At 39.3% G+C, this 115,343-nt stretch carries 92 protein-coding genes, 2 tRNA genes and 1 pseudogene (2 of these 95 cut by a window edge); 41 read left to right on the forward strand and 54 right to left on the reverse strand.

The window, feature by feature from the left end; all coding sequences use genetic code 11:
• Positions 1–618: the 5' portion of an acyl-CoA reductase gene (locus tag B3139_RS15635; RefSeq protein WP_293884520.1), read on the reverse strand. Its footprint begins 396 nt before the window's first position; 618 of the gene's 1,014 nt are visible here — the first part of the coding sequence; its start codon is at positions 616–618; the stop codon falls past the left edge of the window.
• Positions 619–774: 156 nt separating this feature from the next.
• Between B3139_RS15635 and B3139_RS15640 the strand changes: the two genes are divergently transcribed.
• Complete coding sequence (locus B3139_RS15640) at positions 775–1,125, forward strand: 4Fe-4S dicluster domain-containing protein (protein WP_209580961.1); 351 nt, start codon at positions 775–777, stop codon at positions 1,123–1,125.
• Between the two features lie 176 nt (positions 1,126–1,301).
• Entirely contained in the window at positions 1,302–2,738 is a 1,437-nt protein-coding gene (locus B3139_RS15645; RefSeq protein ID WP_209580958.1) for a dicarboxylate/amino acid:cation symporter, read from the forward strand.
• A 51-nt stretch (positions 2,739–2,789) separates the two neighbouring features.
• Here the strand turns inward: B3139_RS15645 and B3139_RS15650 are convergent, their stop codons facing one another.
• The 8 genes from B3139_RS15650 to B3139_RS15685 all read right to left on the reverse strand — a co-directional run bounded on the left by B3139_RS15650 (position 2,790) and on the right by B3139_RS15685 (position 9,522).
• A complete protein-coding gene (locus B3139_RS15650) occupies positions 2,790–3,176 on the reverse strand; it encodes a YchJ family protein (protein ID WP_293884521.1) in 387 nt (128 codons plus the stop codon).
• Between the two features lie 11 nt (positions 3,177–3,187).
• Positions 3,188–4,000: a methionine ABC transporter substrate-binding lipoprotein MetQ gene (metQ, locus tag B3139_RS15655; protein WP_209580954.1), complete on the reverse strand. Its 813-nt coding sequence runs from the start codon at positions 3,998–4,000 to the stop codon at positions 3,188–3,190.
• 15 nt (positions 4,001–4,015) lie between these two features.
• Positions 4,016–4,669, reverse strand: coding sequence for a methionine ABC transporter permease MetI (metI, locus tag B3139_RS15660; protein ID WP_209580951.1), 654 nt, complete (start codon positions 4,667–4,669; stop codon positions 4,016–4,018).
• Positions 4,662–5,681: a methionine ABC transporter ATP-binding protein gene (locus B3139_RS15665; RefSeq protein WP_293884522.1), complete on the reverse strand. Its 1,020-nt coding sequence runs from the start codon at positions 5,679–5,681 to the stop codon at positions 4,662–4,664. The genes metI and B3139_RS15665 overlap by 8 nt, the downstream gene beginning before the upstream one ends.
• A gap of 102 nt (positions 5,682–5,783) precedes the next feature.
• Positions 5,784–6,644, reverse strand: a complete 861-nt coding sequence (locus tag B3139_RS15670) for a fumarylacetoacetate hydrolase family protein (protein ID WP_293884523.1) — start codon at positions 6,642–6,644, stop codon at positions 5,784–5,786.
• A gap of 58 nt (positions 6,645–6,702) precedes the next feature.
• Positions 6,703–7,635 carry a TIGR01777 family oxidoreductase gene (locus tag B3139_RS15675; RefSeq protein ID WP_293884524.1) on the reverse strand — a complete coding sequence of 311 codons (933 nt, stop codon included), beginning with the start codon at positions 7,633–7,635 and terminating at the stop codon, positions 6,703–6,705.
• Between the two features lie 221 nt (positions 7,636–7,856).
• Positions 7,857–8,723, reverse strand: coding sequence for a hypothetical protein (locus tag B3139_RS15680; RefSeq protein WP_293884525.1), 867 nt, complete (start codon positions 8,721–8,723; stop codon positions 7,857–7,859).
• 139 nt (positions 8,724–8,862) lie between these two features.
• Entirely contained in the window at positions 8,863–9,522 is a 660-nt protein-coding gene (locus B3139_RS15685; protein ID WP_293884526.1) for a DUF6266 family protein, read from the reverse strand.
• 660 nt (positions 9,523–10,182) lie between these two features.
• Between B3139_RS15685 and B3139_RS15690 the strand changes: the two genes are divergently transcribed.
• The 4 genes from B3139_RS15690 to B3139_RS15705 all read left to right on the forward strand — a co-directional run bounded on the left by B3139_RS15690 (position 10,183) and on the right by B3139_RS15705 (position 18,025).
• Positions 10,183–13,236 (forward strand): SusC/RagA family TonB-linked outer membrane protein, encoded by a 3,054-nt coding sequence (locus B3139_RS15690; RefSeq protein WP_293884527.1) that lies wholly within the window; start codon positions 10,183–10,185, stop codon positions 13,234–13,236.
• A 69-nt stretch (positions 13,237–13,305) separates the two neighbouring features.
• Positions 13,306–14,775 carry a RagB/SusD family nutrient uptake outer membrane protein gene (locus tag B3139_RS15695; RefSeq protein WP_293884528.1) on the forward strand — a complete coding sequence of 490 codons (1,470 nt, stop codon included), beginning with the start codon at positions 13,306–13,308 and terminating at the stop codon, positions 14,773–14,775.
• Between the two features lie 23 nt (positions 14,776–14,798).
• The gene (locus tag B3139_RS15700) at positions 14,799–16,391 is read left to right on the forward strand and encodes an arylsulfatase (protein ID WP_293884529.1); all 1,593 of its coding nucleotides are present in this window, start codon (positions 14,799–14,801) and stop codon (positions 16,389–16,391) included.
• A gap of 17 nt (positions 16,392–16,408) precedes the next feature.
• A complete protein-coding gene (locus tag B3139_RS15705) occupies positions 16,409–18,025 on the forward strand; it encodes an arylsulfatase (RefSeq protein ID WP_293884530.1) in 1,617 nt (538 codons plus the stop codon).
• A 55-nt stretch (positions 18,026–18,080) separates the two neighbouring features.
• Here B3139_RS15705 and B3139_RS15710 read toward each other — a convergent pair.
• A tRNA-Ser gene (locus tag B3139_RS15710) sits at positions 18,081–18,167 on the reverse strand.
• Positions 18,168–18,294: 127 nt separating this feature from the next.
• Entirely contained in the window at positions 18,295–20,412 is a 2,118-nt protein-coding gene (locus tag B3139_RS15715; RefSeq protein ID WP_293884531.1) for an HD family phosphohydrolase, read from the reverse strand.
• A gap of 150 nt (positions 20,413–20,562) precedes the next feature.
• Here B3139_RS15715 and rpe point away from each other — a divergent pair, with 150 nt between their 5' ends.
• The 4 genes from rpe (at position 20,563) to B3139_RS15735 (ending at position 27,717) form a co-directional block, all read left to right on the forward strand.
• Positions 20,563–21,243 carry a ribulose-phosphate 3-epimerase gene (gene rpe, locus B3139_RS15720; protein WP_209579149.1) on the forward strand — a complete coding sequence of 227 codons (681 nt, stop codon included), beginning with the start codon at positions 20,563–20,565 and terminating at the stop codon, positions 21,241–21,243.
• A 357-nt stretch (positions 21,244–21,600) separates the two neighbouring features.
• Entirely contained in the window at positions 21,601–24,363 is a 2,763-nt protein-coding gene (locus B3139_RS15725; RefSeq protein ID WP_209579150.1) for a bifunctional aconitate hydratase 2/2-methylisocitrate dehydratase, read from the forward strand.
• A gap of 48 nt (positions 24,364–24,411) precedes the next feature.
• Positions 24,412–26,679: an aconitate hydratase gene (locus B3139_RS15730; protein WP_209579151.1), complete on the forward strand. Its 2,268-nt coding sequence runs from the start codon at positions 24,412–24,414 to the stop codon at positions 26,677–26,679.
• Between the two features lie 165 nt (positions 26,680–26,844).
• Complete coding sequence (locus tag B3139_RS15735) at positions 26,845–27,717, forward strand: hypothetical protein (protein WP_293884532.1); 873 nt, start codon at positions 26,845–26,847, stop codon at positions 27,715–27,717.
• A 75-nt stretch (positions 27,718–27,792) separates the two neighbouring features.
• Here B3139_RS15735 and B3139_RS15740 read toward each other — a convergent pair whose 3' ends face one another.
• Positions 27,793–28,629, reverse strand: coding sequence for an MBL fold metallo-hydrolase (locus B3139_RS15740; protein WP_293884533.1), 837 nt, complete (start codon positions 28,627–28,629; stop codon positions 27,793–27,795).
• Between the two features lie 337 nt (positions 28,630–28,966).
• On the opposite strand from B3139_RS15740, the gene pckA reads away from it, so the two are divergent.
• A complete protein-coding gene (pckA, locus tag B3139_RS15745) occupies positions 28,967–30,583 on the forward strand; it encodes a phosphoenolpyruvate carboxykinase (ATP) (protein ID WP_293884534.1) in 1,617 nt (538 codons plus the stop codon).
• Positions 30,584–30,668: 85 nt separating this feature from the next.
• Here pckA and ppk2 read toward each other — a convergent pair whose 3' ends face one another.
• The 3 genes from ppk2 to B3139_RS15760 all read right to left on the reverse strand — a co-directional run bounded on the left by ppk2 (position 30,669) and on the right by B3139_RS15760 (position 36,381).
• Positions 30,669–31,478, reverse strand: a complete 810-nt coding sequence (ppk2, locus tag B3139_RS15750) for a polyphosphate kinase 2 (RefSeq protein ID WP_293884535.1) — start codon at positions 31,476–31,478, stop codon at positions 30,669–30,671.
• 586 nt (positions 31,479–32,064) lie between these two features.
• A complete protein-coding gene (smc, locus tag B3139_RS15755) occupies positions 32,065–35,607 on the reverse strand; it encodes a chromosome segregation protein SMC (RefSeq protein ID WP_293884536.1) in 3,543 nt (1,180 codons plus the stop codon).
• A 69-nt stretch (positions 35,608–35,676) separates the two neighbouring features.
• Positions 35,677–36,381: a DsbA family oxidoreductase gene (locus B3139_RS15760; RefSeq protein ID WP_293884537.1), complete on the reverse strand. Its 705-nt coding sequence runs from the start codon at positions 36,379–36,381 to the stop codon at positions 35,677–35,679.
• Positions 36,382–36,489: 108 nt separating this feature from the next.
• Here B3139_RS15760 and B3139_RS15765 point away from each other — a divergent pair, with 108 nt between their 5' ends.
• Complete coding sequence (locus B3139_RS15765) at positions 36,490–37,302, forward strand: patatin-like phospholipase family protein (protein WP_209579158.1); 813 nt, start codon at positions 36,490–36,492, stop codon at positions 37,300–37,302.
• 94 nt (positions 37,303–37,396) lie between these two features.
• On the opposite strand, the gene B3139_RS15770 is transcribed toward B3139_RS15765, so the two are convergent.
• Positions 37,397–38,311 carry a glycerophosphodiester phosphodiesterase family protein gene (locus B3139_RS15770; RefSeq protein ID WP_293884538.1) on the reverse strand — a complete coding sequence of 305 codons (915 nt, stop codon included), beginning with the start codon at positions 38,309–38,311 and terminating at the stop codon, positions 37,397–37,399.
• Between the two features lie 376 nt (positions 38,312–38,687).
• On the opposite strand from B3139_RS15770, the gene topA reads away from it, so the two are divergent.
• From topA to cmk, 3 genes are read left to right on the forward strand one after another with little or no spacing between them, the layout of a single operon-like run.
• Complete coding sequence (gene topA, locus B3139_RS15775; RefSeq protein ID WP_293884539.1) at positions 38,688–41,087, forward strand: type I DNA topoisomerase; 2,400 nt, start codon at positions 38,688–38,690, stop codon at positions 41,085–41,087.
• Between the two features lie 2 nt (positions 41,088–41,089).
• Entirely contained in the window at positions 41,090–41,503 is a 414-nt protein-coding gene (locus tag B3139_RS15780; RefSeq protein ID WP_293884540.1) for a hypothetical protein, read from the forward strand.
• Positions 41,503–42,198, forward strand: a complete 696-nt coding sequence (gene cmk, locus B3139_RS15785) for a (d)CMP kinase (protein WP_209579162.1) — start codon at positions 41,503–41,505, stop codon at positions 42,196–42,198. The genes B3139_RS15780 and cmk overlap by 1 nt, the downstream gene beginning before the upstream one ends.
• A gap of 65 nt (positions 42,199–42,263) precedes the next feature.
• On the opposite strand, the gene B3139_RS15790 is transcribed toward cmk, so the two are convergent.
• The 4 genes from B3139_RS15790 to B3139_RS15805 form a co-directional block, all read right to left on the reverse strand.
• Entirely contained in the window at positions 42,264–42,557 is a 294-nt protein-coding gene (locus B3139_RS15790) for a hypothetical protein (protein ID WP_293884541.1), read from the reverse strand.
• A 165-nt stretch (positions 42,558–42,722) separates the two neighbouring features.
• Positions 42,723–43,922 carry a pyridoxal phosphate-dependent aminotransferase gene (locus B3139_RS15795; protein WP_293884542.1) on the reverse strand — a complete coding sequence of 400 codons (1,200 nt, stop codon included), beginning with the start codon at positions 43,920–43,922 and terminating at the stop codon, positions 42,723–42,725.
• A gap of 98 nt (positions 43,923–44,020) precedes the next feature.
• Positions 44,021–44,395 carry a DUF1573 domain-containing protein gene (locus tag B3139_RS15800; RefSeq protein WP_293884543.1) on the reverse strand — a complete coding sequence of 125 codons (375 nt, stop codon included), beginning with the start codon at positions 44,393–44,395 and terminating at the stop codon, positions 44,021–44,023.
• 98 nt (positions 44,396–44,493) lie between these two features.
• Positions 44,494–45,459 carry a KpsF/GutQ family sugar-phosphate isomerase gene (locus B3139_RS15805; protein WP_293884544.1) on the reverse strand — a complete coding sequence of 322 codons (966 nt, stop codon included), beginning with the start codon at positions 45,457–45,459 and terminating at the stop codon, positions 44,494–44,496.
• A 101-nt stretch (positions 45,460–45,560) separates the two neighbouring features.
• On the opposite strand from B3139_RS15805, the gene recQ reads away from it, so the two are divergent.
• The 3 genes from recQ to B3139_RS15820 all read left to right on the forward strand — a co-directional run bounded on the left by recQ (position 45,561) and on the right by B3139_RS15820 (position 49,765).
• Positions 45,561–47,750, forward strand: a complete 2,190-nt coding sequence (gene recQ, locus B3139_RS15810) for a DNA helicase RecQ (protein ID WP_293884545.1) — start codon at positions 45,561–45,563, stop codon at positions 47,748–47,750.
• A gap of 14 nt (positions 47,751–47,764) precedes the next feature.
• On the forward strand, positions 47,765–48,580 hold the full coding sequence (kdsA, locus tag B3139_RS15815; RefSeq protein ID WP_209579168.1) for a 3-deoxy-8-phosphooctulonate synthase: 816 nt from the start codon (positions 47,765–47,767) through the stop codon (positions 48,578–48,580).
• 84 nt (positions 48,581–48,664) lie between these two features.
• Positions 48,665–49,765, forward strand: coding sequence for an SGNH/GDSL hydrolase family protein (locus B3139_RS15820; RefSeq protein WP_293884546.1), 1,101 nt, complete (start codon positions 48,665–48,667; stop codon positions 49,763–49,765).
• Positions 49,766–49,809: 44 nt separating this feature from the next.
• On the opposite strand, the gene B3139_RS15825 is transcribed toward B3139_RS15820, so the two are convergent.
• Both B3139_RS15825 and B3139_RS15830 read right to left on the reverse strand, forming a co-directional pair.
• Positions 49,810–51,108 (reverse strand): DEAD/DEAH box helicase, encoded by a 1,299-nt coding sequence (locus B3139_RS15825; protein ID WP_293884547.1) that lies wholly within the window; start codon positions 51,106–51,108, stop codon positions 49,810–49,812.
• A gap of 53 nt (positions 51,109–51,161) precedes the next feature.
• Positions 51,162–51,494: a DMT family transporter gene (locus B3139_RS15830; protein ID WP_409530115.1), complete on the reverse strand. Its 333-nt coding sequence runs from the start codon at positions 51,492–51,494 to the stop codon at positions 51,162–51,164.
• Positions 51,495–51,645: 151 nt separating this feature from the next.
• On the opposite strand from B3139_RS15830, the gene B3139_RS15835 reads away from it, so the two are divergent.
• The 4 genes from B3139_RS15835 (at position 51,646) to B3139_RS15850 (ending at position 57,212) form a co-directional block, all read left to right on the forward strand.
• On the forward strand, positions 51,646–53,892 hold the full coding sequence (locus tag B3139_RS15835; protein ID WP_293884549.1) for a sensor histidine kinase: 2,247 nt from the start codon (positions 51,646–51,648) through the stop codon (positions 53,890–53,892).
• 11 nt (positions 53,893–53,903) lie between these two features.
• Positions 53,904–54,536, forward strand: a complete 633-nt coding sequence (locus tag B3139_RS15840) for a response regulator (RefSeq protein WP_293884550.1) — start codon at positions 53,904–53,906, stop codon at positions 54,534–54,536.
• A gap of 326 nt (positions 54,537–54,862) precedes the next feature.
• Entirely contained in the window at positions 54,863–56,143 is a 1,281-nt protein-coding gene (locus B3139_RS15845; RefSeq protein WP_293884551.1) for a hypothetical protein, read from the forward strand.
• 64 nt (positions 56,144–56,207) lie between these two features.
• Positions 56,208–57,212, forward strand: coding sequence for a YihY/virulence factor BrkB family protein (locus tag B3139_RS15850; RefSeq protein WP_293884552.1), 1,005 nt, complete (start codon positions 56,208–56,210; stop codon positions 57,210–57,212).
• A 185-nt stretch (positions 57,213–57,397) separates the two neighbouring features.
• On the opposite strand, the gene B3139_RS15855 is transcribed toward B3139_RS15850, so the two are convergent.
• Together B3139_RS15855 and B3139_RS15860 are read right to left on the reverse strand one after the other, a co-directional pair.
• The gene (locus B3139_RS15855; RefSeq protein ID WP_293884553.1) at positions 57,398–58,558 is read right to left on the reverse strand and encodes a Gfo/Idh/MocA family protein; all 1,161 of its coding nucleotides are present in this window, start codon (positions 58,556–58,558) and stop codon (positions 57,398–57,400) included.
• A gap of 33 nt (positions 58,559–58,591) precedes the next feature.
• Positions 58,592–59,644, reverse strand: coding sequence for a sugar phosphate isomerase/epimerase family protein (locus tag B3139_RS15860; RefSeq protein ID WP_293884554.1), 1,053 nt, complete (start codon positions 59,642–59,644; stop codon positions 58,592–58,594).
• Between the two features lie 345 nt (positions 59,645–59,989).
• Between B3139_RS15860 and B3139_RS15865 the strand changes: the two genes are divergently transcribed.
• The gene (locus B3139_RS15865; protein ID WP_293884555.1) at positions 59,990–61,678 is read left to right on the forward strand and encodes a GMC oxidoreductase; all 1,689 of its coding nucleotides are present in this window, start codon (positions 59,990–59,992) and stop codon (positions 61,676–61,678) included.
• A gap of 29 nt (positions 61,679–61,707) precedes the next feature.
• Here the strand turns inward: B3139_RS15865 and B3139_RS15870 are convergent, their stop codons facing one another.
• From B3139_RS15870 to B3139_RS15885, 4 genes are all read right to left on the reverse strand, one after another.
• On the reverse strand, positions 61,708–62,250 hold the full coding sequence (locus tag B3139_RS15870) for a hypothetical protein (protein ID WP_293884556.1): 543 nt from the start codon (positions 62,248–62,250) through the stop codon (positions 61,708–61,710).
• A gap of 150 nt (positions 62,251–62,400) precedes the next feature.
• Positions 62,401–63,111, reverse strand: coding sequence for a LytR/AlgR family response regulator transcription factor (locus tag B3139_RS15875; RefSeq protein ID WP_293884557.1), 711 nt, complete (start codon positions 63,109–63,111; stop codon positions 62,401–62,403).
• Positions 63,104–64,279 (reverse strand): sensor histidine kinase, encoded by a 1,176-nt coding sequence (locus B3139_RS15880; protein WP_293884558.1) that lies wholly within the window; start codon positions 64,277–64,279, stop codon positions 63,104–63,106. Before B3139_RS15880 ends, B3139_RS15875 begins: the two co-directional genes overlap by 8 nt.
• A gap of 61 nt (positions 64,280–64,340) precedes the next feature.
• Complete coding sequence (locus tag B3139_RS15885; RefSeq protein ID WP_293884559.1) at positions 64,341–66,743, reverse strand: outer membrane beta-barrel family protein; 2,403 nt, start codon at positions 66,741–66,743, stop codon at positions 64,341–64,343.
• Positions 66,744–66,992: 249 nt separating this feature from the next.
• Here B3139_RS15885 and B3139_RS15890 point away from each other — a divergent pair, with 249 nt between their 5' ends.
• Positions 66,993–68,015, forward strand: a complete 1,023-nt coding sequence (locus B3139_RS15890; protein ID WP_209579183.1) for a bestrophin family protein — start codon at positions 66,993–66,995, stop codon at positions 68,013–68,015.
• Positions 68,016–68,019: 4 nt separating this feature from the next.
• Here the strand turns inward: B3139_RS15890 and B3139_RS15895 are convergent, their stop codons facing one another.
• The gene (locus B3139_RS15895) at positions 68,020–68,478 is read right to left on the reverse strand and encodes an Lrp/AsnC family transcriptional regulator (protein ID WP_293884560.1); all 459 of its coding nucleotides are present in this window, start codon (positions 68,476–68,478) and stop codon (positions 68,020–68,022) included.
• A gap of 144 nt (positions 68,479–68,622) precedes the next feature.
• Between B3139_RS15895 and B3139_RS15900 the strand changes: the two genes are divergently transcribed.
• Together B3139_RS15900 and B3139_RS15905 are read left to right on the forward strand one after the other, a co-directional pair.
• Positions 68,623–69,825 carry an aminotransferase class I/II-fold pyridoxal phosphate-dependent enzyme gene (locus B3139_RS15900; RefSeq protein WP_293884561.1) on the forward strand — a complete coding sequence of 401 codons (1,203 nt, stop codon included), beginning with the start codon at positions 68,623–68,625 and terminating at the stop codon, positions 69,823–69,825.
• Positions 69,826–70,019: 194 nt separating this feature from the next.
• A complete protein-coding gene (locus tag B3139_RS15905; RefSeq protein ID WP_293884562.1) occupies positions 70,020–71,201 on the forward strand; it encodes a metallophosphoesterase in 1,182 nt (393 codons plus the stop codon).
• A gap of 50 nt (positions 71,202–71,251) precedes the next feature.
• Here the strand turns inward: B3139_RS15905 and B3139_RS15910 are convergent, their stop codons facing one another.
• Both B3139_RS15910 and B3139_RS15915 read right to left on the reverse strand, forming a co-directional pair.
• Positions 71,252–71,836, reverse strand: coding sequence for a hypothetical protein (locus B3139_RS15910; RefSeq protein WP_209579187.1), 585 nt, complete (start codon positions 71,834–71,836; stop codon positions 71,252–71,254).
• A 219-nt stretch (positions 71,837–72,055) separates the two neighbouring features.
• Positions 72,056–72,622: a YceI family protein gene (locus B3139_RS15915; RefSeq protein ID WP_293884563.1), complete on the reverse strand. Its 567-nt coding sequence runs from the start codon at positions 72,620–72,622 to the stop codon at positions 72,056–72,058.
• Positions 72,623–72,818: 196 nt separating this feature from the next.
• Here B3139_RS15915 and B3139_RS15920 point away from each other — a divergent pair, with 196 nt between their 5' ends.
• The 3 genes from B3139_RS15920 to B3139_RS15930 all read left to right on the forward strand — a co-directional run bounded on the left by B3139_RS15920 (position 72,819) and on the right by B3139_RS15930 (position 76,132).
• Positions 72,819–73,874, forward strand: coding sequence for an NAD(P)-dependent alcohol dehydrogenase (locus tag B3139_RS15920; RefSeq protein WP_293884564.1), 1,056 nt, complete (start codon positions 72,819–72,821; stop codon positions 73,872–73,874).
• Between the two features lie 356 nt (positions 73,875–74,230).
• A complete protein-coding gene (locus tag B3139_RS15925; RefSeq protein ID WP_293884565.1) occupies positions 74,231–75,175 on the forward strand; it encodes an aldo/keto reductase in 945 nt (314 codons plus the stop codon).
• A gap of 201 nt (positions 75,176–75,376) precedes the next feature.
• The gene (locus tag B3139_RS15930; protein WP_293884566.1) at positions 75,377–76,132 is read left to right on the forward strand and encodes a response regulator transcription factor; all 756 of its coding nucleotides are present in this window, start codon (positions 75,377–75,379) and stop codon (positions 76,130–76,132) included.
• Positions 76,133–76,195: 63 nt separating this feature from the next.
• Here B3139_RS15930 and msrB read toward each other — a convergent pair whose 3' ends face one another.
• The 7 genes and pseudogenes from msrB to B3139_RS15960 all read right to left on the reverse strand — a co-directional run bounded on the left by msrB (position 76,196) and on the right by B3139_RS15960 (position 83,421).
• On the reverse strand, positions 76,196–76,660 hold the full coding sequence (msrB, locus tag B3139_RS21470) for a peptide-methionine (R)-S-oxide reductase MsrB (protein ID WP_349676355.1): 465 nt from the start codon (positions 76,658–76,660) through the stop codon (positions 76,196–76,198).
• A 63-nt stretch (positions 76,661–76,723) separates the two neighbouring features.
• Positions 76,724–77,299, reverse strand: a pseudogene (gene msrA, locus B3139_RS21475) (peptide-methionine (S)-S-oxide reductase MsrA); the annotation flags it as partial.
• 292 nt (positions 77,300–77,591) lie between these two features.
• Entirely contained in the window at positions 77,592–78,905 is a 1,314-nt protein-coding gene (locus B3139_RS15940) for a sensor histidine kinase (protein ID WP_293884568.1), read from the reverse strand.
• 188 nt (positions 78,906–79,093) lie between these two features.
• Positions 79,094–80,674, reverse strand: a complete 1,581-nt coding sequence (locus tag B3139_RS15945) for a discoidin domain-containing protein (RefSeq protein WP_293884569.1) — start codon at positions 80,672–80,674, stop codon at positions 79,094–79,096.
• A gap of 227 nt (positions 80,675–80,901) precedes the next feature.
• Entirely contained in the window at positions 80,902–81,201 is a 300-nt protein-coding gene (locus B3139_RS15950) for a hypothetical protein (protein ID WP_293884570.1), read from the reverse strand.
• A 96-nt stretch (positions 81,202–81,297) separates the two neighbouring features.
• Positions 81,298–81,370, reverse strand: a tRNA-Lys gene (locus B3139_RS15955).
• 131 nt (positions 81,371–81,501) lie between these two features.
• Positions 81,502–83,421: an ABC-F family ATP-binding cassette domain-containing protein gene (locus tag B3139_RS15960; protein ID WP_293884571.1), complete on the reverse strand. Its 1,920-nt coding sequence runs from the start codon at positions 83,419–83,421 to the stop codon at positions 81,502–81,504.
• A gap of 60 nt (positions 83,422–83,481) precedes the next feature.
• Here B3139_RS15960 and B3139_RS15965 point away from each other — a divergent pair, with 60 nt between their 5' ends.
• Both B3139_RS15965 and B3139_RS15970 read left to right on the forward strand, forming a co-directional pair.
• A complete protein-coding gene (locus B3139_RS15965; RefSeq protein WP_293884572.1) occupies positions 83,482–84,516 on the forward strand; it encodes a quinone-dependent dihydroorotate dehydrogenase in 1,035 nt (344 codons plus the stop codon).
• Between the two features lie 2 nt (positions 84,517–84,518).
• The gene (locus B3139_RS15970; RefSeq protein WP_293884573.1) at positions 84,519–85,304 is read left to right on the forward strand and encodes a TIGR02757 family protein; all 786 of its coding nucleotides are present in this window, start codon (positions 84,519–84,521) and stop codon (positions 85,302–85,304) included.
• A 102-nt stretch (positions 85,305–85,406) separates the two neighbouring features.
• Here the strand turns inward: B3139_RS15970 and gap are convergent, their stop codons facing one another.
• The 5 genes from gap to B3139_RS15995 all read right to left on the reverse strand — a co-directional run bounded on the left by gap (position 85,407) and on the right by B3139_RS15995 (position 92,990).
• Complete coding sequence (gap, locus tag B3139_RS15975; protein WP_293884574.1) at positions 85,407–86,429, reverse strand: type I glyceraldehyde-3-phosphate dehydrogenase; 1,023 nt, start codon at positions 86,427–86,429, stop codon at positions 85,407–85,409.
• 6 nt (positions 86,430–86,435) lie between these two features.
• On the reverse strand, positions 86,436–87,041 hold the full coding sequence (locus tag B3139_RS15980; RefSeq protein ID WP_293884575.1) for a TlpA family protein disulfide reductase: 606 nt from the start codon (positions 87,039–87,041) through the stop codon (positions 86,436–86,438).
• Between the two features lie 229 nt (positions 87,042–87,270).
• On the reverse strand, positions 87,271–88,365 hold the full coding sequence (locus tag B3139_RS15985) for an AI-2E family transporter (RefSeq protein ID WP_293884576.1): 1,095 nt from the start codon (positions 88,363–88,365) through the stop codon (positions 87,271–87,273).
• Between the two features lie 376 nt (positions 88,366–88,741).
• Positions 88,742–91,780 (reverse strand): AAA family ATPase, encoded by a 3,039-nt coding sequence (locus tag B3139_RS15990; RefSeq protein WP_293884577.1) that lies wholly within the window; start codon positions 91,778–91,780, stop codon positions 88,742–88,744.
• A gap of 4 nt (positions 91,781–91,784) precedes the next feature.
• Entirely contained in the window at positions 91,785–92,990 is a 1,206-nt protein-coding gene (locus B3139_RS15995; RefSeq protein ID WP_293884578.1) for a metallophosphoesterase family protein, read from the reverse strand.
• Between the two features lie 242 nt (positions 92,991–93,232).
• On the opposite strand from B3139_RS15995, the gene B3139_RS16000 reads away from it, so the two are divergent.
• Positions 93,233–93,931 carry a prolyl oligopeptidase family serine peptidase gene (locus B3139_RS16000; RefSeq protein ID WP_293884579.1) on the forward strand — a complete coding sequence of 233 codons (699 nt, stop codon included), beginning with the start codon at positions 93,233–93,235 and terminating at the stop codon, positions 93,929–93,931.
• A 69-nt stretch (positions 93,932–94,000) separates the two neighbouring features.
• Here the strand turns inward: B3139_RS16000 and B3139_RS16005 are convergent, their stop codons facing one another.
• The gene (locus tag B3139_RS16005; RefSeq protein WP_293884580.1) at positions 94,001–94,759 is read right to left on the reverse strand and encodes a murein L,D-transpeptidase catalytic domain family protein; all 759 of its coding nucleotides are present in this window, start codon (positions 94,757–94,759) and stop codon (positions 94,001–94,003) included.
• Positions 94,760–94,840: 81 nt separating this feature from the next.
• The gene (locus B3139_RS16010) at positions 94,841–95,860 is read right to left on the reverse strand and encodes a L,D-transpeptidase (protein ID WP_293884581.1); all 1,020 of its coding nucleotides are present in this window, start codon (positions 95,858–95,860) and stop codon (positions 94,841–94,843) included.
• 270 nt (positions 95,861–96,130) lie between these two features.
• Here B3139_RS16010 and B3139_RS16015 point away from each other — a divergent pair, with 270 nt between their 5' ends.
• Positions 96,131–96,538: an NUDIX hydrolase gene (locus tag B3139_RS16015; RefSeq protein ID WP_293884582.1), complete on the forward strand. Its 408-nt coding sequence runs from the start codon at positions 96,131–96,133 to the stop codon at positions 96,536–96,538.
• 117 nt (positions 96,539–96,655) lie between these two features.
• On the opposite strand, the gene B3139_RS16020 is transcribed toward B3139_RS16015, so the two are convergent.
• Positions 96,656–97,708, reverse strand: coding sequence for a porin (locus B3139_RS16020; RefSeq protein WP_209579207.1), 1,053 nt, complete (start codon positions 97,706–97,708; stop codon positions 96,656–96,658).
• A 289-nt stretch (positions 97,709–97,997) separates the two neighbouring features.
• Between B3139_RS16020 and B3139_RS16025 the strand changes: the two genes are divergently transcribed.
• Together B3139_RS16025 and B3139_RS16030 are read left to right on the forward strand one after the other, a co-directional pair.
• On the forward strand, positions 97,998–99,302 hold the full coding sequence (locus B3139_RS16025; RefSeq protein WP_209579208.1) for an ammonium transporter: 1,305 nt from the start codon (positions 97,998–98,000) through the stop codon (positions 99,300–99,302).
• A 147-nt stretch (positions 99,303–99,449) separates the two neighbouring features.
• On the forward strand, positions 99,450–99,752 hold the full coding sequence (locus B3139_RS16030) for a hypothetical protein (RefSeq protein WP_293884583.1): 303 nt from the start codon (positions 99,450–99,452) through the stop codon (positions 99,750–99,752).
• On the opposite strand, the gene B3139_RS16035 is transcribed toward B3139_RS16030, so the two are convergent.
• On the reverse strand, positions 99,753–100,283 hold the full coding sequence (locus tag B3139_RS16035; protein WP_293884584.1) for a lipocalin family protein: 531 nt from the start codon (positions 100,281–100,283) through the stop codon (positions 99,753–99,755).
• A gap of 108 nt (positions 100,284–100,391) precedes the next feature.
• On the opposite strand from B3139_RS16035, the gene B3139_RS16040 reads away from it, so the two are divergent.
• From B3139_RS16040 to B3139_RS16050, 3 genes are all read left to right on the forward strand, one after another.
• Positions 100,392–100,853, forward strand: a complete 462-nt coding sequence (locus B3139_RS16040; RefSeq protein WP_293884585.1) for a DUF4268 domain-containing protein — start codon at positions 100,392–100,394, stop codon at positions 100,851–100,853.
• A gap of 122 nt (positions 100,854–100,975) precedes the next feature.
• Complete coding sequence (locus B3139_RS16045) at positions 100,976–101,770, forward strand: S1/P1 nuclease (RefSeq protein WP_293884586.1); 795 nt, start codon at positions 100,976–100,978, stop codon at positions 101,768–101,770.
• A gap of 321 nt (positions 101,771–102,091) precedes the next feature.
• Complete coding sequence (locus B3139_RS16050) at positions 102,092–103,882, forward strand: ABC transporter ATP-binding protein (RefSeq protein WP_293884587.1); 1,791 nt, start codon at positions 102,092–102,094, stop codon at positions 103,880–103,882.
• Between the two features lie 9 nt (positions 103,883–103,891).
• Here B3139_RS16050 and B3139_RS16055 read toward each other — a convergent pair whose 3' ends face one another.
• A complete protein-coding gene (locus B3139_RS16055) occupies positions 103,892–104,830 on the reverse strand; it encodes a multidrug resistance efflux transporter family protein (RefSeq protein WP_293884588.1) in 939 nt (312 codons plus the stop codon).
• 161 nt (positions 104,831–104,991) lie between these two features.
• On the opposite strand from B3139_RS16055, the gene fabV reads away from it, so the two are divergent.
• On the forward strand, positions 104,992–106,194 hold the full coding sequence (gene fabV / locus B3139_RS16060) for an enoyl-ACP reductase FabV (protein ID WP_293884589.1): 1,203 nt from the start codon (positions 104,992–104,994) through the stop codon (positions 106,192–106,194).
• A gap of 105 nt (positions 106,195–106,299) precedes the next feature.
• On the opposite strand, the gene B3139_RS16065 is transcribed toward fabV, so the two are convergent.
• Positions 106,300–107,484 carry an MFS transporter gene (locus B3139_RS16065; RefSeq protein ID WP_293884590.1) on the reverse strand — a complete coding sequence of 395 codons (1,185 nt, stop codon included), beginning with the start codon at positions 107,482–107,484 and terminating at the stop codon, positions 106,300–106,302.
• Between the two features lie 52 nt (positions 107,485–107,536).
• The gene (locus B3139_RS16070; RefSeq protein ID WP_209579217.1) at positions 107,537–107,788 is read right to left on the reverse strand and encodes a hypothetical protein; all 252 of its coding nucleotides are present in this window, start codon (positions 107,786–107,788) and stop codon (positions 107,537–107,539) included.
• A 178-nt stretch (positions 107,789–107,966) separates the two neighbouring features.
• Between B3139_RS16070 and B3139_RS16075 the strand changes: the two genes are divergently transcribed.
• Positions 107,967–108,377, forward strand: a complete 411-nt coding sequence (locus B3139_RS16075; RefSeq protein ID WP_209579218.1) for an OsmC family protein — start codon at positions 107,967–107,969, stop codon at positions 108,375–108,377.
• Positions 108,378–108,490: 113 nt separating this feature from the next.
• The gene (locus B3139_RS16080; protein ID WP_293884591.1) at positions 108,491–108,928 is read left to right on the forward strand and encodes an FKBP-type peptidyl-prolyl cis-trans isomerase; all 438 of its coding nucleotides are present in this window, start codon (positions 108,491–108,493) and stop codon (positions 108,926–108,928) included.
• A gap of 47 nt (positions 108,929–108,975) precedes the next feature.
• On the opposite strand, the gene B3139_RS16085 is transcribed toward B3139_RS16080, so the two are convergent.
• From B3139_RS16085 to B3139_RS16100, 4 genes are all read right to left on the reverse strand, one after another.
• The gene (locus B3139_RS16085) at positions 108,976–110,148 is read right to left on the reverse strand and encodes a tetratricopeptide repeat protein (protein ID WP_293884592.1); all 1,173 of its coding nucleotides are present in this window, start codon (positions 110,146–110,148) and stop codon (positions 108,976–108,978) included.
• Positions 110,149–110,150: 2 nt separating this feature from the next.
• Positions 110,151–111,251 carry a tetratricopeptide repeat protein gene (locus tag B3139_RS16090; RefSeq protein WP_293884593.1) on the reverse strand — a complete coding sequence of 367 codons (1,101 nt, stop codon included), beginning with the start codon at positions 111,249–111,251 and terminating at the stop codon, positions 110,151–110,153.
• A 7-nt stretch (positions 111,252–111,258) separates the two neighbouring features.
• Positions 111,259–113,844: a DNA gyrase subunit A gene (gene gyrA / locus B3139_RS16095; RefSeq protein ID WP_209579221.1), complete on the reverse strand. Its 2,586-nt coding sequence runs from the start codon at positions 113,842–113,844 to the stop codon at positions 111,259–111,261.
• A gap of 163 nt (positions 113,845–114,007) precedes the next feature.
• A protein-coding gene (locus tag B3139_RS16100; protein WP_293884594.1) for a heavy metal translocating P-type ATPase crosses the window boundary here: on the reverse strand, positions 114,008–115,343 show its 3' portion. 764 nt of this gene lie beyond the right edge of the window; only the last 1,336 of its 2,100 coding nucleotides appear in the window; the start codon falls outside the window, past its right edge — the gene reads right to left on this strand; it ends in the stop codon at positions 114,008–114,010.

The raw sequence follows: 115,343 nt of genomic DNA on the forward strand, positions 1-115,343 counted from the left end.
TATTTTGGATATAGAGCGGCAACCCAGTCCAAAGTAATCGAAAATATCATGCCCAAGAGCTTCCAGCTGGCTAGGAGATTCCGCGCCCCCCAGTACAGCAACGCTATTTCGATTGCGGCGGATGATATGCGGCTTGGTACCAAAGTAGTAATCGAAATAGCGGGCACTATTGTTAGATCCCGTTGCGATGACCAGGTCGAAATCTTTTAATCTGTCAACAATTTCAAAAGCATCGCCAAAATACGGGTCAATTTTATCCAGCAGACCCAGTACATAGGCCGTCAGTCCCGCGTCGTCAGAGGATACTTTTATCTTGGCTTTAAAGCCACTGATCAGAACAGCGAGGATATCATGGAATCCGACTAAAGGTATATTGCCAGCAAGAATTAATCCTACAGTTTTTGTCGAATGCGTATCTGGGTATGGCGCCAACCAATGCGTAAGTTTCTCTATGGTAAGATTTTCTGCAATTGCCTGTAGCGCGCGTTCAACATTTTGTGGAGTATACCAGGGGTTTTTATGTTGGGCAGATTGGATGATCTGACTGGATTCTTCAGATGGCAGTTGAAGCTGTTCGCCTAATTTTACAAATGCATTTATTCGTTGTTCCTTTGTCAAAATATTAAAATTTTAAAAGATGAATACACAAATTTGTGTTATATTTGTGCTGTTAACATTAATCAACGTGAATCAACTAGCCTTATTGTACAATTCGACTTTGTTTCATATTGATAATGCAAAAATAGTTTATTTATCATAATTGTGAGGTTATAAATGGCGATTAAAATTACAGACGAATGCATTAACTGTGGTGCTTGCGAACCGGAATGCCCAAATAATGCAATATACGATGCTGGTGTAACTTGGAAATTCTCAGATGGGACGGCTTTGGACGGGATTATTGATTTTGGCGACGGCGTTACACTCGATGCCAATGAGTCTCAGGAAGCAATCTCAAATGAAGTCTATTATATTGTTTCGGATAAATGTACAGAATGTGTAGGTTTCCATGATGAGCCTCAATGTGCAGCGGTTTGCCCTGTAGATTGTTGTGTGGACGACGAAGATGTGCGTGAGTCTAACGACGAGCTTTTAGCGAAAAAATCTTGGTTACACGCGGAATAAGTTTATTGCTCCGTAAAAAATATTGGGCAGGAGAAGAAATTTTCCTGCCTTTTTTTGTGGCCTCGAATTTAGAGAAATCGATATTTTGTTGCGAAACATGGCTATTTGGAATAATAATATTTGCAAAAGCATAGTATTTTTTTATTTTTGTTCTTTTGACCATTAAAATCTTTTAAATGTTAAAAACCAAAATAGGGTTGATGACCCTAATCACAGTTACATTAGCTTGTATCATTGCTGTATTATACGAATTTGATGTTGTAGGCTTTTCGCATGAATTTCTAATGGCTGTCCGTTGGATAGTTGCTACCGTTCTGGTTGTCAATGCGCTTTTTAAGAAAAATTTGACCACCTGGATTTTGACCTGTATGATTATCGGGATCTTCGTTGGGTTGGATTTTCCAAATCTGGCAATTTCCCTGCAACCTTTAAGTAAAGGATTTATCAAATTGGTCAAGACAATTGTTGGACCGATTCTCTTTGCTACCCTTGTTTATGGAATTGCAGGACATTCCGATTTAAAGCAAGTGGGACGTATGGCATGGAAATCTATGTTGTATTTCTTCTGTGCTACAACATGCGCTATTTTTATCGGTTTAGGCGCTATTAATCTGACTCGGGCAGGCGTGGGGGTTGATGTTGCCCATATGCCGCATGAAGAACTTCCTGCTCCCAAAGAAAGCATGGATGAGCATATCCTTAAAACACTTCCTGACCATGTGCATCCCGTTTATAAATTTACTTCTTTTATACGTGACCTATTTCCGGAAAACATTGTAAAATCTGTTGCTGATAATCAGGTTTTGCAGATTGTAGTCTTTTCGGTTTTATTCGGTATCGGATTGGCGATGGTGGATGAAAAGAAGCGTAAACCTTTGGTAGATTTTACCGAGAGCATGTCTGAAGCGATGTTTAAATTTACAAACATCATTATGTATTTTGCCCCAATAGGGGTTGGTGCAGCTATGGCTTATACCGTAGGGCATCTTGGTGTCGACATCTTGAAGAATCTCTTCATGTTATTGGCTACGCTGTATTTCGCTTTGCTCTGCTTTTTATGTCTTGTACTTCTCCCTGTCGCACTTTACCTGAAAATCCCTGTCAAAAGGTTTATCAATGCAATTAAGGAACCTGTTTCGATTGCATTTGCGACAACGAGTTCAGATGCAGCGTTACCGAAAGCAATGAGTGCGATGGAAAAATTTGGTGTCCCACGTAAAATTGTGTCATTTGTCATTCCTACTGGATATAGCTTTAATCTGGATGGTACATCTCTTTACCTCTCATTAGCAGCAATTTTTGTGGCCCAGGCTGCAGGTATACATTTGTCATTTGGCCATCAACTGATGATTGCCTTTACATTGATGATCACATCAAAAGGCGTTGCCGCTGTTCCAAGAGCTTCATTAATTATTTTGATTGCTACAGCTGATCAGTTTGGATTGCCTACATTTGTTATAGCTGCAATTTTGGGTATTGATGAATTGATGGACATGGCCCGCACATCGGTAAATGTTGTGGGAAACTGTCTTGCAACGGTTGTTGTCGCTAAATGGGAAGGAGAGTTTGATGAAGAAGCTCCTTATCGTGAAGATACAGAAGAACTGGTCTAGAAAAGTATAGGGACTGGTAAAATAATAAAAAAGGCAGNNCTGCCTTTTTTATTATTTTACTGTTCCCTCTACATAGTACCAGAGGTCACCTTGTTTTTTGAAGGTAGACTTTTCATGGTGAATCTGCACGTGCATCTGTGCATCCAGATAATGCGCTTCGAACTCAACGGTATGGAGCGTAGATTTAAGAATATTAAGCTGCATCCATTTGTTCTCCATTGCCCATTGTCCGATGGCCTGTTTATTTTGAAACCTCCTTGTCGAGGGATGAAATGTATGGTATAAAAAATCGATTTCCTTTTTTACAAAGGCACTATAACGTGCGCGCATTAACGCCTCTGCTGTACTGGCTTTGGCATGGAAACGATGTACTTGTCGGCAGCATTCACCATAGGTAATACCCGTGCCACAGGGGCATAAATCGGCTGATTCTATCACTTTTCTAAATTTTACCAGCCTTTAATCGCACCATTTTTGAAGACTTTTTTAGCAGTTGCTTCTACTTCCGGCGATTGATACGCCTGAATAAACTGTTGCACCTTCTCATCGTTTTTATTGTCTGCGCGGGCAACAATCAGATTCACATAAGGAGATTCTTTGTCTTCTGTAAACAAACCTTGTTTTTCTGGATCCAGTCCAGCTTGAGCGGCAAAACTATTGTTGATGATGGCAATGGTCACTTGCGGATCATCAAGAACGCGAGGCAGCTGCGGAGCTTCCATTTCGATGATTTTAATCTGTTTGGGGTTGCTCACGATATCGGTTACTTTAGGCTGTATACCTACATTTTCTTTTAGACCGATAATGCCTTCTCGTTGGAGAAGCAACAGTGAGCGTCCGCCATTGGTAGGATCATTAGGGATAGCTATAACGGCACCAGGCTGTAAAGCAGTGATCGTTTTTATTTTGTTTGAATAGGCAACAATGGGAAATACAAAGGTGTTTCCAACGATGGTTAATTTAGTGAAACCGCGTTGTTTCGATTGCTCCTGTAAGTAGGGCTGATGCTGGAATACGTTCACATCGATATCGCCCTGATTTAATGCCTCATTCGGTACCACATAGTCATTGAAAGCCACCAACTCAACATCCAGATTGAACTTTTCTTTCGCAACCTTCTTAGCCGTTTCTGCAAGCTCCTTTTCTGGTCCTGACACTACACCTACTTTAAGGATATTCTCTTTCTTTTCTTTGTTATTGCATGCCACAACCGTTAGGAGACTGAGGGCTAAGATTACAAATGCATAGTTCAATTTTTTCATATCATCCAATTTATGTTATCGATGGTTTACTTTTTTTGAGATGTAATCTCCTGTGTATTGCAACAGGAATACGATTAAAATTAATAAAATTAAAACAGAATTCATGATAAAAGTATCGTATCCGACATAACCATACTGATAACCAATCTGTCCCAGTCCACCAGCACCCACGGCGCCACCCATTGCGGAGTAGCCAACAAGTGTGATTAGCGTTATTGTTGCATTGTTTACCAGCGAGGGGAGAGCCTCAGGAAGCAAAACTTTAAAAATTACCTGTTTTGCGTTTGCGCCCATTGCTCTTGCGGCCTCAATCAGGCCGTTGGGAATTTCAAGTAGGCTATTTTCCACAAGTCGTGCAATAAAAGGCGCTGCGCCTATACTCAATGGAACCAATGCTGCGGACATCCCGATTGATGTTCCTACGATATGACGTGTAAACGGAATCATCCATACAATGAGTATGATAAATGGGATAGACCTAAAAATATTCACGAACAAGGATACAAGCTGGTGCATACCTTTGTTTTCGAGCAACTGATGTTTTCGGGTTAAGAAAAGATATATTCCAAGGGGTAGCCCTAGCAAAAAACCAAAGAAGCCCGACAGAAAAGTCATGGCTAAGGTCTCTAAAGTACCTGATAACAGCAGTGTAAATACCTGATCAGACATAGCCTAAGATTTTTGTTTGTGCATGTTTTTCTTTTAAGAAAGATAGACTGTTTGTTATATTTTCTTGTTCTCCGGATAGTTCAGCCAATATAACCCCGAATTTCAGTTCACCAATATAGTCGATTTGTGCCGAAATAATATTTGTTTTGACGTCAAATTTTTGTTCCAAGTATGCTATAAAAGAGATGGACTCTTCATTTGAAGTGAGGTAGATTTCTACCAGTGGATTCCCCGTAGTTTTCAATCGTTCCTGGAAACTCAGCGGAATTTCAACTTCAAGTGAAGATTGAATAAAATTCTTAGTGGTTATTTCTTTTGGATTGGCAAATACTGCCTCTACCGGGCCCGTTTCGATCAGTCTTCCCTGGTCTAATACTGCAACCTGATCACAGACACTTTTTATAACATCCATTTCGTGTGTGATCAGCAATATTGTCAGGTCAAGTTGCTTATTGATTTTTTTTAGCAGCTTGAGGATGGATTTTGTTGTCGCTGGATCTAGCGCACTTGTGGCTTCGTCGCAAAGAAGGATATAAGGGTCGTTGGCTAAAGCTCTTGCTATGGCAACGCGCTGCTTTTGACCGCCTGAAAGATTTGCAGGATAGCCTTCGGCCTTGTCTTCCAATCCTACCAAGCGCAATAGTTCCAGCACTTTTTGACGGATAAATTCTTTTGATTTTCCCTCCAGTTCAAGTGGAAAAGATATGTTTTCGTATACCGTTCTTGAGGATAAGAGATTGAAATGCTGAAAAATCATTCCAATTTTTCTCCTTTTCAGCATAAGACTACTGGCCGACAGCGACATCAAGTCTTCGTTTTCTATCATTACTTGACCACAATCTGGTCTTTCCAGCAGGTTGACGCAGCGGATTAATGTACTTTTTCCTGCCCCAGAGGCACCTATAACGCCGAAAATTTCCCCTTTGCCAATAGACAGGGAGACATCTTTTAAGGCATCAATACGCGCGGCTTTTACTTCAAAAGATTTGGATATGTTGTTTAGTTGAATCATTGACTCTGTCAGGAGTTAAATGTTTTATTTGGACAAATGTATGATGATGCCATAAATGTACACAAATGCCACGGATAAAAAAGAACTCATTACATCCTTTTCTTATGCCGTTTTGTAGGCCGAAATCACCTGCTTTGCCGAGCCGAGTCCATCAATGCCGTATTCGATAATATCACCATCTTGAAGGAATCTTTGCGGCGATTTTCCCATTCCAGATCCTGCAGGCGATCCCGTAGAAATAATATCACCTGGAAGTAAGCTCATAAATTGACTTAAATAGGAAATCAACTTGGGAATGCGATAGATAAAATCGCTTGTATTGCCATCTTGCATAAGCTCACCATTGAGCTTAAGCCATATTCTTAAATGATCAACATCTTTTATTTCGTCTTTGGTCGCTATAAACGGACCAATAGGTGCGAAGGTGTCACATCCTTTACCTTTATCCCAGGTTCCGCCGCGTTCGATTTGAAACTCACGCTCTGTAACATCGTTGTGCAGCACGTAGCCAAATACATGATCCAGTGCCTCTTCTTCCGTCACATAGGAAGCCTTTTTTCCTATAACAATGGCAAGTTCAGTTTCCCAATCTGATTTCACAGAGGACTTCGGAAGGGTAATTCCATCAAAAGGTCCGTTGAAAGCAGATACGGATTTCATAAAGACAATAGGTTCTGAAGCTTGCTCCAATTTCGTTTCTTTCACGTGATCATCAAAATTAAGTCCCACGCACAGAATTTTGGAAGGGGCTTCTAATGGTGTTCCGATACGCTCGTCATCAGCTATCTCCTTAAGCTTGTCGCTATTCTCAATGACATAGGTTTGTAGTCTTTCCAAATTCGAGACATCCGCAAAGAAATCGCGGTTATATTGGAAATTTCCTACTGAAACATCATATCTCTTTTCGTTTAAAATGACTCCCGCCTTTTCGGAGCCCTTTGCGCCATATCTAAAAATCTTCATAAGCCGAAAATATACGGATTTTGTCCCAAAAAGGGCGGAAAGTAACAGCAATTAACCATTAATCGATATGTAAATTGTCTATACAATTATTATCCAAAAGCGGATATTTAAACGGAAATTTCTCCTGAACAATCTTTTTGTTACTTACCCATGTGCCATCGAGTACCATTTCCTGTCCTTTTTTTCCCAGCATCCACCTGATCAAAAATGACGGTGTAGGAAGCTTTAGGTACAAAGGGCCATAAGTACGCCGGGCGATTCTTTTGGTAAATTCGGCAAGGGGAAGCGGTTCAGATGAGCAGGCATTGTAAATGCCTGCGAGGTTATTATTTTGTATGCCAAATAACAACATACGACAGAGATCATCCATATGGATCCAACTGAGCATCTGCTTGCCCGAACCCAATATTGGAATTGAACGAAAGGGTAGGAAGCGGCCGATCTCCTTTAACAATCCCTGGTCCTTGCTGATCACAACTCCAAAGCGGAATACAACAAGCCTTTTTCCCAACGTTTCAATAGGCTTAACACTGCCTTCCCAAAGGTTGCAAACCCAGGATAGAAAATTGCCCCCTTGGGGGTCTCCTTCTATAAAAGGCCTTTTCTGGTAAGGGTCGTCCGTTCCATACCAACCAATAGCGGAAGCTGATAGGACAGCTTTAACACGATTTGGTAGCTTTTTTAAACTTTGGTAAAGCAACTGCCCACTTTCTACACGGCTGGCAATAATTTCTTGCTGATACGCTTTTGTCCAGCGCTTGGCGTTAAGGTTTGCGCCTGCCAGATTGATGATATAGTCAGCTTCTTGAATTGATTTGACATCTACCTCCTGTTTTTTGGGATCCCAATGTACATACTTAACCTTGGCTTGCGCAGGATACGACTTGGGATTTCTGGTAAAAATAATCACATCATAGTGATTGGCAACCAATAGCTTTGTCAAATGGAGACCAATAGCTCCAGTACCACCCGTAATAACCACTTTCTCCATGAATCGAACGTTGATTTTAATAAATTAATTTGATCATTTCACTCCTCCCTTTACTACTGATACTAAATATACTGTTTTGGTTTATAAAAATCATGAATTGACGTGTAATCATCAAAAAAAGGTTTATTTCTTTACGAGATAAACCTTTATAAAACAGTTGTAAGTGTTACTAAAACGATGCAATATGTTAAAGAGTCTGAATCGTGCTGCCGCATAAAATACTAGTTGGATGTCGGAACCTTTTGAAAACTTGTACCACCCCATTGGAACTCTTCCTGCTTTTTTGTGATTTTAAAATTTGCATTTTCTGCATGATCGTCCAAAGCTTCCCCTTCTTCGATGTATTTATAAATAATCTGATTGTTTTTGCCATGTTCGGAAGGAAATAGCATCTTTTCATCGTAATAATAAATACCCGCATCAGCGACCGAATACCGACTTGGCAGATCGATAAGCTGCTTTCCTGTCCAGGCCATATAGTAATATTCCGATGGTATGCCGCAGGCTTCACCCAAGAACTCCATACGCAAAATCTGCTTGACGTTTTGCAGACCCATTGCCGGAAGCAATTTACTTTGAGCGAAGGTTTGCCCAGAGTAAGTGAAAGGATAGGTATGTTCTGCTAGAAAGTCTCCATTTGCATCGAGAATTTTGACACCTGTTGAGAAATGATTCTGTTCGTCGCTAATTTCGGTTAAACGTTCAAAACCGTATATGTATTGCGAGCCATCTGAAGCACTTAGTTTTCCTAGCGCTAAGAGCCCCAGCCAAATAAAGCCGATTTTTTTGATGCCGTTTTCAGCATAGGTTATTTCATGCCAAGGGGCATAAAAATTTTTTATGGTATTTCCTTTAAATGGTGGGCTAGTGATTGTAACAATATTTCCTATCGATAGGGAATCGACGATGGCAGCCTTCAGATTAGGCTGCTCGCGCACGTAAGCTTTTGCCGCAAAGACGGTGGCCTGCTGACCGCACCGAACATTCCATAAGTTGAAGCTATCATCGAATTTTAAATTTTCCTGCGCTTTTGTGTATAGTGGCCCTACTCCTAAGGTAACTAAACAATACCCAATTAATTTTCTCATTATTCACCGTTCTTTGTTGCAAAAATAGACCAATTGGTCTATAAACATGATCACTGGTTTCAGGTATTTTTTATCAGTCGTAGGGCCAATTTTCATCTATTCACCAACTTCAACTAGACTATAGTTCAATTAACTCCTCTCAAACTTTTATGCTACCCAAGTGCAGGCTATCTGTATTACCTTCACCATAGCTTTCTACAAAAAAGATAAACACTTCGTAGGTAACTTCCTTTTTATGTTCTCGGATCTTAATGTTCTGTTTTCCAGATGATAACTTGCTTTTTGAGTCATTGGTCAAAATTGGATATTCAACTCTGTCATCTGTTGCACTATATAAAACTAAGAAGGAATTGTAGTTCTGGATTTTATTTTTATTCTCCAAATAGGTATCATATTCCCAAGTAACTTCAAGCACCTGACTTTCCTGATCAAAATCCATGCTGTAGGAATTGATGGGATTTGGACTTCCTTTCGCGATCATAAACTTTTGCCAGTCAATCGCAAAGCCATCATCTTGGCGAATAACGGCTTCTTTCAAATTATACGACATCGCGGCGTCGTATGGCCTTTTAGGAGCGCTATATGTCTTATACCCCAATTTGATGATCGGATTGAGCATAATGATATGTGATCTCACCATTTTGAAACGTGTTCTATAAAGCAACTGACCAGCACTGGGCTTTCGCTTTTTTACGCGAGGAAGAGAGCGTACATAATTTCCTGCTTTAGTCAAAACAAATACAACAGAACCTGCCTTTCCGGAGACCGTTCCATTAACGCCATTTTTAATGATTGCCATAATTGCTTATAAGGTTATAAACATTTAAGATAAGCATTAAAGCTGGAATAACCTAATCCCAATCTATCCCAATAGACAATATTAATTCATTTTTTAGCCAATGATCAGTCACTACTTAGTCACTGCTGGCTGAATAATGACTGAGTAATCACTGGACGAGCACTGAACAAGCACTGTCTAAACGGCAAATTTGGCTACAAGTTGATGATGTTTTGCTGGCGTTAGATATTAACGGATTAAAAGTTCGGATGAACTATATCTTTGTAACAAAAATCTTGTCAAATCATAGCTGATAGTTGTGTAGCTGCTTTGTTGATAAAAATGAATTCACTTTTTTATAAATAAACTACTAAGTATATAGATATTATTGTAAATAGTTTTATATTTGGGTAGTCGTTAACGATTGGCGTTGGCAACGATTACAAAATTATCTCATTAAATATTTTACAAGTATGAAAAACGACTACTTTTTCTATCGAGAGAGCAACCAAAAATGCTTCATTGCATCTAATTTTTATCTATTTATTTGTCGAATGCGCATGTGCTGAAAAGCACGACCTTCCTGCTGCTTATTGTCCAATAAGCATTCCATCTTATTTATAACAAGAGTACCAATGGCGTTGGCACTTGTTTGCATTTTCACATTAAATAGAATTTACGATGAAAAAACACAGAGTACTTTGGTATTCTCTTTTAGTTGTGCTTTTTCTGTACGCATTTGGAAGTGTACAGGCACAAGAACCCAAACCAATTATTAATGCATCGTTAATCGGTAAAGTTATCGATGCGAAAACCCATGAACCTCTTACGGGCGTTACGGTACAATTGGAAGCTGTAACACATCGTGTACAAACGGATAACCGAGGTAATTTCCAGTTTGTGACAGGACAGAAGCTCCCTTTTACGTTAATAGTCAGTTTTGTCGGCTATGAGAAAAAACAGGTAGTTGTCAATTCTTCACCGACTGTAATAGCGCTATCGCCCGTCTCAACAGACTTAGGTGAGGTTGTGGTTGTAGGGTACGGAACCCAGAAACGTCGTGATCTCACCGGGGCTGTGGCGACCTTGCCTGAGAAGCTTCTCAGACAGCCCGTATCCTCGCTTGATCAGGCATTGAAGGGAGGAATTTCGGGCGTTCAGGTTACACAAACTTCGGGACAACCCGGCGGGGGTGTGAGTGTTCGCATTCGTGGCGGAGCATCCATCCAGGGGGGAAATGAACCCCTCTATGTGATTGACGGATTTCCAATATACAATCAAACAGAAAGTACAGGAATAGGGAGCGGCACACCAGTAAACCCATTAGCAAGCCTCAGCCCAACAGATATTGAAAGTATTGAAGTGTTAAAAGATGCTGCTGCAACTGCAATCTATGGATCCAGAGGTGCCAATGGGGTGATTTTGGTAACAACAAAAAAAGGTAGAGCAGGACAGGTACAATTAAACTATGAGGGGAGTTTTGGAGCACAAAACGTATTAAAACAAATCGAGGTACTGAATGCTCACGATTTTGCAATCTTAAGAAATGAGGCCTTGTACGATGCAAATCCCAACCTCGGAGCTTTTCAATACCGCAGTCAAACTGAAATCGATCAGCTAGGTGCTGGTACAAATTGGCAAAAAGAGGCTTTTCAAACTGGAAAGATTTATAATCAGCAGTTTTCTTTATTGGGTGGAGCTGAAAAGGTGAAATACTATTTAGGCGCAAATTATTTTGATCAGCAGGGTGTCATTGTCAACACGAATTTCAAGCGTGTAGGATTTAGATCAAATATCGACGCAAATCCTTTCGACCGGTTACAGGTTGGTGCAAATTTATCCATCAACAAAACTTATGCGCAAATAGCGCCGACAGGAATTGTCAATGCTTTGCTTATGATGCCTTCGACGGCAACTGTGTATGATGCCAACGGTGCCTATACATTACGAAATCCTTTTGAAAACATCTTTGCCAACCCAATAGCTACCTTGAAAGAAACGACAAATTCATCCAATGGACTACGGATACTGGGAACTTCTTTTGGACAATATCGTATTTTAAATGGTCTACAAGCGAAGGTATTGGTTGGCGTTGACCTAAATGGCCGAAATGATAAGTTTTATTTGCCATCCTATATCTATGAGGGGGCAGGTTCAAAGGGGAAAGCAAGCTTAGGGAATTGGGATGGAACCTCATGGCTGAATGAAAACACATTAAACTATTCGGCGAACACAGGAAAACATACGTTCAATGCTTTACTTGGATTTACTCAGCAAGAATCCAAAAATGCGATCTTCAACGCTGGAGCGGAAAATTTTGTGACCGACGACTTACTGTTCAATAACCTGCAGAGTGGATCCACCATTGTACGTCCTTCTTCTGACAACTACGCATGGGTATTGCACTCTTATCTTGCCAGGGTAAATTACAATTACGCAAATAAATATTATGTTTCGGCAAGTCTCCGTCGTGATGGTAGTTCCCGCTTTGGGGCAGACAACAAATGGGGAAATTTTCCGTCGATAGCACTTTCTTGGCGCGCTGGCAATGAGTCTTTTTTTAAGGAAGCATTTCCTGGAGTAGATGATTTTAAGATTCGTACGAGTTTTGGAACCACGGGTAATCAGGAAATCGGGCAATATCAATCATTATCTACCTTATATAGCCTAAATTATCTGTTTGGAAACAACGTGGTCACTGGTTTTGCCCCGCAACGTATTCCCAACAAAAACCTCGGTTGGGAAAGCACTGTACAATATGATGGCGGGTTTGATATCAGTTTACTTAACAACCGTCTTCAATTTACAGTTGATTATTATTATAAAAAGACAAAGGATCTCCTGCTTAATGTGGAAATACCTTGGACCTCCGGTTATGCCTCTTCCCTTCAGAATTTTGGGTCTGTATCAAATAAAGGATTTGAATTGGGGTTGAAATCGAGGAACATCGAGGGATTGTTCAGCTGGAGCACAGATGTAAACTTTTCCCTAAATCGCAACACCGTACTGAAGATTGGTGACGGCGCCAGTTCTTATATTTCTGGAAATTATAGCATTAAAGCTGGAGAGCCTTTAGGCACCTTCTATGGCAATGTTACCGATGGTATTCTGCAGTCGGGAGAGGAGGGTACTAAAGGTAAGTTTACAGGGAATGCGAGTCCTAAAGCGGGTGACCGTCTTTACAAAGATATCGATGGTGACGGACAATTTACGACTGCAAATGATAGAACGATTCTAGGTAATGCACAGCCGGATTTTATTTTCGGATTGACCAATAGTATGTCCTATAAGGGTTTTGATCTTTCGTTTCTCATCCAAGGCACTGTCGGGAATGATCTTCTGAATATTAATAGGCAGAATTTGGAGATGTTTACCGGTCAACAGAATGCATCAATTGATGCATTGGAGCGCTGGACTCCCTCAAACCCGAGTCATTCTTATCCCCGGGCGAAGTTGGATCCAGCTCCTGTATTTTCGGACCAGTTTGTAGAAAGCGGCTCTTTTGTTCGGCTAAAATCATTGCATTTTGGGTACAGTTTTCCTAAAGAGTGGCTTCAGGACGCTAAAATAAAGGGACTCAATCTCTATCTAACAGCTCAAAATCTTTTAACCTGGACCAAATATAAAGGTTTTGATCCGGAGGTTACCTCAGGGAGCAATGTACAGATAGGTACCGATCTGGGCATTTACCCTGCATCTAGGTCTTTTTCTGCTGGAGTTTCATTGACCTTTTAATAGATCTCTAAATAGAAATAGTGAGAAGTCCTGAGTTTAGCTCATTATCAATAAAAAGCAATTTATCAAATGAAAAAAATACATGTTTTACCCACTGTCATTCTGATTCTTCTAACGGCAATTTCCTGCTCGAAATTGGAGGAGGATCCCGCAAGTGCTTTGGTTTCGGAGCAATATTATCTTAATCAGGATCAAGCCATAGCTGCAGTGACAGGAACTTACAGAAAGTTATATGAAACTGGACAGTCTTTGTACAACAGCTTGCTCCAGATTGGTGTTGAAATGGCCACAGATGATTATGAAGCAGGGCCGAGGGCTAGAAATGCACATGTTAGAGCGCTGAGCAATCTAACCCATGATGCATCCAATGACCGTATGGAACAGCTCTGGAAGCAGAGTTACGATGCGATCAATGCTTCAAATGTCAATATTGCTAAAATAAGTGTGCTGTCTGCAAGTCAGATCGATCCAACTCTCCAACAGCGTGTGATCAACGAAGCGAAATTTTTGAGGGCACTCCACTACTTTAATTTAGTGCGTTGGTTTGGACCAGTTCCACTGGTAACGAGCCCAGTAGAGTCTTTATCTCCTCAAGAACTCTATGTGGCCAAAGCGACAGAGGATGCGGTGTATGGATTGATAATAGCAGATTTAAAATCTGCTTCGGCGCTGCCTAACTATAAGTCTTATTCGGAATCAGATAAAGGACGCGCCACTGCTGGAGCAGCCAAAAGTCTTTTGGCTAAAGTCTATCTGACGCGAGGGGATTGGGCCAATGCAAAATTATTAGCGAAGGAAGTTATCGATAAAGAAGGTTATGCGCTTTTCCAAGATTTTGCCGATGTCTTTAATACTGGGGAGAAAAATGGCATTGAACATATATTTTCAGCTCAATTTAAAGGCAATAGTGGCTATCAGGGGAATTCATTGGCCAGTAGATCTGCGCCAGCCGATATTCCTGGCATAAATGGGGATTATGCAGATGCGCTTCATAGCGAAGGAGGATTATATAAAAGCTTTGCAACACATGACAAACGTCTTTCTGTGACCTTTACAACGGGAATGGTGTCCCCAATAGATGGTAAATACTATGCCTTAAACAAACCGCAATTTAGTAAATATTATGATGAAACGGTTGTAGGAAATCAGGGGCAGTCTTCCAAAAATACGCCGATCATCCGTTATGCGGAGGTATTGCTAATTTTTGCAGAGGCCGAAAATGAGTTGAACGGGCCGACTTTAGAAGCGCGTAATGCGATTAATGCGGTACGTCGTCGTGCAGGAATAGACGAAGTATCCGTTACGGAAACGAAGGATGCTTTTAGAGAATTGGTTTTTGAGGAGCGCAGAAAGGAGCTTGTTTACGAATATCAACGGTGGTTTGATTTGGTTCGCAGGGGAGCTACCTATTATGTTGCTAAGCTGAAAGCTGCCGGCAAGACGAATGCATCGGCTCGCCATATTCATTTTCCGACGCCACAACGGGAACTGAATCTCAATCCTAATCTCTCGCAGCACCCCGATTGGATCAATCGATAAGGTATTAATCAAATTTTAAGTAGATGAAAACGACATATTTATTAGTTGCACTTTGCCTAACCATCTTACCAAGGATAAGCTGGGGACAGGACAATCGACCGAATATTGTATTGATTTTGGTAGATGATCTGGGTTTTTCGGATATAGAGCCCTATGGAGGAACGGACCTGCAGACCCCCAATTTGACTGCCTTGGCTAAAGAAGGAACGATATTTCAGGAATTTTATAACAATTCCATTTGTGCCCCTACGCGTGCTTCTTTATTGACGGGACAGTATGCGCATCGCGCAGGTGTAGGTTATTTTAATGTGAATCTTGGGCTGCCTGCCTATCAGGGTTTTTTAAATCGGGAGTCACGGACGCTGGCTGAGGTTTTGAAACAGGCCGGCTACTCCACTATTATATCGGAAAAATGGCATGTGGGTGATGATTACGATCAGTGGCCGGCACAGCGCGGGTTTGAGCGGTCTTTCAATTTTGTTGGCGGGGCGTCCAATTTTTATGAAGTAAATGGACCGGAGCAGGCAACAGTACCGCTCATCCGGAATAATAAACCCTTTTATTTGCCAAAGGGACGTTATTTGACAGATGAGATCACGGATCAAGCCATTGGTTTTCTGAAAGAACAGCAGAAAGATAAAAAACCATTTTTCCTGTATTTGGCATTCAATGCCCCACATTGGCCCCTGCAGGCACCAGAAGAAGAAACTCAAAAGTATAAAGGAGTCTATCGTGGGGGATGGGATAGCCTGCGTACGCAACGTTATGAAAATGCGCAGCAAAAAGGTGTGTTCCCGCTAGGGCAGGGCATTGCAAAAAAGGACTCGACCGTACAAAACTGGGATAAATTGACCTATGATGAGCAGCAGTATTGGCAACGTCGGCAACAGGTCTTTGCCGGCATGATTGATCGCATGGATCAGAGTATCGGCCGCATAAGAAAAACGTTAAAAGAGCTAAAAAAAGATAAGAATACACTAATCATTTTTTTGTCGGATAACGGTGCCCAGGGCGGGGATCGTACACGCGTGTATACGGCAAGGAATACAGAGACTGTCGGATTACCAGGTTCCTATGATGTGCAAAACAGCAATTGGTCCCAAACCGGAAACTCACCTTTGAGAAGTTACAAAGATAATCCGTATGAAGGTGGCATTGGTGCCCCCTTCATTGTGTGGTACCCAAAAGAGGTGCGGAAAAACGTGATTAAGAAGGGTGGAGGCCATCTTATTGATATCGCTCCCACCTTGTATGACTTTGCAGGTGCGACCTATCCCGAACATGTCGGCGACACGGCGATAAATACACTTCCGGGGTTGAGTTTGAGACCGCTATTGCGTTCAGATAGCAATCAGGTCGATCGGCATGTTCCGCTATTTTGGGAACGTGCAGGCAATCGTGCCGTGCGATATGGTAAATGGAAATTAGTTTCTTTATTTAAGGATGGTAACAAACCCGAATTATACAATATCGATGAAGACCGAAGCGAAAACAACAATCTTGCTAGCCGTTATCCAGCTATCGTGAAAGATCTCGAAGCAAGGTATAAAGCCTGGGCTGAAGAGAATTCCGTTGTGGATTACAAGCGTTTAAAAACAAACAATCAATTTCGATAGGACTATAAATGAAGAACATGAAAAAGATAATTTTGACATTATACCTTGTGGTTGCTACACTGTTAGGTTATGCACAACAAAGAAAGCCAAATATCATTTTGATTTTGGCCGATGATTTAGGCTATTCCGATATTGGAGCATACGGTTCGGAAATTTCTACACCCAATTTGGATCGTTTAGCCAATGAAGGGCTAAAGCTGACGCAATTTTATAACAATTCGATATGTGCGCCGACAAGGGCCTCCCTAATCACAGGGCAATATCAACACAAAGCTGGCGTTGGGTATTTTTCCAACGATCTCGGACTGCCTGCCTATCAGGGTTATATTAATTCGGAATCACTGACCATTGCCGAAGTCCTCCGGTTGAATGGTTATATCACGGCAACCTCGGGTAAATGGCACGTGTCTGGAAAAGGGAAAAGTTTGCCCTGGGAGCGCGGTTTTGATTTGGTATTTCCAAGAGTGGAAAAAAATGCAGATTCAGGCGCGCCGACTTTTCATGAACAAACCGATTCTGAAGGCTATCCCTTGGAAGGTTCATTTTCGACAGAGGTAATCAATCGTCAAGCTGAGGCGTTTTTGGATCAAATCAAAACGCAGGATAAACCTTTTTTTCTCTATTTGGCACATACAGCCCCACATTGGCCATTAGTAGCGTTGCCGCAAGATATCGCCAAATATAAAGGCCGGTATGACAGTGGGTGGGAGGTGATACGTCAAGAGCGCTTTGAACGCCAGAAACAATTAGGACTGGTATCCCAAGCGACCCAACCATCGCTTGTTGATGCGGATATTTACGATTGGTCACGATTATCATTTGATCAAAAAAAGCTGTGGGCAAAAAAAATGGAAGTGTTTGCGGCTATGGTCGACAGATTGGATCAGACTATAGGAAAATTGTTAGATAAGCTAAAAGACAACGGACAATTGGACAATACACTGATTGTTTTCTTGTCAGACAACGGTGCGCCGGCCGAAGATCTTGTTCGCTGGTATCATGGCGCCCGGATAAATAAAGGACCGGTTGGGACACTGGGTTCTTATGAATCGCAGAGTAAAAATTGGTCATATGCCTCCAATACACCTTTTAAAGCATTTAAAGATTATACCTATGAAGGTGGGATTAATACCCCATTTATAGCTTGGTTTCCTGGTAAAATCGCGAAAGGCGTCAAGCAGGGCACTGGTCACGTCATTGATCTGGCACCAACTTTTTACGATTTGGTTGGTGCGGTATATCCAAAAGAATACGAGGGGCATAAGGCGAATGCTTTACCAGGAAAGAGTTTGCTTCAGGTTTTGTTCCAAAATCAAGATACCGTTCGGCGACAAGAAGGTTTATTTTGGGAGCGCGCTGGTAATCGAGCTGCACGTATTGGAAAATGGAAACTTGTATCGAGCTGGCCGTCCTATAAATGGGAACTTTATGATCTTGCGCAGGATCCTACTGAACGGAACGATGTTGCCGGACAGCATCACGACGTCGTGTCTCATTTGTCTACTGCTTATTTCCAGTGGGCGAAAGAAAACGGTGTTGTGGATTTTGCAGAATTGGAAGCTAAGGAACCCAAAAGTATGAAGGATTTTAGGGAAAGTAAAGTGCAGGAAATCCCGGTGCCGCGCAATTTCTAACTGCTTAAATGTAAAAAAGCTTTCTGATTTATCAGAAAGCTTTTTTTGTCTTTTGCGGAGAGGGCGGGATTCGAACCCGCGGTACCGTTTCCAGTACGACAGTTTAGCAAACTGTTCCTTTCGGCCACTCAGGCACCTCTCCTCGTTTTGACATTGCAAACATAAAGCAATTATTTGATTCTGCAAAGTCTAAATAATAAAAAAAATGCAAAAAAAATGTAACGTTGCAATAAGCGTTTGACAGTCAATTTGTTGTTTGGCAATTAAAATTATATTGTTTTTTTGCTTAAATCGTAATCCACCCGAACATGATAGATACTTTTGAGCATCGCCTTAAAAATAACCGCAGATTCGGTGATATCTTTTAAGGTAATGTTACTATTGTTGAACTGTCCACGCATCAATTTGTGTTCAATAATCTTATCCACAAGATTATTGATGGACTCTTCGGATGGCTCTTTTAATGCGCGGGACGCAGCTTCAACGGAGTCTGCCATCATGAGCACTGCTGTTTCCTTTGAAAAAGGAATGGGGCCTGGATAGGTAAATAACGACTCGTCCACCAATTTATCCGGATTGTTCTTCACGAAAAGGTTATAGAAATAATCTACACGGGTAGTGCCATGGTGCGTGCGGATAAAATCAAGGATAACGTCTGGCAATTGATGTTTTTTAGCAATATCGACACCCTTTATGACGTGCGAAATAATAATCTGTGCGCTTTGTTCAGGGGATAGCTCGTCGTGAGGATTCTTTTCTGTCTTTTGATTCTCGATGAAAAATTGAGGGTTAGTCAATTTGCCGATATCATGATAGAGTGCTCCGGCACGTACCAGTAGTGGATTTCCACCAATTTTATAAATTGCCGCTTCCGCAAGATTAGCTACCTGTAAGGAATGCTGAAAGGTCCCCGGGGCTTTGAAAGAAAGTTCTCTTAGCAATTTGGAATTACTGTTAGTAAGCTCCATGAGGGTAAGGTCAGACACGATACCAAACAATTTTTCAAAGGCATAAATCATGGGGTAGGCAAGGAGCGTAATCAATACGCTGACGAAGAATGGAAGGAGGTCGGACCAATAGATCGTGTCAATGGAACCATTTCTGGTCACCACCAATCCAATATAGGCAATCCAGTAGGTTCCCAGAATGATTGCCGATGAAATAAACAATTGCTCTCTTTTAACCAATGTTTTGATACTGTAGATCGCAACTATACCCGCCATAAATTGTAGAAAAACAAATTCAAAGCTATTTGGGACGAATAATCCTGCTAATAGCACCATCAATAGATGGATATTGAGCGCCACACGTGTGTCAAATAAAATACGAATGATAATGGGGACCGCACAAAACGGTATATAGTAAAGGTTGGGTATTTTGATTTTAATGGCCCAGGATAAAACGGCAAGCATACCGATGATGACGATCATGATAATGACGAGCAATCTGTTGTTAAAATAGATGTCTTTTCGAAACAGAAAAAGGAACACCATCAAAATAGAAAGCGCCAGTGAAATGATCAAAAATTGACCTAAAGTCACATAATTTTGGTTGCCACTGATCTTGCCTTCGTCTTCGTATACCTTACGTAACGATTCAAGCTTTTGGTAGGTTTCATTGGAAATTATTTTATCTTTTTCGGCTATCAGTTCCCCTTTTTGGACAACGCCACGCGTAGCTGAAATGTTGGCAATCGCGTTTTGTTCCAAGGCCTCTGTCTGCTGATCATTATAAATGTAGTTAATGGTAATATAGTTTTTTAGTGTCTCCACCAGCCAGCTCTTTTGTTTTATTTTGGTCAGTTTGGGCATAATGTCGTCCATATAACTGTAGGAGCTCTCGATCGTATAGCAGTCGGCCGTATTTTTTTGGCTGGCGACTTTGTCTTGAATGAGCGTAAAATTATAATGCTTAGAGGCTGGGGATTTGTCGTTACTACGGTTTTGAAATCTATTGTTCAACGATAGGATACCTTTGCTATAGAGATGATTGAGGATGGCGTTTCCGGCATTTCTATAATCCGCTATATTTTCATGTGTCGTATCTAATTTGCTGCTCTGCCACTTTTCGGCCAGATCGGTGTTGAATTGATCAATTTGCTCTTTGCTGGTGGTTGTATTGGCATTGTAGATAGGCTGAATGGTATTTAAGATACTTTTCTTGTCCGCATTCAATTCTTCTTGCGTTTTTAATATGGCAAAATTGTAGGGCGATATTAGATTTTCGTGATTCCATACTTTACCTTTTTGAAATTCATAGCGGAAACGGGGTTGTTTGGGAAGAAATATACAGATCAAAAAGATGGTAATAAGTATTAATCCAATTTTGCGGACAAGGTTTTCCGTTGTATTTAATTCTCTTCTATATTTTATTTTTAGTCTTCCCACTGCGAGCTTTATTTTTATATGCTGTAAATATACAAATGTAGTTATAATTTATTTTCTGCAGCTTCTGCCAATTTTCGTTTATGGGCATTAAATAGTGTAAAGGCTGTGATGAACAAAAAATACTTGTTATCTTTGCAGAAAAAATACAACATGTCAACAAAATCACATCTCATTGCACCATCCGTTCTTGCTGCAGACTTTGCAAAATTATACGATGATATTATCATGGTAAACAACAGCGACGCAGATTGGTTTCATATTGATATTATGGACGGCGTTTTCGTTCCTAATATCTCTTTTGGATTTCCAGTTATGCAGGCTATTGCAAAACATGCAACTAAACCGTTGGATGTACATTTGATGATTGTTGATCCAGACCGTTATTTGCAAGTATGTAAAGATTCAGGCGCAGCAATTATTACTGTGCATTACGAGGCCTGTACACATTTGCATCGTACACTGGCTGCTATTAAAGAGTTGGGGTGTAAAGCTGGGGTTGCATTGAATCCACACACTCCGGTGGCTCTTCTGAAAGATGTGCTAGCGGATTTAGACTTGGTTTGCATCATGTCGGTCAATCCGGGATTTGGTGGTCAAAAATTCATTAATAACACCTATGCTAAGGTTCAGGAGTTACGAGCGATGGCTGCGGGTGTGAACGATGGCCTGTTGATTGAAATCGACGGGGGAGTAACGACTGCGAATGCAGCACAGCTATTGAAAGCTGGGGCAGATGTGTTGGTGGCCGGTTCATTTGTGTTTAATGCCACAGATCCTTTGGAAACTGTCAAAGCGCTGAAAGACATTGATATACATGTAGAAACGATATAAAAAGGATAGGTGGTTTAGTCAAATAAATCACCTATTTTTTTTGAACGTGAGGCAGTAGAAATAGCGGATAGGAAAAAAACGGGCATGATTGCACAAATGCTGTTTAGAACAATTCCAAATTGATTTAAATAGATGTAACGCATGCGTTTAAAGCTGTATTTTCACTATTTTTGTATTTAGTCATAGGAGTTGATTTACGACAAATAAGTTAACTTCAAACATGAAGTGGAAGGGCTAAATTGTGATTTGTTCGGGAAACCGATAGATGGCTTATTAGCTTAATTATATTACAGTCAAGGTGGTTTAGCAAGACATCGTGTCTTTTTGGCTACCCTTAAAATAGAAAGATAGATATCTATGAGTATTTACAACGATTACGTACAAGAGGTTGTAGAACGAGAAGGCCAGGGTTTACATCCTAAGCCAATTGATGGAGCAGAATTACTAAGTGAAGTAATTGCTCAGATTAAGGATTTAAACAACGATAATAGAGCAGATTCTTTACGATTGTTTATTTATAATACACTGCCGGGCACGACCCCTTCTGCTGGCGTTAAAGCTCAATTTTTGAAGGAAATTATTTTAGGCGAATCTGTTGTTGCTGAAATTACACCTGACTTTGCTTTTGAGTTATTGTCTCATATGAAGGGTGGACCTTCTATTGCGGTGTTATTAGATTTAGCTTTGGGTGACGATGTAGTGATTGCAAAGCAAGCTGCAGAAGTGCTTAAAACACAAGTTTTCTTATATGATGCTGATACAGCTCGTTTGAAAGATGCTTATCAGCAAGGTAACGAAGTCGCTAAAGATATTTTGGAAAGCTATGCAAAAGCGGAGTTTTTCACGAAGCTACCTGACGTGCCGGAAGAAATTGAAGTGGTTACTTTTATTGCGGGTGAGGGTGATATTTCAACAGATTTATTATCCCCGGGAAATCAGGCGCACTCACGTTCGGATCGTGAATTACATGGTAAATGTATGATCACACCTGAAGCGCAGCAGCACATTCGTGAATTGCAGGCGCAACATCCAGGTAAAAGTGTTATGCTGATTGCTGAGAAAGGAACGATGGGTGTAGGTTCCTCTCGTATGTCGGGAGTAAATAATGTGGCACTTTGGACCGGTAAACAAGCAAGTCCTTATGTTCCTTTTGTCAATATTGCGCCGATTGTAGGTGGTACGAATGGTATTTCGCCAATTTTCTTGACAACGGTAGATGTGACCGGTGGTATTGGTATCGACTTGAAAAACTGGGTGAAGAAAGTGGATGAGCAGGGTAATGTTGTGCGTAACGAGAAAAACGAACCCATTCTTGAAGAAGCTTACTCTGTTGCAACAGGCACTGTTTTAACCATTAATACAAAGACGAAGAAATTATATCATGGCGAGCGTGAGCTGATCGATATTTCGAAAGCTTTGACTCCACAGAAAATGGAATTTATTAAAGCCGGTGGCTCTTATGCGATTGTTTTTGGTAAAAAGATCCAAACATTTGCTGCAGAGACCTTGGGCATTCAAGCGCCTACCGTATTTGCTCCTTCAAAAGAGATTACTATTGAAGGACAAGGCTTGACAGCAGTAGAGAAAATCTTCAACAAAAATGCGGTCGGTGTTACACCTGGTAAAGTCTTACACGCAGGTTCTGATGTTCGCGTTAAAGTAAACATTGTTGGTTCTCAAGATACAACTGGTTTGATGACCGCACAGGAGTTGGAGGCCATGGCTGCTACGGTCATTTCGCCAACAGTGGATGGTGCTTATCAATCGGGTTGTCATACCGCATCTGTATGGGATAAAAAAGCGCAAGCAAATATTCCAAAACTGATGAAATTTATGAATGACTTTGGATTAATCACTGCGCGTGACCCACAGGGCGTATATCATTCCATGACTGATGTTATTCATAAAGTTTTAAACGATATCACTATCGACGAATGGGCCATCATTATTGGTGGGGACTCCCATACGCGGATGTCCAAAGGTGTAGCTTTTGGTGCTGACTCTGGCACGGTTGCATTAGCGTTGGCTACAGGGGAGGCTTCGATGCCAATTCCTGAGTCGGTAAAAGTTACCTTTAAAGGGAGTATGAAAGAACATATGGATTTCCGTGATGTTGTTCACGCTACCCAAGCGCAGATGCTGCAGCAATTTGCTGGAGAGAACGTCTTCCAAGGTAGGATTATAGAGGTTCACATTGGTACGCTTTTGGCTGATCAGGCGTTTACATTTACAGACTGGACAGCAGAAATGAAAGCGAAAGCTTCCATTTGTATCTCGCAAGATGATACCTTAATCCAATCCTTGGAGATCGCTAAAAAACGTATTCAGATTATGATCGATAAAGGCATGGAAAACAAAAACAATGTTTTGCAGGGCTTAATTGAGAAGGCTAACAAACGTATTGAGGAAATTAAATCTGGCGCTAAGCCTGCTTTAACTCCGGATACAAATGCGAAATATTATGCTGAAGTTGTTATTGATCTGGATATCATTGAAGAACCGATGATCGCTGACCCAGATGTGAATAATGCAGACGTTTCCAAACGTTATACACACGATACGATTCGCGACCTTTCTTACTACGGTGGAAACAAAAAAGTAGATTTAGGTTTCGTCGGTTCGTGTATGGTTCACAAAGACGATTTGAAGATCGTTTCTAAAATGTTGAAGAACATTGAAAAACAAAAAGGCGCAGTTACTTTTGAGGCTCCTTTGGTCGTCGCAGCCCCCACTTATAATATTATTGATGAGTTGAAAGCAGAGGGCGACTGGGAATTCCTGCAAAAATACTCTGGATTTGAATTTAGCGATGCACTACCTAAAAGTACTGCACGTACAGAATATGAGAATATTATGTATCTAGAGCGCCCGGGTTGTAACCTCTGTATGGGTAATCAGGAGAAAGCCGCAAAAGGGGATACAGTCATGGCGACTTCAACACGTTTATTCCAAGGTCGTGTCGTGGAGGACAGAGACGGTAAGAAAGGAGAGTCTTTGCTGGCATCGACTCCTGTAGTTGTGTTATCAGCTATCTTGGGTCGTATTCCGAACATTGACGAATATAAAGCTGCTGTCGAAGGAATTAACTTGACAAAATTTGCACCTATTCCGACAAAATAGTAATAATTAGTGTTTAGTAACTTAATTAAACAAATAAATTAGAGAGATATGGCTTTTGATATTGATATGATTAAAAAGGTCTATAGCCGTTATGACGAGCGCATTGCTGCTGCTCGTCAGGTGGTTAATAAACCTTTGACTTTATCTGAGAAAATATTGTATGCACACCTTTGGGATGGCAATGCTACTGAGGATTATAAGCGTGGCGTTTCTTATGTTGACTTCGCCCCTGATCGCGTTGCTATGCAGGACGCTACTGCTCAGATGGCGTTATTGCAATTTATGCAAGCTGGACGTCCCAAAGTTGCAGTTCCTTCTACCGTTCACTGTGATCACTTGATTCAGGCAAAGGAAGGGGCAGATAAGGATTTGGCCCGTGCTAAAAATGAAAGCTCTGAAGTATTTAACTTTTTGAGTTCTGTTTCTAATAAGTATGGTATCGGTTTTTGGAAACCCGGAGCAGGTATTATTCACCAGGTTGTTTTGGAAAACTATGCTTTTCCGGGAGGAATGATGATCGGTACAGACTCACATACGGTTAATGCCGGTGGTTTGGGTATGGTTGCTATTGGTGTCGGCGGTGCTGATGCCTGTGATGTGATGGCTGGACTACCATGGGAGCTGAAATTCCCGAAATTAATCGGTGTTAAATTGACTGGTAAGTTAAGCGGATGGGCTGCTGCCAAAGATGTTATCCTTAAAGTTGCTGGTATCTTGACCGTAAAAGGTGGAACTGGAGCGATTGTGGAATATTTTGGCGAGGGAGCAGAGTCGCTATCTTGTACAGGTAAGGGAACCATTTGTAACATGGGTGCTGAAATTGGTGCGACAACTTCGACTTTCGGTTATGACGAATCCATGGAGCGCTACCTACGTGCTACGGGACGTGCCGAAGTCGCTGACGCGGCAAATGCGATTAAACAACATTTGACAGCGGATGCTGAAGTTTATGCTAATCCAGAACAGTATTTTGATCAGCTCATCGAAATTAATCTATCCGAATTAGAGCCATCGCTCAACGGTCCTTTTACACCAGACTTGTATACGCCAGTGTCTCGGATGCGTGAAGAGGCTGAAAGAAATGGCTGGCCTTTAAAAGTGGAATGGGGATTGATCGGTTCATGTACAAACTCATCCTATGAAGATTTGTCACGTGCCGCCTCTATAGCAAAACAAGCGGTTGATAAAGGTTTGATTACTAAAGCTGAATTTGGTATAAATCCGGGGTCAGAACAAGTTCGTTTTACAGCTGATCGTGATGGTTTGCTGAAAACATTTGAAGACCTGAATGCAACGATATTTACGAATGCTTGTGGTCCATGTATTGGTATGTGGGATCGTGTAGGGGCTGATAAACAAGAGAAAAATACCATCGTTCACTCATTCAATCGTAACTTTGCGAAACGTGCGGATGGTAATCCTAATACCTATGCATTTGTGGCTTCTCCTGAGCTGGTAGCGGCAATTGCAATTTCTGGCGATCTGGGCTTCAACCCAGTGACGGATACGTTGACGAATAATAAAGGTGAGCAGGTGAAATTGGATCCACCGGTAGGGGACGAATTACCTACCAGAGGATTCGCCGTAGATGATCCGGGTTACCAAGCACCGGCTGCTGACGGTAGTTCCGTTGTCGTTGATGTGGCGCCTACGTCCGACCGCCTCCAATTATTGCAACCTTTTGCGGCATGGGAAGGCACTGATTTGAAGGGTTTGAAATTATTGATTAAAGCGAAGGGGAAATGTACGACAGACCATATTTCGATGGCTGGCCCTTGGTTGAAATACCGTGGACATTTGGATAACATTTCAAATAATATGTTGATCGGTGCGGTAAATTTCTTCAATGAGAAAACAGATAATGTTAAAAATCAATTGACAGGCGAGTATGGCCCTGTGCCAGCAACACAACGTGACTATAAAGCACATGGTATTGGTTCAGTTGTCGTTGGCGACGAAAACTATGGGGAAGGTTCATCTCGTGAGCATGCTGCAATGGAGCCTCGTCATTTGGGTGTTCGTGCGGTATTGGTTAAGTCTTTCGCCCGTATTCATGAGACAAATTTGAAAAAGCAAGGAATGTTGGGATTGACTTTTGCAAATAAGGACGATTATGATAAAATTCAGGAAAACGATACCATCGATATTATCGGTTTAACTGAATTTGCTCCAGGTAAGCCCTTAACGCTGGTATTGCACCACGATGATGGAACACAAGAGGAGATCTTGGCAAACCATACGTACAATGCACAACAGATTGAGTGGTTTAAAGCTGGTGGCGCCTTAAATATAATTCGCAAAAATCAAGCACAATAGTGCTGATTAGCATACAAAAAAAGCCGCTTTCGTGTAAAGCGGCTTTTTTATTTTGTTTTGGAATGACATTTCTGTGATCTTCGTCATATTTTACTAATTCTCATTGAATTTATTTGCTTATAAAATAGAATGCCGGTACTTTTGCCCAACGTTTTTAGCACTGATATGAGAAAAATATTTTTAACAATTGGAGCGCTTGCATTGAGCGTTTCGGCTTTATTTGCACAAGAAAATCCCGAAATAGGAAAGAGTATTTTCAAACCAAAAAATTTGAGAACCGAAAGTAATAAAGGGAAATTCTTTTTCTTTTGGGGGTATAACTTCTCTTCCTATGCAAAATCTGATATTCATTTCACAGGTCCCAATTATGATTTTATTCTTCACGATGTAAAAGCTGCCGATCGCCCAACTAAATTTGGTTCGACTTATTTTGATCCAAGTCGGTTGACGATCCCGCAATTTAACCTTCATTTTGGTTATTATATCAAAGATAATTATTCCATTTCATTGGGATGGGACCACATGAAATATGTCGTCGATATACCTCAACAGGTAAAGATTTCAGGTTTTATTGGTGAAGAGATTTCTAATCCAGGTATCCCGACTGGAAACCGTGCCGGTCAATATAATGGTGAATTGATTACGGTAGATTCCGCTATGCTAACATTTGAACACACCGACGGTTATAATTTTGCTTCGGTGGGCTTGGAGCGTTACGATGATATCATCAACAATCGAAAGGGCCAACAGGTGCTGACAATGGAATCTGGTGTAGATGTAGGCTTACTAATCCCGCGTTCGGATGTTCATCTTTTTGGTGAGGGAGCAAACCACTTCTGGAACATTGCAGGTTATGGCGCTTCGGCAAAAGTTGGTCTGCACTATCGTTTTTACAAAGGGCTGTATCTTCAAGGAAATTTTAAAACTGGATGGACTGATCTAACCAACATTCGTACAACTGGAAGAAGAGGGGTAGACAAGGCGTCGCAACAGATCTGGTTCTTTGAAAACTACTGGGCTTTAGGCTTTAGGTTTTAAAACCATGTAAAAAAACAGGCTACTTTAAAGTAGCCTGTTTTTTTACATGGCTTTTTTACTATACCGAGGTACACCTCAAATTTCGTCCAACTTAAAGATATCTTTTACCCGTATCCCTTTCTCGGTACGTTGTAGGGTGCAGCATTCGTGAACTGAATCGTGTTCGAAAAACAGGATATATTCGTTATCTACTATTTCGTTCCAGTAGCTATGGCGTTCTTCCATAGTAACTAACGGACGTACATCATATCCCATCACGTAGGGAATAGGTATATGACCTACCGAAGGGAGTAAATCTGCCATATACAGCATTGTCTTTCCTTTGTATTGGACCTGAGGTAACATCATGGATTCTGTGTGGCCATTTGCATAGCGCATGCTGATATCGCTTCCGAACGGATTTTGTACATCTTCAACAAACCTTAATTGTCCGCTTTCTTGTATCGGAAGAATATTCTCTTTTAGAAAAGAAGCCTTCTCCCGGGGGTTGGGATTAGTTGCCCAAGACCAATGGTCTGCATTACTCCAAAAATGAGCGTTTTTAAAGGCTGGAACAAGTTGATCACCTTCTCGCGCTATGGCACCACCACAATGATCGAAATGTAGGTGGGTAAGGATAACATCGGTGATGTCATTTCTGTCAAATCCAATATTTTTTAGTGATTTGTCTAATGTCGCATCACCATGAAGGTAATAATAGCTAAAAAATTTTTCATTTTGTTTGTCTCCAAGGCCCGTGTCGACTAGCATTAATCGATTATTATCCTCGATGAGCAGCAGACGATTTCCCCAGGTACACATATTGTTTGAATCGGCCGGGTTTGTTTTATTCCAGATGCTTTTAGGGACCACACCAAACATAGCACCACCATCGAGTTTAAAGAACCCCGTTTCTATAGCATATAATTTCATCTTCTTATTTTGTATTTACTTTTTGACCAGTACGTATAACCATTGTTTGCTGTTTTGCATAATCAACGTTTGCTTAAGCTCAAAATTTTACTCTTATTAATATATGTAAAGAATGGAACAATTTACGAAAAATAAATTATATTTTTTAATTAGCATAACTTGAATTGCTAAAAAAATATGCTAAAAAATGTAATTTTTTTTAACCTTGTAAGGTGCTGATAGTTAGTGCTTTGATTTTGTGTTTTTTGTACAATAAGCTTGATTTTTAGATAATTATGTTTTGTTTTTAGCGAAAATTGCCTTTAAATTTGAGCACATTTTAAAACAAACAAAAAATATGAAAAAGGGTAACATTGGAAACGCGCCTGATTTGAAATATTTGAAAATTGATAGCACGAAACGTGTATTTTATCAATTACCCGTTTCTGAATTGGTTCAACATGCTTTGGTAAATCAAGAGGGGAGGCTTTCTGATACAGGAGCGCTTGCTGCTGATACGGGAAGATTTACGGGGAGGTCCCCCAAAGATCGCTTCCTGGTGGAGGACTCTTTAACTAAACACAGTGTATGGTGGGGGGAAATCAATCAACGGATGTCTCCGGATCATTTTGAGGCGCTATTTTCGCTGGTAGCCTCTCACTTGGCTGAGCGAAATATCTACATAAGAGATTGCGCTGCAGGTGCCGATCCGATTTATCAAATTGGTATCCGTGTTGTAACAGAGACAGCTTATCAAAGTATATTTGCCAACAACTTGTTTTTACGTCAGGAGCCGAATCCAGAAGTTCGGCCACCTTGGTCTATCTTAGCTGCTCCGACCTTGTTTATTAAAGAACCGCATGCATATGGTATCCTTAACGAAAATTTTGTTGCAATTGATTTTACGAAGAAAATTGTATTGATTGCTGGGACGGGTTATACGGGGGAAATTAAAAAGAGTATTTTTTCGATCTTGAATTTTATTTTACCATTCGAGCATAACGTCCTTTCTATGCACTGTTCGGCCAATACTTCCGAGGATGGAGATACTGCACTGTTTTTTGGTCTTTCGGGTACTGGAAAGACGACACTGTCTGCTGATAAAAACAGGCGGTTAATTGGGGACGATGAGCATGGTTGGAGTGAACGGGGAGTTTTTAATTTTGAAGGAGGTTGTTATGCAAAATGCGTTGGTCTAACAGCCGATAAGGAACCGGAGATCTATCATGCCATTCGTTTTGGTTCGCTGCTGGAAAATGTGGTTTTGGATGAGCAGGATAAACCTGATTACAATGACATCAGTAAAACCGAGAATACGCGCGTGTCTTATCCAATAGATTTCATGGAAAATGCCGAAATAAGCGGTATTGGCAATGAGCCGGCTCATATTTTTTTCTTGACAGCGGATGCTTTTGGTGTACTTCCGCCCATTTCATTGTTGTCTACTGACCAGGCTGTCTATCATTTTGTAAGTGGCTATACCGCAAAGGTTGCGGGTACAGAGGTGGGGGTAAAGGAACCTATGGCCGCATTTTCAACTTGCTTTGGACAGGCATTTTTGCCGCTTCATCCCGCGAAATATGCGGCGTTGCTGCGTTCAAAACTTGAACAGAATCGTAATATCAAAGTCTGGTTAGTGAATACGGGCTGGATTGCAGGTCCTTATGGAATAGGGCGAAGAATTAAACTCGCCTATACGAGAGCGTTAATCCGAGCCGCAATCGATGGTTCATTATTAGAATCTCAATTTAATAGACACGATATTTTTGGCTTAGATTATCCGACCAGTTGCGGAGCGTATGTTCCCGAGCAAATCATGGATGCCCGGGGATTATGGAATAACGATGAGGCTTATGATATGCAGGCAAAACGCTTGGCGAAACTATTCATAGCAAACTTTGAAAAATTTAATAACGAGATGCCAGAGACAGTTCTCGCGGCAGGTCCTAAGATTGACCGTAGTGTCCTCGTTTAATTAAGTTTGCATTCGTACAACAAAAAAAGTAAACATGGGATTTCTCTTTTTGTTGTACGATTTTTTTTGGTGGGGATGAAAATCTTTAATCGTGTTTTTTAACGAAAGAATCTACTTGCTCCTGTTCGCTTCCGACAAGGGTATTGATAATAAGCTTAATAGCCGACAATCGTGCTTTTTTCTTATTGTCTTTAACAATTTCAAACCAGGGTGATTTTTTTGATCCTGTTTTCTTAAAGAGGTTCTCAATATAATTGGTGTAAATATCCCATTTTTCCTGTGCCTGTTGGTCGAGCGTTCCTATTTTCCATCGTTTAAGAATATCTTCCTGACGCTCTTTTAACCTTTCGGCCTGCTCTTCTTTGCTGATGCTCAGAAATAACTTGATGACAATGATTCCATCGTCAATTAATTGTTTTTCAAATTCTTGCACCTGACTCATAAATAATTCGTGTTGCTCTTTGGTGCAGAATCCAAATATGGGTTCAACTACAGCACGGTTATACCAACTTCTGTCGAAAATTACAATTTCTCCGGCATTAGGAAGCTGTTTGATATAGCGTTGAAAATACCACTGTCCGGATTCTTCTTCGGTTGGCTTCGGTAATGCGACAATGCGAATCTTTTTAGGATTTAAATATTGGGCTACGCGGCCTATTGTGCCGCCTTTGCCAGCAGCGTCCCTACCTTCAAAAATAATTAGTACCCGCTTTCCTTTTTCAATAATTTCGTATTGGAGCTTCAACAACTTGACCTGTAGTTCATAGAGCTCTTTTTCATAATCGTAAACATCGTTGAACTTTTTTATTTCAAGAATGCCATGTTGCTCTAGGTAATTTAAAACATCTTTGTTTTCGTGGATCTTCTGAAGTTCATTTAAATCGTATTCTGCCATAGGATATTTATTTAATCGATCGTTTTTATTAAAGTTACTTATTGAATTGTTAAAAAATGTCAAATTTCAAATAAAATTAATGTATTGTAATACTAATATATGGCTACATTACGTTTATTAATCAGAACACCAAATGGATGTTCAAATAGATTAGACTTTTCATAAATTTAGGTTAATAATTGGTTAGGTTAGCTCGGAGTTCCCCACTTCGAGCTTTATTTTTTTTAACAATCCGACGGTATCCTTGAGAGCTAGTGTTTTAGCTATCATACGAATGCCCTAAATGTTAAAAAATGTTAAACGGACATTGTCGACATAATGATTAGAAAAAAGCATCGTTTTTACTACAAATACTTTTCATAAATAGGTTAATATATGGCTAACGAAAGCTCAGAGTTCCCCACTCTGGGCTTTCTATTTAATTATAATTTATCAATAGCCGCAAGATAGGATTGTTGAATATGTTTAGGTATTGCATTATGCTTCTTTCAAATAGATGAGGGATGGTACTGGATTTGAAGATTGATTAAAAAAAAGGCCGAGATTTATAGTCTCGGCCATTGTTTTAAGATATTGTTTTGTGTTGTCAGGCCACTTCCCTTAGATCCACAGCCACTACTCGAGATACACCTTGTTCTACCATGGTAACTCCATAAATGATATCTGTGCTTGCGATTGTTTTCTTATTGTGCGAGACCACTATAAATTGTGAGTTTTTAGAGAAATCCCGGATAATATTGTTGAATTTATCGATGTTGGTATCGTCCAAAGGAGCATCCACCTCATCGAATATACAAAATGGCGCTGGCTTGGAAAGATATAGTGAGAATAGCAAGGCAGTAGAAGTCAATGTTTTCTCGCCACCCGATAGCTGATTAATAGACAATGGTCTTTTCCCTTTTGGTCTAGCGATAATATCGATATCTGAATCCAAAGGATTGCTTGGGTCTGTTAAGATCAGATCACAGCTATCTTCTTCGTTAAATAACGATCGGAATACTTTGACAAAATTATTTCTTACTGCATCGAATGTAAACATGAACTGAACTTTAGCGGTGTCGTCGATTTCTTTGATCGTTGCCATCAAAGAACCTTTTGCTTCGATCAAATCTGCTTTCTCTTTATTGATGAAATCATAACGTTCATTCATCTCATCGAAAGCCTCTTTGGCCATCAGGTTGATGGTACCGAATTCGTCAAGCTGTTTTTTGAGTTTACTACATTTTGCCGCCAGTGTAGCTTGGTCTTCTACAAGCTGAGGTACATCCTCTCGATCGATTAGGTCTTTAAGTTCAATGTTGAATTCGACGGAAAGGCGTTCTTTTAACGCATTCAAATCAATTTGAAGACTTGTTTTTTTATCTTTAATTTCGGAAACAAGGAAATCGCTTTGTTCTTTCAAACGGCGTAATTGCGTTAACGAATCTTCTAGGTTATTGATTTTTTGCTTATCTGCATAATAACTGTCTTCCAATTCTTTCAGTCCATCTTCTAAGGCGATCTTCTGCTCGTACATGGCGATAAGATCTTGATCTTCATCGTCCTCAAATGGAATGGTGGTGCGCAGCGCTGCTTGCACTTCAACCAGTTCTACACTATTTTTTTCGATACGAATTTCGTGGTCGTCTTTTTGTGTTTCTCTAAATTCCAGATCTTTGGTGATATTAGAAACTTTGTTTAACTGTTGGTGGTAAGCAATATTCTCTTGATTATATACAGTCGATTTTTCGTTGAGTATTTCAGAGATTTCATGAAATTGGTCTTGCAGCAGCGCTAACTCGAGAACGCTCTGTTCCTTCTCTAAGCGTAAATTTTGTATTTGGGGCTCAGCAATTTTTAAATTCGACTCGATCGCTGTAATTTTCTCCTCAATATCTATTTTGCGTGTTTGGGAGTTGTTGATGAAAGTTTGATATTGCTCTTGCTTTGTTTTGACTGTAATTAATTCATTATTGAGCCGGTTGAACTGAAAGCGCAACTCATTGATCAGCTCTTTCTGGGAATTGCCTCTTAAGGTTTCTAGACGAGCTGTTTCGGCCGTTATCTTATTTTCAAGTTTTACAATTTCTTGGTTGATTGTCTTGATCTCTTGGGATAGTACTTCGAGGTTTTTAGCTCTGCCAATACGTTTTCCTTCAAACAGTCCTACAGATCCACCTGACAGACCCAAATGATGTTTTGCATAACGTCCGTTTTTTTGCAAAATTACCTGTCCTGATTCGGGAAGTTTCTCATCCAGTTCTTTTTCATGTTCATATTTAAGGATGAAAACCTGTTGGAGTAGTAAGGTGCACAAAGACCTGTACTTTTCGTCTACTGTAATCACATCCAAGGCCGACATCAAATTATTATTCGGTATAGGAGGTGGGGTAGGAGTCGTCTTTATTGCATCTAAAACAAAGAAATTGGCGCGCCCTTTTGCGGCGTCGCTTAGTAGCTGAATGGCTTGAACAGCATCCTGTTGTGTATCGACAACATAATGGTTCATAATGGGCTCGAGATAATTCTCGATAGCCACTCGGTAATCTTCCTGACAAAACAATACATCTGAAAGAAGCGGTGGTTGTTTTTTCCAGCCTGCATTTTTCTTTAAAAAACGGATGGAGTCTGGAAAACCTTCTAAATTGTCAACGAGAGATTTAGTCAGATTATATTCGTTTTGTTTCGCATCTACCAGACGAAGATCTTTGGCAAGTTGGGCTTTGAATTCTTCTAAGTTTGCTTGACATTGACTGATTTGCCCTTGGAGCTCTTCTTCCAGTTGATTTGCCGCATCGTACTGTAATTGCTGTGCTTCTACACGACCTTCCAGCTCTACAACAGCGGAATTGAACTGTTGTAATTCATTTTCTTTCGCTTCGGTATCCTCACTATTGCGAATTAGTTCTTGTAAAAGAGCCTCTTTCTGTATCGTAAACACGGCAAGATCTTTTTCCAATTTATAGATCTTTGCTTGCAAATCGGCGTTACTTTTATTAAAAATATCAAGCTTTCCTTTTGCAGATTGTTGCTGCCCTCGCAGTTCTTCAACTTCTGATTTATTCGACTCCAGGTTACTTTTTAATCCGTCCAGTTTATTTTGTTCGTCAAATAACTCTTCATTTAATCGCTTAATGGTATAGACTACGTGATTAAGTTGTTGTTTGTCGCTGTTAATATCGATGCTTAGACGATTTTCTTTATCTTGGAGATTTTTAACCTTTTCGTTTTTGATCTTTTTTTCAGATTCGTAACCACGAATTTTATTTACGAATTCCTGTGTCGTTTTCTGCTGTACCGACAGGTTTTTTTCCTGCTCTAAATTTGTTTGACGGAGCGATTGGAGTTCATTTTCCGCATTCAAGATATTCTGCTGTGCATTTTGTGCATCTTTTTGGACTTTGGATTCTTGTGTCTGAAGCCGTTCTAGTTCTGTCGAGAAATCTGCTATTTTATAATAGGCCAGATCGATACTGCTCTGTCGGTATTCTGACTTGAGTAAGGTGTATTTCTCTGCTTTTTTAGCTTGATTCTCTAACGATTTAAGGTTTTTTGTGATTTCAAAAAGCAGGTCGTCCACACGACTAAGATCGGCTTCGGTATCTCTTAATTTCGCTAGGGTCTGTTTTTTACGTACTTTATATTTCGAAATTCCGGATGCTTCTTCAAATAGGTTTCGACGAGAGTTATCTTTATTATTGATGATTTCGTCAATCATTTTCAATTCAATAATGGAATAACTATCCGCGCCCACACCGGTATCCAGAAACAAATCAGTAATATCTTTTAAACGACATTTCACATCATTCAACCGATATTCACTATCGCCGTTTCGGAATAATTTTCGGGTGACAGTAACTGTGGAGAATTCAGTTGGTAAAATATTATTGTTATTATTGAAGGTCAGCGATACCTCTGCAAGATTTGCGGGCTTTCTATTTTTTGTCCCGTTGAAAATAATATTTTCCATTTTATCGGAGCGCAGCATCTTCGTACTCTGCTCTCCGAGTACCCAGCGTATTGCATCGACCACATTGGATTTTCCGCATCCATTGGGGCCAACAATCGCTGTGACACCGTCATTGAAGTTGATCGTGATTTTATCTCCGAAACTCTTAAATCCTTTAATTTCTAGTTTGGTTAACTGCATTTATACCAAATTTGTTTGTCGTTATAAGCTTGCGAAAATAGTAAAATTAAACAAGATTTTTTTCTTTGTTTATTCACATTTTCCTGTTTCAGGATCACATGAAGGGCCTTCTTCACCTCTTTGTTGCAGCGGAGCAGATTGGCTTGCTAAGCATTCATTTATGGTATTATGAAAAACTTCCATGGGCTGTGCTCCGGGGATGGCATATTTTCGGTCGAATACAAAGAAGGGAACTCCCCGCAGTCCTAAGTTAACGCCTTCTTGGATATCTTGCGCAACATCGTAAGCAAACTCATCCGATTCGAGCAAGTTTTGAATTGCATGAGCAGGAAGTTCGTATTGAGTCGCAATATGGGTAAGAACCTGGTTGTCATTAATATTTAGACCGTCTGTAAAATGCGCTTTAAACAACGCTTTCTTAATTGGCGTACCTTTTTGGTAGCCTTGGGCAAAATGGATCAGGCGATGCGCTTTTCGTGTATTTACGACAACGGCTTTGTCAAAATTCAGGGCAATTCCCAGCTCCCTTCCCTGTGCACTGAGTTGTGATGTCATTGCAACCACATCATCTATACTCATTCCTTTCGTTTGTACGAGATAGTCATAAGTAGGTATTGCCGGTGCATCTTCGGGATAGTCGGGGTTAAGCTGATAAGATTTCCAGATAATTTCAGCCGCAGGCTTATTTGCGGATTCCTGAAGTGCCATTTCGAGCTTTGTCAGACCAATATAACAAAATGGACAAATGATGTCCGACCAAATTTCTATTTTCATATTTCTTTTTTTACTGCGTATATTGTAATCAAAAATACATATAATAACGATGATAATCTGTTTACATTGTTTTTCGAATGTCAACAGATTATTATTTAATGTTTATCCATGTTAGAGAAATCTTTTTTGAATCGTAAAGTTACTCTCGTCCTGGGCGGCGGCGGTGCTAGAGGACTGGTACATATTGGCATCATCAGGCGGTTGGAAGAGCTTGGTTTTGAGATAAATGAGGTTGTTGGATGCTCTATAGGTGCACTCGTTGGCGGAATTTATGCGCAAGGAAAGATGGATCTTTTAGAAGATTGGATGCTTCGGTTGACGAAGAAGTCGGTCTTTAACATGATGGATTTTAGCTGGAGAGGATTGGGCATGATGAAGGGGGTAAAGGTGTTCAACGCATTAAAGTCCGTCATCCCTGATGGTAATATAGAGACATTTCCAATTTTGTTCAAAGCTGTGGCTACGGATCTCAATTACGAAAAGGAGGTCGTATTGGATTTTGGGAGCATGTATGATGCTATTCGGGCTTCCATCGCCATCCCGGCAGTGTTTACGGCGGTGGAAGAAAACAAGCATGTGTATGTGGACGGTGGTGTACTGAATCCATTACCCATAAATCATGTGACAAGGAAAGAAAATTTAATCATTGCGGTTAATCTTGAATCGAAACCGGACAAACAATATTCTGTCATCAAAAAACTCGATCCGAAGACGTCAAATTCATTGGATATCCTGCAGGCGTCTTACTATGTGATGCGCAGGAAAATGAGTCAGATGATAGTCGACTTGTATCGCCCGGACGTCGTTGTTGACATACCTTATAATATCTGTAATTTGTGGGATTATCATCGGACTGAATTTCTGGTTCAAAAAGGAAAGGATTATATAGAGCAGGCGCTAAAAGAAACAACGTCCGGGTAAAATAAATTTTAATCCGGACGTTGTTTTGTTCAATGGTGAAGATCGTTGAGCGCTCAATTTTTTGAGTATTTTATGCGAGCATTCGATCTGTTTATTAAAACAAATTGGGATAATCGCTGATGATGCCATCCACTTTCATCGTTTTTAATTGCTCTATTTCTTCTTTGGTATTGACCGTCCAAGGAATTACTTTGATGCCAGCCTTATGGCATTGTTTAATATAATCGTTTGTCACGGTTTTATATTGCGGGCTTATAATATAGGGTGTAAAACCGAGCTCCGTAATTGTTTGTTGGACATTTTTGCGTTCGTCTCCATCAATGAGGTAGGACACCCTGATCTGGGGGTAAGCCTTGTGTAGGTATTTAATTGCTCTACTGTCAAATGACTGAATGATGGTTCTTGTTGCGATTTTTTTATCGGTGATAACCTGAATGATTAGGTCGACAAACTCTTCTACTCGAGGATGCAAGATACCATCTTTACCGTCTTTACTTTTAACCTCGATGTTGTAGAAAATCGGAGCGTTTCTTTTGTGTTGAGCATATGCTTCGGTACTATCAATAAGATCCGACAGTTTTGCGATACGTGTAACTTGTTTTTTCTGTTGCGGAAATGCTTTGTAAAATTTAGATCCAATATCATATTTAATCAAATCTCGATAAAGCATGTTATAAACTTTTAAAGGTTTATCTTTTTCTGAAATTTCAGCACCGTTGGGTTTCAATACAAATTGGGGATTGAGATAGTCATCGTGAAAAACGATCACTTTGCGATCTTTGGTGATATGGCAATCCATTTCTAACGTGGTCACTTTTTCGATGTCTATCGCGTTTTTCATTGCAGCGATAGACCCTTCAGGATAGAGTCCCCGGCCCCCCCGATGGGCTTCCAAACTTAGTTTAGGGAAATTGTCTGAGTTTGCTTTTACAGACTCTTTCCTGGCTGAACAAGATACAAATGGTAATAATGTGCCCAAAATGGCAAATTTCAGAAAACTACTTTTCATTGTCTATCATATTTAAAAGAATAGGGAAGGTTTTTGTATTGCCCTTTCGAAGGTGCAAATATACGGATATATCTTATTTTTTATGTCTTTTAGATCGCTCAGAAATTTCGTTTTGCAGGTGTTTAACACATTTTTTGAAGCTAATTAGGTTGGAACAAATCTGTTTTATCAGCGGTTGGTGGAATCGTAATATTTGATGGTAGCAAATTGCTGTAATGCGGTCTGTTATTTGTATTGGTCGAATAGGGGAATGAGGCCTTTGCTTTCAGCGGGATTTGGCGATTATCGTTATGAAATCTATTTTTTTTGTCTTTTTTGCAATAAATTATTGCCATTCCTTTCAGAATTGCCTTTATTTGCACAAATCTCAAATTAGATGGCGAAAAATTTATTGATAGTTGAGTCTCCAGCGAAAGCGAAAACGATAGAAGGATATTTAGGAAAGGATTTTTTGGTTAAGTCGAGTTATGGACATATTCGCGACTTGGTGAAAACCGATGATGCGATTAACACCGAAAATAATTTCGAACAAAAGTATGAAGTTCCATCCGATAAAAAGGCTGTTGTAAGTGAACTGAAGAAATTGGCTAAAGCTGCTGAAACTGTTTGGCTAGCATCCGATGAGGACCGCGAAGGAGAAGCGATTTCATGGCATTTATTTGAGACATTAGGATTGAAAGATGAGAGTACGAAAAGAATCGTTTTTCATGAAATTACGAAGCCAGCTATTCTAAAGGCTATTGACAATCCTCGTAAAATAGACTATAACCTTGTTAACGCTCAGCAGGCACGGCGCGTGTTGGATCGGTTGGTTGGTTTCGAGTTATCTCCAGTTCTTTGGAAGAAAGTTAAACCTTCATTGTCTGCAGGACGAGTACAATCTGTTGCAGTCCGTTTAATTGTTGATCGTGAACGTGAGATCAATAAATTTGAGCCAGAGGCTGCCTTTAAGATTGTAGCGTTCTTTCATACTGGAAAAGTTAAAGATAGTTTCAAAGCTGAGCTTCCACAGCGTTTTGCTACGGAAGCGGAGGCTACCAAATTTTTGGAAGATTGTAAATCAGCCTTGTTTTCTGTCAAAAATTTAGAAACAAAACCTGCCAAACGTTCGCCATCGGCTCCGTTTACAACGTCAACATTACAGCAGGAAGCCAGTAGAAAACTTGGATTTTCTGTAGCGCGCACAATGCAGGTCGCTCAAAGGCTATATGAGTCAGGACGGATTACCTATATGCGTACCGATTCTGTCAATTTAAGCGATACGGCAATTGAGGCGGCTGAAAAAGAAATTAAATCTGCTTACGGTAACCAATATCATAAGGTCAGAAAATATAAAACGAAGACATCGGGTGCACAGGAGGCACACGAAGCTATCCGTCCGACCTATTTTTCCGAGCATACCATCGATGGAGATGCTTCTGAGAAGAGGTTGTACGAACTTATTTGGAAAAGAGCTATCGCATCGCAAATGAGTGAGGCTGAGTTTGAACGTACGTTGGCAAAGATTTCCATATCAACGCGCTCAGAGGATTTGAGTGCTTCGGGAGAGGTAATGAAGTTTGATGGATTTCTAAAAGTTTATATGGAATCTTTGGATGACGATCAGGAAAATACTGTGGATGAAGATAGTGATAATGCTATCCTTCCACCGTTAACTGCGGGTCAACCATTGACTTTGAAAAGTATGTCAGCAACGGAGCGGTTTACACGCCCTCCTGCACGATATACAGAAGCTGGTTTGGTGAAAAAATTGGAGGAATTAGGGATTGGTCGTCCTTCAACATATGCACCTACTATTTCCACAATTCAAAATCGCGGTTATGTCGTGAAAGAAGAGCGTGAAGGTAAATCGCGTGATTACCGTGTACTGACATTGAAGGATGCTGAATTAACGGCAGTCACAAAAACCGAAATTACTGGTGCTGAGAAAGGAAAAATGTTCCCAACGGATATCGGTGTTGTGGTGAATGATTTTTTGGTTGAACATTTCAATGGCATTGTAGATTTTCACTTTACGGCTAATGTCGAAAAAGAGTTTGATGATATTGCGCATGGTTTGACGGAATGGACAAAAATGTTGCATGATTTCTATGGACCATTTCATTCTGAAGTAGAGGATACTTTAGAAAATGCTGATCGTGCGAATAATGAGCGTGAACTTGGTGTCGATCCGGTTTCGGGAAAACCCGTTTCGGTTCGTATCGGTAAGTTTGGTCCATTGGTACAGATTGGTTCTCCGGACGACGAGGAGAAGCCCCGCTTTGCTTCTTTACGTAAAGGACAGATGATTGAAACCATCACTTTTGAGGATGCCATGGAGCTCTTTAAATTGCCTAAAAAAGTTGGTTTATTTGAGGATAAGGAGATGACTGTTGCGGTGGGTCGATTTGGACCTTATATCCGGCACAATTCGGCTTTTTATTCTATACCGAAAGGTTTGGATCCTTTGGACGTGACTGAGGAAGAAGCAATACAGATTATTAAAGACAAGCGTCAAAAAGATATAGAAAAAGTCATTCGCGTATTTGATGAAAATGAGGAAGCTCAAATTGAGCAGGGCAGATGGGGGCCATTCATTCGTTTTGGTAAGCAAAATTTGAAAATCCCGAAAGGGATGGAAATTGAAAAAATAACGTATGCTGATGTGTTGAAATGGGCTGAGGCTGATGCACCGAAAGGTAAAGCTACTAAAGCAAAAGCAACAGAAAAGAAAAGCGTAGCTAAAAAAGCTCCCGCGAAGAAGGCTCCGGCTAAGAAAACTACAAAGTCTAAATAAGGATGAAAGCAGATTTGCCTGAAAATATTGTCAAAGACATTATGATCGCCGTTGTTTTGGAAGGCGAGACCGTAGAGACAAAAAACTGGACCGTTTATGTAATTAATGATAAGAACATCGCAATTCAGAATGTGTTGATCAGCTCAAAAGGCTATGGCGAAAAGGATGGACGTCAGGTTACTACCACTACTTTACGCCATTTTATAGGAAATATAGCCGCTAAATCTTTTGATCGTGTGGAAGCAATAGACGAGCAGGTTTTTGGTTTGACAAACGAATATTGGGTGAGTTTCTATATCGACAACATCATTTACGATAAGAAATACATTTTCTTGCCCGAAAGCATAGTAGATGGCAACCTGATGAAAGTTCCGTTGGTGAATAAGCCGGGTGTAATTATAGGAGGAAACGAATAATGAGTGGGCGTCACAATTTCATTATCGCAATAGACGGATTTTCATCGTGTGGTAAAAGCACATTAGCCAAATCTTTAGCAAAGAAACTGAAATTTGCGTTTATTGACAGCGGTGCAATGTATAGAGCCGTTACGCTCTATTTTATCCGTCATAACATCGCCCTGGATGACCAGGCAACTATTGAAAGCGCGCTGAAAGATATCCATATCGATTTTATACCCAATGCAATAAAGACGGAAATTCATTTAAATGATGAGGATATCTCTGAAGAGATTCGTCAGATGTATATTTCGGATAAAGTGAGTGATGTGAGCGCAATTAAAGCTGTTCGCGTGGCGATGGTTGCGCAGCAGCAAAAGCTAGGAAGCAGAAGGAACATTATTATGGATGGCCGCGATATAGGGACTACCGTTTTTCCCGATGCTGATCTCAAGATTTTTATGACAGCTGATCCTAAAGTTCGGGCTGCGAGGCGTTACCTTGAATTAACCGAAAAAGGGGAAGATGTGACTTTAGAAGAAGTCGTTGAAAATTTAGCAACCCGTGACCGTATCGACAGTACTCGCGCAGAAAGTCCATTACGGCAAGCAGAAGATGCAATTGTATTGGATAATTCCAATTTAACACCTGAGCAGCAATTGCAATTTGTTGAAGAAGAATATTTGAAAGCGAGAGCTGCAAAAACTCAAGCATAGAAGAAAAAAAGGGGGGAGATTTATAAATTTCCCCCCTTTTTTTCTTCTATGTGTTTTTAATTTTACTATTTCACACTATTGATTTGCTGTTGTTCTAATAATTTACTCACATTATTTTTTTCTCCGAATTCCTCTGTTTGATCTTGAAATGATTCCAGAAGAGCTTTTATAGCATCCGAATTGTCTGCTGTACGTTGATAGATATCAGGAATTGTCTTTTCAATATTTTTATCGCCTAGCTCGATGTTATCAACTTCGATTTTGCCTATTTTTTCTAAAACAGCTTGTTGACTATTCCGGACATCTTCTAATTCTCTTGCTATTTTTTCCATCAATTGGAATTTCTTCAATTTATCCATATGCAATATCTTTTAGTTACTACAATAAGAACAAGGTGCTTCAAAAATTTGTTTTGTTTTTTTTAAAAAAGGACACGGGGCATTTTTTTAAATGAATGAAAATATGGCTAAAGAAAAAGGCGAACCATAGCTGGTCCGCCTTTCCTACTTGCTTTAATTTCGTTATTAATTTGTTCGTCCTGGATAAACTTCAAGTGCTTTTTCTAAACAAATCAAGGCATTATTAAGATCAACTTGATTAAGCACGTAGGCGAGTCTCACTTCATTTATACCAGCTCCCTCTGTGCTATAGAAACCCGTAGCTGGAGCCATCATGACTGTTTCATTGTTATACGAAAATTCTTCCAGCATCCATTGGCAGAATCTGTCTGCATTGTCAATTGGTAGTTTGGCGACGACGTAAAATGCTCCTCCAGGATTTGGGGAATAGACCCCTTCAATGGCATTCAGTCCTTTCACAAGGGTATCTCTTCGCGCTGTATATTCCTTCGACACAGCTTCAAAATAGCTGCCGGGTGTATCAACAGCTGCTTCACCTGCAATCTGTCCTTCCAAAGAAGGGCTTAAGCGAGCTTGAGCAAATTTAAGTGCCGTTTGGTATAGTTCTTTATTTTTTGTAATGATACATCCAATACGGGCACCGCATGCAGAGTAACGTTTTGATACCGTATCGAAGATAACGACATTATTTTCGAGCCCTTCCAAGTGCATTGGAGAAATAAACTCTCTACCGTCATAGCAGAATTCGCGATACGCTTCATCCGAGAAAAGGTAAAGATCATATTTTAAGCAAAGCTCGCGTAAAGCCTCTAGTTCGGCTCTGGAATAAAGATAACCCGTAGGGTTATTTGGGTTGCAGATACAGATCGCTTTGGTTTTGGACGTAATTACTTTTTCAAACTCGGCGATAGAAGGGAGGGCAAATCCGCTTTCGATGTATGACATGATAGGTTTGATCACAACATCTGAGGAGCAGGCAAAACCGTTATAATTCGCGTAGAACGGCTCTGGAATAATAATTTCTTCGCCTTCATTCAAGCAGGCCTGCATTGCGATCGTAATGGCTTCCGAGCCACCGTTTGTTACCAATATATCTGTAGGCTCGATATTATAATTCAGTTTATTATAATATTCAGCTAATTTGTTCCGATACGAGGCAGTACCTTCAGATGGCGTGTAGGCCCATACTTTGAACTCAATATTTTTCAAAGCATTAAGCATAACTTCAGGCGTCTGGATATCAGGCTGTCCGATATTAAGGTGGTATATCTTCTTACCTTCTTTTTTTGCTTGATCAGCATACGGCGTCAGTTTTCTGATTGGTGACGCAGGCATATTAAGCCCCTTTTCTGATAGTACTGGCATTATAGTTTTTTTAAAATTAGTCGTGCAAATTTAACCAAAATAAAACGAAAAAAGCCACATCATGATGTGGCTTTTTTCGTTTTATATTTCTAGTATTATTATTCCACTATACCCTTAATATAGAGCGTCTTTACAGGAGTCTTGGTATTTGACTGTACTGTAAAGCTCTTTGTGAATGGAGCTTTGGCAGCTGCGTTATATGTCACTTTGATGGTGCCACTTTCACCCGGTTTAATCGGGGTTTTTGTGAATTCTGCCACAGAACAACCACAAGTCGGCACAACGTTTGAAATGATAATTGGCTCACTACCAGTATTTGAAAATTTGAAATTATACGAAACGGGTGTGCCTGCTGGTATTTTTCCAAAATCGTGGGTTTCTTTTTCGAACTTAAATTCCCCTTGGCCGGCCTGCATAGACGAAAAACCGATAAAGGAAATGATCATTGCTAAAATTGTTATATACTTTTTCATGCTTCTAAGATATTACTTTATGATTAAAATAGAACAACTGATATGCCAAATGTAGTATTTATTGCCAATTAATCTCCTATCTAACAACTTTATTACAGTTATATTATCCCTTCTTTAAGTAGGTCCTGAATATGAATAACGCCGGCATAATAATTTTTGTCGGATACCAATAGCTGCGTGATGTTATTTTCACGCATAATATGAAGGGCATTTGCCGCAAGTTCATTTTTATCAATGATTTTGGGTGATTTTCCCATAATGTCTCCGGCGGTAATTCTCGCTAGATCGTTATGTTTTTCCAACATTCGTCGTATATCGCCGTCGGTGATAATGCCAACAATACGGTCTTCGTCCAGTACAGCCACGGCACCCAGTCTAAACTGTGTAATGGTAATGATAATATCGCTGACAGTAGCCTGTTGTTGGACGCTAGGTTTTCCGTTCTGATCAGACAGGTCGCCCACCCTTAAGTACAATTTTTTGCCTAATGCTCCTCCAGGATGGTATTTGGCAAAATCTCTGTCCGTGAAATCGCGGCATTCCTGTAATACAACAGCAAGTGCATCACCCATGGCTAATTGTGCAGTTGTACTCGAGGTAGGGGCCAGATTGTTGGGACATGCTTCTTTTTCGACTGTGGTGTTCAAGATGTAGTCGGCATTTTTTGCCAAATAGGATTCCGTATTTCCAACCAAAGCAATCAGTACATTTTTCGTTTGCTTTAAAAAGGGGACCAACACTTTAATCTCAGGTGTGTTACCGCTTTTGGAGATGGCAATAATTAAATCATTTTGCTGGATGATCCCGAGATCGCCATGAATAGCATCAGCTGCATGCATGAAGATGGATGGTGTTCCAGTGGAATTTAACGTTGCTACGATCTTCTGTGCAATAATAGCACTTTTGCCAATCCCGGTAACGACAACTCTTCCCTGCAGATTTAATATGCGATTAACAATGGTAACAAAATCATCATCAATATATTGGGCTAAGGCAGCTACTGCTTTGGCTTCTTCTTGAATAGCTTGAATAGCTATATTTTTTATTTCGTAGTTGTTTTTCACAAAAAATACTCTTACTTTTATGTATTAGAATAGATTGCAAAAATAGATTATTTTTCAAGATTATTTCTTCATTTATCTATCTTATTTTTGCCCAAGGCGCAATGGAAATAGAAAAATCACTTTTCGACAATTTACAAGATTTTTTTGGTTTTGATACTTTTAAAGGAGATCAAGAGGCTATTATAACGAGTATTCTTCAACGAAGAGACACGTTTGTAATTATGCCGACCGGTGGGGGAAAATCAATTTGCTACCAACTTCCTGCACTCATGAGTGAGGGGACCGCAATTGTTATCTCTCCGCTGATAGCTTTAATGAAAAACCAAGTAGATCAACTTCGTGCATTCGGTGGCGAAGACAGTATCGCTCATTTTTTGAATTCTTCTTTAAATAAGAGTGAGATTACCAGGGTTAAGGATGATGTGGTCGCTGGAAAAACCAAGTTGCTGTATGTTGCTCCTGAATCGCTTGCCAAGCAAGAAAATTTGGAGTTTTTACATCAGATAAAAGTATCCTTTGTTGCTGTTGATGAAGCGCATTGTATTTCCGAATGGGGGCACGATTTCAGACCAGAATATCGTAAAATTCGCCAGGTAATTAATGAAATAGGGCCGAGTATTCCAATTATTGCGCTCACCGCCACGGCTACCCCGAAGGTACAGTCGGATATTCGTAAAAATTTACAGATGAATGATGCTGTTTTATTTAAATCATCATTTAATCGCAGTAATTTATATTATGAAGTAAGGCCAAAAAAAGATGTCGTTAAAGAGATTGTTCGTTTTATCAAAACAAAATCCGGGAAAACTGGCATCGTTTACTGCTTAAGCCGTAAGAAAGTGGAGGAGATTAGTGAAGTTTTAAACTTAAACGGGATTAAAGCTTTACCTTACCACGCGGGCTTAGATGCTAAAACCCGAGCGGATACGCAAGATAAATTTCTGATGGAGGATGTTGAAGTGATTGTGGCGACAATTGCTTTCGGTATGGGAATTGACAAACCGGATGTTCGCTATGTGATTCATCACGATATCCCTAAATCAATGGAAGGATATTACCAGGAAACTGGGCGTGCTGGACGTGATGGGGGAGATGGTTACTGTTTGGCTTTTTACTCCGAAAAGGACGTAGAAAAACTCACTAAGTTTATGAAAGATAAACCTGTGGCTGAACGGGAGATTGGTACACAGATTTTAAAAGAAGTTATCGATTATTCCGAGTCTGCTGTTTGTCGTCGTAAGCAGATCCTTCATTATTTCGGAGAAAATTTCGATGAACAAGGTTGTAATAACATGTGCGATAACTGTCGTTCCGCGAAGGAATATTTTGAGGCAGAGGAATCGTTGCGTGATGTACTGGGATTTATTCAGGAACAGGGAGAGAAGTTTGACGATCATCATGTGATTAACGTGATGATGGGACAAAATAATCAACCGGTGTCATCCTATAAGCATGATGAGCATCGCTTATTTGGAAAGGGGAAAGACAAAGGCGTTATCTATTGGAAGTCTTTGGTCAGACAGGCTGTTCTCGATAATTTTATTGAAAAAGATATTGATCATTATGGTCTTTTAAAATTGACGGATATTGGCAGGCATTATATAACCAATCCTTATCAGCTAAAATTTGTCATAAATCGTCCTATAGAGGGTAGCGACCATACAAATTCGGACGATGCTGGGCATGGTACAGGAGCTTTAGATACCGTATTGTTGGGCATGTTGAAAGACCTGCGTAAGAAAATAGCAAAGGGAAAAGCTTTACCTCCATTTGTCATTTTTCAGGATCCTTCGCTCGAAGAAATGTGTACGCATTACCCAATTAGCATCGATGAATTGAAACAAATTCAGGGTGTCGGCAATGGCAAAGCGATCAAATTTGGGCCGCCCTTTATTGCCTTGATCAAAGAGTACGTTGAGGAAAATGAAATTGACAGACCTGTGGACCTTGTCATTAAGAGTACAGCGAATAAATCCGCGTTAAAGGTATCTATCATTCAAAATATTGATCGTAAAATAGCTTTGGATGATATTGCTTCGGCTAAGGGGATTACTTATGAGGAAATATTGAAGGAAATTGAAACCATCGTAAATGCGGGTACTAAAATAAATATCAATTATTTTATTGACGAGATTATTGATGAGGATCGTCAGGATGAGGTGTACGACTATTTTAAGACGGCGGAGACTGATTCAATTAACAATGCATTGAAAGAACTTGGAGGCGATGACTATAGCTATGAGGATCTCCAATTGATGCGGATAAAATTTTTATCAGAGCTTGGCAATTAATTTTTTATAATTATATGATTAACAAATACATTCCTGAAATTAAGAACGGGACATCGCAGAACTTCTTTTTAATGGCGGGACCTTGTGCGATTGAAGGAGAAGAAATCGCTTTGCGTATTGCTGAGAAGATTGTTACTATTACAGATAAACTTAATATTCCCTATATTTTTAAAGGGTCTTACCGTAAGGCTAATAGATCTCGCCTCGACTCGTTTATGGGTATCGGTGATGAAAAGGCGTTGAAAATTTTGGAAAAGGTTGGTAATACCTTTGGTGTTCCGACCGTGACGGATATTCATGAAAGCCATGAGGCAGAAATGGCTGCTGCATATGTTGATGTTCTTCAAATTCCAGCTTTTTTATGCCGCCAAACTGATTTGCTAGTTGCTGCCGCAAAGACAAATAAGGTCGTTAATGTAAAAAAGGGACAATTTTTAAGTGCCGGGTCAATGAAATTTGCAGTCGATAAAATTTTGGAATCAGGCAATGAAAAGGTTTTTTTAACTGATCGTGGCAACACATTTGGGTATCAGGATCTTATTGTAGATTATCGTGGAATTCCTGAAATGCGTGCTTTTAATGTGCCTACAGTAATGGACTGCACACATTCTTTGCAGCAGCCCAATCAGACTTCTGGTGTAACGGGAGGGAAGCCAGCTTTAATTGAAACAATAGCGAAAGCTGCAATCGCAGTGGGAGCTGACGGTCTTTTCATAGAGACCCATCCCGATCCAGCAAATGCGAAGTCTGATGGAGCGAATATGTTGCATTTGGATTTGCTTGAAGGTTTGATGGAAAAGCTGATACGGATTAGACAAGCTATTTTATAGTATAATAAATAAATCGCAACAAAAGGGGGCCAATAGGCTCCTTTTTTAATAATCAATTGTATCAAACTTAAAACTCGTTATTGTATGTTCCCAAGAATAGTGTTGACAGTATATTTACTGTTATCTTTTTCTGTTATCAAATCGCAGGAGAATTATCGTTGGTTTTCACCACTTGAAGATGGGCATGTACAGGGTAGATTGGCAAATCAGAAACTCTCTGCCTTCAACCGGCTTCCGGATCAATTGGAAAGTCAAGTACGAAAACCTGTATGGGAGCTAGGTAAGAACAGTGCGGGTTTCTATGTCGACTTTCAGACATCTTCTCCAGAGATTACTGTTCAGTATCCGGTGGCCGGCGGACTCAATATGCCACACATGCCAACAACTGCTGTCAGCGGCGTGGATCTTTATGCCTTTGATACAGCAAAAAAGGAATGGAAATGGGCATATGGCAACTATGATTTTTCGGACACCGTCTCTTATAAATGGAAGAATATCGGTCGTAATGAAAAGTTTAATTATCGCTTATATCTTCCATTATATAATACAGTTAAGTGGTTAAAAATCGGTATTCCAAGCACAGCCAAATTTTCATATACGCATACAACTCCAAAAAAGCCAATAGTCGTCTATGGAACATCAATTGGCCAGGGGGCCTGTACGAGTCGGCCGGGTTTGGCTTGGACCAATCAAGTTGGACGTGCATTTGATCACGAAGTAATAAACTTATGTTTCTCGGGAAATGGCCGATTGGAAAAGCCAATTTTGAATGTGATGAATAGCGTGGATGCGGCCTGTTTTGTACTGGATTGTATTCCCAATCTCGCTATTTCGAATTCTTTAACAGAAAAGCAGTTGGATTCTTTGTTGGTCTATGCGGTAACATTTTTAAGAAAAGAACATCCGACTACGCCTATTATTTTGACACAACACAGTTCTGGGAATATTGAACAGGTTTTTAATGAAGATAAAAATGATGAATATCAGCAAAGCAGCCGGGTACTGAAAGCCACGTTTAGCAAATTACAGTCAAAGGGTGTTCGCCAGCTTTTTTTGTTATCGAGTCAAGAGCTTAATTTGGATCTGAACTCTACGGTTGACTACGCGCATCCAAATGATGAAGGGATGGAAAGAATTGCAAATGCTTATATTAAGTTGTTGAGAAAAGTTTTAAATTACCACTAAGAAGGGAAGNNCTTCCCTTCTTAGTGGTAATTCTTTTTGAATTTCTATTTCTTTTTCATTTTCATGGTCATTTTCGCTTTTTCACCGCCGCCATAATTAAAAGTTTTGGCATTGCTTTCTTTCTTTTGGTGAAATGCTCCTCCACGAGAACTATCTGTCTGGTCTTCTTCCTTATTGACCTTTTTCTTCTTATCGGTGGTCGAGTTATATATGGAAACATCTTCGGGTAGCTCTAATATGTCCATCCTTTTACCAACGGCCTGTTCGATTTTTTTCACCATAGGTAATTCCAGGTCCGTAGCAAAAGTCAGTATTATCGTTTCTTCATTCTCTTCATTCTTGAGGAGGTGATTTAAGAATTGTTCCTTTTCATTTGGTAATTCAAATTGGAAAACGAACGGAATAGCGGAAAGATCGATATCATTTGTGTTTTCTCTCGCAATGATCAATACACGGGATAGACTATTTTCTTTGAAGTCTTCAATGGCTTCATAACCGAAATCGTCGTAAAATAATGGATTGAGTACTGCAATTTCTTCTTTATTGCTGCTGAATAAGTGGCTGGCTAATTTCTGGGCCGTAAGTTTGGTGTTTACAAAAACGACTACTTTCTGAAATACTTCTTTATCTTGCAGCAGATGATTTAATAAATTGATTTTCGTTGTGAAATTAGGGACATGATATACGAGCAAATCTAAGGTGTCAACAGTATCGTTTTCGAGTTCGTCTACCTCTATGACGGCATAATCTTCATTCATAAAATTCTCTACCATGTCATAAAGTTTCTGGTGTTCAACCGTACTGTACACGATATGTTGCACCTTACCACAGCTTTCTGCCAATTCGCGTACGGGTGTTTGCATCCCTTGTTTGATAATCTCTTCTGCATCATCGATAATTAACGTTTGAATTCGATTGAGATTTAATGCTAGTTTAAGATAAATCGCTCTAGCACGATTTGGCGTAGCTACAACAATGTCCTTTCCATCAACTAATTCTCCGATTTCCTCTTCCATACTGCCTGAAGCGCGTAATCCAATGATGCGAAGATCTCTATTTTTGCTTAGTTGGTGGAACTTTTCAACGATTTCGTCGATACGTTCTTCATTTGGCGCCAAGATCAAAAACTTTGGAGCTTCATCTGTTGTGAATTTCAACTTCATCAAGGTGGTTAAAACATAAGTTGTGGTTTTACCAGCTCCTTCAGGAGCGATGGCAATGACATCCTGTCCACCAAGAATTCTGGAAATGCACCTACTCTGAATTTCCTTTGGAGCCAGATAACCGAGTTCAGTCATCGTAGCAGTCAATCTTTTGCTAAGTTTTAGTTTCTCTAACGACACGTATCCTTTAATTTATGTAAGTTACAAAAATACAAATTTAGATCTTACATCAGCTAATGTGCTCCCATTTTTGAAAACAGATTGATAACGATGACTCCAGCGATGATTAAGACCATACCAACAATCGCTGCTGTATCGGGAATCTGTTTAAATAAAAACATACCCACCAGTGTAATCGCTACAATTCCAACTCCTGACCAAATTGCGTAGGATATACCCACAGGTAAATATTTCAGGGTGATACTTAAAAAGTAGAATGCAATGATATACCCAACAATACTGATAATAGTAGGTTTTATCAGGGTAAAGCCTTCAGACTTTTTGAGGAAAGTGGTTGCGAAGATCTCAGCAGCTATAGCAAGAAATAAATAGATATACTTCATTATAGCAAAGGTATGATTTTTTGTTTAGCAAGTCCCGTCTGATTTGCATATCGAGCGCATCCGTTTAACTTGTATGTGCGATAATTTATTGTGTATAAAGCTAAATTTATCTAAGTTTGGACTATTCACTTAGCTAGCTGCAACAATTGATTTTATGGGGTATGTTCAGAATATTTGGTATTCAATTCTAATATTTTTTCTTTTTCTGTGTCCATGTTGTGCTGTATTTGCGCAAGAACAGCTGCAGGAGTTAAAGAAATCGTATTACAATCTTCCTTTAGGAAGCAGAGAGCGGTTTGTACTGACGGGAAAATACGCACAGGCCCTGTATTTTAATAATGAGAAAGCCCTGGCTGGTCAACTACTCCATGACAATATTCAGTTGGCTAGAAACTATCCTGATAAGCAGTATTATGCTTACTTGAATTGTATTGCTGCGATGAATAGTTTTAATGATCATGCTTTTGAAAAATCGAGATTTTATTTGGAACATGCTAAATCTGTGCTTCCGATTGTCAATGAAAATGGAACAAAAGGATATGTATATTACTGTGATGGATGGATTATGACACGGCAGAATAGAGAAGATGAGGCCGTTGCCCAATTTCACAAAGCGATTTCTTATTTAGAGAAGGCACCGCAGACAGAGGCAAATATCGCTCGTAAATTGGCCGTTTATAAAGAGCTAACAGCAATCTACGCCAATCAGCGTAATTATGATTTTCAAGAAAAGTATACTTCATTATTGTTGGAAACGGCTAAAGCAGGTGGGAATGTCAATAGCTTATTTGATGCCTACATGCAAGCTGGTTATCTGTTTGAAGAACAGTACAGGTTAAATAAAGCGAATTTTGATCTATTGCGTAAAGCTGAACAACACTATCTTGATGCGTATAGCTTGGTGAACAAGAATGATAAACATCTTATCAATCCAACGGATCGAGCCTATGTTTCCGTTAATCTTGCAAATTTATACCACGAGTTTTATTCGGATAGTGGTGTTAAAAAAGCGATAGCCTACGCTAAGCAAGCTTTAGATATCGCTGCTGAAACTGGACAATATGCCATCACGATACCCGCTTATGGTATCCTCGCGGATGAAGCTTTCAAAGCTGGCGCTCGTGATGAAGGTAAGAAATACCTGCAAAAAGCTTTGGATAATCTTAATCGAGAGCCGCATTATGATTATCAGGTGGGGTTAAGTCTATTTAGCAGACTGGCTGAAGTAAGTGTTGAAGAAGGAAAATATAAAGAAGCGTTCAACTATCAAAAAAGCTATATTGATGTATTTGAAAAAGCTTTTAATTCGGATAAACTAGATAAGACCAAACAGCTGGAGCTGAAGTTTGAGCGAGAATTACAGAACCAAAAGTTAATGCGTCTTCGTTTGGAGGGAGAGAAAAAGGAACAGCAGATTAAGTTGATGAAAGCTTTGAATGACAGACAGCATCAACTGGTTGAGAATTTGAAATTGAATGAACTGAATCGTACCCAGCAGCTTAAAGTATTACAACTCGAAAGAGATAAAAAGGAGCAAGATTTGCAATTAAGCCGACTGGAAAATACACAACGTTTACAAGAGCTTGACGTGTCAAAAAAGAAAATTGCTTTTAAGTCGCGAATGAATTCGATTTATATTTGGTTATTTATTAGTTGTTTGGTTGTCATCGTTTTGCTTTTTTACGCCTATTGGCAGCGTTCCAATGCATTGAAACAGCGGGAGCATTTGCATCAATTAGAAATCGAAAAGAAAAATCAGCAACACGCGATTGAAAGCCTGACAGCAATGCTCGCTGGGGAAGAGAAGGAGCGGACACGCATTGCCCGTGACCTGCATGATGGGTTGGGTGGTTTACTGTCTAGTACGAAGTTAGGTTTATCGGAGCTTAATAAGGCTACTTTAGAAAAGGAATCCGTACAGGAAGGAATAGATCGAAGCATTGATCTGTTGGATGGGGCGGTAGATGAACTTCGTCGGCTTGCCCATAACCTTATGCCTGATCTAATTGTGAAATATGGTTTGAAGGAGACTTTAAGAGACTATGCGAGTCGTATGAGCCAGGTTACATGTCTCGTTGAATGCGAATTTCTACAATTTGAATCAACGTTGAGTACTGAACAGGAAATTTCTTTATATCGAATTATTCAGGAATTGGTCAATAACGCATTGAAGCATGCTAGTGCTTCCAATATTTTAATACAGCTTTCTTCACATAATGAGCGTTTACATATCACAATTGAAGATGATGGCAAGGGTTTTGATATAGAAAGTGTCGATTTGCAGCATGCAGCAGGAATGCATAATGTGCGTTCAAGACTTTCGTTTTTAAACGGCGAAATGAAGCTTATGTCTGATTACGGCTCGGGTACTACGATAGAGTTGGAAATACCCATGGTTTAACTTTTAGAAAAATGATAAAAATAGCGATTACAGACGATCATCCCTTGTTGCTTGAAGGATTGAAAAACATTATCAACGCGCATGAAGATTTTGAAGTTGTCGGCATGTATTCTAGCGCAACCGAGCTGTCGAAGAATATTGCTGTAGACATGCCAATGGTACTGCTCCTCGATATTAATCTACCGGACGCTAATGGAATAGATTTAGTTAAAGGCCTGAAAGAGAATAACAATGGTCTGAAAATAATCGCGTTTAGTGTACACAATGAATTTGCTGTCATCAATAGTATTCTAAACGAGGGAGCCGATGCCTATTTACAGAAAAATGCAAATGGCGATGAAATACTGACTGCTATTTCACATGTTATTGTTGGAAAGCGCTATATCTGTGAGAAAACCCAGACTATTTTGAATAAGAAATCGGAGATAGGGCTAAAGCAGGTGCCAAAATTGACACGTCGTGAAAAAGAAGTGCTCAGTTTCGTATCGAAAGGTATGACAACTAATCAAATTGCTGAATCTCTCTTTATCAGTTCGCACACAGTAGAAAGTCATCGCAAAAATCTAATGGAGAAATTTCAAACGAAGAGCGTTACTGCCGCTGTAAAATCTGCCCTGGAATATGGTTTAATTCGAGAATCTTAAATGGAATTACCAATTCCCTGATTTCAGGGGTGAAAAAAGCGCTATTTGATTGATATTTTTGATCTCGTTATTTTAAATCTCGCTATTTTTAGGTTGAACGTGTCAAACTCCAATATTGAAAACTAAACACATACTTTATGTCAAAAAGGCAAATAGTTTCATTAGCTGAATTGTAGGATTTTTATACTGAGTTTGCTTCAGCCATAAATAGTGTGGTATAGGTTTCTGTTGGCGTATCCAACGCGATAGATTTAATTCATTGGAAGACTAGGGTTCCCTTTTGACGGGTATTAGATAGGCAACTCACACTTATAGATTGAATCGATATGATAAAAAAGACAATAGTTTGGACGATAGGGATTGTTATACTTTTGATAATTACCGTATGGGGAATATACATACTCAGGCAGCAAGAGTCTTACAAATCATTGGTCCATAAAGAAAGTAAAGCATTATTAACGGTATCATTGGATGATATTTTGTTGAATCAGTTTTTTAATAAATGGAAGATATCACAAAAAGAAAGTTTGAATTTCGGCAAAAGGCTAAGTAAACTTCAAGATAATGGCATTGACATGAAAGCGAATGTCTTTCTTTTTACTTTGGAGGAACATCCAAAAAATTTTTATGCTTTTTTTCAGCTAAAGGATAAACAGCAATTCTTATTTTTTCTAAAAGAAGTCATACAAGTAGATTCTATCGAAAGAGGCGCCGATTCCGGGATGACGTATGCGTATGATCGGGCGAATAAAATGGCATTTTTGTGTAGAGGAAATGATTTATTGATTGGTGTAGGTTTTGATCTTGATAATAAGAAGGAAGAGATGCTGCAGCTCATTCAATCAAAAGGCGATATGGTGACTATCAAACAATTTATCGCCGATCCGAGCACACTTACCGGCCAATCGGTACGTTATAGTGATTTATCCACTAACAATTATGTTGAATTCACATTGAAAGGTGATCAAGTTGATGTTTATGGTGAATTTACCTCAAAAAATTGGAACTTTCCGAAAGAGTTCATTGTCAGGGAACTTGCATCGACACAATATATTGCAAAAGCTTGGGTCAATATCCCTACGAATCAACTGAAAAATAAACTAAAACAAGCGTTTGCAGAATTTCCGATGATGACCGATTCTCTTATCACACATTTGGACGGTAGTTATATTGATATTGAAATATTAAAAAATAAGGTAACTCAGACGGATACTATTGTCAATTATGCGGTTGATGAGAATTTCGAAACGGTCGAAGAGAAAACGCTATATAACACACTTGTTCCAGAAGTAAGAATTACCATGGGGGGAGATAGTAACCTCAATAAGTTTCTGCCAGATAAGCTGTTCTACCAATGGTTTAAAAAGCAAGATAGGGGATTCAGTATGTTGTCGACATCGCAAGACGTAAACAGACTAAACGGGAACTATAAGAAGACTGATGAGTTATCTCATGTTGCGATTCATCTGGCGGACTGGCCAAATGAAGTCAAAGTGTCGCCTATTTTAGGACTGAAAACCCTTGTTTCAGATCTCATCCTTAGTCTAAAAGTCGTAAAACAGGATCGATTGGTTCTGGAAGGTACTCTAAAAGACTATTCGCATTAAAACGTATAAAGGACAAACTTTCTCGACTACTTAATGGTTTGTTGTTGAGATAAAACGCGAAAATATGGATATCAGAACTAAGAGTAGCAGTAAAATAAAAACGTATTGGCGAATTTTGAAAAGTACTGTTGCGGGATTTCTCAATGAAGATTCAATGAAGTACAGTGCGTCACTATCTTATTATACGGTTTTCTCGATCGGTCCAATATTCGTTCTAATCATTGCCTTGGCTGGAATTTTTTATGGAGAGGATGCCATTGAGGGGAGAGTGTTTATGGAGTTACGCGGTTTTGTGGGGAATAGTGCTGCTAAGCAGATTCAGGAGGTTATTCAGAATTTACAATTGTCAGGAAAGTCAAATCTGGCATTGCTGATCAGTAGTGTTACCTTAATTTTAGGGGCAACAACAGTTTTTGGGGATATCCAAAATTCCATCAACAAGATTTGGCACGTACGCGCGAAGCCAAAGAAAGGTTGGTTAAAGTTAATTCAGGACAGACTTTTGTCTTCATCATTGGTTATAGGATTGGGATTCTTGCTGGTTGTTACACTTATTATTAATGGTGTGATTTTGGCATTAATGGATCAGCTGCAGCGTTATTTTCCAGATATGACAGTTATGTTAGTGAACGGGATTAACTTTGGTTTATCCTTTGGAACTATTTTTCTTTTGTTCAGTGTCATATTTAAAATACTGCCGGATGTCAATATTCACTGGCGAACGGTTCGTGCTGGCGCTTTATTTACCTCAATTTTATTTGTGGTAGGCAGGTACTTAATCGGGGTGTATTTAGAACATTCGGCTACACAAGATACTTATGGTGCAGCGGGCTCGTTTGTGTTGATCTTGTTATGGGTTTATTATACAGCCGCTATCTTATATTTTGGTGCTATTTATACCAGAGAATATGCGACTGTAATGGGTATTCCAATAGAACCTTCGCCATATGCTGTTCATCTCGAAACTCAGGAAATCGAACGAGATGTTGCTGAAATTCCTCCAGCTCCACTAACACAACAAGAACAAACTATAGTGATAGAGGAAGCTCCAAAGTATCCAAAAAAATAATAGCTGTTGAATAGAAACACTTCTATATACGCTGAGCAAAAATGGGACGAAGCGTATATGCAGGAAACTTTATTCAAATGAGTAGAACTATTTAAATCCGATGCGATAATCACAAGTGACTTCGCTAAAATAGCAACCAATGTGGTTTCCCCGCCTGCGGGGGACACCACATTGGTTCTTTTATTTTATTCACTTAGGAAGTCAGTCCACTTTTGTTCAGATTCTGCTGAAGCAAGTACAGTTGCTAAAAACTTCATGCCCCGGACACCATCACTTACGGTCGGGAAGTCAGTCTCTTCTTCTGTCGGAACTTTACCTTCCATGGACGCTAAAAGTGTAGTTGCGAAATTTCTATAGATATTGGCAAATGCTTCAATATATCCTTCTGGGTGACCAGCAGGTAAGCGTATATTATGTTGTGCGAGTGGTGAAAGGTATGGTTGGCCCGTTCTAAAAAGCTGAGTCGGCTGATTGATATGTTTGACGATTAGTGTATTGGCATCTTGTTGGTTCCATTCTAAACCGCCTTCCTCACCATATACTCTAATTTTTAAGGCATTTTCTTCTCCGGCAGCGACCTGCGAGGCAGATAACACTCCTGTTGCACCGTTTTCAAATCGAAGTAAAATATTGCCGTCGTCTTCCAGTTTTCTGCCGTCGACGAAAGTTTGTAAGTCGGCACACATTTTAGTTATTTTCAGGCCTGAGATATATTCTGCTAAATGTGCTGCGTGCGTTCCGATATCACCCATACATCCGCTTTTTCCACTTTTTTCGGGATCTGTGCGCCAGAATGCCAGTGAGAGGCCGTTTTCGATGAGTTTACTGAGCCAACCTTGTGGGTACTCAACCATAATCTTTCTGATTGGACCTAGTCGACCTTCCTTCACCAGTTGACGGGCCTGTTTTACCATTGGATAAGCGGAGTATGTGTATGTCACACAGAGTGTTAATCCGGTTTCTTCCACTTTTTCTTGAAGTAAACTTGCTTGTTCAAGTGTTAAAGTCATCGGTTTTTCGAGGACGACATGAAAGCCATGGTCTAAAGCCATCATTGCCGGTTCAAAATGAGCAAAGTTAGGGGTGACGATGCTGACGAAGTCCATGCGTTCTTGCGCAGGGCGCTTGCTTTCTTGGAAGATCATTTCCTGATAACTTCCATAACTTCTTTCTTTTGGAAGTCCCAAAAGTAATCCAGATTCTTTTGCAACAATAGGATCAGAGTTTAGCGCTCCACAACATAATTCAATATGGCCGTCGATTCCGGCCGCCATACGGTGAACAGCACCAATAAAAGCATTTTTTCCTCCGCCTATCATACCCATTTTAAGTTTTGTAGTGCTCATAAAGTTAAATTTATAATGACGAGATCATTTATTTTACAAACCCAATAGTTTGCGATTGAGGCTATCATTTGTTTCTACTGCCGCGAAATTATCGAATGCCTTATCGGTAACCCGTATAATATAGTCTTTAATGTGCAGGGCACCTTCCCGAGCACCATCTTCAGCATTTTTAAATGCGCACTCCCATTCGAGTACAGCCCAGCCTTTAAAATCATACTGTGTAAGTTTGGTAAATATGGCTTTAAAGTCCACTTGTCCATCGCCAATTGATCTAAATCTACCAGCTCTGGCTTGCCAGTTCTGGTAGCCACCATACACACCCTGACGGCCAGAAGGTGTAAATTCAGCATCTTTAACATGAAACATCTTAATTCGCTCGTGATAGATGTCAATAAATTCGAGGTAATCGAGGCATTGAAGGACAAAATGGGAGGGATCATAAAGGATGTTTGCCCGTTTGTGATTATTTACGTTTTCGAGAAATAGGTCGAAAGTAACACCATCGTGCAAGTCTTCGCCCGGATGTAATTCATAACAGAGATCGACATCATACTGCTCGCATTCATCGAGTATGGGTAACCATAATTTGGCAAGTTCCGCAAATCCTGTCTCAATCAGGTTGGCTGGCCTTTGTGGCCAAGGGTATATAAATGGCCACAATAATGCGCCACTAAAGGTTGCTAATGCTTTCAGTCCAAGATTATGAGAGGCCTGTACGGCATATTTTAATTGTTGTATGGCCCACTGTTGTCGGGCTTGAGGATCGTGATGTACCTGCTGTGGTGCAAAAGCATCAAAGAGATCATCAAAACTTGGGTTTACAGCGATTAGTTGCCCTTGAAGATGGGTTGAGAGTTCCGTGATTTCCAATCCATAGGACTGTACTTTAGCTTTTAGGTCGAGTGCATAGCTTTTATCGCACGCTGCTTTTTCTAGATCAATAAAACGAGCATCTAAGGTTGGCAACTGAATACCTTTATAGCCGAGCGCTGAGGCCCATTGGCAGATATTTTCTAAGGAATTAAACGGGGGTTCATCGCCGATAAATTGTGCGAGAAAGATGGCAGGACCTTTAATTGTTGTCATATTTATTACGTTTAGAAAAGACCATATCTCAGACTGAAAAGATTTATATTCTGATTAGTTTGAAGCAATGATTTAGTCTCTAGTTTATACTATTATAATCTGGTTATTCAAGTTACGTACTTGTTTAATACAATATTACAAAAATTCGCAACCGGTTGCAATTAAATCAAAAAAAAACCTTAAACTTGTTTAGGGAGTCTATTCTACTTTGGTGGTGGGGCGGATAAGCCCTCGGTGCAGGGTAAGTTTACCGACAAACTTTGCAATGTTTTATGTTGGAAAATAACTCATTTTTAAAAGGGAGTTTTCCAACAAGTAATAACCAATTAAACCAACTACAACTACATGGCTAATAATGTATATGATGCTATTGTCATCGGGTCTGGAATCACTGGTGGCTGGGCAGCGAAGGAACTAACAGAGCGGGGCCTTAAAACCATAATGTTAGAAAGAGGACGCAATATTGAACATATTAAAGATTATCCATCCCCCAACAAAGATCCATGGGATTTTCCACATAGTGGCCGTGTACCATTGGATATTGCGCAGCACTATTTGCCATTTGGAATTAAAAATCAATGGATAAACGAAGGAAATATTGATTTCTGGACCAATGAAACTGAAAGTCCATATAAGGAAATAAAACCCTTTAATTGGTTCAGAGGTTATCAGGTTGGAGGGCGGTCGCTTATGTGGGGGCGGCAGAGTTATCGTTTGTCGGATATTGATTTTGAAGCTAATAGCAAAGATGGTTACGGTATAGATTGGCCTGTACGTTATCGGGAAATAGCGCCCTGGTACAGTTACGTAGAGAAATTTGCCGGCATCTCTGGTAATAAAGACGGAATAGCAGTGCTGCCCGACGGTGACTTTATGCCGCCGATGGATATGAACGTTGTGGAAAAAGATCTTGCTGCACGACTGAAATTGCATTACCAAGGCAAACGGCATTTTATAATTGGTAGGGTCGCCAACATAACAGTTCCGCATCATAACCGCATTAATTGCCAATACCAAAATAAATGCTGGCTTGGCTGTAATTTTGGCGCTTATTTTAGCACACAATCTGCAACATTACCTGCTGCGATGAAAACAGGGAAATTAACGTTACGTCCATTTGCCATCGTAAAGAATATTATTTATGACCCTGATACGCAGCGAGCTAAAGGAGTTGAAATAGTTGATGCGGAAACGAATCAGACGTATGAATATTTTGCCAAAATTGTTTTTGTATGTGCGTCGACTTTAAATTCCACCTGGTTATTAATGAATTCCGCTACTAATATATGGGAACATGGTCTCGGAAGTAGCAGTGGGGAGCTGGGGCATAATTTAATGGATCACATGTTAAATAGTGGTGCTGGCGGAAGCGTAGAGGGATTTGAAGACAAATATATTTTTGGACGAAGGGCTAATGGATTATATGTTCCCCGATTCGTTAATGTTCCCGGAGATCGTACGAAGAGAGATTATGTTCGTGGTTTTGGTTATCAGGGCGGTGCTTCAAGGCCACAATGGACGGGTGAGGTGGACAATATGAGCGTGGGCGGGGCCTGGAAAGATGCTATTACTGAGCCTGGCGGCTGGAAAATTGGATTCACTGCTTTCGGGGAAATACTGCCATACCACGATAATAGAGTCGTATTGGATTCGTCTATTCGCGATAAATGGGGACTTCCTGTATTAGCAATAGATGCAGCGATCAAGGAGAACGAGCGGAAGATAAGACGCGATGCCAGTAATGAAATGGTGGAAATGTTAACATCAATTGGTGTCAAAGATGTAAAGACCTACGATAATGGGTTCAGTATGGGGCAGGGAATTCACGAAATGGGAACAGCACGAATGGGCAATGATCCAAAAACATCCGTATTGAACAAATTTAATCAAGTATGGGATGCAAAAAATGTTTTTGTGACAGATGGGGCATTTATGACTTCTTCATCATGTGTGAATCCATCACTAACGTATATGGCATTTACCGCAAGGGCGGTAGATTTTGCCGTCAATGAGCTAAAAAAAGGAAATCTTTAATCTTTTCAAATTCTACCGCCCCCGTTAGCTTAATTGACTGCGGGGTCAATTAGTGAAGTGGTTAAACTCATAAACTTTAAAAGATTTTTGTTATCAAAGATTAGCGTTGTAAAATGCGTTCCCGTTTTCATGGTCAGGCTAGTACCGCCAGGGTAAGCGCTTCCATCATCAAGCATCTTCTGTTTGACTTCGTGACGACTGAATTTTGAGAGCGCATCCTGGAGGGTTGTTTTGTTCATTGCTAGATCGAAAGGTAGCCCCTCGACAACCAAAAACTTATCTTCAGGAATATCAAAAAAAAGTTCATTAACAGTTTTGTCATCGCCGTAATTGCTATACAGTTCTAAACCAGATTTAGTGATCCATTTTGCATACTTTTCCTCATTGGCATCTTCATAAAACTCCGTTTTGACATCCAACGCCGTAGCAATTTTATCCACTGTCTGCGGAAATATAAATTCTCGATTTTTATTTAACATGGTCCGTAGATCCACTTTGTTTTGGGCAAAAGCAGTTGTCGCAAGCAGTAGAGGAATCATGTTTAATGCGAAGCCTTTTATTTTTATCATCATCTTGTTGTGTATTTGAAGTTTTATATTTCAATGCAATTAAAATAATTAAACGGATAAAAATATACAATAGTATACTATATCTTTTTTTTAAAATCCACTAGACGTTCACCTATGGAGATTCAGATAGATAATGGGATTGTATTCTATTATTTAATTTAGCCCCAAAAGTGAATATAATAGGTCTTTTTTATTGCTGGCGATAGGAATAATTTTTCCATTCGAAAGCTGAACGATATTTCCATTTAGCGACTGAATATAATCTGTATTGACAATGAATGCTCTGTGAATTCGAAAGAAACTGGAATTGTGTAAAATTTCTTCCATGGCTTTCAAGGTGGATAATGTCTGGTTCGTACCATTAAGCGTGACAATGGTCAGGTAATTGCCCTGAGCCTCGATATAAACAATATCCTTTAGCATTAATCTGATAAACTTACTTTCACTTTTTATGAAAATTCGATCTGTTTTTACGGGACTATTTTTTAGCTTTTTAAGCGTATCTAGTTGTTCCTTTACTCTATTTACAGCCTTTAAAAACCGATCGAAACGAACCGGCTTAATGAGGTAATCCGCCGCTCCTTTTTCAAATCCGTCAATGGCAAAATGCCGATGTGCTGTGATAAAAATAAAGATGGGTTGCTGCGCTAGGGTTTCCAATAGGTCTAAGCCCGTCAACTTGGGCATTTCAATATCACTAAACACCAAATCAATGGGATTATCTTGCAAGAAGCTCATGGCCTCGACTGGCTTTCCGAATGTTTTTCTCAGTTCCAGAAAGGGTATTTGATTGACGAAATCCGTAATGAGTTCAATTCCTAAAGGCTCGTCATCAATGACGATGCAGCTATACTTTTCAATCATGCTGTAATGTGATATTTAATACAACTTTAAATTCACCGCCAGTATCTGTGATTTGGAGATCGCTCTTTGTCGGATAAATGAGATGGAGGCGTTTTCTTAAATTTTTAATACCGATACCTTTAGACGGAGCTATTTTTGTTCTATCTAAATTATCATAGTCATTTTTAATTTCAAAAATAAATTGATCTTTGGTAATGCTAATAAAAAGTTGGACAAATGAGTCCTCTTCATTTTTAAGTCCGTATTTAAAGGCGTTTTCGATTAGATTAAATGTCAATAATGGCGCAATTGTTAGGCAAGCAGCATGCTGTCGGCCTTCGATTTTCAATACAATTTTATAGTTTTGCGGATGCCGCATTTTTTCCAGTGAGAAGTAATTCTCAATAAAATCGAGCTCTTTGCTTAAGGAGACATATTCTGTATCCGAGTCATATAACGTGTATCCCATTATTTCGGATAAATTTAAAACAACCTCCGGCGCTGTTGGATCTTTTTTCATGGTCAAACGATAGAGATTATTAAGCGTATTGAATAGAAAATGTGGATTAAGTTGAGCTTTCAGAAAGTCCTTTTCTACTTGGATGTTTTCCAGTGACAACTTTAACTTCTGCTCTTGAATTCGCATCCTGTCTTTGTTTATTCTTCTCATATCAATTAATATTTTGGTAAAGAAAAAAGGAGACATCGAATAGATAGCAGATAATGCATTTAATGCAATCACCTTGAAACTGAAAACTGACCAAAGATTCGGAATGAAGTTTTTTTCTTTGCCCATTAATGGGTATAAATTAGATAGGTCATAACCATATTTGTAGGCTAGTACATAAAAAAGATTATTAATAAATAACCAAATAAAAATACATACCGGCGATGCTACAAACGGTAATATCCATAATTTTGAATTTCGCGCATAGGGTATGATCCAATAAAAAAAGAGATAAAATACAACAAGTGATGAAATCAGGACGCGGATCGATAAAAATAAGGATTGATTTGGCGGAATTGCTAACACATAGTAGTAGTTGCAGAACAGGAGCACCGTAAATATGAACCACATACCAAAATGTAACATGATTCGAACACTCGGCGTATAAAATGTTTCAATATTCTTTGTTTTAACGAAGGGATCTACCTGAGCGATAAATTTGGCAAGCTTATACTTTTTCATTGACCCTTATTTATTTTAATTTAGTAGCTCGTTGAGCTGCAAAGATAAAAATTGTTAACATTTATAATCTTCCGTTTTCCTCCATATTACTAGATTCCATTTTTTTCGCCTTAAACGCCGTGCCTTTTTTGAAATTATATAGTAAGGAGATGGAGCAAACCCGTGATTGTTCTTTGTGACTTATCCAAATTTTAGTATCGTTGAAATAACTTGTTGCTGTATAGTTATTCGTATAAAAGATATCACTGATGCTTGCCTTGGCCACCAATTTATCTTTAATAAACTTTTTTTGGATCCCTAAATCTACCGACCCTATGGCTTTAGTTATAATATTTCCAATTAACATTTGAGGTGTATAGAATGCATTTATATTAATACTATAGCCTTTGCCACATGTAATTTCCTGTTCCGTCTGTACGAGGAAAGAGGCTTTTTTTAAATTAAAGTTTGGAGAAGTGGAGCGGGTATGTGTGAACAGAATGGTATTCGTACTTGACCAGAAGGACAAGAAGTTTACCGGCACACTGATGGTAGCGGTCAATACCTTTTGAGTACCGACGTTGTCTTTAATGACGGTCAATAGCTCTTCTTGTGCCTGGTTGCGGATGATTTGTGATATGGCGTTTTTTGTCTGTGAATAATTTAATGCACTATAGTACTTTTCCTTCCACAACCCACCAATTTCTATTGAATTTGTAAATTGTGGTCTCAAATAGGGGTTTCCTGTTTGCACGGAATAATTATCTATATAATATTTATATGGATTCAAATCAAAGTATGAAGGACGTCTAATTCTTCGATTGTAGGAAAAAGTAAGGTAGTTGCTTCCTTCCATATTTAGATCTTTCTTCAGAAAGATGCTTGGAAACCAATTAAAATAATGTTGTGAAAGATCTGCCTGCTGTGCTCCCCAAAGTCGTCCCTGAACGATGGATTTCTCGCCTCTAAGTCCCAATTGATAATCAATTTTTGCCCATTTTCCCGTGTAATTTGCGTAGGTTGCATAAATTCTTTCTTTATAAGCGAATTCGAAATCGAGCGCTGGACTTGGCGTCCAATGTTGATCGAAGACCTGATAATTATTGGTGTTTATGATATCTGTCGCTGTAGACTTTAAGCCAATAGATAAGTTGTTTCCGTTTTTTACTATCCAGTTGTATTTCGCTTCGCCCGTAAATATTTTTGCTGTACTTGGATAATCTAATCTAAACAACGTATCGCTAATCACGCTACCTGTTGCATTCCAATCCGTGCTGTTGCTGATACTATTTCCAGTGCGTTTATTATGCGTATAATCGGCGATTATAGTGACTTTAGAGTGTAAACTGTCTGTTTCCCGAGCATAATTGAATCCAAGGTTTTGATAATTGGATTTCGATTCGGAAGGAAAACTGCCCGACGAAATGATATTTTTAGCTGGATCTTCGTAGCGCACTGTCGCACGGGCGGCGGAGGGCCCCGTAAAATTACTGTATTGGCCCGTGTAGGCTAATCCGAAAGATTCCCTTTTCGAGCGATCATATGTCACAACTGTTCTTATTCGGCTATTATTGTTTGTTTGTGTATTGTCTGTTGTTTGACTGTATAGACCATTATTGGGAAAGTTTCTCTGTTGTTTTAGTTCTTCATAGGATTTAGCGTGAGCGTAAGCATAGCTTGCGGTTAAACCAATTTTGCCCTTTCGATAATTTAAAGCGGTGTAAGGATTGTATGAGGCATATTTTCCGAGGCCTAGTCCATAGTCATTACCGATATAGCCATTGATTCCTTGCTTATCGTTTTTCTTCAAAATAATATTAATTATGCCACCGCTGCCTTCTGCATCAAATTCCGCTGAGGGATGCGCCATGATTTCAATGCTTTGGATATCACTGGAACGTAATGACTGAAGGTAATTCTTAAGATCGCTTCCTGCCAGATTAATACTTTTTCCGTCTACAAGAATGCGTGTGCCCATTATCCCGTTAATTGAAATTTGGCCGTTATTAACAAACACTCCTGGTGCTATTTTAAGCAAATCTAATGCTGATTTTCCAACAGCATTGGCTGTTTGCCCCACATTCATGATGAGACGGTCGATTTTTCGCTGTATGATCGGTCTGCGACGGTTTACCGTTACTTCATCTAGCACGAGGTTGGTTAAGCGTGATTTGGGAACTACAAATGCCATGGTTTCATTCGATTCCTTAATATCGATTTTTTGCTGCATTTTGAGTATTTTTTCAATATGAACTGAAGCGAGGTATGTTCCTTTTTCGTTGATGAATAACTGAAAGTTTCCATACTCATCGGCTATTTTCTCTATTGATGTATCTTTCATTGCATGTAATGGCTTAAATGAAACGGTCGCGTAGGGGACTGGATTTCCAGATTGATCGGAGACCTTTCCGATGACTGTGCTTTGAGCGAATAGCAAACTGTTAGTGAAAAATGTGATAAGAGTTACTACTATTAATTTGTTCATAAGTTTCGAATAATTACCCAAAGCTATATTCAACGATGTTTTTATTCAATTTTTTGGGATATATATTGGTTTTTTCGGGACGAAAGGAGTAAATTTAATGATAAGCTATTTTGAAATCTAAAGCTTTAGTTTTAATAATATGGCAAAGCTTTAGAAATAATTGCCTCGAAAACAAATTGGTGTATTGAACAGTTATAAATTAAGTGTACTTTCACAGCGTTTTTTAATAATGAAAGATATCCATTCTTTATGATCACAACCAAATATTTCAACTATAGGCAAATATTCAATTTAGCAGGGGCACATTTGATATGGCTTACACTTTGGTGCTCACTCGTGGCGGTTATCTATTATTTTTTTAACTGGCAGTGGATGATAATTCCGTGGGTTCCCTTGGCATTGATCGGGACGGCTGAAGCATTCTACGTTGGTTTTAAAAACAATCAGGCCTATGATCGACTTTGGGAAGCCCGAAAAATTTGGGGTTCAATTGTTAATTCTAGCCGGTCATTTACAGCTATGTTATATGCCTTTAACACCGAAAATGGTGATTCTACCGATTTAGTAGAACGGAGAAAAAGGATTGCTTACCGTCATATTGCCTGGCTGTATACGTTGAGGGAGCAATTGTTGGTCCCAACGGAATGGGAGCACATTAGTTTGAAAAAATATATTGGTTCTATGAATGTTAAAAGAAACAGACTTATAAAGGCTGGTTTTCCTGATTACAGTAGGACATCTATTTTTTTGAATAAATATCTTTCTACTGCGGAATTCAATGCACAGCGTCAATACAAAAACTTTGCGACATATTTGATTTCCCAACAAGCTAGGGAAGTAAATGCCTTGAAAAATGATAAGGTCATCTCTGATTTCAATCAAACTCAATTACAGAACTGTTTAAACCAATTTTATGATTATCAGGGGCAGGCAGAGAGAATCAAAAAATTTCCTTCGCCGCGGCAGTTTGCGAGTACAGCATTTGTGTTCAATGTTATTCTTATCATTCTGCTTCCATTGGGTTTAGTGAATGAATTTGCGAAATTGGGAGATTGGGGTATATGGACGAGTATTCCTTTTTGTGTGGTCATAGGATGGATTTATATTGTGATGGAACTGGTGGGTGACTATACCGAAAATCCTTTTGGAGGACTGATGTTTGATATACCGATGCTATCGATCTGTAGAACCATTGAGATTGATATGTTGCAGATCATAGGAGACGAAGATATTCCAGAGCCAATTGCTTCAAAAAATGGAGTTTTAGTTTAGGTTTCTACAGCATTATAGCTATGGTATTTTTGACTTCGGCGATCATAAATGAGCTATGCGTGCTTGCGATATGTTTTAGACTGGTCAATTTCGTTAACATAAAATTACGATAGTCTGCCATATCCTGCACACATATTTTTAATATATAGTCGAAATCTCCACTCACATGAAAGCATTCTGTTACTTCCTGAAGGTTCATAACCTCTTTTTCAAAATGTAAGATAAATTCTTTTTTATGTTGCACTAATTTAACGTGACATAATACCAAGAAATCTTTGTCTATTTTGCGTTTATCAAGTACTGCAACATATCCTTTAATAATTCCCGTATTTTCTAGTTTACGTACACGTTCGTAGACTGCTGTTGCTGATAAGTTAAGTTTGTGGGAAAGCTCTTTGGTTGTTTGTTTTGCGTCTTGTTGTAGGAGGAGCAGTAGTTTTCGGTCAATTTCATCGAAATGCATAGATTTATTTTTGGTTTAATGATTCTTTTTTTAAATCAAATAGATTTTTTCACTAACGATCCTTTATATGATAGATTTATACTCTAATATAGCTATAATTTATTGTAATCTAATTTAAAATTCCCCAATTTTAAAGATAAAGACATGGAAGATTTTAACGCTGCAAATGAAATTCAAGATTTGCAATATTTTGGTGAGTTTGGAGGTGTGAATCCGTCGATATCGGACAGTTCTACTTATACATTTCTTTCGGCTAAAACGATGTTTGATACGTTCGAAGGAAATGGGGAAGGATGTTATCTTTATTCGAGACATTCATCTCCAATGAATTTATACTTAGCGCAGGCATTGGCAAAAATGGAAAATACCGCTGCAGCTAATGTAACATCTTCTGGGATGGGGGCCATAACTACGGTTCTCTTACAGCTCTGTAAAAGTGGCGACCATATTATTTCAAGCAGGACGATCTATGGGGGAACGTATGCTTTCCTTAAAAATTTTCTCCCACCTTTCCAAATTGAGACGACATTTTTGGATATTGATGATTTCGAAGCATTAGAAAATTCGATAAGACCCAATACAAAAATTTTGTACTGTGAAAGTGTGAGCAATCCGTTGTTGCGTGTGGCGGATCTGAGGAGGTTATCGACTCTCTGTAAAAAGTATAAGCTAAAATTGATTGTTGACAACACCTTTTCTCCTTTGTCAATTTCACCTATACGGTTGGGCGCTGATATTGTCATTCATAGCTTAACAAAGTTTATCAACGGTAGCAGCGATAGCGTTGGTGGTGTGTATTGTGCAAGTCAGGAATTTATCGACGAAACCAAAAACGTGAATAGCGGAGCTTGCATGTTGATGGGACCAACAATGGACAGCCTACGCTCGGCGAGTATACTGAAGAATTTGCGCACACTTCATATACGGATGAAACAACATAGCTATAACGCCCTCTATTTAGCCGAGCGGTTTGAGCAAGATGGATTGAAGATTTCTTACCCTGGACTGAATTCTCACCCCAATCATGAGTTAATGAAGAGCATGATGCATGAGGCGTATGGATTTGGTGGTTTAATGACGGTGGACGTGGAAACGACTGAGAGAGCTAATGAGCTGATGGAGTTGATGCAGGCTGAGAATTTAGGATATCTTGCTGTGAGTTTAGGTTTTTACAAGACACTATTTTCCTGCTCGGGTAGTTCGACCTCATCTGAAATCCCTGAGCAGGAACGTTTAACGATGGGGATTTCAGATGGATTGATCAGATTCTCGATTGGTTTAGATGACGATATTGAGCGGACTTATAGGAAAATGAGGGCATGTATGCAAAAAGTTGGCATATTGTAATGATCATCACTTAGAAAAACTTTAAGACATTATGTCATGTTTTGAATGCATGGAAGGAAATTTCGCTATCAAATGGGGTTGAAATAGAATCAATTGTCACGAGCACATCAGTATTTCGAGCGTAAGCTGCTAGAGGTGCAACGATATATCTTTTGGCATATCATTAGCGGTTCAACATATGTATTTCGTACAATATGGCAAAAAGACTTCTATTCATTTTATTCCTATTCATCGTAGGGGATTTCTATTTTTTTCAGGCTTTCATTACCGTTGCTAAAAGTTCAGTTTTTCACAGCATATATTGGTGTCTGGATTTATTGTTGCTTCTTGGAGTTTTCGCTCTATTTTTCTTGCGGAAGGCAGGTTATGAAATCCAGCGGTCAGCGACCAGTTTGATTACGGCATTTTTGATTGTTTTTATACCTAAATTGATCGCTATTCCATTTTTGCTCCTCGAAGATCTTACGCGTATTTTCCGCTCTTATCCGCCGCGTAGTGTTCTTTTGAGCGAGATCGTCCTACTCTGTGCGGTGCTCATGCTACTGATTATTTTTTTCGGGCTAACGAGAGGTCGTTATTTTTATAGAGTACGAGAAGAAATTGTGAGTTTTCCAGATCTCCCGGAGGCGTTTAACGGCTTTAAAATTACGCAACTATCAGATATCCATTCCGGGAGTTTATCCGATATGAAAAGAGTGCGTAAAGGTATTGAGTTAGCGAATGCTCAGAACAGTGATCTTGTATTGTTTACTGGCGATTTGGTCAATAATAGGGCTTCTGAAATGGAGCCATGGGTTTCAGAATTTAATCGATTGCAAGCTCCTTTCGGCAAGTTTTCAGTTCTTGGAAATCACGATTATGGGGATTATGTGCAATGGGATAGTGTCGAGTCAAAAATTTCAAACCTGAATAGACTTAAGGAAATTCACCATGAAATGGGATTTAAATTATTACTGAATGAATCAATAGCAATTGAAAAGCAAGGAGATCGTATTTCTCTCATTGGCGTTGAAAATTGGGGTAAAGGTGGATTTCATCAGTACGGCGATCTTGCTAAGGCTACTATTGGATTGAATAAGGATACTTTCAAAATTTTGATGTCTCATGATCCTTCCCATTGGGATCATGTTACCTTGGCTCACGATCAACATGTCCATTTAACCCTCGCTGGGCATACACATGGTATGCAGTTTGGGATCGAATTGTTTGGATTTAAATGGAGTCCAATTCAATATTTCTACAAACAGTGGGCGGGGCTGTATCAAAAGCACGGGAAATATCTCTATGTCAATCGTGGATTTGGTTTTCACGGTTTGAGAGGTCGAATAGGGGTATGGCCTGAAATCACTGTTGTTACCTTGAGAAAAAGCGATTAGACGCAATAGATAGTCAAAAAAACGCTAGTAAGATATGCGTTCTAATAGGCTCATATCTTACTAATGGAAATATTACTGACGACCTCAAAATCTGACATTCGATAATCGTCGTCAAAGAATAACCCATTTATATACCGTTGTATGGGGTAGAATAAATCTGCGGGCGCGTTACCGAAAAAGGTTTTAAAATCATTCGGAATAGAATACAATTTATTGTATTGACCTTTCCCCAAGCTGATACCACCGATTTTTTTCAAATAACCGGTTATTTTGTGTTTATGTTGATCAGAAAATATTTCTGTTGTTTCGACAAAATAATCTTCAATATAAAAATTACGGATGTCCTGAAGTTTGAGGGCACTTTTTGGATCTGGTTTAATGCGTCTAGCGTAGGAGACATCCACTAAAGTGCAGCTGGCTTTTTGTACCTTTGAAACATCAATAAAATATCCTTCATCAACCATCAGATGTTTACTGTCTTTATATATCCCTAGCAGCATCTCATTGATCTCCCGGTCGGAGTAATCCGATATATTAGAAGATCTTCCTAACTTCTCAAATGCAAGGCCACTATTACTCCAATGTTTTCTAATTCTATTAAGCTCGTGCTGTTGAAAAGTTTTTATTTTCTCCATAAATACTTTGTATAATTTATCTTTAGGAATTTTAAAGATAAATCTAAAACTTCACTTTCGTTAATTTTCAAGGACGTTAAGTGTAATTTGAAACAAATCTAATTTAACAGAATCCACGTTTCATACGTTTAAAAAATATTAACGATCGAATTTCAGTGTATTTGGAGACTAGAAACAGTCTTATTAAGGGCATTTTATTGAGCCGCTACGCTGCAACAGCTATTTTGTTCCTTTAATCTGTATATCCAATGTGAACTCGTCGTCTATTGCTCGGTTGCCTAAATCGGAGAAGAAACTCGCAGAACGATACTGTATATCAAAATCCAAACGATTTACTTTTACGCCGACAGCTTCTGCGGCTAGACCATCTACCGTCGTGGTGACTTTTGCCGGAAATGATATTGATTTTGTTTTATTCTTGATCGTAAGATTACCTGTTATGATTGGGTTTGCTTTGCTATTGTCAACTTTACTGATGACAAATTTCGCGGTGGGATAGCTCGGGACATTAAAGAAATCTTCATTTTTTAAATGTCCCGTCAATTTGGGAGCATCAGTACACGCCATGGAATTCATATCTATTGTAAAGTTACCGGCTATGATTTTTCCTTTATCGGTTTGTATGCTGCCTTCTTGTAGATTTATAATTCCTACATGTCCACCGACGACTTTTTTGGCGCTCCATTTGATCTTCGAAGATTGGGTATTCACCTTGTAATCGATTTTTTGGGCAAAAGCCATAGATGTAAAGCAAAGAACAGCCAGCGTTAAATTGATTCTTTTCATTGAAATGATTTATATGTACTCAAATATACACGGTCTTTTGCTTAATGTATATGTTGAAACTTACTTTTTTGTTTGTCGAATGTCAATATTCCAATTCGGCTTCTTCATTCATCAGCATGACCTATTAACTTTACACCAGTTAAATGAGGATCGAAATCATTTTCGTATCCAAATGTGGTCTATAAAAAAAGATGATATGATTAAATCGAAAGGTTATGCGGCAAAAGACAGTACTTCTCCACTTGAATACTGGGAATTTGAAAGAAGGGAGCTGGGTGCGAACGATGTATTAATAGATATCTTGTATAGTGGAATCTGTCATTCAGATATTCATCAAGTGCATGATGAATGGGGCGGTACACACTACCCGATTGTACCAGGGCATGAGATTGTCGGCCGCATTAGTGCGGTTGGTGCTGAGGTAACTAAATTTAAAAAAGGTGATCTCGCCGGTGTAGGCTGCATGGTTGCCTCGTGCGGTACTTGCGAAAACTGTAAAGCAGATCAACAACAATTTTGCTCAGAAAAGAAGACCGTCTGGACCTATAATAGCAAAGATGTGATGCATGATCACAGCTATACATTTGGTGGTTACAGCAATAATATTGTAGCGGACGTAAATTTCGTGCTTCATGTGCCAGAATCGTTGGATATTAAAAAAGTTGCCCCATTGCTTTGCGCCGGGATTACAACATATTCTCCATTAAAAAGATGGAATGTCAGCAAAGGCCATAAAGTTGGTGTATTGGGACTAGGTGGATTAGGGCATATGGCTGTCAAGATTGCGGTAGCGATGGGGGCAGAAGTTACCATGATTAGTCATTCTCCACGTAAAAAAGACGATGCGGCTTTGCTTGGTGCGCATAAGTTTTTAAATACGCACGAGGCCAATGAGATCAACGAGTTTTCGTCGTATTTTGATTTCATTATTGATACAGTATCGGCTCCTCACGATTACAACCTCTATTTAGCCCTGCTGAAAACCAAAGGGGTTTACATTTGTGTCGGAATTCCGGCTGCTCCTATGGAGATTAATGGCCGGTCCATTATGGGGGGCAATAAGGTCCTAACGGCGTCCAGTATTGGCGGAATACAAGAAACTCAGGATATGCTCGATTTTTGTGCAGAGCATAATATTCTGCCCGAGACAGAAATGATCGATATTGACTATGTCAATGAGGCTTACCAAAGGGTATTGGACAGTGATGTTAAATATCGATTTGTAATAGACATGTCATCTATCGAAAAGTAAGATATATAAGGGTCGACTCTCATTAGAGTGACCCTTTTTTCTACCCATCATTCGTTACTCCTCCACCGGCGAATGTTCGTTTTCCGCTAGAGTATTGCCCCAGATGCCTAATTGGAGCTTCGTTGTTTTATTAGTTCTTAAAACAGAGAATTCTTAAATTCTTCTTCCGGAATTATGCTACTTATATTGCGTTGGAAGATTGTCTTGTTTACGCCAGTGCTATGTTTTCCGAATTCGTTTTATGACAATTTTATGTGACAGGTTTTTGCGCGAGCGCGCTTCTAATAATGTAACTTTAATTTCTACACAGCGGTGTGATCCAGTTTTTTTAATAAATGGAACAATAAATAAATTGAATGAAAAAGATAGAAATACAACACACAGATTTGCAGATAGCACCACTAAATTTCGGCGGAAATGTTTTTGGATGGACGCTGAACGAACAACAGTCGTTTGAGATTTTAGACCAATTTGTAGGCGCAGGATTTAATTTTATTGATACGGCGGATACCTATTCGTGGTGGGTAAATGGCATAGGGGGGCAATCCGAGGAAATAATTGGTAAATGGTTGAAGAGCCGTGGCAATCGAAAGGATATGGTAATTGCTACGAAAGTTGGCTCAGAAACTCAAGAGCATGGTTACGATATTTCAAAAAAACATATTTTAAAATCTGCTGATGATTCTTTGAGACGATTGGGAGTAGATCATATTGATTTGTACTACACTCATTTTGATGATAAGTTAACACCAGTGGAAGAGACACTATCGGCCTATGATGAACTAATTAAAGCGGGTAAGGTTCGATATATTGCAGCATCTAATTTGTCGCCAACAAGATTGATTGAAAGCTTTGATGCTGCCGAGAAGAATGGTTTACCAAAATATGTGGCCTTGCAACCACATTACAATCTCGTTGAAAGATCAAGTTTTGAAACAGATTACGCTCCATTGGTCGAAAAGTATGGTTTAAGTGTATTTCCCTATTGGTCACTTGCGGCTGGTTTTTTGACTGGTAAATACCGAACAGAAGCTGACTTCGACAATACTACTCGCGGCGGTGGGATAAAGAAGTATTTCGACAATAAAGGAAAAGCTGTCCTTAAAGCGTTAGACTCGATTGCTGAAAAACATGGAGTACAGCAGGCTACTGTCGCATTAGCTTGGTTATTGGCCAAACCGTTGATCACAGCACCAATCGTAAGTGCTACAAGTGCGACCCAATTGGAAACATTATTTGCTGCTCCAACGCTTAAATTGGATACAGAAGATATTCAATTGTTGAATGAAGTGAGTAAATGATAACTCTCGGTTTTATCTTTTAAGAACGCTTTGGTTCCCAAGTAATTTTTAAAATCTCCATCCTTCGTGGAGATTTTTTTATTTACTGCTGGGGTTGCAACAAATTAGCCAAGTAGCTATTTACCAAAAATATTGCAGTTTGTTTTAATAAACACTATAACTGATTATAGTTTTATTTAACTTCGGATTTTCAATTTTAATATGGATTTTAATGCGCTATTTTCGAAAAAAAATGCCCTTGATCGTCTTTCGGAAAAGGATATCTTACAGACCCATGACTATCTTGAGTTTGTAAAAGCTTTTTCGCGGATCACCTACCAAAGTATTTACCTGATAGATTATCAAAGTAAAGGCTTTGAATACGTTTCTGATAATCCTCTTTTTTTAGCTGGTTTGACCGCTATGGAAGTAATGGAAATGGGATATGCTTTTTATGAGAAATATGTTCCTGCTGATGATTTTCAGATGCTTATCAATATCAACGAAGCGGGGTTTGCCTTTTATGAAAAAATACCCATTGAAGAGAGAAAATTATACGTTATATCTTATGATTTTCAAATACAAAATGCTCCAAATAGACCAGTTTTGATTAATCATAAGTTGACGCCTGTCTTTTTAACAGAGGAGGGAAAAATATGGAAAGCCATTTGTATTGTTTCGTTATCCACCAATGTTTCTTCAGGGAATGTAGTGATCGAGAAACTTCATACTGATTTATTATGGGAGCTAGACCTGTTAACAGGAAAATGGACATCCCGAAATAAGATAAATCTCACAGCGCGCGAAATAGAAATATTGCGCTTTTATCATCGTGGACTTAGTATTCATGAAACATCCGAACGAATTTTCGTTTCCATCGACACGGTGAAATTTCACCGGCGGAAATTGTTTGAAAAGCTAGGAGTAAGTAATATGAATGAGGCACTCGTCATTGCACTGAACAATCGGTTATTGTGATGATGAATGGAGTTGTGATCTCCAAAATAGTTTAATAGTGCCTCGTAAAGAGGCACTATTAAACTATTTTTTTACCAGCAGTGGCAGATATTTCTCATAGCCTTCTTCTTTCATTTTATCCTTTGGAATAAATCGGAGTGAAGCACTGTTTATACAATATCTTAATCCTCCTTTATCAGCCGGACCATCATTGAAAACGTGTCCAAGATGTGCATCTCCCGTTTTGCTACGGACCTCAGTTCTGCGCATTCCGTAAGAATTGTCAGATAGCTCGTCAATAATACTATCACTGATTGGCTTGGAAAAGCTCGGCCATCCGCATCCAGATTCAAATTTATCAGTAGAAACAAATAGTGGTTCGCCAGTGGTAATATCTACATAGATACCTTCTCTAAATTCGTCATTATATTCATTATCGAATGCACGTTCAGTCGCGGCATTTTGTGTCACATCATATTGCAATGGTGTAAGTACTTTTTTTAGCGTCTCTTTATCAGCTTTTTTGTAGGGTTTTTCGTTGTCCTGTATCACTTTTTGCGGATTTGCTTTGCGAGCCAGCTCAAATAAATCAGGGCTTATGTGGCAGTAACCGCCAGGGTTTTTGTCCAGATATTTTTGATGGTAGGCTTCAGCATCATAAAAATTCTGTAAAGGCTCTACTTCTACGACTATTTCTTTTGGATATTGACTTGCAAGTGCGGCTACGCGTTCTTTGATAATAGGGGCGTCACTTGTATTGGTATAATATATACCCGTGCGATATTGTGTGCCAATGTCATTACCCTGTTTGTTCAGTGAAGTGGGATCGATCGTTTTGAAGAAAAGGTCGATTAGTAGGTTGAGATCTACAATTTGAGGATCGTAGTTCACCTTAACGGTTTCAGTAAAGCCAGTTGTTCCAGTGGAAACTTGTGTATAAGAAGGATTTTGAAGGTTTCCATTGGCATAGCCAACCTCGGTTGCGGTAACGCCACGGACTTGTTTAAAAAAATGTTCGGTTCCCCAAAAACAACCGCCTGCGAAATAAATTACGTGATCTGTTTGATTTATAGTATTCATAGTTATCTGTTTTGTCAATTTTAAATCATTCCCCTTTTGCGAATAACACACCTTAACAATTAGAAATACACCAAAGGCTATCGTAAGGAGGGTTATGAAGTGTTTCATGAATATGAGTCGTAAGCTGTGAAACAAAATTGTCTGTTAGTTATAGTGAACAAAGACCGTACCTGTATGTAGTAGTATATTATTGGATTTTCATTTGTATAGATTCTATGTGCTCTTTTTACAATTGTAAGACTAAGCATATCAATTCACGCTAAAATCTGACAAAATGATAGTAAAGAATAGATCTACTCGCAGCATAGTTGGCAGGTCATTTCAATTACATCTTCGATGTTGGTTCGTATCGACTTTCGAAGTGTATGCCGTATTCCCTTCTAAGCAGTTAGTTTTTCTACTAACAGCATGAGGGTAATTCCACCTTAGTTTGGGTAATATGAACTGGAGAGGAGGGTAGTCCTACGCTAAAAATGGATCCTTCATTAGGTGTGCTTTGAATGTTTACAATGCCCTTATTTCTCTCAATCAGATCTTTGCACAATACAAGTCCAACACCCGATCCAGGTTCATGTTCTGTTCCAAAGGACTTTTGCTGAATCTCATTAAATAGCGCGGCAGATTTCAACGGATTTATACCTATACCTTCATCCTGAATATGGATATGTGTATAGAGATCGTCCACACTAATGTAAATGTTGATATTCCCATTAACATAACTAAATTTTATCGCATTACTGATCAAGTTGCGCAAAATGATTGTCGTATGATCTCTATTGGCAATTATTTGTGTATCTGGAGGTATATCCAAGTTGATTTTGAGATGTTTAGCTTGCGCATTATCATTGAAGCTTTTAATAATGTGTTGGATAATGGGTTTAATCAATAGTTTTGATGTGCTACAATTCATGCCTTGCATATTGCTGCTGCCCCATTGCAGTAGTTCATCTAACGTCTGATTCTGTTGCGCGATCTGTTGATAGATTTGCTGAATATATTCCTGTGACGTGGTACTGTCTAGCATTTGGTTACGGAACATAAATACCAGTGCTTCAAGGTTGGCAAAAGGGCTTTTGATGTCGTGAGCAATAATCGAAAATATTTTTTCCTTGTCGCGATTCATAGATTCTAAATTAAGGCGCTGCTGCTCGATCTTTTTCATATTCTTATAGATGATATCAAGAAAAAAGTTGACCGCAACGACGATAAAAGCAAGCGCATTGATAATATTGAACACAGATCTTGATCGCGGAACTTGCTGGCTTAGTGGAAGTATATCGGGTAGCAGATATAAAAGTGAAATTAGAAAAGCTATCGTAATACAATGGACTATATGAATCTTTCGGTTTTCATACATCAACATCGCGACGATCAATGTGCACAATAGAAAATATTCTCCGCCATTTCTATAGAGCAAAGCTCCTGCGAAGTAAAATACAGAATTAGTTGTTAACAATGTGGCCTTAGCGATGTTGTATTTACCGTAATATTGGAGGACAAGCACAGCAAAGGCACATGTTGAATTGGAAAAATTAATCGCAGATAAAATATAGCGTTGATCGATAAGATTAAGGATTGCAAAGAAAATTGTTGGAAATAAACATAACAATGCAATCAGATTGATCATGTACACGCGTTTGAAATCGATGTATGACATGCCCGGATGTGCACCAATATGGGAAAATAGCTTCCAATATTTACGAAATTTATTCATAAAGACGCGTCGGATTAACTTATAATGTCTTAATATTCAAAATTAACATAAATCAGGAGTTCAACAATGATTTTTCAATATTTCATTGTTTCTATACTACGCTATTTGTCTCCCATATTGATTGCAGATAATCCTTAATCTAGCCGCTGTTAATAATTAATCTTGTGATGGTAATTTTTCAGCCATTCTTAATACGCCCCAAAATCAGCAAGATGCGAATAGAAGAAATCGCCCCAAGAGCTGGTAGATTCTATTTTAAGATAACGCGTGCTAATTGATTCGTTGAGATCGACATTAATCCAAGAACCTGAAACTTTTGTCAATTGTGCTGTTTTGATTAGGGTCCAGGTCGTACCGTTTACACTTGAATAGATATTGACATCTTTCATTGCTCCATTTAAATTATCGCGATTACGAAATGCAAGCCCCTTAATAGTGCGTAGATCTCCCATATTCACGGAGAAGAAATGTGGTTGGGGTGTTTGGGTTGATGACCATGGGGTATGCCAAACAGTGCTTCGGTTCATATCCAGGACATTACTCGCTGTTGATCCAGGCTCATTGCTGTCGCTTCCGACGATGGACCAACCTGTCGTCGGCAATAGTTTATAAGTAACAACTTTGGATAGATCGGGGATATTGTTGGTAAAGTTATAGGCGTAACGTATGGTTGTACGAACACCATTGATGTGCATAAAGCCAATTCTCATTTCATAATTGCCTGTGAGGTCATAAAAATCAGCGAGTGGACATTCGAATCTAAAGCTATCCTGACCGATGATTTTTGTCGCCCACTGTACGGCATCATAATCGTTGTTCCCACCGAAGGGTTCTCTATCATGCCAAACAACAATATCATTGACAGGCTTGTTCGCTGTAAATTTTCCGGATATGATAATTGTATTGTTTGTAAAGCTCGAAGACAAAGATATAATTTCTGCTGATGCAGATGCATACCAATCACTTCTAGTCACAGAACTGAATACTTGACTATTATTAAATGTCGCGGCAGTGCTACTTGTCAGGGAGGTTGTTGAGATTCCATACGTGGAATTTCCTGAGCCCATTAAGGCTGTGCCTAAAGTTGGTGCCAATGTCTTATTCATTCTGTTGTGGCTGGCATTCAAGCCATGACCCAATTCGTGAATCATACCACCAATCCATACCGTTGCCTTCCACCCAATATCGCCGCCAATTCCCAAATTTTTAGCGTCAAGATTTACATAGTCCAATGCGTAACAACTAGTACCCGTACCATAGAATGGAGGGCCGCCTGGATTTGCAGGATCGGTGTTGTAAGTCGGAATAATAATCAGGTTATGTTCGCTCTTCTTTGCTAATGGATTTTGACCAAAATAGGCATCTACCTCAGTTTTTACTGCTCCGTTGCCCCCAGAATAAGGGTAAGTTGCTTTTCCAAATTGCCCAGTAATGTAATGAATATTTATTAGCGTGTCATTGACTAGATCTAAACCAAAAGATTTTCGGCTAAATCCCTCACGGTCCATATTATTGGCAAACATATTTTGCGCATTCAATAGAATTCTGCTTAAACGTTTTCGGAAATTGGGAATAGAATCCACATCATTGGGAACGAAATAGATCACGTTCAGTTTGTAAGGGTTGCTATTCCACTCGTTGATCACGGTTGCTGTTGAGTTTTTTGCTTTTAGAGTGCCGACGCTCTCTGTTGTGTTTATCAAAGTTTTGCTACAAGACGCAGTAAGCAGAGCGAGGGAAGCTACTATTAGATTTAAAAATTTTCTCATAATGGTTTATATTGTGTATCAATAAATATAAATGAAAGGTCTTTTATTTCGGTGTAAGAAATTGAAGTTTTGGTACAATCAGTTTAGTCAATCGATTGATTAGTCAAGTTTGAGAATTGTTTTGTAACATTTTAAATTTCTCTCAATGAATTGACTTAACCAGGGATTTAAAAAAAATGGGACAGAAATTGAGCTATTTACTTGGTAGTAAGTTTTCAGGATAGATTTTAATCACTATAGGCAACCAGGCCACTTTGCTTGCTATTTGCGAGGTCGAGAATCGGGGTTAATCGCTTAACGTCAGCATCCATTTCTAATCTCTTATCGGAAATAAGTTGAAGAGTCTGTTTGGTCATAACGGTATCGAGCCTGAAGTCCGTATGATAGTCAAACTGCTGAGCAATTATTCCTTTTTGCTGAAGTCTGTTTAAAGTTTTGAAGTCGAGTTGTCCAGCAAATTCTAGTCCTATTTTTTCGGGGAAATCTGGTTTCATCTGATAATCCGCTATTGTGTAAAAGTCTAACATATCAGTATTTTTTATTATTCCAACCCGACCGACTTATATTTCGAGCGTTAAAGTATTAAAACAACAAAAGCTAATCGAAAGATTAGCTTTTGTTTGTGATCCCGCTGGGATTCGAACCCAGGACCCATACATTAAAAGTGTATTGCTCTACCAGCTGAGCTACGGAATCGTACTTCGTTTTAGAACTATTGTTCGTTGTTTGAAGTGATGCAAAAGTAGGGCTTTAATCCTATTCCTGCAAATGTTTTTGGATTAAAATCACGTTTAAACAGATAATAACCTGATTTTAAGTCGAAAAAATTAATCGTTTTCTAAATCCATGATTTCTTCTGCCAACTGTTCCCAGCTTTCCTGAAATTGTATCAATACTGCTTTCGCCGAGTTATATGAGCGCGTAGTGTCCTGTAATTTAGCGGCATCCGAATAAACCGCTTCATCGGCAAGCTTTGACTCTAATGTTTTGACCAAAATTTCCTGTTCTTCTATTTTTTGTTCAAATGATGTGAGTTCTTTATTCTTTTTGCTCAATAAACGCGTTTTATCTTCCGTAAGCGGTTGCTTTTCTTTCTTTGCTTTCGGTTCTTCCTTGGCTTTCTTCTCCGTCTTACCTTCAGGTTTGACGATCCGTTTTGCCGCCCATTCTTCATATTCCTGGTACGTACCGGGGTATTCTTTGATTTGTTTATCTTCTATGTACCAGATTTTATTCGCGACATTATCCAAGAAATAACGGTCGTGGGATACGACAATAAATGTGCCTTCGTATTGTTGTAAAGCCTGGATCAGAATGTTGACCGACTGCATATCCAAATGGTTGGTAGGCTCATCGAGTGCCAAGAAGTTGGCATCTGCCGTTAAAGCTTTAGCAAGTGCCACACGTGATTTCTCGCCTCCAGAAAGGACTTTAATTTTCTTGAAGGCATCATCACCTGTAAAAAGAAAACAGCCTAGGATAGAACGTAATTCAGTCTCTGTATGTTTTGGTGCAAAGGCTTGTAATTCTGCAAGGATGGAATTCTCCAGGTGTAAGGCCTCAAGCTGGTGCTGCGCAAAAAATGTTTGCGACACATTATGGCCTTGCTCTGCCTTTCCTTCAAACTCGTGATCCGCGTCAGCCACAATGCGTAATAGTGTCGATTTACCTTTACCATTGGCACCGATTAAAGCGATTTTATCACCCTTTTCAATAATTGCTGAGGTGTTTTTTAATATCTCTAGGTTAGGGTAGGACTTGGAGATATTTTCCAAAGTAACGACATGGCGACCAGAAGGTTTTGAAAATTTAAAACTAAAGTTTACAGTTGGGTTATCATCATCCACGTCGTCAATTCTTTCCATGCGATCCAAAGCCTTGATGCGTGACTGAGCCATTTTTGCTTTCGATGCCTTGGCTCGAAAGCGCTCAATTAAGCGTTCTTCCTGTTTTATTTTTGCCTGTTGGTTTTTGAATTGATTAGCCTGAAGTTCATTTCGTAGTTCTTTTTCTTCAAGGTAAAAACTGTAGTTACCTGCGTAAAGTGTTAATTTCCCTTTACGCGATTCGACCGTTTTCTTGATGATACGGTCTAGAAAATATCTATCATGGGAAACAATCACAATGGCACCATCGAACGCCTGAAGATAGTTTTCAAGCCATTTAATCGACGGTAAGTCCATGTGGTTGGTAGGCTCATCGAGCAATAAAATATCCGGAGTCTGTAAAAGGATACGGGCTAGCATGACCCGCATTCGCCAACCCCCGGAGAACGTAGCTAGCGGTCTTTTTTGCTCTGCTTCAGAAAAGCCAAGACCCGCTAGAATTTCATGAGCTTTAAATTCAATATTATACCCATCTAGGGCTTCGAATTCTACCTGTTTATCACTCAATTTATTCAGAATATCATCGGAGTAGTCTGTTTCTAATTTACTAAGTAACTCTTCGATTTCGGTATGTAATTGATTTTGGCGTTCGAAAGCTTCCATTGCAACATGCAAAATGCTTTTTTCAGAATGGTAAGATAATAAATCCTGGTTTAAATAGCCAATCTTCAGATCTTTCGCCATAGAAATCGATCCTGATGTCGGTGTGTATTGACCTACAATAAGCCGAAGCAAAGTAGATTTACCTGTACCATTAGCGCCGATCAGGCCAACTTTATCTCCTGGTTTGATATGCCAGTTTGCTTCATCATATAGGGCGCGAGATCCTATTTCAAATGTTAAATTATTTATTGATATCATTTCAACTGCAAAAGTACAAAAGTAATGAATATTTCTTCTTGTTTGAGTAACTTTGCGATTATGTATAAATTAGTCAAGCCTATATTCTTTACGATGAATCCCGAGACGGCTCACCACAAAGTGACCGGAGGATTAAATGTTTTCTCAAAAATTTGGGGTGCAAAACAACTATTGAATGCTTTTTTTAAAGTCGAAGATCCACGTTTGGAGCGCGAAGTTTTTGGGTTGAAGTTTAAAAACCCCGTAGGTCTTGCAGCAGGATTTGATAAAAATGCGGAGTATATCGCTGATATGGCTAATTTGGGATTTGGTTTTATTGAAATTGGAACAGTAACTCCTAAACCGCAACCCGGTAATGATAAACCTAGAATGTTTCGTCTGGTACCGGATGAGGCCCTGATCAATAGGATGGGATTCAACAATCAGGGGGCTGATGTCGCTGCGAATAGATTAAAAAACTTGACAGATCGTCAGGGGTTATTGATTGGAGGGAATATCGGGAAGAATAAACTTACGCCTAATGAAGACGCAGTCAATGATTATATCTATTGTTTCAATGCACTATTTGAGCATGTGGATTATTTTGTCGTAAACGTCAGTTCTCCCAACACGCCTGGTCTACGCGATTTACAGGAAAAGGATCCGCTAAAACACATCCTAAACACCTTGCAGGAATTGAATAACAACAAATTAACTCCGAAGCCTATTCTACTTAAAATCGCTCCCGATTTAACAAATAGTCAATTGGATGATATCGTGGAGATTGTTATGGAAACGCAGATTGCTGGCGTTATTGCAACCAATACCACCGTCTCAAGAGATGGATTAAAGAGTGCAACGGCATTAAGACAGGAAGCGGGTGGAGTGAGCGGCCGTCCTTTGACCAAAAGATCTACGGAAGTTATTCGGTACCTAAGTCAAAAATCGAATAAGGCTTTTCCAATTATTGGTGTTGGTGGGATTCATTCGGCTAAAGATGCAATTGAAAAATTAGATGCAGGTGCTAGCCTTGTTCAGGTTTACACGGGCTTTATTTATGAAGGACCTGGTTTGATCGCCAATATTTGTAAGGGTATACTGCAGACAGGAAGGTAATAATGACGATGGCAGCTGATTTTGATCTGAAAGATTTTTTGGATAAGAAAGTTGAGGAATATAACCAACCTAATTTTATACCCAATGACCCGATAGTTATTCCACATCAATTTTCTGCCAAGCAGGATATTGAGATCATGGGTTTCCTGGCTTCAATTATGGCTTGGGGCCAAAGGAAGACGATCATCAATAAATGCAAGGAGCTTATTGATCGAATGGATGGTTCACCGTACGACTATATTATGAATCATCAAGAGCAAGATCTAAAAAGTTTGCTGGGGTTTAAACACCGTACATTTAATGACACGGATATTCTTTACTTCATTGAATTTTTCAAATATCATTATGGTCATTTTGAATCTTTGGAAGATGCTTTTCTGGTAGGACAGGAGCACAATAAGCGTATTGATGTGGAACTGGCGCTTAATGCATTTAAAATGTATTTTTTTTCACTGCCGGACTATCCCTATCGCACACGTAAGCATATAAGTAGTCCAGCACAGAAATCTACCGTTAAAAGGATTAATATGTTTTTACGTTGGATGGTTAGGCAGGATGACAAAGGCGTTGATTTTGGTATCTGGAAGCGCCTTTCACCAAAAGATCTGATCTGCCCTTGTGATGTTCATGTGGAGCGTGTAGCGCGAAAATTTGGTTTGATTACACTTGATAAAGTCAATTGGAATACAGCGCAGGAGTTAACAACAAACCTACGTTTACTTGATCCTTTGGATCCCGTCAAATATGATTTTGCCTTATTTGGTCTGGGAGTAGAAAGGGAGCTATAATAAGAAAGCCTGTATTTAATACAGGCTTTCTTATTATATGCCACTTCTCATCAAATAAATCAGAATCGCTGTCTTTCATCAGTATAGCGGACAGCAGTTCATTTAGGCAAAAGACTTTTCATTTAAATGATCGATCTTAATCAGTAAATCAACCAATCGATTGGAATAACCAAATTCATTATCGTACCAACCCACCACTTTGACCAAGCCCCCAACAATAGAAGTAAGTTGAGCATCAAAAACACAGGAATATGGGTTATTGATAATATCAACTGAAACGATTGGATCCTCTGTGTAATACAGCACTTCCTTCAATTCATTTTCGGCTGCCCATCGAAAGGCCTTATTAATTTCTTCAACTGTGGTGTGTTTTTCAAGGGTGCAAGTAAAGTCCGTTAATGATCCATTTAGTACGGGTACACGTATTCCAGCGCCGCCGAGCTTATTCTGTAAATGGGGAAAAACGTTGGTGATTGCTTTGGCCGCACCTGTTGTTGTTGGAATGATTGCAGATGACGCTGCTCGCGCTCTCCGTAAATCTTTATGTGGTGCATCATGAAGATTTTGATCGCCCGTCATGGAGTGCACCGTGGTAATATAGCCATCTTTTATGCCCCAATGGTCATCTAAAATTTTTACTAAGGGAGCAACATTATTGGTCGTGCAAGAGGCATTGGATAAAATGGATGCCGAAAGATCGATAGTCCGATCATTGATGCCGAGTACCACTGTCGGAATATCCTTGTCTTGTGCCGGTGCTGAGATAATTACTTTTTTTGCACCTGCTTCTAAATGTAAAGCTGACTTGGCACGTGTCGTAAAATGCCCTGTTGATTCTATCACAACATCGATACCTAATTCTCTCCACGGTAGCGTCGAAGGATCTTTTTGATTGGTAACAAGGATAGCTTTGCCATTGATAATGATGTGATTTTCATCGTGGGACACAGTGCCGTAAAAAGGGCCGTGCACCGAATCATATTTAAATAAATGGGCAAGCGTCTTTGTATCTGTCAAATCATTTATTGCAATGATTTTTAGCTCATCACAAGCTCCGCGAAGAAAAATATTACGCAATGTATTTCTGCCGATACGACCGAATCCGTTGATTGCTATGTTGAGCATTTTAGATTATTTATGAAATTGGCTTATTGCTTCATTGATATTTTTTTCGCCCTCCCAATGTGCTTTCAGCTTTCCATCCGCTCCATAAACATAATTCGCTGGGAATTGTGTCGGCACATGGATTTTTTGAATAAACGTCTGGTCTTTATCGATCAATACTTCAACATTCGATGCTTTGGATAATTTTGGAGCAAAACTGTCAAAAAAGCCCAATACTAACGCCGGGTCATTCATTGAGATATAATAGATATTTACATCTTTTAAACGATCCATGTTTTTTTCTAACTCGATAGCCTCATGCTGACAGTGGCTACAGCCCGGATCAAAAAGAATAAATACGGTATTCTTGTCTTTGGCGACATTCTCGTTCGTAACTCTTATCCCGGAGCGAAGTTGATAAAAAGTAAAATTAGGGAGAATTGCAGCTGGTTCGGAAGATTGGGTAGGGGCCGTCTGCCCGTGATCATGTCCCGCATGGTCATGATTTTCTGCAGCAGCCTCTTGTGTAGACATTGTTGTACCGTCAGTTTTTGTTTTGTTGTTATCGCCACATGAGTAAAGGATTCCAGCCATGAATACCGCTGTTACTCCTAAAACTATTTTTTTGTTCATAGATTACATTTGCTTTTAAATCAGTATCAATGATTTGATCTTTTCTTTCGTTTGCATCCAATATCAGATTTTTAAATAAAATCAGCGATACTCGAATACATTAACGAACCAAAACTATGAAAAAAAGCGGATTTTATACTTTACAATTTCATTTATGACAGTTTACTGGATATCGAGTTTGATCGTTAGATACACTTCGATAGATACACTGCGATCCGCCTAGCCTTGCTTATTCGATGATATCTGGTTTGTCACCTATGGACTTAGGTTCTATTAAGGACGTTGACTGAATAATTTCTGGTGCGCTTTTTCCGAATTCGATACTGTAAACTTTGAGAAGTACGCCAACACAGGATAGAATTAAAGGACCAAATATTAATCCCAGCATACCGAACAGATTTAACCCAAGTAAGACACCAAATACCGTAATTAGGGGGTGTACATCACCCAGCTTTTTTAAAATGGTAAAGCGGAGAACATTATCTATACTTCCTATAATAATGATTCCATACAAAGCAAGACCTATAGCACTTCCGGATTGCCCATTGGCGAGTAGAAATAGTGCAGCTGGTAAATAGACCACCATTGTTCCCAAAATCGGTATTATCGTGGAGACAGCCGTTAATATTCCTAAGAAAATAGGGCTTTCCAACCCAAAAAACCAATAGCCAAGCCCGGCAACAATACCTTGACACATGGCTAAAATTGGAATACCAATAGCGTTGGATTTGACCATCATATCGAATTCTTTCCATAACTCAGCCTTACTAGCTTTGGTAAACGGAATGGCGTGATAAATAGTTTCTTCCAGCTTCTTGCTGCTTACAAGCATAAAATAAAGTACAAATAATGCGACCAGTAAGTTGACTCCAACCTCTGCGACGGAATTAAGGATGTTGGGGATAAATTTAGCTGCTCGCTGGAGTGTTTGCATTAATGCAGAATCTGAAAGGTCAATATTACTGAAGTAGGGACTGGATTTTAAATAGCTCTTTACAGAATCGAATTTCTGCATCAGTTCGTCTTTGTTGCTAATGACTTCTGTAACCTGGGGTACCATGTAGTTGATTAGCAGATAAAGCGGGCCAACCAAAAAAACAATTGTCAGTAAGATTAAGAGAATACTTGCCGCCGACTTATTCCATCTTTTTTCTTCGGTAAGCTTATAGTTGATTTTTCTAAATAGAATGTACAGCGTTATCGCTCCTAAAAAACCGGGTAAATAATAAAATAAGCTCGTAAAGATTAATATGCATATCGCTAGGATGATAAGGATAAGCATAATTTGATTAATGGAGTTATTGTTGATTTGTTTATATTTCATATAGTTGACAAATATACTGTCTTTGACCTATTTTATCGTATGACAATATTTCTTTAGAAAAGTTTTACAATGTTAAATTAAACTTCTTTTTTTCAAATCTTAGTTTTGGTTGTGCGGCATAAGAATCTCTCTTAAGATAGTCAGGATATCATAGTGCTTGATAAATAGCATGGACTGCGGAATGTGCGGGGAATCGGAACCGCTTCCAGATTGGAAATTATTGCTGTTCGTCTTGCTTCCCTTATGAAAAAAAGGATGAGACCCTTTTCCTTTTTTGCTGTTTGAAAATAAGCCCATAATCTTTGTATATTAGTTATTGCGGCCTTTCTGTAACGGATATGACCGCAATAACTAATATACAAAATAACTTTTGATCTTAATTAATAAAAATTTGACTACCGCGCTCTTCATCTTTTTCTATGGAAAGGGATATCGGAATTCGTTCTTTAAGCTCCTCAACATGGGAAATGATCCCTACAATACGATTTTCGCGGCGTAGCTCTAACAGGGTTTCAAAAACAATATTGACTGAAGCGGTGTCTTGTGTCCCAAAACCTTCATCAATAAAGAAAAAGTTTTTGCTCGCTCTCGTACTCGACTGTACGCTTTCCGCGAGCGCGAGCGCCAAGCTTAGCGATACTTGAAAAGCCTGGCCGCCGGATAAGGTTTTTACACTACGGCTCTTCCCTTCATTCAAATAATCTATAATCTCAAACTCATTGTTTTCGTTGATCTGTAGACTAAGTTGATTTCGTGTCATACGGTGAAAACGAATATTGGCGTGGTCGCACAATTGACGTAGATAAATTGAAGAAACATACTGTACAAAACCGGCACCTTTAAATAGATTGAAAAGCTGTTTCAAATTTTCATTACGGACGTTTAGCTTCATTTGTTGCTGCAGAAGCGTCTCTTTTTTAGCGTAAGAAATCATCAATTGGTTGAGTTCCTGTCTCAGCTTGGCCACATTTTCAGTACTTTCTTTCAATTGTCGAGCGCTTTCCTCCAGCGCCTTTTCTTGTTCAATAAAGATTGTTTCTTCATACACTTGACCAGCAAGCTTGTGTTCCAGTTGAGCAATCTGCGCCTTTACAGTTTCAAAATCAATTTGAAACTGCTCCAGCTCAAGTCGGATCTGCTGTACGGGTAAATTTTGGGCAAGTATCTGCTTAACCTCCTCGATAGCGTTAAACGGCGAGGCTAAAAGATGCTGCTGCAACGTGCCGTCAACTTCCAGAATTTCACTTTTAATTGTTTGAAGTCGTTCCGAGATGGCATTCACCACGCTATTTTGCCCTGCGAATTGACTGTTTAACTCGCTTAACTTATCGTTTATCGCAACAAACTCTTTTTCTACCGTAATATTTGAGTTTTTGATCGTGTTGTATTCTTCTTCGACAGTTTGGGCGTCTTTCGATTGGTAATCGAACCAGCTGAGCAGTTTTAAATTTCCAATATTTTGATTGATCTGTGCTTGCTTGCTTACTTCGTCGCGTTCAAATTGCCCCAGGGCCTTGTTGTATTTCTCCAGATTATCCTCTACAGAAGCTAAAGCAGTCTGATCATCTGCAAGCTTATTTTCGAGGGCCTGGATTAGGGTTTCAATTTTGGAAAGCTCCTGTTTTTTGGAAGCATAGATAGATTCATCTGTGCTGCTGTAGCCTGTCCATACAAATTCATTGAAATGCGCCATTTTTATGGACTTATGCAATTGAATTTTCGTATTCAGTTCGTGTTTTTGATCTGTCAAGGATTGCAAACGAAGAAGAAGTTTGTCCACTTGGAATTTTTGATCCTGTTTTAGTTTTAGGAGTTCATTCGTGTCGGTCATTAATTTTTCATGAGCAAGGATTTCAAGCGAAATATCCTGCCCATGGTTGACCATGGGATGTTCAATTGCACCACATAGGGGGCAAGGCGACCCTTCTTTCAAATTTTTAGCATATTGTGTTAGCCGCTGCTGTAAAAGCAGATGCGCCCTTTCATCCTGTAGTTTATTGAGCTTTTGTTCCAATTCCTGAACAACATGGGCATGGGTTGATTGAAATTCTTCTAGGTTGCCGCTGAAATTTTGTAATTCTCGTCTAATTTCGCTGGCATTGTTTTCTAAATCGACCAATTGCTTATTAAGATCGTTTTCTTGTTGTTTTATCCCCTGTTGTCTAGTATACCATTGGCCTAATTCCATCAATTCATGCGGCGAAGGTTTAGCACGCTTTAAATTCGAAATTTCACTTTCAGTTCCCAGGATTTTTGCTTTATAATGTACTTGTTGTTTTTTCGCTTCTTCGACAAAATGACGCCCTTTCTCTGCGCGATCTTGCAAGCCTTTAATTTCATTGGAAAAGGTAATCAATTGCTGTATCAATTCAAGATCTAATTCCTGAATACGACGTTGCGGTAGTAGTTCATACCTTGGTTTTAATATATTTAAACGAGATTGATGCTCCTGTAGAAGCTGTTGTATTTCTGTTTTTTTTACTTCTTCGTTCGCCAATTTTCTTTGCGTTGATCCCTTTTCAAGATCTAATTTTTCTTTGGACTTGAGACTGTGTAAAAATTTGGTCTGGGCCTCCTCAAACTGATTTAATTGTAGCCTTAAATTCTCTTTTTGTCCTTTCTGTTCAAGTAATTCTTCGTAACGTAATTTCGTCCGGTTCAATTCAATGAAATCCGCTTTAAGTTTTTGGAGCTGCATGAATTTTTCATGCTGTAATTTATGCGAAGATTCTATGGATGCGAAAGATTGAAGTTCAGCCTGTAACTTTTCGCTGGTGGCTGTTACAAGATCTGAAGTGATCTCCTCAAATCCCGATAATTGACCGTTCAAGTGATCTAATTCGGATTGATTTTTCTTATATAACGTAGAAACTTTATCCTGTAGGTCAAACCGATGCAATTGAAAAATCTCTTTCATCATATCTGTGCGTTCCCTGGCGCCAAGTTCTATAAATTCCTTGAATTGTCCTTGTGGAATGATGATTGTTCTTTTGAAGTTCTCATAGCGTAGTCCTATTATTTGTTGTGTATTACTGCTTTCTAATGGAACCCATGTTTCATTTAATTTCTCATAGAGCACGACAGTTGGCGATTTTACGTCATCGAAGTTTTTGGAGTTGCGTTTAAATTCGCGAGTAACTTTAAATGTGCGTTCTTCAAAATTGACAAAATCAAGTTCAATATATGACTTATTTGACTTGAGATTCATCATGTTATATCCACGTTTGTCGCGTGCATTCAAACGTTCTGTTTCCCCATATAACGCATAAGTAATAGCTTCTAATATAGACGATTTACCAGAGCCCACTGCGCCGAAAATACCAAAAAGTCCAGCTTCGGAAAGTGCGGTAAAATCGATCGTCTGGCGATCCTGATAGGAATAGATGCCCTCTAGTGTTAGCTTTAATGGAATCATGCAATTAAGAATTTAAAATTTCGCGAAATAGATCAATGAGATCGTCGTTGGGCGCCTGGTTGGCATTTTTGGATTTGAAATATTCTTGAAACAATACAGATATGTCTTGCTTAAGATTGATTTCTTTGGTGTCTATAAATTCGCTATCCCGTTCTTTAACCACTGGGATCAAATAGATTATTCCTGAATGTGCCTGATAGATACGCTTGCGATCTTCCGCTTTCAAAAAGGTGTCGGATTTAAATGTCAATTCTACCAAGGCGTCTGGATTTTCTTCTAGCCAGGAAATGCAACTTTCAATATCCTCAAATGTTTTTCTAAATAATGGCTTACCTTGTGTGAGTGGGATTGGGGTTACGGCGGCCTGTGTATCGGGCGATACATCGACTAGTGCTACAAATTTGGTTTGTCCAGCTTCTGAAAAGCTATAGCATAGGGGAGATGATGCGTAGATGACTGGTTTCTCTAGAGAACCTATATTTTGATAACCGTGTAGATGTCCTAATGCGGTATATTGGACTTGTTCCGGAATAGCTTGTGAATAGATCAAGTCTGCATTTCCTATTTTGACCGGCTTTTCACCATCCGGCTCTTCCAAAAGTGGACGACCTAACTTATTCATATAAAGATGGGCAATGAGGATGTTAATGCCTTTTTCATCGCAATAGGTATCGGCAATTTTTTTCCATTCGGAAGACAAAACCTCATTCAGCTTACTTTCTTTATCTTCACCTAAGTATTGTTTTAAGCGGATCTCATTCGCGTAAGCGGTATGAAGGATTCGAATCGGATGCTCATAGTGAGGTAATTTTAAGACGATAATGCCTTTGTCTGCATGTACGACAGCGAAGCCTTCCGTAGCAAAAGGAGAGACGACGGCGCGCGGATGGCCGATTAAGATGATACCGGATGCTCTTGCCAACGGATCGGGTGCATCAACCAAATGTGGTGAATCGTGATTGCCAGCAATAGCAATTACAGGACGCATACCATCCTTGCTAAGACGTTTGATTGTTCTATAGAACAGCTCAATTGCTTCGACTCCCGGGTTAAAAGCATCGAATAGATCTCCGGCGATCACAACTAGGTCGACATTTTCCTGATCGGCAATCTGAACGATCTCATCCATTACCAGGGTCTGTTCGTCTATTCGAGAGAAACTTTCCAGTCTTTTTCCAAGGTGCCAATCGGCGGTATGTAATATTTTCATGTGAGAGCTTCGATTTGCGTCAACAGTTACAAACTAAGATAAATTTGATCTGAAATGCAATTATAATTGGATGGAATCGTATAAATTACTGCTCATTCCTTACTATAGATTTAGCTTCGTAGTGGTAGCTTGGTAAAATACAGCCTGCTTAAAATGTTAAAACTTGTTAAATACGGCTGTCAAAAATCATTTAATTGTATTTTTAATGTTCCAGATTAAGCTAAAATTTATATACATAACGTATGCGAAAAGTTTATTTATACCTATGTGTTTTCTTTATGCTACTGATGCGTGTAAATGCGCAGGAAGTACAGGCGATTAGAGGAGAAACGGCGTATCCCTTTTTATTGAAAAATTCCGGGCTAGATTCTTCCACCACTGAGAAGCAACCTGTTTTTGTATTTTTGCATGGGAGGAGTCTTTCCGGGACAAATTTGGATCGTGTAAAGCGCTATGGTGTACTGTATGCTATCAATAAAGGCCAGGAAGTTCCAGGGATTATTGTTGCGCCACAGTCAAAGGGCGGCTGGGATGCAGATAAAGTAATGGAAATTGTGGATTATGTCATCGGACATTATAATGCTGACCCGGACCGTATTTATGTGTGTGGCATGAGTATGGGCGCCTACGGTACAATGGATGTGGCTGGAAAATATCCGGAAAGGGTAGCGGCAGCGGTGGCCATATGTGGTGGTGGATCCAGTCAGTATGCGTCCAATTTGACTCAGGTCCCTATTTGGTTGCACCATGGTACAGCCGATCGGGCAGTGCCAATTTCGGAATCTAAAAAGATTATGCGGGCTATAAAAAAAGAGGATCCAGATGCTAATGTGAGTTTGAATGTAATAAAAGGAGGTACGCATGGGAGTGTAGAGCGATTATTTCACGACGATGCAATTTACAATTGGATGTTGAAATTTAGGAAAAGGCATAAGTCTTAAAAGATTTTGTCAACCGGCATAACGGCTTTGAATAAAAAAAACCTGATGATGATTCATCAGGTTTTTTTATTAGCCTTCACTGTTAAACATAGACTGTCTTTTATGAAACTGGGCCATCAGAATATTCGGTTGATGGATCAAGTGGGTTTTGCTTAAATATTCAGCGTTATCTGCGTAGATAAACAATAATGTGCCATCTTTGATGGTATTAATGATAGGGGCTGCAAATTCTCTCGGTACGGCAGGGCAGCCATAACTTTTTCCAAGTCTACCTAAACTCGCTATTGTTCCATTGCTACAATAATCTGCACCATGCATTACGACATATCTTGCTTTGGCATTATCATTTATGCCTTTCTCAAGACCATTTAGCACCAATGAATAACCATTCTCACCATTGTAAGTATTTTCAGTCGTAAAGAAACCTAAGGAACTTTTGAGTGATTCCTGTTGATTCGAAAAATTTACCGCGTAATTCTCGCCGCTATTCTTGCCATGCGAAACTAACGTATTAAACAGTACCTTTTTCTGCGCAAGGTCTAATACTACTAGCCTCTTTTCAGTGGATGCCAGCGAGAAATCGATGACCGTCATAATATCTTTGTTGTGGATAGGAAGAGCTTTCCTGCCTTCCATTGCTTGACGAAACGCTTCGTATTGTAACACTTGCGCTAGGTTCATTTCATCGTATAAGGAATCAACTTCTGTGCGTTGACGCTCCACATTTATACGATGCTCGCTGGTTTCTTGCTGTGTTGTTTTTAATTCTTCTTGTGATGAAAGTGCTGTATTCAATGCCATCAAAAGAAACATAAACGTATTTCCCATTCTACTCCTTTTCTGTATAGATGTTTACAAAAGTAATAATTAAAATTAATACATATTTGATTTACAGAATGTTAAATATTGTTAATCGATAACTATGACGAGCGACGAAAAGTCTTTTGACCGTTTATAGACAAATTGAGCATGAGATGACGCATTTCTGACGCACATATGTGATTTTGGAATAGTTCCAAGACTTTCGCTATATTCGATGATATTGCCATTTGGGTTATTGACTGGAATACCGTGTATATATGCCCCAGCAGTAAACCGCGTGGCATAAGGCGCAAATCCACCATAAATTTTGGTTCCATCCTCGTAATAAAACATCTTTGATTTATGTTCTTGGACAACAAAGAGACCAGTAGGCGTTTCTTGGGCATGGGGAGGTTTATGTCGTCCACTGGTTGCTGGATTCATGCTTCTGACGAGCCATTCATTTCCAGCTTTTTCCAATGTACAGATATTTTGGTTTTTAATGTCTACGACTGTAACGAATTTAAATTCTATCGAATCGCGAATGATTTTAAGATAGCGCTTTGGTACACTGTATTTCCCTTCAAATGAAATACCTTCGACCGGAATCCTGTCTAGGCTGTCGGAGCCCTGAACACGGACGAGCCACCCATCGCGCCCGTAACGCACCGCTTGATTGGTGTTAAGATCACAGAGCGGTGCGGCCTGATAACGCTCCACATTGAAGCTGTCGGACACCCTTTTATAAGTATCCCGCTTGTAACCCGCAATTGTTGGTGCTTCACCTTTCTCATTTTGATAGTTTTGAAGTACAGCGTATAGCGAAGGAGTTTGTTGAAAATTCGTAACAAATGCTAAGCGCTCTTTAATTTTGCTCCATTGGAAAGTTCGTGTAGTATCTTTGTAAGGATAGGTATCTTCCAGGGTATATTTTTTATACTGTAGCTCTTTTTTGATAATTATATCTTCGTCTGTGATTAGCTCTGGTTTTTTATTCAACTTTTCAGGCGCCACTTTTTTTTGTTGCCTGTTGGGCGGCTGCGTCTTTGCTATATCCTTTTTATCCTGTTGGCATCCAGCCAAAAGGAAAATTAGACTTAGTACTAGACATGTTAATCTTGGACTCATATATAGATTTATAAACTATTGCTTTATGGTTTAAACTTAGATAAATTGTTGATGATTTGCAATTTTATTGTGGGTGAATAAGAACACTTTATGGGAAGAATGTCAACCATAGGTGTTTTAAGAACGTAATGTGAACGAATGACATTGTCGTTTTTGGGTGATAATCGACCTGAATCTGTTCAAATGCTGACTTAATGAAAGTCAGGTTGAAGAGATACATGTTTTTCATGAGCAATAAAAACGCTAGTTTTGTAAGTTGAAATACACGATATGGATAAAATTGTTATTTGTTCTGCGGCGATCCTCCATCCCAATGGTGATTTGTTGATGGTTCGGAAAAAGGGTTCCGCTTATTTCCAGTTACCCGGAGGTAAGGCAGCGCCTGAAGAGAATCAAGAGGAAACATTGATTCGTGAGCTTCGCGAAGAGCTACGGTTCGATGTACGTGAAAACGATTTAGAATTTTTAGGTAGCCATACTGCACATGCCGTAAATGAGGTAAATACATTGGTAGAAGGTAATATTTACGTGATTAAATTGAAGGCGACTCAGTCTTTTGAAGCTTATGAAGAGCTGGTAGAGGTGGTTTGGATCAAACAGGACAATTGGCGCAGTTTTAAGCTAGCGCACCTGGCAGCAGAGTTTGTTGTTCCCCGTTGGCTGTCTGGAAAGCTGTAGATTTAAAAGAATGATGTAATCTTTAAATATCCATATTTTGGGATAGCAGTCTGGCTAAAATAAAAGAGCGGAGTTCCAGCTGAATTCCGCTCTTTTATTTGTTGATGAATATTCCTTCTAGAAACTATAGACGCAGGCTAATAGAAATTGTCCTGCAGATTTCGTTGGACTTAAATCATTTTTGATGAATCTCTCTGTACTTCCTTTGTCAATTCTAATCTCCGGGATAAATTTGAAGCCGTGATAACTATATTCTGCTGTTAATGTTGTCGCTAGAATATTAGCACTTGGGATACCATTTTCCTCTTCCTTATGTGTTTGGAAAAATTCTTCACGTAATCCTAATCCAAAATTTTCCGAAAAGTGAACTCTTGGATAGAGAGCAACGCCCGAATATCCGCCACCATCTCTCTTTTTATAATTGGTTGCATTTAAACCAAGGAAAAATTTGGGTGTGAAATCATAGTTAGCAACCAGGTCAACCAATGTTCCTGAACTATAATTTGCTTTTCCACCTGCTGAGGATCCGGTGAGAAAGTTAAGATAAAAGCTACTTTTATCATTGGGTGTATAAGCTAGCTGGGAGCCTACGTGCGACACACCGTTCATATCTTGGTAGACGTTCCAGTCGTTAAATATTCCGACCATTAGCGCCACCTTGTCGGAGAAACTATACGTTGCTTTCAGTCCCGCATCTTGAAAAGGTCCTGCACCAAAGAGATAAGATGTCGAATAATGAAAATTGTATGTGGGAGATATCACTTCAAAGCCTACAAATGTTCCCATAAAACCTGCAGTGAGATTAAGTTTATCAGTGAGGTCGTAGCCTACATAGAGATTTTGTATGTGAAAGCTATTTTTATCATCGCCAGCTTGACCGTCCCCATTCATGATAGAGCGATATTGACCGCGAGGTCCAAAAGATAACTCGCCTACAAATGAAGCTTTTTTAAACTTCTTTTTAACAGCTAAATCCACCATTCCGATCGAAACGGAATTGTTGTCTTCTGTAAAATAGGTATTAATATTTGGTTTGTTTTGGAAGTCATATTTCCAATAGGTGTCAACGGATCCGGATATTTCGATTCCCTTTTCTTTGTTTTCTTCTTGTGATATCGCTGTATTTATAAGAAATACAGATAAAATTGCTGTTGTAAGAAGTTTTTTCATGTTTTTGGAGGTTTAAGTTTGATTTGTTTGGTGTTTTTGCCGAGTTGTTTTTATAATTTCTCTTTTTTTTATGGTTATAAATTGATTTTTATAGATTAATAATGGTTTTTGTGTTTGTTATTGTGAAATTATGTAAAAAAAATCACAAAAAATAAATTATCATGGTATTTTTTTAATAAAAAGACTTTATATTTGATAAAAATCTAAATGATTATAGGTTTTTGTTTTGTTTTTGTATTTTTTCAACAATTTTATTAAAGTATTAATAAACACTAATCAGTTTAAACACATGAAAAAAATTATTCCACTTATTGTTCTAGTTCTTTTAGGAGTATTAGGACTTGTATTTCCTTCAATTGACTTGTCTGATTTAAATAAGGCAGAATTTGATACAGGGGATACAGCCTGGTTGTTAACTTCTTCTGCATTGGTGTTGATTATGACACCAGGACTTGCATTTTTTTATGGTGGTATGGTTAGCAAAAAGAATGTGATATCAACCATGATGCAAAGTTTTATCTGCATGTGCCTGATGACAATTCTTTGGGTCATCGTTGGTTTTAGCTTAGCTTTCGGTGACGATATCGGTGGCATTGTGGGCGATCCACGTACATTTTTTATGATGAAAGGTACATTGGGAAATGTTGCATGGGGAGCGCTACCAACCATACCTTTGGTTTTATTCGCTATGTTCCAGCTGAAATTTGCGATTATCACGCCAGCGCTAATCACTGGTGCTTTTGCAGAACGTATTCGCTTCAATTCATTTATGCTATTTATTATTCTATTTAGCATTTTTATCTATATGCCATTGGCACACGCAACTTGGCACCCTGAAGGAATTTTAGCCAAATTTGGCGTTCTTGATTTCGCTGGCGGTACTGTTGTGCATATGTCGGCAGGCTGGGCGGCATTAGCGGCCGCGATCTACTTAAAAGGGCGCAAAATACAAGTTCATAATCCTGCACGTATCAGCTATGTGATATTGGGTACTGCTTTATTGTGGTTCGGCTGGTTTGGATTTAATGCGGGTTCTGCCGGAGGCGCAAATTCCTTAGCAGCTTATGCTTTTGCGACAACAACTACAGCCTCGGCTATGGCAGCTATGGCGTGGATATTTGTTGATATTATCCGCGGAAAGAAACCTTCAGCAATGGGTGCATGTATCGGTGCTGTGGTTGGACTGGTAGCGATCACTCCTGCAGCCGGCTTTGTCAGTATCCCACACGCAATGATAATTGGCCTGGTTGGCGCGTTGGTCAGCAACCTTGTCGTTTATCTAAGAAGTAAAACAAGTATTGATGATACATTGGATGTATTCCCTTGTCACGGAGTAGGTGGTATGGTGGGTATGGTGCTTACAGGTGTATTTGCACATCATAACATCAACCCTGTGGTGGTAGACAACGGGCTGTTTTTTGGTGAAACCAAATTATTCTTTGTCCATATGATCGCATTATTTGCCGTGTCCTTTTTTGCTTTCGTCGGCTCATTGGTTTTATTAAAAATTACTGACCTTATTGCCCCACTTCGTGTCGAAGAAACGGACGAAGAGCTTGGTTTGGATGTGACGCAGCACGCCGAAGCTTTGTAATTTAGATAAAGTAAACTGTTTATATGTTATCCCAAACAATCTTCTACTTAGCAGCTGTATTGTTTGGGATATTTTTTGCACCTTTGCCAAGGTTACATAGCGGCTCAGATTAAGTATATCAAGCAAAAATTTTCTAAAAGTGAATGTATGAACACGGAGACCAAAGCAACATTGCGTTCTGATTTTGAAAAAATGATGCGTTATTGCATACAGACAAACGGAGATTTCGGATTCAATCTTTTTGGTGACTATGCGGTATCAGCGTTAAATTTCTACGTTGGGAGTTCTATTCTGACAATAAGTGAAAAGCATGAAGCAGCGTTGTTTTTGGCTAACCTTTACAATGCAGGAATCAGAAATGTAATAAGTCACAAAGACCTTGAAGAAATTGCAGACGTGATTGCACAGGACGCAACGTTAAATTACCAGTTGCTCGCTCCGATTTTTTAATTAATGTTTTGTCCATACAAGATCACCTGTCTTATAGCCACATTGAAGAGCATAGGTTAGAAACTCATTTCTAATTTTATCTGGAATATCGGTATCTCTGCCTAAAATCCACATATAATCGAGATTATCGCCGAAGATCAGGGCATACTTGTAATCCGGTGTTATTTTGACAATGTTATAGCCACTGTAAAATGGGCCAAAGAACGATACCTTAAGTGCTCCTTCATTCGGGCTGTTGACAAATTTGGCTTTTCCAATAGATTGTTTCCATCGTTCTTTCTCTTCGGAATATCCCTGGTTATTTACGCGGATCGTACCATTTTTATTCTTACTATATTCGGCGGAAACCTGACTTAAGCCAGTTTCCCAACGAAAGTCGAGCCGGGCTATTTCATACCACTTTCCAAGATATTTATCCAAATCGAATGGATCGACAACATCGGGCCGCGAAATGACCGGTTTAAGGGCATTGTATGCGGCTGTTCCTAGTGCTACCGTGGCCAAAAGCAAGAGTGATTTTTTCTTATCCATATTCATTTTTTTCGAAATTATTTGTTAGTAAAACAACAATTTTAATACCAATAAGGTTTAGAGAAGCCGGGCTATTTTATTAATTTTGTTGACTTAAAAATTGTATTGGTGTATTCAAGGGAAGAGATAAAACAATTAAAACATTCGTTCTGGACGAAGTTTGGTCAATTTATGGCATTACATTTATCTGCGGATGGAGAAAAAGCAAATTGGATTAACTACAAAACAGGTGTTAAGCATTTGTATTTTAAAATGGATGCAGATAAAAATGAAGCGAAAATCGCGATACAGTGGTCGCAGCCGGATGCTGGTATCAGGGCATTGATGGCTGAGCAGTTTCTTCAGTTTAGAGCTTTACTGCATGATCTGCTCGGAGAAGAGTGGATTTGGGAGATGGATGGAAGAGATGAATATGGAAAGCCAATTTGTCAGATTTATACCACTATGCAAGGGCATAGTGTTTTTAGAGAAGCGGATTGGGCCGAACTTATTTCGTTTTTTAAGCCCCGAATGATTGCGCTGGATGAATTTTGGTCGTCCGCAAAATATGCGTTCGACTTATTTAAATAAATTTAATTTAACTATACAAAGATGGGGTTGATACCCATTCAAATCAACAGTTTAAAAACCGGCTAAATTGCGCTGGAAGTTGATTTGAGGGGAAAAACAGCATCATTTAAAACAACTATTCAATGAGAAAAATAATTAAGGGTTTGCTCGTGTTGACTTTGTGCTTTCAGCTTTCATCGGTATTTGCATGGGGAACGATCGGACATCGTGTGGTCGCTGAAATTGCAGAACGTCATTTGACTAAAAAAGCGAAAAAGAATATCGGAAAAATTATTGGTAAGCAAAAGCTTGCTTATTGGGCAAATTGGGGTGACTTCATTAAGTCGGATCCTAATCCCGAATTTAAAAAATTAGGCAATTCACATTTTATCAATTTAAATTCCAATTTACCTTGGGCAGAGTTCCAGTTGGGGCTTGAAAATTCTGCCGATGAAAATTTGTATAAGACCGCTATCCGCATCGAACAGTCTTTCGCTGATAAGACTATCGCTATGGAACAGCAGAAGCAAAATCTTTATTTTTTGATCCATATCTTAGGGGATGCGCATCAACCCATGCATGTAAGCCGTGCTGAAGACCAAGGGGGAAATAAGATTGAAGTAAGCTGGTTCGGAAAAAAATCAAATATCCACCGTGTATGGGACAGTGATTTAGTGGATAACGAAAAATATAGCTATACGGAGTACGCAACAGTGCTCGATGTGAATAGTAAAGAGCGAAACCTACAATTGGCGGCTGGAGAACTTTCAAATTGGCTCTATGAATCCAATCAATTAGCGGAAAAAATATATGCTGATGTAGCAAATAATGCCAATTTATCCTATTCGTATGTTTATCAAAATAAAGATGTGATGGAACAATGTATGTTGAAAGGTGGCTTACGCCTGGCTAAAGTTTTAAATCGGATCTTTGGTTAAGATATCGCTTATAAGTTTTATAGAGAAAGGCTGTAGAATAAACGAAAATTACCAGTAGAAATCAGAATTGGATTCGGGCGACAGCTTTAACGTATTAATTCCAAAAAAAGGAGACCAAAATCAGTTAGAATTTGGTCTTTTTTTATGTAAGCTGCATAAAACTTCAAAAATTATTTGTTGTCAAGTTGATGAGACAGACTTTTAATACAGCTTCTTTTTTCTTGGTATATACTATCTTTTGAAGCCCTAAAAAGGTTTTTATGTTTAGGTTTAAACAATGCCCAAAGATCATTTGTTTTCTTCGTAATAAATCAAAGTTCGATGACTATTTCCCAATTGCTTAAAAAAATTGTTCCATTTGCCAAACCTTACAGGCGATTGATCTTTTACACCTTACTTTTGACTGTCGTGGGATCTTTTGCCGCACAGATCAATGCTTTTATCTTGCGCTATACAGTCGATCGAATTAACGATTTGATGGTCGCCAAAGAGCCTTTGTCTAAGGGTATGTATATCGTTGGAATAATCAGTATCATTTTGCTGGTTAAAGAGATCATCTACGCGATCGTTCAGTTTGGCCAGAAATTTTATGGTGAGAAACTTCGTATCTATATCGCAAGGGATTTTTCTCAATCTATTGTCAATCGTATCTTGACGTATAAATTAGCCTTTTACACGTCCTCAGACAACGAAAGCGGCAAATTGGCCACTCGCATAGACGCTGGGATCAGTTCATTAACGCGGTTAGTACAGAATTTTTTTATTGATATTTTACCGTTATTTGCAAATGCGATTATTGCACTTATCTGTATGTTTTACGCGAACGTATATGTAGGTTTGGTTGGGGTTGCTGTCATTCCCTTATACCTGTACATTGGGCAAACCCAAGCATCAAAACTGACCGGATTTAGACGGCAAATGCGGAAATATCGTGAATCCAAAAATAATCGAATTATTAGTTTGATCGATTCCATATTAGTGATCAAATCATTCGTTCGGGAACCGGAAGAGGCCAAGCGGCATGAGACGATCCAATACGTGATGACTGAAAATCAAATGGCAACTCGGAAAACTAGTTTTCTATATGATAGCATTAAGAATTTCGTCGAACAGATTGCCGTTGTTATTATTATTGTTTTAACATCCTATCTAGTGCTTTCGGGGCAGATCACTATTGGGGCAATCATGTTTCATATTATGTTGTTTAACAACGTTTCTGCGCCAATACGTCAGCTTCATCGCATTTATGACGAGGTCAATGATGCATTGATCTATTCGGAGTCTTTTTTTGAAATCCTAGAGTCCGATGAGCAGATCGAATCTAGAGGTGAATATAGACCTGAGCAGATCAGAGGGCATTTGGAACTTAGGAATGTATTTTTTGAGTACCCAAACGGTACTGTCGCTTTGAAAGATGTAAGTTTCGATATCAGACCGAATGAAATTACAGCTTTGGTCGGTCTAAGTGGAGCCGGGAAGAGTACGATCATCAATTTATTGGATAAATTTTACGAACCTGCTGAAGGCCAAATTTTTTTGGATGGAGTGGATTTGGCGAAATATGATACCGCATTTCTTCGTCAACAAATTGGAATGGTGTTGCAAAAAAATCACATTTTTAAGGGAACGATTTTGGAGAATATTGAATATGGAAAAATTGGGAGTTCAAAAGATGAGATTATGGAAGCCGCTAAGAAAGCCTATATTCATCAACAGATCATGGAGCTTCCAAAAGGTTATGATTCAGATGCGCAATCTTTATCCGGTGGTCAACAGCAACGGATAGCCATCGCACGGCTGTTCCTAAAAAATCCGCCGATTATCTTTTTGGACGAGCCAACGGCGAATTTAGATGCTATCGCTACCGAGCAGATTAAGAATAGTCTGGATGCCATAAAAAAGGATCGTACAGTAATCATTGTTTCTCATAGTATCTCTCAGATCATTGATTCCAACGCGATTGTTGTAATGGAAAAAGGTCGCGTCGCCGAAAAGGGCAAACACGAGGATCTTTATGCGCGTAAAGGCACATATCACGCTATTTTTTCTGCCATGGCCAATAGTTTGAATCTGAGTAAAATAAGTAAGACATTGCAGGGTGGCGGAAGATAAAGATTATGGTCAGGCCGATCGGCTATGTAAGATCATTCCCATCACCACCATGACAATCCCAATGGAGGAATAGCCATTTGGAAGTGCAGCATGTAAAATAAGGATTTCACCAATTAAAGTAAAAATAACTTCCATCGCCTGGGTGGCTTCTACGGCAGCAAGTGCCTTATGGTCGTGATGCACAAGATCGGTCGCTGTAAAAAATAAAAGTGTCGCTATCACGCCCGAACATAGCGCAACTAGGAAGGTTTGCAAAAGCTGACTATCTGTTGGTAATCCATTTTCTGAATAGCCAAATAGACTAAGCACGATCCAAAAAGGCATACTACAGATTGTCATGCCTAACGTGCGCTGAAAAGCATCTAGTCTATTCCCTGATATTTTCATCATTTTACGGTTGCCTAAAGGGTAGGCGATGGCACCAACCAATACTGGAATTGTCCCCAACAGCATGGTATTTAGCGAAGTGGATTGAGCCTCCGCAATTTGCATGAGAAGGATGCCGATAAAAATAATAATAGAAAACAGGAGGGAAGCTTTTGATATTCCTTTTCGATACCCCCTCTTCTCGATTAAAGGACCAATGAACATACCGGCAATGATGGTAAACTCGAAGGTACTCGCCACGAGCCAAGAGGGGCCGTAATTGGCTCCAAAGGTTAGCGTTGCATAGAACAAACCGAAACCAATCGTACTCCACAGCAGCCATTGTACTACATTTGATCCTATTTCTTTCAATAAACTACGGAGATTTCCCCGGATAGCGACGATAACGAATAATATGGGTAACATCCAAATAAAACGTAAAGAGGCCGTCCATTGCCAACTTCCGCCGGAGACGGCCATAATGCGATTGAGAACAAAAGTACTGGCAAAGAAAAGCGCCGCTAAAGTCCCTAGAAGGATAGCATTATTTTTATTCTTTTTTAGTGTAAATTGGAAAAGCATAATTAAAGTGAATAGGATGTATACTTCAATTTGTGAAAGTAAGCAAATGCCTCTTTAATTGAAAATGAAACAAAAAGTAATTGATTTTTATCACGATTTTCTCATTTAAAATTCCTTATTTTGCCTAATCAATAAAACAAGTAGTAAGAAAATTAATCAAGATGATTATACAACCAAGAACTAGAGGTTTTATTTGTTTAACCTCGCATCCACAAGGGGCTGCGCAAAACATTAAAAATCAAATTGAATACGTAAAATCCAAAGGTGAAATCGCGAATGGACCAAAAAAAGTGTTGGTAATCGGAGCTTCAACTGGATTTGGTATTGCATCTCGGATTTCGGCAGCATTTGGTTCTGGAGCTGCTACAATCGGTGTGTTTTTCGAAAAACCTGCAGCCGAAGGCAAACCTGGTACTGCCGGATGGTACAATTCTGCAGCTTTTGAGAAAGAGGCGCATGATGCGGGATTATATGCCAAAAGCATTAATGGGGATGCTTTTTCTGATGAAGTGAAAAAGCAAACTATCGAACTTATTAAAAAAGATTTTGGACAGGTTGATTTAGTGGTTTACAGTTTGGCTTCACCACGCCGTACTCACCCCAAGACTGGTGTCGCACATGCTTCTGTTTTGAAACCAATACAAGAGCCTTTTACCAATAAGACTGTAGATTTTCACACAGGTGTAATTTCAGATATTACCATTCAGCCTGTCGAAAATCAAGAAGATATTGCTAATACAGTAGCAGTAATGGGAGGAGAGGACTGGAAATTCTGGATTGAAGATCTTAAAGCTGCTGGCGTATTGGCTGAGGGCGCGAAAACCGTCGCCTACTCTTATATAGGACCTGAACTTACTTATCCAATTTACCGTAATGGTACTATTGGTCGTGCCAAAGACGATTTAGAAGGAACAGTGCCTGCAATAAATGCTATTTTGAGCGATATTCATGGTGTTTCTTATGTATCGGTTAACAAGGCCTTGGTCACGCAATCAAGTTCGGCTATTCCCGTTGTTCCTTTGTATATTTCTCTTTTGTATAAAGTGATGAAAGAAAAAGGTATCCACGAAGGCACAATTGAGCAAATGCAACGTTTATTCGCTGAGCGACTATATACTGCTGACGGAAAAGTTTCCCTCGATGAAAAAGGCCGTATCCGTGTTGACGATTTGGAGATGCGTCCGGATGTTCAGGCAGAAGTTGCAGCATTATGGGAAAAAGCAACCACTGAAAATTTAGCAGAAATTTCAGATATTGAAGGCTATCGCAATGAGTTTTTCAATTTGTTCGGATTCAATTTCGACGGTATCGATTACAACGCAGATACAAATGAAGTTGTTGGAGTGCCGAGCATTGAAAGCTAAAATACACGAATTAGCATAAAAAAAGAGCGGCTGATAGGTGAAAATTCAGCCGCTCTTTTATGAAATATATCTTCTGTAAATCGCTTTTATGAACTCATGCTGTCGCTAAGCAAGTGCTTTTCTTTTCGTATAAATAAGGTTTCCAACCACCGCAAAACCAATAGCAACCATAATTGAACTAAAGGGATAGATAGCGCCCATCCCCATATTGTTTGCCACAAAACCGATCAGAGGCCCCGTGATTCCCAAAGAAATATCAATAAATAGACCATAGGCTGCTAAAGCCGAGCCCTGTTGGCTTTGGTCGACTCTTTTAATCGCTTCAACACCAAGCGCAGGAAAGACTAGTGAAAAACCAAGACCGGTCAATGCTGCCCCCAATAAGGTCCAAATAGGGTTAATAACTGTAGCAATCAGTAATAATCCTAATGATTCAACAAAAAGACTCAGCAGTGCAACTTTTAAACCACCATATTGATCAATAACCTTATTGAATACAAGTCTGGTCAAGATGAAGAAAATTCCAAATACCGTTAAACAGGACGCTCCGTTTTGCCAGTCAAAATGCTCATAATAGAGTGTCATGAAAGTCGAAATGCTTCCGAAGCCAAGTCCACCCAAAGCAAGACAGATTCCAAACGGAGCTACTAAAAGTAATACCCGTTTGAAGCTGACCTTTTCAGTCCTTTTTCGAACAACCCGGTAAGGCGTTTTTGAGCGGCAGTATACATAGCCTAGTATACCAACAACAATTGTTAGCACACCTAAAGCTTCGTAACTGATATGATTTACCATGAGGACACCTAAGGGAGCGCCAATAGCCAATGCGCCATAGCTCGCTATGCCGTTGAACGAGATCGCTTTAGCTGCATGCTCATCGCCAAGTTCCATAAGAGCCCAATTTATGGGGCTGGCACCGACCATACCCTCAGCAATTCCAGTCAGTAATCTGGTGATTACCAAAAGTCCTAAACTGATAAAGGGCTGTGATTTAAATAGGAAAACAAGTAGAAGCAGGACACCAGACATGGCAAAAAATAGCATACTGCGCAAAACAGAAACTTTTGGGCCCTTTGTGTCAACTATTTTTCCGGCATAACCGCGAAGTAAAAAAGTAGCAATGTATTGAATGCTAATGACCAATCCGGCGACAATTGTATTAAATCCCAAAGTCTGGTGAATAAAAATGGGTAGGGTAGCAAGTGATAGGCCGATAGTGAAATAACCGAGGAAGGTTAAAGAAACATAGCCTAAAATCTTTTGATTGACCTCCCGAAGAGAAACTGTCATCTTAAAAATTTTAGGCAAAAATACGTCTTTAAGCTTATTTTTTGAAATTAAATCAATAAACAACTGTCTCTTTAATATCACAATTCTTTTCGAGCCATTGTTGATCAAATTGTTTTGGGGAAACTCTTTTACCCTGGTAGATGTAATAAATTTTTTCGACCTCGCCCTTTACTGGGGGGCCAGGGATTTTGTTTACTATTTTTTCTTCGGGGCAGTCTTGTATTAAAACCTGCTGCTCAAGTTGACGAGTTCTGCATGAGAAGAGCATAGATACAACGATAAAAAGAAAGGATAGTTTATTCATGAGTTTAGTTTTTAATAAGATAGTTAACGTATCAATTGCTGGGAGTGCGACACGAATTTGTGAAATGGAATACAACTTTTTGAACAGCCATTTGTTCTATAAAAGTACCTGAAGTGCTAGAACAGCCGACAGGGAAATTTATGTTATAAAATTAGTTTAAATAGTTATCGTAGAAAACATGAAAAGAAAAGCAACAGCCCAATGGAATGGCAATCTTAAAGAAGGAAAAGGTAGCCTGACTACCGATAGTACAGTATTAGATCACACCCAGTATTCATATTCAACGCGGTTTGAAAATGGTGTTGGAACAAATCCTGAAGAGTTATTGGCTGCAGCGCATGCAGGATGTTTTACCATGCAATTGAGCGCCTATCTTTCTGAAGAAGGTTTTGTTCCTGATGAGTTGACAACTGTATCAACAATTGTGATGGAAAATGGCTCCATTGTACGGTCTGAACTGGAGTTGAAAGCGAAAGTTCCTTCAATAGACGAATCTAATTTTCAGACAATAGCGCAGAAGGCTAAAGAGAACTGCCCCGTAAGTAGGGCATTTACGTTTGAAAAAACGTTAAATGCAGAGTTGTTGTAACCGATTTTCTACAATGAACAAAAACGTATTCTTTCTTCGTAAAAAGAACAAAAAGATGTTATTTTGGTCGGATAAAGAATAGGTAATAATATTGAATTTTAATCAATCAAATTTTGGTTCAGAAAAAGAAAAACAAGGTAAATTCCACGGAACTGGCAGAAAGAAATAGTGAGGCGGGAAAGATATTTTTGGAAATGCATGCACATCAAGATGGTGTCGTTGTATGCGCTTCGGGCTTGCACTATAGGGTATTGACAAAAGGAGGCGGGCAGATACCAAAAAAGTCCGCAAAGGTTATATGTCATTACAAGGGTGAACTCTTAGACGGAACTGTATTCGATAGTTCCTATAAGCGGAAGCGGCCAGAAACGTTCTACATCAATGAACTGATCGTGGGATGGCAAGAAGCAATTTCAAAGATGCCTGTCGGGTCTATTTGGGAGGTGTGCCTTCCACCAAATTTGGCTTACAGAAAAGAGGAGTTGGTTCCTGGAAAAGGAGGGCAATGTACTTTATTATTTCAGATTGAGTTAATTGCCATTTTAGCTTAGCGCAAATGAACTTCATAAAAAAAGNNCTTTTTTTATGAAGTTCATTTTTATTCTACTTCTTTGATTTTAGCATTGATTTCGGCAGTTTTAGCCTCATCCTGCATAAAAATATAATAGTTCTTCAAATTGATTAATGCATCTACATTTTTAGGCTGCAAAGAAACTGCTTTTTCTAAATAAGGAAGCACTGGCTTTAATTCGGTTTTAATCTTATTTAATTCAGCATCATACTGTGCCTGTGTTAACTTTCTATTATTATTAACAACATTTAATTTTTCACGCGTTTTGTTCATCAGTGTGATGGCCAAATTCGTATTTGCCTCAAAAAAGTTTGGATCGATTTCCAATGCTTTCTTATATGCTGCAACTGCCGCCTCATCATTCTTTGCAGAAGATTGAGCGATACCTAGGTAATAATTTAAGCTTTTATTGTTAGGATCTTTCGCTAACTGCGCTGTAATAGCATCAATTGTTTCCTTTTCATGACCTGTAATTAAATTCAGCTCAATATTCTGAGTCATTGCTGCGTTGTCGTCAGGATAAGCTTCAGCTGCTTTTTTTGCATATTCCAGTGCAGATGTTGTATCCTGCATCGATAGATACAACTTAGGTAAGTCTACCATAATTGTTTTATGCGAAGAGAAATCTTTTCTTGGAATCAATTCTTTGTAGCGTTCAATTGCATTTTTATAATCTTTGTTAGATAATGCCGCAACCCCACTGTAATAGGTCACTAACGTATCGCCAGGAAGATAGGTCAATGCTTTTGTAAAAGAGCTATACGAATCAGCATATTTTTGAGCTTGATATTCTTCTGCACCTAAATTGAAGTTATATTGCCCTAAGATTTGTTCTGCAACCGAAATATTCGCTTTATTGGCACCATCTGTATCCAGTTGTTTTGCTTTAGCAATTCCATCTTCAGCCAATTTTGCCAATTCAGAAGATTTATCAATTGTCGATAGATTAGCATTTACTAACGCATATACTGTCCATGCCTCGGCGTTATCTTTAGTTTTTTCGTTGATTACAGCAGCATCAATAGCTTCCTTTGCAGTTTTCAGGTTGGGCAAACCCAACTGTACCGTGCCAGCATCTTTCAATTCCTGAAATTTTGCCAGGCCAGTTTTCGCCTTTTTTATATTACCGGTTTGCGCAAAGGAAACTGAGGTACATACAGTACCCATTGCGGCTAATAATAATAGAGATTTTAAATTCATATCTATTTAACTGTTAATTGATTCAATAATAAATTCACCCTGTCTAATTGCGATGCATCGTCAATGAGCGTATAATATTTAGCCAAGGCTTTGAGCGCATTAACATCATAAGGTTTTATTTCATTTGCTTTCAACAGGTATTCAATAGTTAATTCCTGTATATCCTGATTCGTAGGTTCCTTTAATAAAGTTTCCAGATTGATCAGCCCCAAGGCAAGATTAGACTCGTAATTATTCGGATCCAATCGCAATACGTTATTATAATATTCCTTCGCCTTTTTGATATCATTGGCATTTTCGTAGGAATAGCCGGCGATATAGTTCAATTCCACATTTTCTGGCTCCAAACGGATAGCGTCAGCGATAACATTGAGTATTGCATCATAAGAATGATTAGCCGAGTAGACATCAATCAACCTAAAAAGTATCTGTTTATTTTCAGGAAATGCAACATGTCCTTTTTCAAGAACGTTTAAAACATCCTGTTTAGTACCTCCAAGAGAATAAATATGTGCCAATTCAAGAAAGTAATTGGGCTTAGGTTGTTCACTCTTAATAAGTTCATTATAATACTTGATCGAGTTCATATAATCTTTATTCTTACCCGAGAGTACGGCGAGATTATATTTAAGATCATTATTTTTGAATCCAAGAGAATCTATTCGAAGATATGCTTTATAAGCTTTATCAAATTTACCATCCCTTAAAGAAATGCCCGCTTGATAGGAGATGGCCCCAGCGAGATTTTGACGAATATAGTCCATTTCAGCAGGAAAATTTCGGCGTGCTTTTTTTTGATCCAGAAGCTTAAGTGATTTGATGGATATATCAATAGGATCCATCTTATATTGCTGCTTCCTTGTTGAGTCTGCAACAGCCAAGGAACTATACACCAGTGCTCTTAAGAGATTATTGTTAACAGAAGCAGAATCTTTCCTTGACTGAAAAGCCGCGTCTGCAAATTTCCGTGCGTTTTCAAGATTTTTGAACTCGCCGGTTTTGGTATATAAAGCAAAACTGTTGCTGCCCTCTTTCAAATTGGATTGGGCAACAACAGTTAAACTACTTGCAGATATTAAAAATGATATCAGTAAGTTTTTCATTAGTCAATTATTCTTCGTTTGATTCCGTGCTTTCTTCGGAGTTTGATTCCTTGTTCTCTTCCGAAGTTGAATCGTCGTTATCGGTTAACTCTTCAGTCAAGCCAGACTCTTCTAGTTCTTCTTCACGATCGACTTTAGTAATAGAGGCGATCTCATCGTTATCTTTTAAATTAATGAGCCTTACACCCTGCGTGGCTCGACCCATCACCCTTAATCCTTCAACTGCGATACGGATAACGATGCCAGATTTATTGATAATCATCAAATCTTCAGCGTCTGTTACGCCTTTTATGGCAACGAGCTCGCCTGTTTTATCAGTGACATTGATGGTTTTTACACCTTTACCACCACGATTGGTCACCCGATAATCTTCGATGTCTGTACGTTTTCCATATCCTTTTTCTGAAACCACTAATACAGTTGTTTCAGAATCATTCACACTAATCATGCCAATCACTTCATCACTTTCAGTTGATAATGTGATACCACGTACTCCAGTCGCAGTTCTTCCCATTGGTCGGACGGTAGACTCGTTAAAACGAATGGCTCGACCAGAACGAAGCGCCATAACGATTTCGCTACTTCCAGTAGTTAAACAAGCTTCAATCAACTGGTCTCCTTCATTGATGTTAATTGCGTTTATACCATTCGCTCTTGGACGGGAATAAGCTTCTAACGATGTCTTTTTGATGGTACCTTTCTTAGTACACATAATGATGAAATTGTTTTCCAGATAATCTTGGTCTTTCAAATTCTTCACTAAAATAAACGCCTTTATTTTCTCCTCTTTTGGAACGTTGATAATATTTTGCAGTGCACGACCTCTCGAGGTGCGGCTTCCCTCCGGAATTTCAAAAGCTCTCAACCAGAAACAACGCCCAGCTTCGGTGAATAGGAGCATATAATTATGTGCAGATGCTGTAATGATGTGCTCCGTAAAATCTTCCTCACGTGTATTCGTACCGATAGATCCACGACCGCCGCGGCCCTGACGCTTGTATTCGGATAGTGGAGTACGTTTGACGTAACTATTGTGAGAGATTGTAATCACGATTTCTTCATCATCGATAAAATCTTCCATACGCATATCTTCAGCAGAGTGTACAATCTGTGATCTACGTTCGTCTCCATATTTTTCTTTGATCTCAATCAACTCATCTTTGATAATCTTCATCCGAAGATCTTCGTCTTCTAAAATTGATTTTAAATAGTCGATTGTTTTCATCAATTCAGCATATTCTTCTTTGATCTTATCCCGTTCCAGTCCAGTAAGACGACGTAAAGTCATATCAAGAATTGCACGGGCCTGAAGATCAGAAAGGCCAAATTTCTCCATTAATCCAACACGAGCATCTTCAGGTGTTTCGGAGTTACGGATTAATTTGATTACCTCGTCTAAATGATCCAACGCAATCAAATATCCCTCTAAGATATGCGCGCGTTTTTCCGCTTCAGCCAATTCATAGCGTGTACGTCTGACGATGACATCATGCCTATGTTCCACAAATTCATGAATCATATCTTTCAGATTCATGAGGACAGGTCTTCCTTTAACTAAAGCGATGTTATTAACTGAGAAAGAGGTTTGTAGAGCAGTGTATTTAAACAGGTTGTTTAAAACAACGTTCGCGTTTGCATCACGTTTGATATCGTATACAATGCGCATACCTGTCCGATCAGATTCATCCCGGATGGCTGATATACCTTCTAATTTCTTTTCGTTCACTAATTCGGCCGTACGCTCGATCATGTTGGCCTTGTTCACTTGATAGGGAATTTCGGTTACGATAATCTGTTCCCGCCCAGATTTAGTTGCTTCTATCTCTGCTTTCGCCCGCATGACAATCCGGCCGCGTCCTGTATTACAGGCATCTTGAACACCTGCATAACCATAGATAAGTGCACCCGTAGGGAAGTCAGGGCCTTTGATATGTTGCATCAGTTCGGCTATCTCGATATCGCGGTTCTCAATGAACGCTACCGTACCATCAATAACCTCGGTAAGGTTATGCGGCGCCATATTCGTAGCCATACCGACTGCAATACCAGATGCCCCATTGACAAGAAGATTGGGAATACGAGTAGGGAGTACGGTCGGCTCTTGTAAAGAGTCATCAAAGTTATTTTGAAAATCAACAGTATCTTTGTTGATATCGGATAGCATTTCTTCAGCAATTTTCTTTAATCTTGCTTCGGTATAACGCATGGCCGCAGGAGGATCACCGTCAATAGAACCGTAGTTACCTTGGCCGTCTACCAACGGATAGCGTAAACTCCAATCTTGAGCCATACGAACCATGGTGTCATAAACGGATGAATCACCATGCGGGTGATACTTACCTAATACGTCACCAACGATACGGGCAGACTTTTTATAAGGCTTGCCACTGGTAACCCCTAAGTCCAGCATTCCATAAAGAACACGTCTGTGTACTGGTTTCATGCCATCACGTGCATCAGGAAGCGCTCTTGATACAATGACAGACATGGAATAGTCAATGTAAGCAGACTTCATCTGATCCTCGATGTTAATTGGGATAATCCGGTCGTTTGCCGGAACAAGATTGTTGTCGTTTTCTGTTTCTTCAGCCATATGAATTTGGTTTCAATAAAACTAGTAAGCAAGCCCAATAAACTGGCTTGCTACGCATGCGAAGTTACAAAAATTTAACCTCAAAAGCGAAAGATTGAAGCGCTAATATATATAAAAAAGACAATCAACTATGGATTGTCATGGTACTGATGCGCTATCAATTTTATTTCAATTTTTTAAAGCGGAGCCGGATTGAATTACCGATCACAATTAAGTTCGAAAATGCCATGCTTAAGGCCGCCACCATAGGACCAAGAAAACCAAGGGCAGCGAGGGGAATGGCGACAATATTGTAAGCAAAAGCCCAAAAAAGATTTTGTTTGATTGCCAGTAAGGTGTGATGACCGATCTTGAGTAGCTTTTCAATGGACCGGAGATCACTATTCAGTAGGATAACTTTGGCAGACTGAATCGCAACATGAGTTGAATCCCCAAGCGAAATGCCCGCATCCGCCGCAGTAAGTGCGGGCGCATCATTGATACCGTCCCCAACCATTGCCGTTGGGCCTTTCTTTTTAAGCTTATACAAGATCTCTAATTTATCCTCCGGTGATTTATCCCAATATACGTCGGCAATACCAAGCTTCTGCGCTGTGCGCTCACATTTACTTTGACGATCGCCGCTCAACAGAATAGGGCGTATACCCTTATCTTTGAGATATTGGATCAGTTCTTTTGCGTAAGGTTTTAGTTGATCTTCAAGTACAATACCCGCTATAACCACTTCGTTAATGGTTAATGTAAGGTCATAACGGTTTGAATAATCCTTTGATCCAAGTTTGGCATTGCAAATGGAATAACTATTCCCATTGGTATCTGTGGCAAATATTCCCTTTCCTCGTATCTCATTGACTTCCTTAAAGATAATACGGAAGGATTTAATTTCCTTCAGCTGTTTTCGGATCGACTTCGCTATAGGATGGCTAGAATAACTTTCCAACTGTGCTATGATCGATTCGACCTGAGATTGTTCAATTCCGAATGTTTGAATTGCCTTGATATTAAAATCGCCAGTTGTTAGGGTGCCAGTTTTGTCAAATACCATTTGTTTGAGTTCGGACATTTCCTCAATAGTGCTTCCACCTCTGATTAGTATACCTTTTTTTGCAGCTCTACCCAAGCCGACCATAACAGCTGTAGGAGTTGCTAGTCCCATTGCACAGGGGCACGATACCACCAGGGTGGCTATTGCATTCATCAAAGATTGTTGCAGTGGTAATTGTGCGATAAAATACGTGATAAAAAAAGTGAAGAATGAGATACTGACAACGATCGGTACAAAATAGGCGGCTACCTTATCGCCGAATTTTTGAATAGGAGGTTTTTTACTTTGAGCATCTTTGATCAACTGGATGATTTGATAGAGCACACTTTTAGATCCCACTTTGGTTGCGACAATTCTGATATTACCCTCGGTCAGCAATGTACCGCCAATCACAGCATCATACTTCAGTTTTTCAACGGGCATACTTTCTCCTGTTAACATCGACTCGTCTACC

Origin of the sequence: Sphingobacterium sp. UBA1498 (assembly GCF_002325125.1) — a bacterium.
GTDB lineage: Bacteria > Bacteroidota > Bacteroidia > Sphingobacteriales > Sphingobacteriaceae > Sphingobacterium.

Excerpts from the sequence above, each read along its gene's own strand:
- B3139_RS15640 (WP_209580961.1), top strand. The coding sequence starts at position 775 with ATGGCGATTAAAATTACAGACGAATGCATTAACTGTGGTGCTTGCGAA.
- B3139_RS15645 (WP_209580958.1), top strand. The coding sequence starts at position 1,302 with ATGTTAAAAACCAAAATAGGGTTGATGACCCTAATCACAGTTACATTA.
- metQ (WP_209580954.1), bottom strand. The coding sequence starts at position 4,000 with ATGAAAAAATTGAACTATGCATTTGTAATCTTAGCCCTCAGTCTCCTA.
- metI (WP_209580951.1), bottom strand. The coding sequence starts at position 4,669 with ATGTCTGATCAGGTATTTACACTGCTGTTATCAGGTACTTTAGAGACC.
- B3139_RS15665 (WP_293884522.1), bottom strand. The coding sequence starts at position 5,681 with ATGATTCAACTAAACAACATATCCAAATCTTTTGAAGTAAAAGCCGCG.
- B3139_RS15670 (WP_293884523.1), bottom strand. The coding sequence starts at position 6,644 with ATGAAGATTTTTAGATATGGCGCAAAGGGCTCCGAAAAGGCGGGAGTC.
- B3139_RS15675 (WP_293884524.1), bottom strand. The coding sequence starts at position 7,635 with ATGGAGAAAGTGGTTATTACGGGTGGTACTGGAGCTATTGGTCTCCAT.
- B3139_RS15680 (WP_293884525.1), bottom strand. The coding sequence starts at position 8,723 with ATGAGAAAATTAATTGGGTATTGTTTAGTTACCTTAGGAGTAGGGCCA.
- B3139_RS15685 (WP_293884526.1), bottom strand. The coding sequence starts at position 9,522 with ATGGCAATCATTAAAAATGGCGTTAATGGAACGGTCTCCGGAAAGGCA.
- B3139_RS15690 (WP_293884527.1), top strand. The coding sequence starts at position 10,183 with ATGAAAAAACACAGAGTACTTTGGTATTCTCTTTTAGTTGTGCTTTTT.
- B3139_RS15695 (WP_293884528.1), top strand. The coding sequence starts at position 13,306 with ATGAAAAAAATACATGTTTTACCCACTGTCATTCTGATTCTTCTAACG.
- B3139_RS15700 (WP_293884529.1), top strand. The coding sequence starts at position 14,799 with ATGAAAACGACATATTTATTAGTTGCACTTTGCCTAACCATCTTACCA.
- B3139_RS15705 (WP_293884530.1), top strand. The coding sequence starts at position 16,409 with ATGAAAAAGATAATTTTGACATTATACCTTGTGGTTGCTACACTGTTA.
- rpe (WP_209579149.1), top strand. The coding sequence starts at position 20,563 with ATGTCAACAAAATCACATCTCATTGCACCATCCGTTCTTGCTGCAGAC.
- B3139_RS15725 (WP_209579150.1), top strand. The coding sequence starts at position 21,601 with ATGAGTATTTACAACGATTACGTACAAGAGGTTGTAGAACGAGAAGGC.
- B3139_RS15730 (WP_209579151.1), top strand. The coding sequence starts at position 24,412 with ATGGCTTTTGATATTGATATGATTAAAAAGGTCTATAGCCGTTATGAC.
- B3139_RS15735 (WP_293884532.1), top strand. The coding sequence starts at position 26,845 with ATGAGAAAAATATTTTTAACAATTGGAGCGCTTGCATTGAGCGTTTCG.
- B3139_RS15740 (WP_293884533.1), bottom strand. The coding sequence starts at position 28,629 with ATGAAATTATATGCTATAGAAACGGGGTTCTTTAAACTCGATGGTGGT.
- pckA (WP_293884534.1), top strand. The coding sequence starts at position 28,967 with ATGAAAAAGGGTAACATTGGAAACGCGCCTGATTTGAAATATTTGAAA.
- ppk2 (WP_293884535.1), bottom strand. The coding sequence starts at position 31,478 with ATGGCAGAATACGATTTAAATGAACTTCAGAAGATCCACGAAAACAAA.
- smc (WP_293884536.1), bottom strand. The coding sequence starts at position 35,607 with ATGCAGTTAACCAAACTAGAAATTAAAGGATTTAAGAGTTTCGGAGAT.
- B3139_RS15760 (WP_293884537.1), bottom strand. The coding sequence starts at position 36,381 with ATGAAAATAGAAATTTGGTCGGACATCATTTGTCCATTTTGTTATATT.
- B3139_RS15765 (WP_209579158.1), top strand. The coding sequence starts at position 36,490 with ATGTTAGAGAAATCTTTTTTGAATCGTAAAGTTACTCTCGTCCTGGGC.
- B3139_RS15770 (WP_293884538.1), bottom strand. The coding sequence starts at position 38,311 with ATGAAAAGTAGTTTTCTGAAATTTGCCATTTTGGGCACATTATTACCA.
- topA (WP_293884539.1), top strand. The coding sequence starts at position 38,688 with ATGGCGAAAAATTTATTGATAGTTGAGTCTCCAGCGAAAGCGAAAACG.
- B3139_RS15780 (WP_293884540.1), top strand. The coding sequence starts at position 41,090 with ATGAAAGCAGATTTGCCTGAAAATATTGTCAAAGACATTATGATCGCC.
- cmk (WP_209579162.1), top strand. The coding sequence starts at position 41,503 with ATGAGTGGGCGTCACAATTTCATTATCGCAATAGACGGATTTTCATCG.
- B3139_RS15790 (WP_293884541.1), bottom strand. The coding sequence starts at position 42,557 with ATGGATAAATTGAAGAAATTCCAATTGATGGAAAAAATAGCAAGAGAA.
- B3139_RS15795 (WP_293884542.1), bottom strand. The coding sequence starts at position 43,922 with ATGCCAGTACTATCAGAAAAGGGGCTTAATATGCCTGCGTCACCAATC.
- B3139_RS15800 (WP_293884543.1), bottom strand. The coding sequence starts at position 44,395 with ATGAAAAAGTATATAACAATTTTAGCAATGATCATTTCCTTTATCGGT.
- recQ (WP_293884545.1), top strand. The coding sequence starts at position 45,561 with ATGGAAATAGAAAAATCACTTTTCGACAATTTACAAGATTTTTTTGGT.
- kdsA (WP_209579168.1), top strand. The coding sequence starts at position 47,765 with ATGATTAACAAATACATTCCTGAAATTAAGAACGGGACATCGCAGAAC.
- B3139_RS15820 (WP_293884546.1), top strand. The coding sequence starts at position 48,665 with ATGTTCCCAAGAATAGTGTTGACAGTATATTTACTGTTATCTTTTTCT.
- B3139_RS15835 (WP_293884549.1), top strand. The coding sequence starts at position 51,646 with ATGGGGTATGTTCAGAATATTTGGTATTCAATTCTAATATTTTTTCTT.
- B3139_RS15840 (WP_293884550.1), top strand. The coding sequence starts at position 53,904 with ATGATAAAAATAGCGATTACAGACGATCATCCCTTGTTGCTTGAAGGA.
- B3139_RS15845 (WP_293884551.1), top strand. The coding sequence starts at position 54,863 with ATGATAAAAAAGACAATAGTTTGGACGATAGGGATTGTTATACTTTTG.
- B3139_RS15850 (WP_293884552.1), top strand. The coding sequence starts at position 56,208 with ATGGATATCAGAACTAAGAGTAGCAGTAAAATAAAAACGTATTGGCGA.
- B3139_RS15855 (WP_293884553.1), bottom strand. The coding sequence starts at position 58,558 with ATGAGCACTACAAAACTTAAAATGGGTATGATAGGCGGAGGAAAAAAT.
- B3139_RS15860 (WP_293884554.1), bottom strand. The coding sequence starts at position 59,644 with ATGACAACAATTAAAGGTCCTGCCATCTTTCTCGCACAATTTATCGGC.
- B3139_RS15865 (WP_293884555.1), top strand. The coding sequence starts at position 59,990 with ATGGCTAATAATGTATATGATGCTATTGTCATCGGGTCTGGAATCACT.
- B3139_RS15870 (WP_293884556.1), bottom strand. The coding sequence starts at position 62,250 with ATGATGATAAAAATAAAAGGCTTCGCATTAAACATGATTCCTCTACTG.
- B3139_RS15875 (WP_293884557.1), bottom strand. The coding sequence starts at position 63,111 with ATGATTGAAAAGTATAGCTGCATCGTCATTGATGACGAGCCTTTAGGA.
- B3139_RS15880 (WP_293884558.1), bottom strand. The coding sequence starts at position 64,279 with ATGAAAAAGTATAAGCTTGCCAAATTTATCGCTCAGGTAGATCCCTTC.
- B3139_RS15885 (WP_293884559.1), bottom strand. The coding sequence starts at position 66,743 with ATGAACAAATTAATAGTAGTAACTCTTATCACATTTTTCACTAACAGT.
- B3139_RS15890 (WP_209579183.1), top strand. The coding sequence starts at position 66,993 with ATGATCACAACCAAATATTTCAACTATAGGCAAATATTCAATTTAGCA.
- B3139_RS15895 (WP_293884560.1), bottom strand. The coding sequence starts at position 68,478 with ATGCATTTCGATGAAATTGACCGAAAACTACTGCTCCTCCTACAACAA.
- B3139_RS15900 (WP_293884561.1), top strand. The coding sequence starts at position 68,623 with ATGGAAGATTTTAACGCTGCAAATGAAATTCAAGATTTGCAATATTTT.
- B3139_RS15905 (WP_293884562.1), top strand. The coding sequence starts at position 70,020 with ATGGCAAAAAGACTTCTATTCATTTTATTCCTATTCATCGTAGGGGAT.
- B3139_RS15910 (WP_209579187.1), bottom strand. The coding sequence starts at position 71,836 with ATGGAGAAAATAAAAACTTTTCAACAGCACGAGCTTAATAGAATTAGA.
- B3139_RS15915 (WP_293884563.1), bottom strand. The coding sequence starts at position 72,622 with ATGAAAAGAATCAATTTAACGCTGGCTGTTCTTTGCTTTACATCTATG.
- B3139_RS15920 (WP_293884564.1), top strand. The coding sequence starts at position 72,819 with ATGATTAAATCGAAAGGTTATGCGGCAAAAGACAGTACTTCTCCACTT.
- B3139_RS15925 (WP_293884565.1), top strand. The coding sequence starts at position 74,231 with ATGAAAAAGATAGAAATACAACACACAGATTTGCAGATAGCACCACTA.
- B3139_RS15930 (WP_293884566.1), top strand. The coding sequence starts at position 75,377 with ATGGATTTTAATGCGCTATTTTCGAAAAAAAATGCCCTTGATCGTCTT.
- B3139_RS15940 (WP_293884568.1), bottom strand. The coding sequence starts at position 78,905 with ATGAATAAATTTCGTAAATATTGGAAGCTATTTTCCCATATTGGTGCA.
- B3139_RS15945 (WP_293884569.1), bottom strand. The coding sequence starts at position 80,674 with ATGAGAAAATTTTTAAATCTAATAGTAGCTTCCCTCGCTCTGCTTACT.
- B3139_RS15950 (WP_293884570.1), bottom strand. The coding sequence starts at position 81,201 with ATGTTAGACTTTTACACAATAGCGGATTATCAGATGAAACCAGATTTC.
- B3139_RS15960 (WP_293884571.1), bottom strand. The coding sequence starts at position 83,421 with ATGATATCAATAAATAATTTAACATTTGAAATAGGATCTCGCGCCCTA.
- B3139_RS15965 (WP_293884572.1), top strand. The coding sequence starts at position 83,482 with ATGTATAAATTAGTCAAGCCTATATTCTTTACGATGAATCCCGAGACG.
- B3139_RS15970 (WP_293884573.1), top strand. The coding sequence starts at position 84,519 with ATGACGATGGCAGCTGATTTTGATCTGAAAGATTTTTTGGATAAGAAA.
- gap (WP_293884574.1), bottom strand. The coding sequence starts at position 86,429 with ATGCTCAACATAGCAATCAACGGATTCGGTCGTATCGGCAGAAATACA.
- B3139_RS15980 (WP_293884575.1), bottom strand. The coding sequence starts at position 87,041 with ATGAACAAAAAAATAGTTTTAGGAGTAACAGCGGTATTCATGGCTGGA.
- B3139_RS15985 (WP_293884576.1), bottom strand. The coding sequence starts at position 88,365 with ATGAAATATAAACAAATCAACAATAACTCCATTAATCAAATTATGCTT.
- B3139_RS15990 (WP_293884577.1), bottom strand. The coding sequence starts at position 91,780 with ATGATTCCATTAAAGCTAACACTAGAGGGCATCTATTCCTATCAGGAT.
- B3139_RS15995 (WP_293884578.1), bottom strand. The coding sequence starts at position 92,990 with ATGAAAATATTACATACCGCCGATTGGCACCTTGGAAAAAGACTGGAA.
- B3139_RS16000 (WP_293884579.1), top strand. The coding sequence starts at position 93,233 with ATGCGAAAAGTTTATTTATACCTATGTGTTTTCTTTATGCTACTGATG.
- B3139_RS16005 (WP_293884580.1), bottom strand. The coding sequence starts at position 94,759 with ATGGGAAATACGTTTATGTTTCTTTTGATGGCATTGAATACAGCACTT.
- B3139_RS16010 (WP_293884581.1), bottom strand. The coding sequence starts at position 95,860 with ATGAGTCCAAGATTAACATGTCTAGTACTAAGTCTAATTTTCCTTTTG.
- B3139_RS16015 (WP_293884582.1), top strand. The coding sequence starts at position 96,131 with ATGGATAAAATTGTTATTTGTTCTGCGGCGATCCTCCATCCCAATGGT.
- B3139_RS16020 (WP_209579207.1), bottom strand. The coding sequence starts at position 97,708 with ATGAAAAAACTTCTTACAACAGCAATTTTATCTGTATTTCTTATAAAT.
- B3139_RS16025 (WP_209579208.1), top strand. The coding sequence starts at position 97,998 with ATGAAAAAAATTATTCCACTTATTGTTCTAGTTCTTTTAGGAGTATTA.
- B3139_RS16030 (WP_293884583.1), top strand. The coding sequence starts at position 99,450 with ATGAACACGGAGACCAAAGCAACATTGCGTTCTGATTTTGAAAAAATG.
- B3139_RS16035 (WP_293884584.1), bottom strand. The coding sequence starts at position 100,283 with ATGGATAAGAAAAAATCACTCTTGCTTTTGGCCACGGTAGCACTAGGA.
- B3139_RS16045 (WP_293884586.1), top strand. The coding sequence starts at position 100,976 with ATGAGAAAAATAATTAAGGGTTTGCTCGTGTTGACTTTGTGCTTTCAG.
- B3139_RS16050 (WP_293884587.1), top strand. The coding sequence starts at position 102,092 with ATGACTATTTCCCAATTGCTTAAAAAAATTGTTCCATTTGCCAAACCT.
- B3139_RS16055 (WP_293884588.1), bottom strand. The coding sequence starts at position 104,830 with ATGCTTTTCCAATTTACACTAAAAAAGAATAAAAATAATGCTATCCTT.
- fabV (WP_293884589.1), top strand. The coding sequence starts at position 104,992 with ATGATTATACAACCAAGAACTAGAGGTTTTATTTGTTTAACCTCGCAT.
- B3139_RS16065 (WP_293884590.1), bottom strand. The coding sequence starts at position 107,484 with ATGACAGTTTCTCTTCGGGAGGTCAATCAAAAGATTTTAGGCTATGTT.
- B3139_RS16070 (WP_209579217.1), bottom strand. The coding sequence starts at position 107,788 with ATGAATAAACTATCCTTTCTTTTTATCGTTGTATCTATGCTCTTCTCA.
- B3139_RS16075 (WP_209579218.1), top strand. The coding sequence starts at position 107,967 with ATGAAAAGAAAAGCAACAGCCCAATGGAATGGCAATCTTAAAGAAGGA.
- B3139_RS16085 (WP_293884592.1), bottom strand. The coding sequence starts at position 110,148 with ATGAATTTAAAATCTCTATTATTATTAGCCGCAATGGGTACTGTATGT.
- B3139_RS16090 (WP_293884593.1), bottom strand. The coding sequence starts at position 111,251 with ATGAAAAACTTACTGATATCATTTTTAATATCTGCAAGTAGTTTAACT.
- gyrA (WP_209579221.1), bottom strand. The coding sequence starts at position 113,844 with ATGGCTGAAGAAACAGAAAACGACAACAATCTTGTTCCGGCAAACGAC.